The organism is Kitasatospora sp. NBC_00039, from assembly GCF_045160625.1.
Classification (GTDB): Bacteria; Actinomycetota; Actinomycetes; order Streptomycetales; family Streptomycetaceae; genus Kitasatospora.
The window spans coordinates 3,194,799-3,310,141 of record NZ_CP108289.1 but is presented as its reverse complement, the minus strand read 5'-3'; the positions used below and the strand labels follow the sequence as shown (position 1 = coordinate 3,310,141).

95 protein-coding genes, 5 tRNA genes, 2 pseudogenes and 1 riboswitch (2 of these 103 cut by a window edge) are annotated in these 115,343 nt (G+C 72.4%); of the genes and pseudogenes, 77 read left to right on the top strand and 25 right to left on the bottom strand.

Going from position 1 to position 115,343, the window contains the following annotated elements:
• Nucleotides 1-559, top strand: partial view of an MFS transporter gene (locus tag OG286_RS14620; protein WP_405365336.1) — the 3' end only. Its footprint begins 941 nt before the window's first position; 559 of the gene's 1,500 nt are visible here — the last part of the coding sequence; the start codon falls outside the window, past its left edge; the stop codon is at nt 557-559.
• 102 nt (nt 560-661) lie between these two features.
• Here OG286_RS14620 and OG286_RS14615 read toward each other — a convergent pair whose 3' ends face one another.
• From OG286_RS14615 to gcvT, 5 genes are all read right to left on the bottom strand, one after another.
• Nucleotides 662-1,990 (bottom strand): helix-turn-helix domain-containing protein, encoded by a 1,329-nt coding sequence (locus OG286_RS14615; RefSeq protein WP_405365334.1) that lies wholly within the window; start codon nt 1,988-1,990, stop codon nt 662-664.
• Nucleotides 1,991-2,397: 407 nt separating this feature from the next.
• The gene (locus tag OG286_RS14610) at nt 2,398-3,765 is read right to left on the bottom strand and encodes an L-serine ammonia-lyase (protein WP_396320910.1); all 1,368 of its coding nucleotides are present in this window, start codon (nt 3,763-3,765) and stop codon (nt 2,398-2,400) included.
• A gap of 145 nt (nt 3,766-3,910) precedes the next feature.
• Complete coding sequence (gene glyA, locus OG286_RS14605) at nt 3,911-5,179, bottom strand: serine hydroxymethyltransferase (protein WP_396320911.1); 1,269 nt, start codon at nt 5,177-5,179, stop codon at nt 3,911-3,913.
• Nucleotides 5,180-5,299: 120 nt separating this feature from the next.
• Entirely contained in the window at nt 5,300-5,677 is a 378-nt protein-coding gene (gcvH, locus tag OG286_RS14600; RefSeq protein WP_396320912.1) for a glycine cleavage system protein GcvH, read from the bottom strand.
• A gap of 76 nt (nt 5,678-5,753) precedes the next feature.
• On the bottom strand, nt 5,754-6,875 hold the full coding sequence (gene gcvT, locus OG286_RS14595; RefSeq protein ID WP_396320913.1) for a glycine cleavage system aminomethyltransferase GcvT: 1,122 nt from the start codon (nt 6,873-6,875) through the stop codon (nt 5,754-5,756).
• Nucleotides 6,876-7,107: 232 nt separating this feature from the next.
• Nucleotides 7,108-7,214, bottom strand: a riboswitch (glycine riboswitch).
• Nucleotides 7,215-7,363: 149 nt separating this feature from the next.
• On the opposite strand from gcvT, the gene OG286_RS14590 reads away from it, so the two are divergent.
• From OG286_RS14590 to OG286_RS14555, 8 genes are all read left to right on the top strand, one after another.
• The gene (locus OG286_RS14590) at nt 7,364-8,167 is read left to right on the top strand and encodes an enhanced serine sensitivity protein SseB (RefSeq protein ID WP_396320914.1); all 804 of its coding nucleotides are present in this window, start codon (nt 7,364-7,366) and stop codon (nt 8,165-8,167) included.
• A 179-nt stretch (nt 8,168-8,346) separates the two neighbouring features.
• Nucleotides 8,347-9,285: an enhanced serine sensitivity protein SseB C-terminal domain-containing protein gene (locus tag OG286_RS14585; protein ID WP_396320915.1), complete on the top strand. Its 939-nt coding sequence runs from the start codon at nt 8,347-8,349 to the stop codon at nt 9,283-9,285.
• A 455-nt stretch (nt 9,286-9,740) separates the two neighbouring features.
• Entirely contained in the window at nt 9,741-10,730 is a 990-nt protein-coding gene (locus OG286_RS14580) for an ABC transporter permease (protein WP_396320916.1), read from the top strand.
• A 54-nt stretch (nt 10,731-10,784) separates the two neighbouring features.
• Nucleotides 10,785-12,554 (top strand): ABC transporter substrate-binding protein, encoded by a 1,770-nt coding sequence (locus OG286_RS14575; RefSeq protein ID WP_396320917.1) that lies wholly within the window; start codon nt 10,785-10,787, stop codon nt 12,552-12,554.
• A 98-nt stretch (nt 12,555-12,652) separates the two neighbouring features.
• Nucleotides 12,653-13,663, top strand: coding sequence for an ABC transporter permease (locus OG286_RS14570; protein WP_396320918.1), 1,011 nt, complete (start codon nt 12,653-12,655; stop codon nt 13,661-13,663).
• Complete coding sequence (locus tag OG286_RS14565; protein ID WP_396320919.1) at nt 13,660-14,727, top strand: ABC transporter ATP-binding protein; 1,068 nt, start codon at nt 13,660-13,662, stop codon at nt 14,725-14,727. The genes OG286_RS14570 and OG286_RS14565 overlap by 4 nt, the downstream gene beginning before the upstream one ends.
• A 34-nt stretch (nt 14,728-14,761) precedes the next feature.
• Entirely contained in the window at nt 14,762-15,826 is a 1,065-nt protein-coding gene (locus OG286_RS14560) for an ABC transporter ATP-binding protein (protein ID WP_396320920.1), read from the top strand.
• A 182-nt stretch (nt 15,827-16,008) separates the two neighbouring features.
• On the top strand, nt 16,009-16,668 hold the full coding sequence (locus OG286_RS14555) for a trimeric intracellular cation channel family protein (RefSeq protein WP_396320921.1): 660 nt from the start codon (nt 16,009-16,011) through the stop codon (nt 16,666-16,668).
• Here the strand turns inward: OG286_RS14555 and OG286_RS14550 are convergent.
• On the bottom strand, nt 16,604-17,359 hold the full coding sequence (locus tag OG286_RS14550) for an IclR family transcriptional regulator (RefSeq protein ID WP_405361402.1): 756 nt from the start codon (nt 17,357-17,359) through the stop codon (nt 16,604-16,606). The two genes, OG286_RS14555 and OG286_RS14550, sit on opposite strands and share 65 nt — an antisense overlap.
• A gap of 244 nt (nt 17,360-17,603) precedes the next feature.
• On the opposite strand from OG286_RS14550, the gene OG286_RS14545 reads away from it, so the two are divergent.
• Both OG286_RS14545 and mnmA read left to right on the top strand, forming a co-directional pair.
• On the top strand, nt 17,604-18,791 hold the full coding sequence (locus OG286_RS14545) for a cysteine desulfurase family protein (RefSeq protein ID WP_405361404.1): 1,188 nt from the start codon (nt 17,604-17,606) through the stop codon (nt 18,789-18,791).
• A 45-nt stretch (nt 18,792-18,836) separates the two neighbouring features.
• Complete coding sequence (gene mnmA / locus OG286_RS14540) at nt 18,837-19,973, top strand: tRNA 2-thiouridine(34) synthase MnmA (RefSeq protein WP_396320924.1); 1,137 nt, start codon at nt 18,837-18,839, stop codon at nt 19,971-19,973.
• Between the two features lie 52 nt (nt 19,974-20,025).
• On the opposite strand, the gene OG286_RS14535 is transcribed toward mnmA, so the two are convergent.
• The 3 genes from OG286_RS14535 to OG286_RS14525 all read right to left on the bottom strand — a co-directional run bounded on the left by OG286_RS14535 (nt 20,026) and on the right by OG286_RS14525 (nt 21,434).
• A complete protein-coding gene (locus tag OG286_RS14535; protein ID WP_396320925.1) occupies nt 20,026-20,454 on the bottom strand; it encodes a PIN domain-containing protein in 429 nt (142 codons plus the stop codon).
• Entirely contained in the window at nt 20,451-20,726 is a 276-nt protein-coding gene (locus tag OG286_RS14530) for a hypothetical protein (protein ID WP_396320926.1), read from the bottom strand. The genes OG286_RS14535 and OG286_RS14530 overlap by 4 nt, the downstream gene beginning before the upstream one ends.
• Before the next feature lie 267 nt (nt 20,727-20,993).
• Nucleotides 20,994-21,434, bottom strand: coding sequence for a hypothetical protein (locus tag OG286_RS14525; RefSeq protein ID WP_405365332.1), 441 nt, complete (start codon nt 21,432-21,434; stop codon nt 20,994-20,996).
• Nucleotides 21,435-21,527: 93 nt separating this feature from the next.
• Between OG286_RS14525 and OG286_RS14520 the strand changes: the two genes are divergently transcribed.
• The 28 genes and pseudogenes from OG286_RS14520 (at nt 21,528) to OG286_RS14385 (ending at nt 59,603) form a co-directional block, all read left to right on the top strand.
• Nucleotides 21,528-21,995, top strand: coding sequence for an NUDIX hydrolase (locus tag OG286_RS14520; protein WP_396320963.1), 468 nt, complete (start codon nt 21,528-21,530; stop codon nt 21,993-21,995).
• Between the two features lie 86 nt (nt 21,996-22,081).
• Nucleotides 22,082-22,599 (top strand): annotated as a pseudogene (locus OG286_RS14515) (NUDIX domain-containing protein).
• Nucleotides 22,596-23,129: a GNAT family N-acetyltransferase gene (locus OG286_RS14510; RefSeq protein ID WP_396320931.1), complete on the top strand. Its 534-nt coding sequence runs from the start codon at nt 22,596-22,598 to the stop codon at nt 23,127-23,129. The pseudogene OG286_RS14515 and the gene OG286_RS14510 overlap by 4 nt, the downstream one beginning before the upstream one ends.
• 32 nt (nt 23,130-23,161) lie before the next feature.
• Nucleotides 23,162-23,719 carry a flavoprotein gene (locus tag OG286_RS14505; protein ID WP_396320932.1) on the top strand — a complete coding sequence of 186 codons (558 nt, stop codon included), beginning with the start codon at nt 23,162-23,164 and terminating at the stop codon, nt 23,717-23,719.
• Nucleotides 23,720-23,847: 128 nt separating this feature from the next.
• Nucleotides 23,848-24,396: an NUDIX hydrolase gene (locus tag OG286_RS14500; RefSeq protein WP_396320933.1), complete on the top strand. Its 549-nt coding sequence runs from the start codon at nt 23,848-23,850 to the stop codon at nt 24,394-24,396.
• A gap of 338 nt (nt 24,397-24,734) precedes the next feature.
• On the top strand, nt 24,735-25,616 hold the full coding sequence (locus OG286_RS14495; protein WP_396320934.1) for a hypothetical protein: 882 nt from the start codon (nt 24,735-24,737) through the stop codon (nt 25,614-25,616).
• Entirely contained in the window at nt 25,613-26,137 is a 525-nt protein-coding gene (locus tag OG286_RS14490; RefSeq protein ID WP_396320935.1) for an NUDIX hydrolase, read from the top strand. The genes OG286_RS14495 and OG286_RS14490 overlap by 4 nt, the downstream gene beginning before the upstream one ends.
• Nucleotides 26,124-26,681, top strand: coding sequence for a Uma2 family endonuclease (locus OG286_RS14485; protein ID WP_396320936.1), 558 nt, complete (start codon nt 26,124-26,126; stop codon nt 26,679-26,681). The genes OG286_RS14490 and OG286_RS14485 overlap by 14 nt, the downstream gene beginning before the upstream one ends.
• 76 nt (nt 26,682-26,757) lie before the next feature.
• Nucleotides 26,758-27,282 (top strand): TIGR00730 family Rossman fold protein, encoded by a 525-nt coding sequence (locus OG286_RS14480; protein WP_405365330.1) that lies wholly within the window; start codon nt 26,758-26,760, stop codon nt 27,280-27,282.
• Nucleotides 27,283-27,295: 13 nt separating this feature from the next.
• Complete coding sequence (locus OG286_RS14475; RefSeq protein WP_405365328.1) at nt 27,296-27,985, top strand: SDR family oxidoreductase; 690 nt, start codon at nt 27,296-27,298, stop codon at nt 27,983-27,985.
• A 383-nt stretch (nt 27,986-28,368) separates the two neighbouring features.
• On the top strand, nt 28,369-30,471 hold the full coding sequence (locus OG286_RS14470) for a right-handed parallel beta-helix repeat-containing protein (protein WP_405365326.1): 2,103 nt from the start codon (nt 28,369-28,371) through the stop codon (nt 30,469-30,471).
• A 392-nt stretch (nt 30,472-30,863) separates the two neighbouring features.
• Nucleotides 30,864-32,984 (top strand): right-handed parallel beta-helix repeat-containing protein, encoded by a 2,121-nt coding sequence (locus OG286_RS14465; protein WP_405365324.1) that lies wholly within the window; start codon nt 30,864-30,866, stop codon nt 32,982-32,984.
• A gap of 389 nt (nt 32,985-33,373) precedes the next feature.
• The gene (locus OG286_RS14460) at nt 33,374-34,384 is read left to right on the top strand and encodes a methionine synthase (protein ID WP_405365322.1); all 1,011 of its coding nucleotides are present in this window, start codon (nt 33,374-33,376) and stop codon (nt 34,382-34,384) included.
• 23 nt (nt 34,385-34,407) lie between these two features.
• Complete coding sequence (gene ligA, locus OG286_RS14455; RefSeq protein ID WP_405366056.1) at nt 34,408-36,711, top strand: NAD-dependent DNA ligase LigA; 2,304 nt, start codon at nt 34,408-34,410, stop codon at nt 36,709-36,711.
• A gap of 373 nt (nt 36,712-37,084) precedes the next feature.
• Nucleotides 37,085-38,647, top strand: a pseudogene (locus tag OG286_RS14450) (putative bifunctional diguanylate cyclase/phosphodiesterase); the annotation flags it as partial.
• Nucleotides 38,648-39,063: 416 nt separating this feature from the next.
• Nucleotides 39,064-39,360 (top strand): Asp-tRNA(Asn)/Glu-tRNA(Gln) amidotransferase subunit GatC, encoded by a 297-nt coding sequence (gene gatC / locus OG286_RS14445; protein WP_035845952.1) that lies wholly within the window; start codon nt 39,064-39,066, stop codon nt 39,358-39,360.
• Between the two features lie 5 nt (nt 39,361-39,365).
• Complete coding sequence (gatA, locus tag OG286_RS14440) at nt 39,366-40,859, top strand: Asp-tRNA(Asn)/Glu-tRNA(Gln) amidotransferase subunit GatA (protein ID WP_396320941.1); 1,494 nt, start codon at nt 39,366-39,368, stop codon at nt 40,857-40,859.
• Entirely contained in the window at nt 40,856-41,095 is a 240-nt protein-coding gene (locus OG286_RS14435) for a hypothetical protein (protein WP_396320942.1), read from the top strand. Before gatA ends, OG286_RS14435 begins: the two co-directional genes overlap by 4 nt.
• Nucleotides 41,096-41,171: 76 nt before the next feature.
• The gene (gene gatB, locus OG286_RS14430) at nt 41,172-42,680 is read left to right on the top strand and encodes an Asp-tRNA(Asn)/Glu-tRNA(Gln) amidotransferase subunit GatB (RefSeq protein WP_405361415.1); all 1,509 of its coding nucleotides are present in this window, start codon (nt 41,172-41,174) and stop codon (nt 42,678-42,680) included.
• A 297-nt stretch (nt 42,681-42,977) separates the two neighbouring features.
• Nucleotides 42,978-43,142: a hypothetical protein gene (locus tag OG286_RS14425; RefSeq protein WP_396320944.1), complete on the top strand. Its 165-nt coding sequence runs from the start codon at nt 42,978-42,980 to the stop codon at nt 43,140-43,142.
• A 131-nt stretch (nt 43,143-43,273) separates the two neighbouring features.
• On the top strand, nt 43,274-46,315 hold the full coding sequence (locus tag OG286_RS14420) for an AAA family ATPase (protein ID WP_396320945.1): 3,042 nt from the start codon (nt 43,274-43,276) through the stop codon (nt 46,313-46,315).
• Between the two features lie 436 nt (nt 46,316-46,751).
• A complete protein-coding gene (locus tag OG286_RS14415) occupies nt 46,752-49,718 on the top strand; it encodes a putative bifunctional diguanylate cyclase/phosphodiesterase (protein ID WP_396326086.1) in 2,967 nt (988 codons plus the stop codon).
• Between the two features lie 331 nt (nt 49,719-50,049).
• The gene (locus OG286_RS14410; protein ID WP_396326077.1) at nt 50,050-51,903 is read left to right on the top strand and encodes an acetolactate synthase large subunit; all 1,854 of its coding nucleotides are present in this window, start codon (nt 50,050-50,052) and stop codon (nt 51,901-51,903) included.
• A 71-nt stretch (nt 51,904-51,974) separates the two neighbouring features.
• Entirely contained in the window at nt 51,975-52,499 is a 525-nt protein-coding gene (gene ilvN, locus OG286_RS14405; protein WP_329927879.1) for an acetolactate synthase small subunit, read from the top strand.
• Nucleotides 52,500-52,637: 138 nt separating this feature from the next.
• A complete protein-coding gene (ilvC, locus tag OG286_RS14400) occupies nt 52,638-53,636 on the top strand; it encodes a ketol-acid reductoisomerase (RefSeq protein WP_396326078.1) in 999 nt (332 codons plus the stop codon).
• 251 nt (nt 53,637-53,887) lie between these two features.
• Nucleotides 53,888-55,477 (top strand): phosphoglycerate dehydrogenase, encoded by a 1,590-nt coding sequence (serA, locus tag OG286_RS14395; RefSeq protein WP_396326087.1) that lies wholly within the window; start codon nt 53,888-53,890, stop codon nt 55,475-55,477.
• 337 nt (nt 55,478-55,814) lie between these two features.
• A complete protein-coding gene (locus OG286_RS14390) occupies nt 55,815-55,976 on the top strand; it encodes a hypothetical protein (RefSeq protein ID WP_396326079.1) in 162 nt (53 codons plus the stop codon).
• A gap of 234 nt (nt 55,977-56,210) precedes the next feature.
• A complete protein-coding gene (locus OG286_RS14385; protein ID WP_396326080.1) occupies nt 56,211-59,603 on the top strand; it encodes a S8 family serine peptidase in 3,393 nt (1,130 codons plus the stop codon).
• 135 nt (nt 59,604-59,738) lie between these two features.
• On the opposite strand, the gene OG286_RS14380 is transcribed toward OG286_RS14385, so the two are convergent.
• Complete coding sequence (locus OG286_RS14380; protein WP_405361419.1) at nt 59,739-62,222, bottom strand: YfhO family protein; 2,484 nt, start codon at nt 62,220-62,222, stop codon at nt 59,739-59,741.
• Nucleotides 62,223-62,474: 252 nt separating this feature from the next.
• On the opposite strand from OG286_RS14380, the gene OG286_RS14375 reads away from it, so the two are divergent.
• The 4 genes from OG286_RS14375 to cimA all read left to right on the top strand — a co-directional run bounded on the left by OG286_RS14375 (nt 62,475) and on the right by cimA (nt 67,084).
• On the top strand, nt 62,475-62,615 hold the full coding sequence (locus OG286_RS14375; RefSeq protein WP_396326082.1) for a hypothetical protein: 141 nt from the start codon (nt 62,475-62,477) through the stop codon (nt 62,613-62,615).
• Between the two features lie 62 nt (nt 62,616-62,677).
• The gene (locus OG286_RS14370; RefSeq protein ID WP_396326083.1) at nt 62,678-63,715 is read left to right on the top strand and encodes a 3-isopropylmalate dehydrogenase; all 1,038 of its coding nucleotides are present in this window, start codon (nt 62,678-62,680) and stop codon (nt 63,713-63,715) included.
• A 239-nt stretch (nt 63,716-63,954) separates the two neighbouring features.
• Nucleotides 63,955-65,067, top strand: a complete 1,113-nt coding sequence (locus tag OG286_RS14365) for a branched-chain amino acid aminotransferase (RefSeq protein ID WP_396326084.1) — start codon at nt 63,955-63,957, stop codon at nt 65,065-65,067.
• A 370-nt stretch (nt 65,068-65,437) separates the two neighbouring features.
• A complete protein-coding gene (cimA, locus tag OG286_RS14360) occupies nt 65,438-67,084 on the top strand; it encodes a citramalate synthase (RefSeq protein WP_396326085.1) in 1,647 nt (548 codons plus the stop codon).
• A 95-nt stretch (nt 67,085-67,179) separates the two neighbouring features.
• On the opposite strand, the gene OG286_RS14355 is transcribed toward cimA, so the two are convergent.
• The 8 genes from OG286_RS14355 to OG286_RS14320 all read right to left on the bottom strand — a co-directional run bounded on the left by OG286_RS14355 (nt 67,180) and on the right by OG286_RS14320 (nt 78,200).
• Nucleotides 67,180-67,764 carry an ATP/GTP-binding protein gene (locus tag OG286_RS14355; RefSeq protein WP_148642813.1) on the bottom strand — a complete coding sequence of 195 codons (585 nt, stop codon included), beginning with the start codon at nt 67,762-67,764 and terminating at the stop codon, nt 67,180-67,182.
• The gene (locus OG286_RS14350; RefSeq protein ID WP_396326153.1) at nt 67,745-68,437 is read right to left on the bottom strand and encodes a DUF742 domain-containing protein; all 693 of its coding nucleotides are present in this window, start codon (nt 68,435-68,437) and stop codon (nt 67,745-67,747) included. Before OG286_RS14350 ends, OG286_RS14355 begins: the two co-directional genes overlap by 20 nt.
• Nucleotides 68,438-68,597: 160 nt before the next feature.
• On the bottom strand, nt 68,598-69,011 hold the full coding sequence (locus OG286_RS14345) for a roadblock/LC7 domain-containing protein (protein WP_097236138.1): 414 nt from the start codon (nt 69,009-69,011) through the stop codon (nt 68,598-68,600).
• 10 nt (nt 69,012-69,021) lie between these two features.
• Complete coding sequence (locus OG286_RS14340; protein ID WP_405361422.1) at nt 69,022-72,456, bottom strand: nitrate- and nitrite sensing domain-containing protein; 3,435 nt, start codon at nt 72,454-72,456, stop codon at nt 69,022-69,024.
• Nucleotides 72,457-72,856: 400 nt separating this feature from the next.
• Nucleotides 72,857-73,435: an ATP/GTP-binding protein gene (locus OG286_RS14335; protein WP_148642811.1), complete on the bottom strand. Its 579-nt coding sequence runs from the start codon at nt 73,433-73,435 to the stop codon at nt 72,857-72,859.
• Nucleotides 73,416-73,841, bottom strand: a complete 426-nt coding sequence (locus OG286_RS14330; RefSeq protein WP_360510186.1) for a DUF742 domain-containing protein — start codon at nt 73,839-73,841, stop codon at nt 73,416-73,418. Before OG286_RS14330 ends, OG286_RS14335 begins: the two co-directional genes overlap by 20 nt.
• A gap of 161 nt (nt 73,842-74,002) precedes the next feature.
• On the bottom strand, nt 74,003-74,416 hold the full coding sequence (locus OG286_RS14325; RefSeq protein WP_097236138.1) for a roadblock/LC7 domain-containing protein: 414 nt from the start codon (nt 74,414-74,416) through the stop codon (nt 74,003-74,005).
• Between the two features lie 10 nt (nt 74,417-74,426).
• On the bottom strand, nt 74,427-78,200 hold the full coding sequence (locus tag OG286_RS14320) for a nitrate- and nitrite sensing domain-containing protein (RefSeq protein ID WP_405365320.1): 3,774 nt from the start codon (nt 78,198-78,200) through the stop codon (nt 74,427-74,429).
• A 628-nt stretch (nt 78,201-78,828) separates the two neighbouring features.
• Between OG286_RS14320 and OG286_RS14315 the strand changes: the two genes are divergently transcribed.
• From OG286_RS14315 to OG286_RS14280, 8 genes are all read left to right on the top strand, one after another.
• Complete coding sequence (locus OG286_RS14315; RefSeq protein WP_396326144.1) at nt 78,829-79,053, top strand: hypothetical protein; 225 nt, start codon at nt 78,829-78,831, stop codon at nt 79,051-79,053.
• 301 nt (nt 79,054-79,354) lie between these two features.
• Complete coding sequence (locus OG286_RS14310) at nt 79,355-80,155, top strand: fumarylacetoacetate hydrolase family protein (RefSeq protein WP_396326143.1); 801 nt, start codon at nt 79,355-79,357, stop codon at nt 80,153-80,155.
• Nucleotides 80,148-81,647: a glutamate--tRNA ligase gene (gene gltX / locus OG286_RS14305; protein ID WP_396326142.1), complete on the top strand. Its 1,500-nt coding sequence runs from the start codon at nt 80,148-80,150 to the stop codon at nt 81,645-81,647. Before OG286_RS14310 ends, gltX begins: the two co-directional genes overlap by 8 nt.
• A 210-nt stretch (nt 81,648-81,857) precedes the next feature.
• Nucleotides 81,858-81,929: transfer RNA gene (locus tag OG286_RS14300), tRNA-Gln, on the top strand.
• Nucleotides 81,930-81,969: 40 nt separating this feature from the next.
• Nucleotides 81,970-82,042 (top strand) — tRNA-Glu (locus OG286_RS14295).
• 27 nt (nt 82,043-82,069) lie between these two features.
• A tRNA-Glu gene (locus OG286_RS14290) sits at nt 82,070-82,142 on the top strand.
• 27 nt (nt 82,143-82,169) lie between these two features.
• Nucleotides 82,170-82,245, top strand: a tRNA-Glu gene (locus OG286_RS14285).
• 60 nt (nt 82,246-82,305) lie between these two features.
• Nucleotides 82,306-82,380 (top strand) — tRNA-Gln (locus tag OG286_RS14280).
• A gap of 115 nt (nt 82,381-82,495) precedes the next feature.
• On the opposite strand, the gene ndgR is transcribed toward OG286_RS14280, so the two are convergent.
• Nucleotides 82,496-83,209: an IclR family transcriptional regulator NdgR gene (ndgR, locus tag OG286_RS14275; protein ID WP_148642806.1), complete on the bottom strand. Its 714-nt coding sequence runs from the start codon at nt 83,207-83,209 to the stop codon at nt 82,496-82,498.
• 231 nt (nt 83,210-83,440) lie between these two features.
• On the opposite strand from ndgR, the gene leuC reads away from it, so the two are divergent.
• The 4 genes from leuC to OG286_RS14255 all read left to right on the top strand — a co-directional run bounded on the left by leuC (nt 83,441) and on the right by OG286_RS14255 (nt 86,866).
• Nucleotides 83,441-84,862: a 3-isopropylmalate dehydratase large subunit gene (leuC, locus tag OG286_RS14270; RefSeq protein WP_396325446.1), complete on the top strand. Its 1,422-nt coding sequence runs from the start codon at nt 83,441-83,443 to the stop codon at nt 84,860-84,862.
• 5 nt (nt 84,863-84,867) lie between these two features.
• A complete protein-coding gene (gene leuD, locus OG286_RS14265; protein WP_396325447.1) occupies nt 84,868-85,464 on the top strand; it encodes a 3-isopropylmalate dehydratase small subunit in 597 nt (198 codons plus the stop codon).
• 204 nt (nt 85,465-85,668) lie between these two features.
• The gene (locus tag OG286_RS14260; RefSeq protein WP_396325448.1) at nt 85,669-86,016 is read left to right on the top strand and encodes a hypothetical protein; all 348 of its coding nucleotides are present in this window, start codon (nt 85,669-85,671) and stop codon (nt 86,014-86,016) included.
• A gap of 133 nt (nt 86,017-86,149) precedes the next feature.
• Nucleotides 86,150-86,866 (top strand): HU family DNA-binding protein, encoded by a 717-nt coding sequence (locus OG286_RS14255; RefSeq protein WP_396325449.1) that lies wholly within the window; start codon nt 86,150-86,152, stop codon nt 86,864-86,866.
• 103 nt (nt 86,867-86,969) lie between these two features.
• Here the strand turns inward: OG286_RS14255 and OG286_RS14250 are convergent, their stop codons facing one another.
• Entirely contained in the window at nt 86,970-87,191 is a 222-nt protein-coding gene (locus OG286_RS14250; protein WP_396325450.1) for a hypothetical protein, read from the bottom strand.
• A 43-nt stretch (nt 87,192-87,234) separates the two neighbouring features.
• Nucleotides 87,235-87,942: a 2-phospho-L-lactate guanylyltransferase gene (gene cofC / locus OG286_RS14245; protein ID WP_396325451.1), complete on the bottom strand. Its 708-nt coding sequence runs from the start codon at nt 87,940-87,942 to the stop codon at nt 87,235-87,237.
• 219 nt (nt 87,943-88,161) lie between these two features.
• Here cofC and OG286_RS14240 point away from each other — a divergent pair, with 219 nt between their 5' ends.
• The 3 genes from OG286_RS14240 to OG286_RS14230 all read left to right on the top strand — a co-directional run bounded on the left by OG286_RS14240 (nt 88,162) and on the right by OG286_RS14230 (nt 91,195).
• A complete protein-coding gene (locus tag OG286_RS14240) occupies nt 88,162-88,992 on the top strand; it encodes a lysophospholipid acyltransferase family protein (protein WP_396325452.1) in 831 nt (276 codons plus the stop codon).
• On the top strand, nt 88,989-89,990 hold the full coding sequence (locus OG286_RS14235) for an NAD(P)H-dependent glycerol-3-phosphate dehydrogenase (protein ID WP_396325453.1): 1,002 nt from the start codon (nt 88,989-88,991) through the stop codon (nt 89,988-89,990). Before OG286_RS14240 ends, OG286_RS14235 begins: the two co-directional genes overlap by 4 nt.
• Before the next feature lie 62 nt (nt 89,991-90,052).
• Nucleotides 90,053-91,195: a D-alanine--D-alanine ligase family protein gene (locus tag OG286_RS14230; RefSeq protein ID WP_396325454.1), complete on the top strand. Its 1,143-nt coding sequence runs from the start codon at nt 90,053-90,055 to the stop codon at nt 91,193-91,195.
• A gap of 93 nt (nt 91,196-91,288) precedes the next feature.
• Here the strand turns inward: OG286_RS14230 and OG286_RS14225 are convergent, their stop codons facing one another.
• Nucleotides 91,289-91,801 (bottom strand): DUF3515 domain-containing protein, encoded by a 513-nt coding sequence (locus OG286_RS14225; RefSeq protein ID WP_396325455.1) that lies wholly within the window; start codon nt 91,799-91,801, stop codon nt 91,289-91,291.
• Between the two features lie 20 nt (nt 91,802-91,821).
• A complete protein-coding gene (locus tag OG286_RS14220) occupies nt 91,822-92,055 on the bottom strand; it encodes an Lrp/AsnC family transcriptional regulator (protein ID WP_396325456.1) in 234 nt (77 codons plus the stop codon).
• A gap of 207 nt (nt 92,056-92,262) precedes the next feature.
• Here OG286_RS14220 and OG286_RS14215 point away from each other — a divergent pair, with 207 nt between their 5' ends.
• From OG286_RS14215 to thiD, 3 genes are all read left to right on the top strand, one after another.
• On the top strand, nt 92,263-93,228 hold the full coding sequence (locus OG286_RS14215; protein WP_396325457.1) for a thiamine-phosphate kinase: 966 nt from the start codon (nt 92,263-92,265) through the stop codon (nt 93,226-93,228).
• 151 nt (nt 93,229-93,379) lie between these two features.
• Nucleotides 93,380-94,405, top strand: a complete 1,026-nt coding sequence (locus OG286_RS14210) for a 6-phosphofructokinase (protein ID WP_396325458.1) — start codon at nt 93,380-93,382, stop codon at nt 94,403-94,405.
• A 23-nt stretch (nt 94,406-94,428) separates the two neighbouring features.
• A complete protein-coding gene (gene thiD, locus OG286_RS14205; protein WP_396325459.1) occupies nt 94,429-95,256 on the top strand; it encodes a bifunctional hydroxymethylpyrimidine kinase/phosphomethylpyrimidine kinase in 828 nt (275 codons plus the stop codon).
• 152 nt (nt 95,257-95,408) lie between these two features.
• On the opposite strand, the gene rpmB is transcribed toward thiD, so the two are convergent.
• Nucleotides 95,409-95,594, bottom strand: coding sequence for a 50S ribosomal protein L28 (gene rpmB, locus OG286_RS14200; protein WP_014138233.1), 186 nt, complete (start codon nt 95,592-95,594; stop codon nt 95,409-95,411).
• Nucleotides 95,595-95,893: 299 nt separating this feature from the next.
• On the opposite strand from rpmB, the gene OG286_RS14195 reads away from it, so the two are divergent.
• The 10 genes from OG286_RS14195 to mutM all read left to right on the top strand — a co-directional run bounded on the left by OG286_RS14195 (nt 95,894) and on the right by mutM (nt 106,078).
• Nucleotides 95,894-97,525 (top strand): DAK2 domain-containing protein, encoded by a 1,632-nt coding sequence (locus OG286_RS14195; RefSeq protein WP_396325461.1) that lies wholly within the window; start codon nt 95,894-95,896, stop codon nt 97,523-97,525.
• Between the two features lie 52 nt (nt 97,526-97,577).
• Entirely contained in the window at nt 97,578-99,797 is a 2,220-nt protein-coding gene (gene recG / locus OG286_RS14190) for an ATP-dependent DNA helicase RecG (protein WP_396325462.1), read from the top strand.
• A 103-nt stretch (nt 99,798-99,900) separates the two neighbouring features.
• Nucleotides 99,901-100,434 carry a hypothetical protein gene (locus OG286_RS14185; protein ID WP_396325463.1) on the top strand — a complete coding sequence of 178 codons (534 nt, stop codon included), beginning with the start codon at nt 99,901-99,903 and terminating at the stop codon, nt 100,432-100,434.
• Nucleotides 100,435-100,645: 211 nt separating this feature from the next.
• A complete protein-coding gene (gene rsmD / locus OG286_RS14180) occupies nt 100,646-101,230 on the top strand; it encodes a 16S rRNA (guanine(966)-N(2))-methyltransferase RsmD (protein WP_396325464.1) in 585 nt (194 codons plus the stop codon).
• A 51-nt stretch (nt 101,231-101,281) separates the two neighbouring features.
• Nucleotides 101,282-101,773 carry a pantetheine-phosphate adenylyltransferase gene (gene coaD / locus OG286_RS14175; protein WP_189923500.1) on the top strand — a complete coding sequence of 164 codons (492 nt, stop codon included), beginning with the start codon at nt 101,282-101,284 and terminating at the stop codon, nt 101,771-101,773.
• Between the two features lie 196 nt (nt 101,774-101,969).
• Nucleotides 101,970-103,175 carry an ATP synthase F0 subunit B gene (locus OG286_RS14170; protein ID WP_396325467.1) on the top strand — a complete coding sequence of 402 codons (1,206 nt, stop codon included), beginning with the start codon at nt 101,970-101,972 and terminating at the stop codon, nt 103,173-103,175.
• A 283-nt stretch (nt 103,176-103,458) separates the two neighbouring features.
• On the top strand, nt 103,459-104,103 hold the full coding sequence (locus tag OG286_RS14165; RefSeq protein WP_396325469.1) for a YceD family protein: 645 nt from the start codon (nt 103,459-103,461) through the stop codon (nt 104,101-104,103).
• A gap of 2 nt (nt 104,104-104,105) precedes the next feature.
• A complete protein-coding gene (rpmF, locus tag OG286_RS14160; protein WP_030056747.1) occupies nt 104,106-104,279 on the top strand; it encodes a 50S ribosomal protein L32 in 174 nt (57 codons plus the stop codon).
• Between the two features lie 20 nt (nt 104,280-104,299).
• Complete coding sequence (gene rnc / locus OG286_RS14155) at nt 104,300-105,088, top strand: ribonuclease III (protein ID WP_396325470.1); 789 nt, start codon at nt 104,300-104,302, stop codon at nt 105,086-105,088.
• 93 nt (nt 105,089-105,181) lie between these two features.
• Nucleotides 105,182-106,078 (top strand): bifunctional DNA-formamidopyrimidine glycosylase/DNA-(apurinic or apyrimidinic site) lyase, encoded by an 897-nt coding sequence (gene mutM / locus OG286_RS14150; RefSeq protein ID WP_405361441.1) that lies wholly within the window; start codon nt 105,182-105,184, stop codon nt 106,076-106,078.
• Between the two features lie 7 nt (nt 106,079-106,085).
• Here the strand turns inward: mutM and OG286_RS14145 are convergent, their stop codons facing one another.
• Nucleotides 106,086-107,009 carry a hypothetical protein gene (locus tag OG286_RS14145; RefSeq protein ID WP_396325472.1) on the bottom strand — a complete coding sequence of 308 codons (924 nt, stop codon included), beginning with the start codon at nt 107,007-107,009 and terminating at the stop codon, nt 106,086-106,088.
• 312 nt (nt 107,010-107,321) lie between these two features.
• Here OG286_RS14145 and OG286_RS14140 point away from each other — a divergent pair, with 312 nt between their 5' ends.
• The 6 genes from OG286_RS14140 to ftsY all read left to right on the top strand — a co-directional run.
• Nucleotides 107,322-108,680, top strand: a complete 1,359-nt coding sequence (locus tag OG286_RS14140; protein WP_405361443.1) for a hypothetical protein — start codon at nt 107,322-107,324, stop codon at nt 108,678-108,680.
• Between the two features lie 219 nt (nt 108,681-108,899).
• Nucleotides 108,900-109,397, top strand: a complete 498-nt coding sequence (locus tag OG286_RS14135; RefSeq protein ID WP_396325474.1) for a winged helix-turn-helix transcriptional regulator — start codon at nt 108,900-108,902, stop codon at nt 109,395-109,397.
• A 35-nt stretch (nt 109,398-109,432) separates the two neighbouring features.
• The gene (locus OG286_RS14130; RefSeq protein WP_405365316.1) at nt 109,433-109,732 is read left to right on the top strand and encodes an acylphosphatase; all 300 of its coding nucleotides are present in this window, start codon (nt 109,433-109,435) and stop codon (nt 109,730-109,732) included.
• A 424-nt stretch (nt 109,733-110,156) separates the two neighbouring features.
• Nucleotides 110,157-110,360 carry a hypothetical protein gene (locus tag OG286_RS14125; RefSeq protein ID WP_030243474.1) on the top strand — a complete coding sequence of 68 codons (204 nt, stop codon included), beginning with the start codon at nt 110,157-110,159 and terminating at the stop codon, nt 110,358-110,360.
• Between the two features lie 177 nt (nt 110,361-110,537).
• The gene (smc, locus tag OG286_RS14120; RefSeq protein ID WP_405365314.1) at nt 110,538-114,188 is read left to right on the top strand and encodes a chromosome segregation protein SMC; all 3,651 of its coding nucleotides are present in this window, start codon (nt 110,538-110,540) and stop codon (nt 114,186-114,188) included.
• 240 nt (nt 114,189-114,428) lie between these two features.
• Nucleotides 114,429-115,343: the 5' portion of a signal recognition particle-docking protein FtsY gene (ftsY, locus tag OG286_RS14115; RefSeq protein WP_396325477.1), read on the top strand. Its footprint extends 294 nt past the window's final position; the window shows 915 of its 1,209 coding nt (coding positions 1-915); the start codon lies at nt 114,429-114,431; its stop codon lies beyond the right edge, outside the window.

Here is a 115,343-nt window from a genome sequence, read left to right as displayed (position 1 = left end):
CGGCGCCGGCGCCGGCCTCGCCGCCAAGATCGGCAACCGGATCCTCATCCTGGGCGGCATGCTGATCATGGCCTCCTCGTTCGCCATCCTCACCACCGTCACCGCCGACAGCGGCTTCACCCTCCCGGCCGTCGCCCTCGGCCTGCTCGGCCTCGGCGCCGGCCTGGCCATGCCGGCCGCCGTCGGCGCGCTGATGGGCACCATCCCGGCCGACAAGGCCGGTGTCGGCTCCGCGCTCAACGACACCATCCAGCAGGCCGGTACCGCGCTGGGCATCGCCATCCTCGGCTCGCTGCTCTCCAGCCGCTTCGCCCAGGAGATGCCGGCCGGTGCGCCGGAGCAGGCCAAGCGCTCCATCGGGGACGCGCTGGCCATCGCCAACGGCGACGCGGGCCTCGTCCACGCCGCCCGGGAGGCCTTCACCTCCTCGATGTCCACCACCTTCACCATCAGCGCGATCAGCATGCTGTCCGCGGCCGTCCTGGCCACCCTGGTCATGCGGAACGGCAAGCCCGAGGCCGCGCAGGCCGCCGCCGACGAGGCGGAGCTCGTCGCCTGACCTCCGCCCGACCCGAAGGCCGGCACCCCCTCCCCGGGGGTGCCGGCCTTCGTCGTGCCCCGGAGGGCCGGGCCCGCGGCAGCACAGCCGCTGATCAGCCGGTCACTCGACGACGGGGGTGGGGGCCCAGCCGGTGCGCTCGTCCTTGTAGAAGTACCCCGGCGCGCCCTTCAGGCCGACGGTGCGGAAGGGCTTGCCGTGGTCGTTGACGGGGAGGGTGCCGTGGCGGTCGCCGCTGCTCCAGGCCAGGACGAGGTTCCAGCTGACGTCCTGGGATGTGGTGCGGGCGTCGATGTTCAGCACCTGCGGATCGGTGGCCGACACCGAGTAGGGGAAGTTCGAGGTCCTGCCCTTGACGGCGCCCTCCAGCGCCGGGACGGGCACCGGGCGCGGGGCCGCGGAGTCCAGGTCGACGGCGAAGGCCGACGGGGTGATCTCGCCGCCGCAGCCGGAACCCAGGGTGTAGGCGTTCCCCTTCGGGGCCGGCCGGGTGCTGACCACCTCCACGTAGAGGGCGCTCAGGACGACGGGCTTGGCGTTCTCGCCCTGCGCCGTCAGCTGCAGCCGCAGATGCCCGCCGGGGAGGGCCTGCTGGTCGGCGGCCCAGCTCTCCGTCCGCTGGTTCGAAGGGGGTGCGGCCACGGCGCGCGGGGCGCGGGGCGTCAGGAACCACTGGCCGCAGGGGTTGCCCCAGTTGTCCGCCAGGACGTTGACGTGGAAGGGCGGTGCATCGTCCTCGGGCGTCGACGAGGCCGGCCCGGTGGCGGTGGCGGTGGCGGTGGCCGTGGTTGGGGCGGTCGGGGCGGGTGCGGCCGGGGTGGCGGGCGCCGGCTCGGTGGCCGGGGGAGTGGCTGCGGGGGAGGAGGCGGTGGCGGCCGGAGGCCGGCGGCTCGCGAGCGGGGTCTCGGTACGGCCCGCCAGATCGAGGACCGGGATCGCGGCCACGGCGACGACGGCCACGGCGGCGGCGCTCAGCAGGATCCGGGTGTCCGGCAGCCGACGGCGTCGCCGGTCGTCGGCCGGCTGAGGCCGAGGCTGAGACTGCGGTTCCGGTTCCGGTTCCGGCGCGGGCGCGGGCGCGGCTTCCGGGGCCGGGTGCGGTGCCGGCTCCGGCGCGGGGGACGCCGCGCGGGCCGGTTCGGGAGCGGGCCAGGCCGCGGGGGCGGGCGGGCCGGACGGCTCCCGGCGGCGGGCCGCGTCCGCCAGGATCCAGCGGCGGTGCAGCTCGACCAGTTCGTCGGCGCGCGCCCCGCAGACCCGCGCGAGCCGCTCCACCGGCGCGTACTCGTTGGGGACGGCGGCGCCGTTGCAGTACCGGTGCAGCGTCGAGGTGCTGACGTGCAGCCGGGCCGCGAGCGTGCCGTAACTGCGGCCCGAGCGGTCCTTCAGCTCGCGCAGCATCGCCGCGAATTCCTCGGTCTCCACGCTCATGTTCGCATCCCCCTCGTCCCGGTACGGCGTTCCAGGCTCCCCCGAATCCGCAGCTCACGGTACCTGTCGGCGTTCCGGCGTCCCGAACCGCCCGGCAGGGCTGGCGGCCGGGACGGACCGGGAGCCAGTCTGCGGTTCGGTGGTGGCCCGTCCCTCGACGGCGCGGTGCCGCAAGCGCCCCTCAGCAGTGGTCCCGCAGTGATTCCCGCCCGTCATCCCCCAGCGAAAGCGAGTCCCTCCACATGCGTACGCCCAAGCGACGTCACATGAGCATCCCGTTCGCCGCCGCCGTTCTGCCGGCGGTCGCCGCCGGGCAGGCCGCCGTGTGAACGGCGTGGTGACCGGCAAACGGCAGAGCCCCCGGAACGGTCGTCGCGTTCCGGGGGCTCGGGCCTACCGTGGCGGGATCAGCACTCGATGACGTTGACGGCGAGACCGCCGCGGGACGTCTCCTTGTACTTGATCTTCATGTCCGCGCCGGTCTCCTTCATGGTCTTGATCGCCTTGTCGAGGGAGACGTGGTGGCGGCCGTCGCCGCGCAGGGCCATCCGGGCCGCGGTGACGGCCTTCACTGAGGCCATGCCGTTGCGCTCGATGCACGGGATCTGGACCAGGCCGCCGACCGGGTCGCAGGTGAGGCCCAGGTTGTGCTCGATGCCGATCTCGGCGGCGTTCTCGACCTGCTCGGGGGTGCCGCCGAGGACCTCGGCGAGGCCGCCGGCCGCCATCGAGCAGGCGGAGCCGACCTCGCCCTGGCAGCCGACCTCGGCGCCGGAGATGGAGGCGTTCTCCTTGAAGAGCATGCCGATCGCACCGGCGGCGAGGAGGAAGCGGACGATGCCCTCCTCGTCGGCGCCGGGGATGAAGTTCAGGTAGTAGTGCAGGACGGCGGGGATGATGCCGGCCGCGCCGTTGGTCGGCGCGGTGACGACGCGGCGGCCGGAGGCGTTCTCCTCGTTGACGGCCATCGCGTAGAGGGTCACCCACTCCATCGCGTTGGCCGGGCCGATGCCCTCGGCGCGCAGGGCACGGGCGCCGGAGGCGGCGCGGCGGCGCACCTTGAGGCCGCCGGGGAGGATGCCCTCGCGGGACATGCCGGCCCGGACGCACTCCTGCATGACCCGCCAGATCTCCAGCAGGCCGGCCCGGATCTCCTCCTCCGTCCGCCAGGCCTTCTCGTTCTCCAGCATCAGGCCGGAGATGGAGAGGCCGGTCTCCCTGCTGAGCCGGAGCAGTTCGTCGCCGGTACGGAAGGGGTACTTCAGCGCGGTGTCGTCGGGCTTGACCCGGTCGGCGCCGATCGCGTCCTCGTCGACGACGAAGCCGCCGCCGACCGAGTAGTACGTCTTCTCCAGCAGCGGGGAGCCGTCGGCGGCGAAGGCCCAGAGGGTCATGCCGTTGGCGTGGTACGGCAGCGAGCGGCGGCGGTGCAGGATCAGCTGGCTGTCGGGGTCGAAGGCGATGGCGTGGCTGCCGAGCAGGTTGAGCCGCTTCTCGGTGGTGATCCGCTCGACGTCCGCGTCGGCCTGGTCGACGTCGACGGTGCGCGGGGAGTTGTTCTCCAGGCCCAGCAGGACGGCCTTGGGGGTGCCGTGGCCGTGGCCGGTGGCGCCCAGCGAGCCGAACAGCTCGGCGCGCACGCTCGCCACGTCCGTCAGCAGGCCCTCGGACTTCAGGCGGCGGGCGAACATCCGGGCGGCGCGCATCGGGCCGACGGTGTGGGAGCTCGACGGGCCGATGCCGATGGAGAAGAGGTCGAAGACGCTGATGGCCACGGAGGACGTCCTTGTCTGGTCTCGTGGAAGGACAAGCAGGCGGGGTGCCGGCACGGAACGGGGCACCGCGCGCACTGTCCAGTGTGCGCGGTGCCCCGGAATCCCAGGTGGCCCGGCGGGGTGAGGCCGGTCACCTACGACTGAACTACAGGTTCGGGTACAGCGGGTACTTGTCGGCGAGGGCGGTGACCCGGGCCTTCAGCGCGGCGGCGACGGTCTCGTCGAAGGCGGGCTTCAGCGCCTCGGCGATGATGTCGGCGACCTCGCGGAAGTCCTCGGCCTGGAAGCCGCGGGTGGCGAGGGCCGGGGTGCCGATCCGCAGGCCGGAGGTGACCATCGGCGGGCGCGGGTCGTTCGGGATGGCGTTGCGGTTGACCGTGATGCCGACCTCGTGGAGGCGGTCCTCGGCCTGCTGGCCGTCGAGCTGGCTGTTGCGCAGGTCGACCAGGACGAGGTGGACGTCGGTGCCGCCGGAGAGTACGGAGGCACCGGCCTCGGCGACGTCGGCCTGGAGCAGGCGCTCGGCGAGGATCCGGGCGCCGTCCAGGGTGCGCTGCTGGCGCTCCTTGAACTCCTCCGAGGCGGCGACCTTGAAGGCGACGGCCTTGCCGGCGATGACGTGCTCCAGCGGGCCGCCCTGCTGGCCGGGGAAGACCGCGGAGTTGATCTTCTTGGCCCACTCGGCCTTGGAGAGGATGACGCCGCCGCGCGGGCCGCCCAGGGTCTTGTGGGTGGTGGTGGTGACCACGTCCGCGTACGGCACCGGGTTGGGGTGCAGGCCCGCGGCGACCAGACCGGCGAAGTGCGCCATGTCGACCATCAGCAGGGCGCCGACCTCGTCGGCGATGCGGCGGAACTCGGCGAAGTCGAGCTGGCGCGGGTAGGCGGACCAGCCGGCGATGATCAGCTTCGGCTGGTGCTCCTTGGCAAGGCGCTCGACCTCGGCCATGTCGACCTGGCCGGTCTTGTCGTCGACGTGGTACGCGGCCACGTTGTAGAGCTTGCCGGAGAAGTTGATCTTCATGCCGTGGGTCAGGTGACCGCCGTGGGCCAGGCTCAGGCCCAGGATGGTGTCACCCGGCTGGATCAGCGCGAACATCGCGGCGGCGTTGGCCTGCGCGCCGGAGTGCGGCTGGACGTTGGCGTGCTCGGCGCCGAACAGGGCCTTGATCCGGTCGATCGCGATCTGCTCGACCACGTCGACGTGCTCGCAGCCGCCGTAGTAGCGGCGGCCGGGGTAGCCCTCGGCGTACTTGTTGGTCAGCACCGAGCCCTGGGCCTCCATGACCGCCACCGGGGCGAAGTTCTCGGAGGCGATCATTTCCAGGGTGGTCTGCTGGCGGTGCAGCTCGGCGTCGACCGCGGCGGCGATCTCGGGGTCGAGCGAGTGCAGGGACTGGTTGAGAACCGTCATGGTGTGGTCTTCCCGGAGAGGAGAGAAGGAGGTGCCGCGCGTGGCGTGCCCTCGGAAGGGTGGCGGCGGGCGACGGGAGGGCGGGGCGGCCGCCGCGCTGCGGCCGCCCCGGCGGGTGGCTCAGGCCGGGTTGGTGAGGGCGTCGTACTCGGCGGCGCTCAGCAGCTCGTCGGTCGACTCGACGCGCACCTTGAACAGCCAGCCACCCTCGAAGGGGGCGCTGTTGACCAGCGAGTTGTCGTCCAGGACGTCCTGGTTGACCTCGGTGATCTCACCGGTCACCGGCGAGTACAGGTCGCTGACCGACTTGGTGGACTCGAGCTCGCCACAGGTCTCACCGGCGGTCACGGTCTCGCCGACCTCGGGCAGCTGCACGTAGACGATGTCACCGAGGGCGTCGGCCGCGTGGGCGGTGATGCCGACCGTGGAGACACCGTCCTCGGCGGCGGTCAGCCACTCGTGCTCCTTGGTGTACTGCAGGTGCTGGGGGTTGCTCATGGCGTCATTCTCCAGGATGGGAAGCGGGTACGACGAAGCGGCCCGGCGGCCGGGCATGCCTCGGGAGGGCGAACGGTCAGCGGGCGCGCTTGTAGAAGGGCAGCGCCACGACCTGGACCGGCTCGTGCTTGCCGCGCACGTCCACGGCGACGGTGGTGCCGGGGGTGGCGTGCGCCGCGTCCACGTAGGCGATCGCGATCGGCTTGCCCAGGGTGGGGGAGGGCGCGCCGGAGGTGATCCGGCCGATCGGGGCGCCGTCGGCGGAGACCACGGTGTACTCGGCGCGCGGCACCCGCTTGCCCTCGGAGACCAGGCCGACGAGCACCCGCGGCGGGTTGGCCTCGGCCTCGGCGGCGGCCTTCTCCAGCGCCTTGCGGCCGACGAACGCGCCCTCGTTGGTGGTCTTGTCGAAGCGGACCACCCGGCCGAGGCCGGCGTCGAACGGGGTCAGGTCGGTGGAGAGCTCGTGCCCGTACAGCGGCATGCCGGCCTCCAGGCGCAGCGTGTCGCGGCAGGACAGGCCGCAGGGGACGAGCCCGCGGTCGGAGCCGGCCTCGGTCAGCGCCTGCCAGATCTGCTCGGCGTCGCCCGGGTTGCAGAAGATCTCGAAGCCGTCCTCGCCGGTGTAGCCGGTGCGGGCGAGCAGCACGTCGCGGCCGGCCACCTGGGCCGGGAGGATCGCGTAGTACTTCAGGCCGGGCAGGTCGGCGTCGGTGGTGGCGGTGAGGATCGCGGTGGCCTCCGGGCCCTGGACGGCGATCAGCGCGTAGGTGTCGCGGTCGTCGGTGACGACGGCGTCGTAGCCCTTGGCGCGGGCGATCAGCTCGTCGAGGACCAGCTGGGCGTTGGAGGCGTTGGCGACGACCAGGAAGGCGTCCTCGCGCAGGCGGTAGACGATCAGGTCGTCCAGGATGCCGCCGTCCTCGGCGCAGATCATGGTGTAGCGGGCGCGCAGGACGCCCAGCGCGGAGACGAAGCCGACCAGCGCGTGGTCCAGCATCTCGCCGGCCTGCGGGCCGGTGATGGTGATCTCGCCCATGTGGGAGAGGTCGAAGAGACCGGCCTTGGTGCGGACGGCGAGGTGCTCCTCGCGCTCGCTGCCGTATCGCAGCGGCATGTCCCAGCCGGCGAAGTCGGTCATGGTCGCGCCGAGGGCGCGGTGCAGCGCGTCGAGCGCGGTGAGGCGGAGGGACGACATGGCCTGGAACTCCTCGGTCTGGGCACTCAGGGGTGCGCACGCCGGACCGGTCCCGCTCGGTGAGGGACCTGGCCTGCGCGCGGGCATGCGGCGGCTGGGTCTCCCCATCTGTCGTCGTACCTGAGAGCTTCACCGCACGCGGGCCCGCAGCTCTTACAGCTAACAGGACAGCATGGCGGCTTGCACCGTGGGTGGGCGCGCGACCGGGCCGTGCGCCGCTTTCCAGATGTGCCTAATCCGTGCGGTAGGGGTGCCTGAGAGATTCCGGGGAGGACTTGCTCCTTCGGCGCCGGCTCGGCCGCCTGTCGGCGGCACTCCGGACTCTCCCGCGCGGGTTCGAGCGGCCGGTATGGAGTTAGGGGGCGGCCCGTGCGAGAACGCGGAGCCGCGCACATCATGGCACGTCCGGCGCCCGTGCGGGAGAGGGGCCCCGGACGGCCCGCTAGGCTGCACGCGTCGACGAGCCAGTGAGGCGGTACAAGGGGCGCATGGGGTACCCGGTGGAGCAGCAGCAGGGGTGGGGCGGCGCGGAGTCGGCGCCGCCCGGCGGTGGATGGCCGGCCAACGAGCTGGAGCAGGTGCTCACCGCCGCGCTCGGCGATCCGGGCGCGACCCCGCGGGTGTTCGAGGTGCTGGCCCGCAGCCGCGTGTGGATCCCGCTGCCGGTCGGCGCCGATCCGCAGGGGCAGGCGCTGGACCTGCCCACCGTCGAGCTGGCCGGCGACCCGTACGTGCCGGTCTTCTCCTCGCAGGAGGTGTTCCTCCAGCAGGCGCCGGGGATGGCGTTCGCCGTCGCGCCGGTCTGGGAGTTCGCCCGCGGGCTGCCGCTGGGCGTGGGCATCGCGGTGAACCCGGAGGCCCCGGTCGGCATCCCGGTGCCGCCGCAGGGCGTGGCCGAGCTGCGGCGCGGGCCGCGCGAGGACCGCTGGGAGGCCGCGGGGGGCCCGGACGCGCCGTCCGGCGGCCGGGTGGCGCTGCGCGAGCCGGTGCCGGGCGAGGACCCGGAGGCCTTCCTGGCCGCCTGCCGGAACGAACTGTCGGCGCTGCCCGGGGTGGTGACCGCGCGGCGGGCGCTGGCCAGTGTCGAGGGCGAGCCCACCGTGATGTTCGTCGGCGTCCAGCTGGACCAGCTGGCCCCGGCCGAGCCGGCCGCCGTGAACGAGGCGCTCGGCCGGGCGCTGGGAACCGCGCCGTTGCCCGGTGGCGTCCACCTCGTGCTGCTCGACCTCGCGGAGGACCCCGTGGTCGAGTGGTTGCTCAACCGGGTCCAGCCGTTCTACACACGGATGTGACCCGCCGCGAAAGCGACGTGCCCCTCCCCGCCCGCCGTCGGGCAGCCCGCCATCGGGCCGGAGGGGCCCACGGCAGGCACGTCGGCGTGGCGGTGGTCGGTGGCGCCCCATAGGGTGCGTGCAGACACCCGTCGGGCCGGCGGCAGGTGAGAGAAGAAGAGGCGCAGCGAGGTGGGCGCATGAGTGCGGGAGCGGTAGCGGGCGGTGCACCGGGGCCCTGGGGCCAGGCACCCGCCGGGCGCCCCGGCGCGGATCCGAGAGCGCTGGAGCACGCGCTGCGCGAGGTCGCGCCGGAACGCTGGGAGGCGTACGAGGCGCTGCTGCACGCCCTGGCCGAGGGCCAGGTGCTGATGCTGCTCTGGCACGGGACGCCGGGCAGCCCGGATGCCCAGTACGGGAACATGGAGATCAGCGGCCACGGCTACGCGCCGGCGGTCACCTCGCCCGAGCAGCTTGCGGCGTCCGGCTGGGCGCGGGCGCACGAGGTGATCTCGGGGCGCGAGATCGCCGCCTCGCTGTACCGGACGCGCTGGGGCCTCTGGCTGAATCCGCACGCCCCCGGCGGCGGGGTCGGCGTGCCCTGGGCGGACCTCCGGCGGATCGCGGCCGGCCTGGACCGGCTGCCGGCCGGGCCGCTGAAGCTGAGTGAACCGCAGGTGCCGGCCCAGCAGTTCTTCGCGCTGCTGGAGCGCCAGGCGGGCGAGGTGCGGGCGGTCAAGGCGTTGCGCCGGGCCTGGGTGCAGCCCTCCGTGGGCGAACCGTACCTGGCCATCGGTCTTGAGCTGTACGAGAGTTCGCCGCCCACCGTGGAGGCCGTCCGGGCGCTGATGCAGCGGGCGATCGCGGTCGCACCGGAGGGGCTGGCCGTCTCCACGGTGGCGATGGGGGACGAGTACGACCCCGTGGCGCTCTGGATGCGGGCCAACGCCCGGCCGTTCTACGACCGCGAGGCGGGCGGCCAGGGCCGGCCGCCGACCGGGCCCTACCCGCCGGTGCCTCCGCCGCCGTACGCCTCGCAGGCGGGGCCGGGGTACGGCTACGGCACCCAGCCGCCCGGCCCGGGCTGGCAGGGCCAGCCGCCACCGCAGCAGCCGTGGCCCGGCTACCCCACCCGCTGACGCGGTAAACGCCGATCAACGAAACCGGTCTGACGATCCGTCGGACCGGTTTCGGTGTTTTCCGGACGAACTTCCCGTTCGCGCTGGCAGGCATCTTGACATGACTGTTACAGCTGTGTGAAGACCGATATGCCGAAGATCGGGAGACGCATGTCCGCAGATCACAGTTGGGCATCTGTCGGTTGTCAGGGCTGGCGCAAGCCAGTTCGGATGGCAGAGAGTTCTGCAAACGCACCGCGCGTGGTTGGCGCCTCACAAAGGCGAACGCGCAGGCGGACAGCTTGATCCACGCGATGCCCATCCCGCGCGGCAGCAGTACCCGAGCACGCAGTACCGCACGTCGTACCGCTGCGAACACCGCCCTGTACCTCCGCACGTCCGCACCAGCCGTACCGCCGATCCCGGCGACCGGCACCCGTGGGCCGGCCACCGTCGGCGAGGGGACCGAACTGACCATGACCGCACCCATCAAGACCGCCGGGAACACTCCGGAGGCAGACGCCGCCGCGAGCCCGGCCAAGAAGATCGAGGGCCGCTCGCTCGGCCAGATCGCCTGGACCCGCTTCAAGCGGGACAAGGCCGCCGTCGCCGGCGGCGTCGTGGTGATCCTGCTCATCCTGCTCGCTGTGCTGGCCAAGCCGATCGAGTCGGTCTTCGGCCTGGACCCCGACGCGCTCAACCAGGACCTCCTGGACGCCAACCTCGGCGGCCTGCCGTTCGGGGACTGGGGCGGCATGAGCGCGGACCACCCGCTCGGCGTGGACCCGCTCCAGGGCCGTGACCTGCTCGCCCGCGTCATCGAGGGCTCCTGGGTCTCGCTGCTCGTCGCCTTCGGGGCGACCCTGCTCTCCAACACCATCGGCACCGTGCTCGGCGTGATGGCCGGTTACTACGGCGGCTGGGTCGACAACCTGATCAGCCGGGTGATGGACGTCTTCCTCGCCTTCCCGCTGCTGCTCTTCGCCATCGCGATCTCCGCCTCGCTCCAGGGCGGCGCGTTCGGCCTGCACGGCCTCCCGCTGCACATCATCGTGCTGATCTTCGTGATCGGCTTCTTCAACTGGCCCTACATGGGCCGGATCGTGCGCGGCCAGACCCTCTCGCTGCGTGAGCGCGAGTTCGTCTACGCCGCCCGCAGCCTGGGCGCCCGCGGGCCGTTCATCCTGTTCAAGGAGCTGCTGCCCAACCTGGTCGGTCCGATCCTGGTCTACTCGACCCTGCTGATCCCGACCAACATCCTCTTCGAGGCGGGCCTCAGCTTCCTCGGTGTCGGCATCCAGGCCCCGCAGGCCTCCTGGGGCGGGATGCTCAACGACGCGATCAAGTACTACCAGGTGGACCCCCAGTACATGGTGGTCCCCGGTATGGCGATCTTCCTCACGGTGCTCGCCTTCAACCTGCTCGGCGACGGGCTGCGTGACGCCCTCGATCCCAAGAGCAACTGACCTCCGGTCAGGACCCTCCGATCCGCCACCACTCCTCAAGGGGTTGATCCCACCATGCGTAGGTCCCGTACCGTCGCGCTGACCGCAGTGGCCGCCGCCGCTGTCCTGGTCGTCACCGGATGTTCCTCCGGTTCCTCCAAGAGCGGGGACAGCAACTCGTCCTCCGCCGCCTCCGGCGGCGGCGCCGACGCGGCCACCAAGGGGGTCGTCAACGCCTCGGACAAGAAGGGCGGGACGGTCACCTACGAGATGAAGGGCACCCCGGACTCCCTGGACCCGGGCAACACGTACTACGCCTACATCTACAACTTCTCGCGCCTGTACGGGCGTCCGCTGACCACCTTCGCGCCTGGCCCCGGTGACGAGGGCAACAAGCTCGTCCCGGACCTCGCCGAGTCCATGGGCCAGCCCAGCGCGGACGGCCTGACCTGGACGTACAAGCTGCGCGCCGGCCTGAAGTACGAGGACGGCAGCGCGATCACGTCCAAGGACGTCAAGTACGCGGTGGAGCGCTCCAACTTCGCGCCGGACGTGTTCTCCAACGGCCCGACGTACTTCAAGGAGCTGCTGGTCGACAACCCGACCCCGTACGAGGGCCCCTACAAGGACCCGTCGGGTGACCTGAAGTCGATCGAGACGCCGGACGACCAGACCGTCGTCTTCCACCTGAAGCACGCCTTCGCGGACTTCGACTACCTGGTCTCCGCCCCGCAGACCGTCCCCGTCCCGAAGGACAAGGACAAGGGCGCCGACTACGTCAAGCACCCGCTCGCCTCGGGCTCCTACAAGTTCGAGTCCTACGAGGACGGCAAGCAGCTCACGCTGGTGCCGAACACCAGCTGGGACCAGGGCAGCGACACGATCCGCAAGCAGCTCGCGGACAAGATCGTGCTCAAGATGAACATCGAGCAGTCCACCATCGACAAGGACCTGCTGGCCGGCAACGCCCAGGTGGACCTCGTCGGCGGCGGCGTCGACCCGCAGACCCAGGCGCAGATCCTGCAGAACCCGAAGCTCAAGGCCAAGACCGACAACGCGTACGGCGGCCGCCTGGTCTACACCGCGATCGACAGCCACGTCGCGCCGTTCGACAACGTCGACTGCCGCAAGGCCGTCCAGTACGCGATCGACAAGGTCTCGGTGCAGACCGCGATCGGCGGCCCGATCCGCGGCCAGATCGCCAACTCGGTGCTCCCGGCGGACATCCCGGGCCACCAGGACATCAACCTGTACGAGACCAAGGACAACAAGGGCGACGAGGCCAAGGCCAAGGAGGCCCTCAAGGCCTGCGGCAAGCCGGACGGCTTCTCCACCGTGCTCAGCGCCCGCACCGAGCGCGCCACCGAGATCGCCGCCGCGACCTCGATCCAGGCCGCGCTGAAGAAGGTCGGCATCAACGCCGAGATCCAGCAGTTCCCGCAGGGCAAGTACCTCTCCGACAACGTCGGCGTGCCGGCGAAGAACAAGGAGAAGAACATCGGCCTGATGATGATGCAGTGGGGTGCCGACTGGCCGACCGGCTACGGCTTCCTGCAGCAGATCGTCGACGGCCGCGCCATCAAGGAGGCCGGCAACAACAACCTGGCCTCGCTGAACGACCCCGCGATCAACAAGCTGATCGACGACGCCGCGGTCAACACCGACAAGGCGGCCCGCGAGAAGATCTACGCGGAGATCGACAAGAAGGTCATGGAGAGCGCGGTCTACGTCCCGCTGACCTACTTCAAGGTGTTCCTGTACCGCTCGGACACCGCCACCAACGTCGTCTCCACCTCGGCCTTCTCGGGTGAGTACGACTACCTGAACATCGGTACGACCAAGTAAGAGCCTGGCTCCGCATCCCTGAAGGCAGGTGAAGGCAGCGGCGCCCGCCGCCGTCCGGAAGATCCCGGACGGCGGCGGGCCGCCGGAGCCGCCCAACTGTGTTTGCCTACATCCTCCGCAGGACGCTCGCGGCCGTGGTGCTGCTGCTGGTGGTCAGCGCGGTCACCTTCGCGATCTTCTTCCTGCTGCCGCGCCTGGCCGGCGAGACGACCGACCAGCTGGCCACGCAGTACATCGGGAAGAACCCGTCCCCCGAAGCGGTCGCGGCGGTCAAGAAGAACCTCGGCTTCGACCAGCCGATCTACGTCCAGTACGGGCGCTTCCTCAAGGCGCTGGTCACCGGGGCCGAGTACAAGTTCGGCCCGGACGCGGCCACCTGCCACGTGCCCTGCTTCGGCTACTCCTTCAAGAACCACCTGGAGGTCTGGCCCGAGCTGACCAAGCGCATCCCGATCACGCTGTCGCTGGCCGTCGGTGCGGCCGTGCTCTGGCTGGTCTCCGGCGTCACCACCGGCGTCATCTCCGCGCTCAAGCCGCGCTCGATCTTCGACCGGCTCTCCATGGGCATCGCCCTGGCCGGCGTCTCGCTGCCCGTCTTCTTCACCGGCGCGCTGCTGCTCACGCTCTTCAGCTACGAGTGGCCGATCCTGGACAACCTGCAGTACGTCAACTTCACCGACGACCCGCTGATGTGGGCCCGCAACCTGATCCTCCCCTGGATCTCGCTGGCCTTCCTCTACTCCGCGCTCTACGCCCGGCTCACCCGCGCCGGAATGCTGGAGACGATGAGCGAGGACTACATCCGCACCGCCCGGGCCAAGGGCCTGGTCGAGCGCAAGGTCGTCGTCAAGCACGGACTGCGCTCCGCGCTCACCCCGGTCGTCACCATCTTCGGCATGGACCTCGGCCTGCTGCTCGGCGGTGCGCTCATCACCGAGCAGGTCTTCTCGCTCCAGGGCGTCGGCGCCTTCGCGGTCTCCGCGATCGCCGACAACGACCTGCCGAAGATCCTCGGCGTCACCCTGCTCGCAGCCTTCTTCATCGTTCTCTGCAACCTCGTGGTTGACCTCCTGTACGCCGCTGTCGACCCCCGGGTGAGGCTGTCGTGACCGAGCTCCAGAAGACCCCGGCGCCCGTGGCCGCCCCGACAGGGGACCCGTTCCTCTCCGTCCGGGACCTGCGGATCCACTTCGACACCGACGACGGCCTGGTCCGCTCGGTCGACGGGGTCAGCTTCGACCTGCACAAGGGCCGGACCCTCGGCATCGTCGGCGAGTCCGGCTCCGGCAAGTCCGTCACCTCGCTCGGCATCATGGGCCTGCACCGCTCCAAGCGGGCCCGGATCAGCGGTGAGATCCGCCTCGACGGCGAGGACCTGATCGCGGCCGGCCCCGAGCGGGTCCGGCAGCTGCGCGGCCGCGAGATGGCGATGATCTTCCAGGATCCGCTGACCGCGATGCACCCGTACTACACGGTCGGGGCGCAGATCGTGGAGGCCTACCGGGTGCACCACCCGCAGGCCACCAAGAAGCAGGCCCGGGCCCGCGCGGTCGAGATGCTCGACCGGGTCGGCATCCCGCAGCCCGACCGCCGCGTCGACGACTACCCGCACCAGTTCTCCGGCGGCATGCGCCAGCGCGCCATGATCGCCATGGCACTGGTCAACGACCCCTCGCTGCTGATCGCCGACGAGCCCACCACCGCCCTGGACGTCACCGTCCAGGCGCAGATCCTGGACCTCATCCGCGACCTCCAGCAGGAGTTCGGCTCGGCCGTCATCATCATCACCCACGACCTCGGGGTGGTCGCCGAACTCGCCGACGACATCCTGGTCATGTACGGCGGCAAGTGCGTCGAGCGCGGTCCCGCCGACACCCTCTTCGACGCGCCCGAACACCCCTACACCTGGGGCCTGCTGGGCTCGATGCCGCGCCTCGACCGCGAGCTCCAGGAGCGGCTCGTCCCGGTCAAGGGCACCCCGCCCAGCCTGATCAACGTGCCCACCGGCTGTGCCTTCCACCCGCGCTGCCCGTACGCCGCGCTGACCGACGGCCGATCCGCCAGTGAGACCCCCGTGCTGACCGAGGCAGCGCCCGGGCACCACGCGGCCTGCCACCTCGCCACCGCCGACCGGCACCGCATCTTCACCGAAGAGATCGCGCCCCGGCTGTGAGCCCGGCCTCGTACCACCATTCTGGAGAGAACCGATGACGGAGACTCAGGCGGCAGCCCCCTCGCCTTCGAACAAGGTGCCGGCGCCCTCGCCCGCTCCCGACCGCGAGCCGCTGCTCCGGGTGACCGGACTGACGCGGCACTTCCCGATCCACGGCGGGCTGTTGCGCCGCCAGACCGGTGCGGTGCGGGCCGTCGACGGCATCGACTTCACCGTCAATGCGGGGGAGACCCTCGGCGTGGTCGGCGAGTCCGGCTGCGGCAAGTCGACCATGGGGCGGCTCGTCACCCGGCTCGACGAACCCACCGGCGGGAAGATCGAGTTCGAGGGCACCGACATCACCCACCTGGGCACGGGTGCGATGCGGCCGCTGCGCCGCGACATCCAGATGATCTTCCAGGACCCGTACTCCTCGCTGAACCCCCGGCACACCGTCGGCACCATCGTCGGCGCACCGTTCAGGCTGCAGAAGGCCGAACCGGCCGGCGGGGTCAAGAAGGCCGTCCAGGAGCTGCTGGAGCTGTGCGGGCTCAGCCCCGAGCACTACAACCGGTACCCGCACGAGTTCTCCGGCGGCCAGCGCCAGCGCATCGGCATCGCCCGGGCGCTCGCCCTGCGGCCCAAGATGGTCGTCGCCGACGAGCCGGTCTCCGCGCTCGACGTCTCCATCCAGGCGCAGGTGGTCAACCTGCTGGACGACCTCCAGCGCGAGCTCGGCCTGACCTACCTGATCATCGCGCACGACCTCTCGGTGGTCCGGCACGTCTCCGACCGGGTCGCCGTGATGTACCTCGGCAAGATCGTCGAGATCGCCGACCGGGACTCGCTCTACGCGAGCCCGATGCACCCGTACACCAACGCGCTGATGTCCGCCGTCCCGGTGCCCGACCCGCGCCGCCGGCAGCAGGGCGGGCGCGAGCGGATCCTGCTCAAGGGCGACGTGCCGTCCCCGATCAACCCGCCGTCCGGCTGCCGGTTCCGCACCCGCTGCTGGAAGGCCCAGGAGATCTGCGCCACCCAGGAGCCGCCGCTGGCCGCGCTCAAGACCGGGCACCAGGTGGCGTGTCACTTCCCCGAGCGGAGTGAGGGGAACGACTAGCGGGGTCCGAGCGGAGTGGGGGAACGGCCGGCGGGCTCCCGAGCGGGCGAGGGGAGCGGCCGGCGGCGTCCGGAGAGCGCGCCGTCCGGGGCCGCCGGCAGAGCGCCCGCCTCGGCGTGACGTCCGCCCCCTCCGCCTGACGCGATGCGGAGGGGAGGGTTCCGCTGGTCCATAGTTGTCCGGTGACCTCGCAGATCTTCCCCTCCGACGTCCAGCAGTCGCTGGACCTGATCGGCATCTTCGCCTTCGCCCTCTCCGGAGGGCTGCTCGCCGTCCGCAAGAACATGGACATCTTCGGGATCTGTGTGCTGGCGGAGGTCACCGCCCTCGGCGGCGGGGTGATGCGCGACCTTGTCATCGGGGCCACGCCGGTAGCCGCCTTCACCAACCTCGGGTACTTCGTCACCCCGCTGATCGCCGGTCTGGTCGTGTTCTTCCTGCACCCCGAGGTCGAGCGGATCAACCGCGCCGTCCAGACCCTCGACGCGCTCGGCCTCGGCCTGTTCTGCGTCACCGGCACGGCCAAGGCCCACGACTACGGCCTCGGCGCGGTGGCCGCCGTCGCGCTCGGCATGGTGACGGCCGCCGGCGGCGGCGTGATGCGCGACGTGCTGGCCGGGGAGATCCCCTCGCTGCTCCGCTGGGACCGGGAGATCTACGCCGTCCCGGCGCTGGTCGGTTCCGCGCTGGTGGTGGTGCTGATCGGCCTCGACCGGCTCACCGCGTTCACCGGCACGGCCGCCGCGCTGACCGCCTTCGTGCTCAGGATGCTCGCCCTCAAGTACGGCTGGCGTGCGCCGCGGGCCTGGCACCGCAACGGTTCTCGCACCAGCGAGGAGTAGGCGAACCCCCGTACGCCAGCGAGATCGCCTCGGCCGTGCAGAGCAGCTCCGGCAGCAGCCGGACCAGCTCGAACGGGGCCATCTCGTACGTCGGGGCGCTCACCGCGCAGGCGGCCACCGGCCGCCCGGCACTGCCCGCCACCGGCGCGGCCAGACAGGCCACCGGCTCCCGGTGCTCGGCCGACTCCGCCGCCCAGCCCTGGCGGCGGACCTTGGCCAGATCGGCCGGCAGCTCGTCCTCGCGGACACCGTCCTCGGGCAGTCCGGCCAGCAGCACCCGGCCGATCGCGGTGCCGGCCGCCGGGGCCCGCCGCCCGATCCGGGACGCCCGGCCGGCCCCCGGGTGCCAGCGGCCGGCCACCTCGTCCAGGTAGAGCACCTCGCCGTCCTGAAGGACGGCGAGCTGGACGGTCACGCCGAAGCGCCGGTTGAGAGCGGCCAGGTAGGGCGCCGCGACCTGCCGGACGTCGATCTCCTCCAGCGCCCGGTGGGCGAGCGACAGGAGCCGGCCGCCGAGCCGGTAGCGCCGGTCGGACTGGCGGTGGACGAAGCCGTGTTCTTCCAGCGTGCGCAGCAGCCGCAGCGCGGTGGACTTGTGCACGCCGATGCTGTTCGCGGCCTGTTCGAGGGTCACCGGGCCGTCGCCGAGGGATCCGAGAAGGGTCAGCGCGCGATCGACCGACTGCGACATCCCGCCCCCAGTCCTGTCCCGTGCGGCCCCGTCTCTCGTGCGGCCTCGTGTGCGGTGGGCCTCTTCTGCACGTGGGCCTCTCCTGCGTGGGCCGTCAGGCTAACCGCTCGCCCCGGCGGGCGGCCAAACCGGCCCCGGACGCTGGCGTCCGGCGGGCGGGGCTCCGTGGTCGGGTCGGGTCGGGGTGGCCGGATTGCACCGGTGGCCCGAGCAGGGCGTAAGGGCCCACTACAATCGTGTGGTTATGCCATACCTGGACCATGCGGCGACCACGCCGATGCTGCCCGAGGCGATCGCCGCGATGACGGCACACCTCGGCGTCGTCGGCAACGCCTCCTCCCTGCACGCCTCCGGCCGCCGGGCCCGCCGCGTCGTCGAGGAGGCCCGCGAGTCGCTCGCCGAGTCGCTGGGCGCCCGCCCCAGCGAGATCGTCCTCACCGGCGGCGGCACCGAGTCCGACAACCTCGCCGTCAAGGGCCTCTACTGGGCCCGCCGCGACGCCGACCCGGTCCGGACCAGGGTGCTCAGCAGCCCCGTCGAGCACCACGCCGTGCTGGACGCCGTGCACTGGCTCTCCGAACACGAGGGCGCCACCGTCGAGTACCTGCCGGTGGACGGCCTCGGCCGGGTGCACCCGGCCGCACTGCGCGAGGCGATCGAACGCGACCCGGCCTCCGTGGCGCTGGTCACCGTGATGTGGGCCAACAACGAGGTCGGCACCGTCCAGCCCGTCGTCGAACTCGCCGCCGTGGCCGCCGAGTACGGCATCCCGATGCACGCCGACGCCGTCCAGGCGCTCGGCCAGGTCCCGGTTTCCTTCGCCGAGTCCGGGCTCACCGCGCTCACCGTCACCGGCCACAAGATCGGCGGCCCCTACGGCATCGGCGCCCTGCTGCTCTCGCGCGGCGCCACCCCCGTCCCGCTGCTGCACGGCGGCGGCCAGGAGCGTGACGTCCGCTCCGGCACGCTGGACGCGCCCGCCGCCGCCGGCTTCGCGGCCGCGGCGGCCCTGGCGGTCGAGCGGCGGGCCGAGCACGCCGTCGTGCTGGGTGCGCTCCGCGACGAACTGGTCGCCTCGGTGCTGGCCGCCGTCCCCGACGCGATCCTCAACGGCGACCCGGTCACCGAGGGCAGGCTGCCCGCCAACGCGCACTTCTCCTTCCCCGGCTGCGAGGGCGACGCGCTGCTGATGCTGCTCGACGCCCAGGGCATCGAGTGCTCCACCGGCTCGGCCTGCTCCGCCGGCGTCCCGCAGCCCAGCCACGTCCTGCTGGCGATGGGCGTCGACCCGCTGCTGGCCCGCGCGTCGCTCCGCTTCTCGCTGGGCCACACGTCGAGCCGGGAGGACGTCTCCGCCCTGGCCGGGGCCATCGCCCCGGCCGTCCAGCGGGCCCGCAACGCGGGGCTCGCGGCGGCGGCCCGGGCCCGGTAGATCCCGGTCGGGCGCCGGTGCGGCTCACGTACTCTTGTTGGCATCATGACTGACTTCCCCGGTGCCCCGACCGCCCCGTCCACTGGCCGCCTGCGTGTGCTCGCGGCGATGTCCGGAGGGGTGGACTCCGCCGTCGCCGCCGCCCGCGCCGCCGAAGCGGGCCACGAGGTGACCGGCGTGCACCTGGCCCTGTCGGCCAACCCGCAGTCCTTCCGCACCGGCGCCCGCGGCTGCTGCACCATCGAGGACTCCCGCGACGCCCGCCGCGCCGCCGACGTCATCGGCATCCCCTTCTACGTGTGGGACCTCGCCGAGCGGTTCCGCGAGGACGTCATCGACGACTTCGTCGCCGAGTACGCCGCCGGCCGCACCCCCAACCCGTGCCTGCGCTGCAACGAGAAGATCAAGTTCGCGGCGCTGCTCGACAAGGCGATCGCCCTCGGCTTCGACGCCGTCTGCACCGGCCACTACGCCCGGATCGTCGACCTGCCGTCCGGTGAGCGCCAGCTCCACCGCGCCGTGGACGCCGCCAAGGACCAGTCGTACGTCCTCGGTGTGCTCGACGCCGACCAGCTCGCCCACTCGCTCTTCCCGCTCGGTGACACCACCAAGGACGTCATCCGGGAGGAGGCGGAGCGCCGCGGCCTCGCCGTCGCGAAGAAGCCGGACAGCCACGACATCTGCTTCATCGCCGACGGCGACACCCAGGGCTTCCTGGCCAAGCACCTCGGCACCGCCACCGGCGACATCCTCGACGCCGACGGCACCAAGCTCGGCGAGCACGACGGCGCCTACGGCTTCACCATCGGCCAGCGCAAGGGCCTGCGGATCGGCCGCCCGGCGGCGGACGGCAAGCCGCGCTACGTCCTCGACATCTCCCCGGTGAACAACACCGTGACGGTCGGCCCGGTCGAGGGTCTGGACGTCACCGCGCTCACCGCCATCCGCCCCCGCTGGTGCGGCGACTCCCCGGCAACGGACGGCCGCTACACCGCCCAACTCCGTGCCCACGGCGAGGAGGTCCCGGTCTCGGCTTCGGTGATCGACGGCGAGCTGCGGGTCCAGCTCGATTCCGCGGTTCGCGGCATCGCCCCCGGCCAGGCGGTCGTCCTGTACGACGGCACCCGCGTCGTCGGCTCCGCCACCATCGCGACGACGGAGCGCCCGGCGGTCAACGCGTAGTCGGGCGACACGGGCGGGCTGGGCGGATGCCGCCCAGCCGTCCGTCGGGCCTCTACGCCTCGTAGTCCCACGGGTTGAGCGTGAGTGCTCCTGTACGGGCCAGGTGCTTGATGTTGCGGCTCACCACCGTCCAACCGTTGGCGATGGCGGTCGCAGCGATCAGTGCGTCCGGCGGGTCGATACTCGTTCCGGTGCTCTTGAGCCGTCGGTGGACGGCAAGGTACGCAAGTGCCTCCCGCTCGCCGACGGCAGCAATCCGGTCTCGGTACTCACTCCGAAGGCCCTCAAGCGCCCGCTCGAACCCAGCCCGCCGCAGCGGGTCGGGTGCCGCAGCGATTCCTGCCTCGATCTCCGCGACGGTGATCACACTCAGGTAGAGCGCAGGTGCCGGGACCGATCGGGCCCAAGCGACGACGGCCGGAGCCGGCTTCGGTCGGGTGGTGATCTCGGCGACCACGTTGGTGTCGAGCAGGTAGATCATTCGCCGTCTGCCGCGTCGTCGTAGGAGCGCTCCCCGAAGTCCAGTCCTTCGAACGGGATCGACAGCAATCGTTCGACAAACCCATCACCTCCGAGCGTCGCCCAGCGGTGGAGCATGGCAGGCAGAGCGTCGATGTCGGTGTCGGCGAGCTCGGCGTCGAAATGCTCGACCTGGTCTGCGGGCAGGGACTCCCGGATCTCCCGGATCGTCCGCAGAGGATGCGGTTCGTCGGGGCGGCGCGGCGGAATCGGCAGATTCGGGGCAGTGCTCATGGTCGGCTCCTCCTCGGTGCAGGCCGCTGGGCCGTGAGACCAGTCCAGCCTAAAGTTCATCGGCCTCCCCTGTCAGCCAGCCCTTGAGGAAGCCGACCTGGACGCCCTGGCTGCGGGAGCGCCCGGATCAGCCCGGTCGGCTCATCCGGCCAGACCCACTGCGGCCTGCCGACGTCCGTCAGCCCCGACCGAGCGCCCGGCGGTCAACGCGTAGTCCGGTTCCATGGGCCCGGCCGTCCGCACCGGACGGCCGGGCCCCAGTGCGTGTCACGCGTGCTGCGGAATGGGGTTGTCCGGGGAGTCCAGCCAGACGTACTGCCCGTCCGGGGTGACTGTCAGGCCGAATCGCTCGTACCCGGGGCGGCCCTGGTCGGCCCACCACCGGTACGTGGTGGCCACCTCGTCCCACAGCTTGCGGGGGCCGGACTGGTACACCTCGTACTCCGTGCGGCCCCGCGCGTAGTCGACGGAGGCCCACGACAGGGTGTCGCGGCTGTAGAGCCACAGCGTGTACGCGCCGTTCTCGTAGCGCTCCGCCCTCCAGAACGCGCCGGGCACGCCGGACCCGATGACGAACTGCTCGAACCACCCTCCCGTGTCCGGAGGGGCGAGGGTGGTCATGCTCCTCACCCCGTCGGCCGGCCACTCCTGCCCGTGCAGGTAGTCCTCGAAGGGCGGCCGGTGCGTGCGCTGCTCGCGCAGCCGCATGAACGCCGAACTCCGGGTGAACCTGCCGCTCGCGCTGGTTCGCCTGGGCCGAGGAGGCCACCTCACCACTCGCCATAGTCTTTCAGGGCTCCTATTCTCCTGCACATGAGTAACAGCGCCGGGAAGTCCCAGTCAACGCCGCTCCACTCGGTGTCCGTCGCGGGGGCGGTGGTGCGGGAGGACGGCCGGGTGCTGGCAATTTGCCGCGCGGACAACGGCACGTGGGAGCCGCCGGGCGGTGTGCTGGAGCTGACGGAGACGGTCGAGGACGGTGTACGGCGCGAGATCTATGAGGAGACCGGGATCAAGGTCAGCGTTGAGCGGCTGACCGGCATCTACAAGAACATCAACCGCGGAATTGTCGCCTTGGTCTTCCGCTGTCACCCCGAGGGAGGGGCCGAGCGACTCTCGGACGAGTCGACCGCGATCGACTGGCTCACGCCAGCCGAGGTGTCCGACCGCATGGCCGAGGTCTACGCAGTGCGCCTCCTGGATGCGCTCCGGCACGACTCGGCGCCGAGTGTCCGCTCTCACGACGGCCGGTGCCTGCTGGGCGAGTAGGTCGTTGGCTGGGTGCGAATCCGGAGCGGGTACCTAGCTTCAACCCTGCTCGCCGACATCATCCCGTCGTCTCGGGGAGGTTCAACGTGAGGCCCGCACCCACCGACACCGACGCCTGGAACACCTACCTCGCCGAGGGCAATGCGCGACAGGCACGGAAGCGCGTCTCGGCGGACGTCATCCTACGTGACCAGGCTGGTCGCATCCTGACCGTCAACCCGACCTACAAGGAGGGTTGGGACCTACCCGGGGGATGGCAGAAGCCAATGAGCCGCCGGACGACGCAGCGGTGCGGGAACTGCGTGAGGAACTGGCCCTGGAGATCACCATCCGCCGCCTGCTGGTCGTGGACTGGGTCGCGCCGCACGGCCCGTGGGACGACCAGATGGCGTTCATCTTCGACGCGGGCACCCTTGCACCTGAGCTGGCAGCGCGGGTGCGCCCGCACGACGATGAACTGTCCGAGGCCCTGTTCCTCCCCGCATCGGAGGTCGCAGACCGGCTGCGCATTCGCCAGCGGATCCGGCTGCGCGCTGCCGTCAAGGCGCTCGCTGACGGCAGCACCCTGTACCTGCGTGACGGGGCGGAGGTGTGGGGGCAGTGACGGTTCACCTCCTGGATGGCGAGCAAACACCAGATCTTGAGGGGCAGTTGAAGGAGGTCCTTGCGGAGGCGTTCGCGGAGCAGCCGTACGCGGAGGGGCCGGCCGACGTGGAACGGGCATTCCGCCGGTTTCGCTCGCAGGTCTGCCGGCGTGGCTTCCGGGCTGCTGTCGCCTTCGACGGCGACCTCGTTGTGGGCATGGCGTACGGCTACCCGCTGTCGGCAGACACCGGGTGGTGGGACACCTTGACTGATCCCGTCCCCGACGATCTCAGGCGCGAGGACGGGAAACGTACGTTCGGTCTCTTCGAGTTGGCGGTCCGGCCGACGTGGCGCCGTCGAGGCGTTGCAACCCGGATACATCGTGTCCTCGTAGAGGGCCTCGACAACGCCCGGGTGATGCTGAACAGCCGGCCGGAGGCCATCGCGGCCCAGGCGTCGTATCGCGCCTGGGGCTACCGGCGGGTCGGCGCGGCGATCCCGTGGGAGGGCGCGGCCCGGCACGATGTGATGGTCCTCGACCTCGTCTGATCTGGTGCCCGCGTCGAGTTGGGAGTTTGGGATTGACCGAGCATCGCGAGCAGTTTCTGTACATCGTCGTGTGCGCTTCGGGTATCGCGGACGGAGTGGGCGAACTGATCGCCGCTGCCCAGGCCGAGGGCTGGAGGGTCGGTGTGATTGCGACCCCGAGCTCCCTGGGCTTCATAGACCAGGAAGCCATCGAAGCCCAGACCGGCTATCCGATCCGCTCGACCTGGCGCACCCCGAGCATCCCGCAGCCGCTGCCCCCGGCCGACGCCATCGCGGTCGCCCCTGCCACCTTCAACACCATCAACAAGTGGGCCGCCGGCATCTCCGACACTCTCGCGCTCGGCATCCTCTGTGAGGCGTACGGGCTCGGCATCCCAGTGGCTGTCCAGCCGTACGTCAACTCCGCCCAGGCCGCCCACCCGGCCTACGAGGAGAGCCTGACCCGACTCCGCTCGATGGGCATCCTGATCGGCGACTACGTCCCCCACAAGCCCAAGTCCGGCGGCGGCCGCGACAAGTACAGCTGGACCCACGTCCTCGACCTGCTCCGCCCAGTGGCGCGCCGCATTACCGAGCAACAGCACCCATGACATCCGGCGGCCTGCTCGCGGAGCAGGCCGCCGGGAGCAGAAGGCTTCCTCCGGTCCGGTACGAGAGCTCGCGGGGCGCGTGAGACAGTCGGAGCACCGGCTCGCACGTGCTTTGAGGAGGACAAGGGGTGGAGTGGACGTCGTACGGTCGACGGCGGGTCTACGACTCCCCGTGGGTCCAAGTGTGGCTCGACGACGTCGACATCCCGGGTGTCGGCCGGGTCGACCACCACGTTATTCGTATGCCCAAGCCGTCGGTGACCTCGGTCGTCACCAACGAAGCCGGCGAGTTCCTGCTGCTCTACCGGCATCGGTTCATCACGGGTCGATGGGGCTGGGAGGTCCCGGCCGGGTGGGTGGACGCCGGCGAGGAGCTCGCCGAGGCGATCGCGCGCGAGGTCGAGGAGGAGACCGGCTGGCGGCCGGGGTGCGTGGAGCCGCTCACCGAGTACGACGCTCTCGCCGGCATCTCGACCATGCACTTCACCGCCTTCCATGTCACCGGCTGCACGAGGATCGGCGAGCCGGCCGACGCGTCCGAAGCGACGCGGGTGGAGTGGCTGCCGGAGGCCGAGGTTGTGAGGCTTCTGACCAGCGGGGGCGTCCCGGACGGCCCGTCGCACGCCGCTCTCTCCTTCTACCTCGGGCCGTACCGGATCGCTTGCGGCAAAGCCTGATGGCGCGGAGAGCCCACCTCGCCCGGCGAGTAGCCCGCGCGCGAGCACCCACCGCAGTGAATCTATGACTGTCCGTCAAATGTGCTGCTCTCGTGGCATAAACTGCAATGGCCACCGCCCAGTCGGGCGGTGGCCATTTCCACGCGTACGCCTACAACTTGGCGGTTCCGGCGCACGCGTCCATCGAACTTGGCCAGTATGCCAGCCGTGCTGTCTTCCGGCTCGCACATCGGCCACGAAAGGCTGAACGTGCACGTCGTCACGACTGAGGCTCTCGCCCTCGCCCGTCCCACCGGCACCCCGCCCGCGAACGAGTTCCGGGTCGGGTCGGGCAGTGGATGCAGAGCGTCCCGACCGGCGGGCCCTGGAAGTCCCTCGGGCCGTCCTTCGTCCTCTTCCTCATGCACGCCGCGCAGAAGGCCGACGCGGACGGGACCAACCTCCACTGCCCGCCGTCCAACCTCTGGTTCTCCCGCGCCTGCCGGGTCTCCAAGGACTCCGTCCCCGGCTTCTACCGTGCCGCCGAGGCCGCCGGGGTCATGGCCCTCGTCCACGGTCCCTCCGGCACCCGGGTGCGCGGCTACGCAGTCACCATGCCCCTGGGCGGCGTCCCCGGCTGGGACGCCGCCCTCGCCGTCCTGCGCGCCGACGCCCGGCGCGTCAAGCAGGAGCTGCTCCGCCGCGACGCCGGTAAGCCCGCACGTGCGGAGTCGGTGAAGTCCGCACGTGCGGTGTTGCCGCAACCGCGTTGCGGGGAGCGGAAATCCGCACGTGCGGAGTCAGACCGGTCCGCACGTGAAGGCTCGAAGCTCCGCACGTGCGGACGGAACCAGGAAGTCCCTTACCAGGTAGAGCAGATGGTTGCTGTTGTGGTGACAGCTACCACTCCGCGCGGGGGCGAAGAGCCCACGCCGGTACCGCTGCCGCCGTCCGACCGCACGGGCTGGGAGCGGATGACCGAGCACCTGCCGCACGACCTCCAGGAGCCCGCCCGGGCCGTCCCGGAGGACGACCTGCTGCGCCGGGTCACCACCATGGCCGTCCAGGCCGGATGGGCGTCCCCGGGGTGGCTCGCCGCCCGCCTGGCGTCCCACCGACCGGAGGACGCCTCCGACGCCACCCCTGCGGACCGTCTCGCCGCCGGTCTGGTCGCCGTCCTGTGTGTCCTCTCGGACCGACATGCCCACGAGGGGCGAGGGCTCCTGTCCTCCTGCGCATGAGCAACGACTCCGGGAAGCCCCAGTCAACGCCGCTCCACTCGGTGTCCGTTGCGGGGGTCGTCGTCCGTGCGGACGGCCGGGCGCTGGCGATCCGCCGGGCCGACAACGGCACCTGGGAGCCGCCGGGTGGGGTGCTGGAGTTGTTCGAGTCCATCGAGGACGGGGTGCGGCGTGAGGTCTACGAGGAGACGGGGATCAAGGTCGCAGTCGACCGGCTGACCGGGGTGTACAAGAACACCAGTCGTGGCATCGTCGCCCTGGTCTTCCGCTGCTGCCCCGAGGGCGGGGCCGAGCAGCTCTCGGCCGAGTCGACCGCGGTCGACTGGCTCACGCCCGCCGAGGTGTCCGAGCGGATGGCCGAGGTGTACGCCGTGCGGCTGCTGGACGCTCTCCGGGAGGACGACGCCGCGCCGAGCATCCGTACCCACGACGGTCGGCACGTGCTTGGCTTGCAGTTGCGAATGAGCAAGTGTGGACGATGGCCGAGCACCCTCCGGAGAGGACGACATGACCTTCTATGAGCAGCACCGCGACTTCGTCGAGGAGCTGGAGCGGATCGCCCCGGAAGGCGTCCGGATCGAATGGTCGGGAGACACGCTGATCATGCAGGCGTCGCCGTCGAACATCCATCAGCTCAACGTCGCGCAGGTGCGCCGGCAGTTCGAGCAGCACGCCCCCGACGGCTACCTCCCCAGCGAGCGGAGCGAAATCGTCAGCCCGGATGTCTCCATGGGACGCGAACCGGACCTGACCTACCTTCCGGTGGACGTCCTCTCCCGGCCGGGCAACCAGGCCCCTGCCGAGGAGGCCCTGATCGCCGTGGAGATCGTCTCGCCGTCCAATCCGGGGAACGACTGGATGGACAAGCTGCACGACTACGCCGTGATGCGCATCCCGCTGTATCTGATCGTGGACCCGCGGCAGCAGACGGTGACGCTGTTCTCCGAGCCGAACCACGACCGGTACCACACCCGCAGCGACCGGAAGTTCGGCGATGCGATCGGCATCCCGGAGCCCTTCGGCTTCTCGCTGAGCCTGTCGAAGCTCGTCCCGTACAAGGACTGACCCCGGGCACCTGTTCGGCGGCGGTGCGTAATGCCAGTGAGGAGGATCCCCGGGTCGTGATAGACCGGACAGCACTATGAACATCACTGTCTTCTGCTCCGCGTACTCCCTCGACGACCGCTACACCGGCCCCGCTGCCGAGTTCGCCAGGCTCCTCGGGGAGGGCGGCCACACCCTCGTCTGGGGAGGCTCCAACGCCGGGCTGATGGGCCTGGTCGCCGACGGGGTGAAGGCGGCCGGGGGCAAGCTGGTCGGCGTCCTGGTCGAGCTGCTCAGGCACAAGGGATACGAGGGCGCGGACGAGCTCGTCATGACCAAGGACCTCGCCGAGCGCAAGGCGCAGCTGCTGATGCGCGCGGACGCGGTGGTCGTGCTGGTCGGTGGCCTCGGCACGCTGGACGAGGTGACCGAGGTGCTGGAGCTGAAGAAGCACGCGCTGCACGACAAGCCGGTGGTCGTCCTGGACACCGAGGGGTTCTACGCGGGCCTGCGCACGCAGCTGGAGCGGATGGACGCCGAGGGGTTCCTGCCGCGCCCGCTCGGGGAGCTGATCACCTTCGCCGACACCCCCGCGCAGGTCTTCGAGCAGCTCAAGGCCTGAGAGGATCGGGCCCATGGCTGCACATCTGATCACCGGCGCGGGCTCCGGCATCGGCGCCGTCCTCGCCGAACGTCTCGCCGAGCGCGGGGACGAACTCTGGCTGCTGGCCCGCGACGCCCGCCGGGGCGCCGAGCTGCGGGAGCGCTTCCCCGGCGCCCGGACGCTGGTCGGGGACCTCAAGGATCCGGCCAAGCTCTCCTGGGCCTTCGGCCACCAGTCGCTCCCGGTCGAACTGGACTCGCTGCTGCACGTGGCGGGTGTGGTCGAGCTCGGCCAGGTCGGTGAACTGCCGGTCAAGGCCTGGCAGGAGACCCTGAACGTCAACCTGGTCGCGCCCGCCGAGCTGACCCGGCTGCTGCTGCCCTCGCTGCGGCTGGTCAAGGGCCACGTGGTGTTCGTCAACTCCGGTGCCGGCCTCAACGCCCATGCCGACTGGTCGGCGTACGCGGCGAGCAAGCACGGGCTGAGGGCGCTCGCCGACTCGCTGCGCCAGGAGGAGCACGCCAACGGAGTCCGGGTCACCTCGGTCTACCCGGGCCGTACCGCCACCGCGATGCAGGTGAAGGTGCATCAGCAGGAGGGCAAGGCGTACGACGCGGACCGCTGGATCGAGCCGGAGTCGGTGGCGAAGGCGATCCTCGCCGCGCTCGACGCCTCCCGCGACGCGGAGATCACCGACATCACCGTCCGCCCGGGGAAGTAGGGCAGAGGAGCAGGAAGGCGGCCCGGCCGGCTTCCTGCTCCACGGTGCCACGACGGGCCCCTGAAACCGCCTTGGCGAAGACTTCCCCCCTGTGTCATGATCCCTCCGCCCTCCGCCGGGAGAACCCCAGGTTGACGAGGGCATGAACGCGGCATTCGACCGCATTTCCCGCCCAGGGGGGCATCCCAATTTCCAGAACCCGCATAGCGCTGGCCGTCGGCGCGACGCTGCTCGGCACGGTCGGCCTGCCGGCCGTCGGAGCGAACAGCGCGGTCGCCGCGGCCACCACGCTCTACGTCGACAACGCCGCGGGCGCCAACTGCACCGACAGCGGCACCGGCACCCAGGCGGCGCCGTTCTGCACCGTCGGCGCGGCGGCAGCCGTGGTCCAGGCGGGCCAGACCGTCGAGATCGCCGACGGCACCTACAACGAGGACCTGACCATCACCCGGTCGGGCACCGCCGAGGCGCCGATCACCTTCCGCGCGAAGAAGAACGAGAACACCTCGGGTGGCGGTGCCCGGTTCGGCAGCTGGGACAAGCCGGTCAACGGTTTCTTCGTCAAGGGTGCCGAGCACGTCCGCTTCGAGAACCTGGTCATCACCCCGGTCTACCGGGGGCCGTCGGTGGTGGTGGACGGCGCCCGTGACGTGGCGTTCGACAACATCGGAATCTCCGGAGGCAACAGCGTCCGGATCACCAACGGTTCCGACAGGGTGCTGTTCGGGCGAGGCGACATCAACACGGCGGGCCCGGGGCTCATCGTGGACGGCGGTTCCACCGGAACGGTGGTCACCACCAACGTCCTGCAGCCCGGCTCCGTGGACGACGAGACGGGCATCCTGGTCAAGGACGCCCCGAACACCGTCGTGGTGAGCAACTCCATGAACACGCGCTGCTTCCCCGGCGTCGTGCTGGACGGCGCGTCGACCGGCGCGGTGGTCGAGAACAACGTGGTGAACGCCGCCGCGGACCTCGACAAGTCCTGCGGTGACAAGGCCGCCAGGGCCACCGGGATCACCGTCGGGGCGAACTCCACCCGGGATACCAAGGTGGACTACAACGTCGTCGACTCGCGCAGCGGTGGCGCCGGCTACAACTGGGCCGGCACCGCCTACGCCACCCAGGCCGCCTTCACCTCGGCCACCGGTCAGGGCGCGCACGACTTCGTGGTGCCGTCGTGGTCCCAGAAGGGCCCGAACGCGCCGCTGGACCACACGGTCGACTCGGCCGACGAGAGCGCCCCGGGCATGCTGCCGTCCGACCGCGGCGCCTGGGCGCCGGCGGACGACGTGACGGTGCCCAACACGGGCACCGGTAGCGGCATCCGCGACCGCGGCGCCTACGAGAACCTCGACGTGGGCAGCGCGTTCACCCCGGCCGGCCCGACCCGTCTGCTGGACACCCGTGAGCCGATCGGTGTCCCGGCGGCGCAGGCCGTGCCGGCGTGGGGCACCGTCGACCTGCCCGTCGCGGGCGTGGCGGGCATCCCGGCGACGGGCGTGACGGCGGTGACGATGAACGTCACGGTGACCGAGCCGCAGGCGGACGGCCACCTGACGGTCTACCCGCACGGCGACGAGGCGCCGGCCTCGTCCAACCTCAACTGGGCGGCGGGTCGCACGATCCCGAACCTGGTGACGGTTCCGGTGAAGGACGGCAAGGTGTCCTTCTTCAACGCCTCGGGTGGCACCGTGCACCTGATCGCGGACCTCGCCGGCTACTACAGCACCAAGGGCTACCTCTTCCACGCCCAGGGTCCGACCCGTCTGCTGGACACCCGTGAGCCGATCGGTGTCCCGGCGGCGCAGGCCGTGCCGGCGTGGGGCACCGTCGACCTGCCCGTCGCCGGAGTGGCGGGGATCCCCGCGACGGGCGTGACGGCGGTGACCATGAACGTGACGGTGACCGAGCCGCAGGAGGCCGGCCACCTCACCGTCTACCCGCACGGAGACAAGGCGCCGAACGCCTCGAACCTCAACTGGACGGCCGGGCGGACGATCCCGAACCTGGTGACGCTCCCGGTGAAGGACGGCAAGGTGTCCTTCTACAACGCCTCCGGTGGCACCGTGCACCTGATCGCGGACCTCGCCGGTTACTACACCGCCGCGGGCAAGGTGAGCTACCGCCCGGTGGGGCCGTGGAGGCTGATCGACACGCGTGAGTACATCCGCTGGGAGGACAGCGAGCGTCCGGCGGGCACCGTCCCGGCCTGGGGCACGCTGGACATCCCGGTCGGTGACATCCCGAACGTCACCGCGCTGACCCTGAACGTCACGGTGACCGAGCCGGGGGCCGAGGGCCACCTCACCGTGTACCCGCACGGCGACGCGGCGCCGAACGCCTCGAACCTCAACTTCCTGCCCGGGGAGACCATCCCCAACCAGGTCGTGGTCCCGGTGAAGGACGGCATGATCTCGTTCTACAACGCGAGCGGTGCGCCCCTGCACCTCGTCGTCGACCTGTTCGGCTACCAGGCGTACTGACCGGCCCCATGGCACCGAAGCGGCCCCGGTCCGAGCCCCGCGCCCGGACCGGGGCCGCTTCGGATTTCCGCGTGGTGCGGTTCCCACCCCCTGTGGCATGATCCCGATCGACCCTCCGCCGGGAGACCCAGGCCCTCCGCCGGGAGACCCAGGCCGACGAGGGCTCGCACGCGGCATTCGGTCCGCATTTCCGCCCAGGGGGGCATCCCATTTCCAGACTTCGCACAGCCCTGGCCGTCGGCGCGACGCTGCTCGGTACGGTCGGCCTGCCGGCCGTCGGTACGAGCGTCGCGGCAGCAGCGGTCACCACGCTCTACGTCAACAACGCGGCCGAGGCCCGCTGCTCGGACAGCAGCGCCGGCGCCGGCACCCGTAACGCCCCGTTCTGCCACGTGTCCGCGGCCGCCGCCGTCGTCCAGCCGGGGCAGACAGTGGAGATCGCCGCCGGCAGCTACGTCGACACCGCGGTGACCGTGACGCGCTCGGGAACGGCGGCGGCGCCGATCACCTTCCGCGGCCCGGACAAGCAGCACGGCAACGCCAACATCACCGGCGGCGCACCGAACTACCCGGACAGCGCCGTCGTGGTCCGGGGCGCCGACCACATCAGGTTCGAGAACCTGGCCCTCGGCTCGTACCAGAAGCCGGTCGTGGTGGTCGACGGCGGCCACGACGTGTCCTTCACGGGCGTCTGGGGCTCCGGCGGCAGCGGTGCACACATCACCAACGGCTCCGGCCAGGTCACCTTCGCCGGCGGCTTCCTCCACAATCTGCGCGGCCCGGCCTTCCGGGTCGACGGCGGTTCCACCGGGACCGTGCTGAGCACGAACATCATCGACACCGGCGGCAGCCCGGACGGACCCGGGATCCTGGTCGACGGCGCCCCCGACACCGTCGTCGTGAGCAACAACGTCCGCACGGAGTGCTTCGCGGGCATCACGCTCGACGGCGCCTCGGGCGGTGCCGTCGTGGAGAACAACGCGGTGAACACCGCGCAGGCCGGCACGACGCCGTGCGGGGAGAACATCGCACGGGCGGCCGGCATCAGCGTCGCCGCGGGCGCCACCGCCGGCACCAAGGTGGACTACAACGTCGTCGACCCGATCAGCGGCGCCGCCGCCTACAGCTGGGCCGGCGCCACGTACGCCGCCCAGCCGGAGTTCACGGCGGCGAGCGGTCAGGGCGCGCACGACTTCGTCGCGTCGACCTGGGTCCGCAAGGGCCCGGACGCGCCGCTCGACCATCTGGTCGACTCGGCCGACGAGAACGCGCCGGGCATGCTGAAGACCGACTACTGGGGCAAGGCGCCCGCCGACGACCCGACCGTGCCCAACACGGGCACCGGCAGCGGCTTCCGCGACCGGGGCGCGTACGAGTCCCTGACCTTCGGCAGCCTGTTCACACCGGCCGGTCCGGCGCGGCTGCTGGACACCCGGGAGCCGGTCGGCGTACCGAGTGCGCAGGCGGTTCCGGCCTGGGGGACGGTCGATCTTCAGGTCGCGGGTGTGGCCGGAGTGCCGGCCACGGGCGTGACGGCCGTGACGATGAACGTCACGGTCACCGAGCCGACGCAGGCCGGCCACCTCACGGTCTATCCGCACGGTGACGTCGCGCCGAACGCCTCGAACCTCAACTGGGCTGCCGGCCGGACGATTCCGAACCTGGTGACGGTCCCGGTGAACGACGGCAAGGTGTCCTTCTACAACGCCTCCGGCGGCACGGTGCACGTGATCGCCGACCTGGCGGGCTACTACAGCGCCAAGGGCGATCTCTTCCACCCGCAGGGTCCGGCGCGGCTGCTGGACACCCGGGAGCCGGTCGGCGTACCGAGTGCGCAGGCGGTTCCGGCCTGGGGGACGGTCGATCTTCAGGTCGCGGGTGTGGCCGGAGTGCCGGCCACGGGCATGACGGCCGTGACGATGAACGTGACGATCGCCGAGCCCAAGGCGGACGGCCACCTCACCGTCTACCCGCACGGCGGCAAGGCGCCCAACGCGTCGAACCTCAACTGGCCCGCCGGCCGGACGATCGCGAACCTGGTGACGGTTCCGGTGAAGGACGGCAAGGTGTCCTTCTTCAACGCCTCGGGCGGCACGGTGCACGTGATCGCCGACCTGGCCGGCTACTACGCAGCCGAGGGCCGGCTGACCTACTACTCCGCGGGGCCGGTGCGGTTCATGGACACCCGCGAGGACACCCACCGCGAGAACGGCGACCGTCCGGCGGGCACCGTTCCGGCCTGGGGCACCCTCGACGTCTACGTCGGCGACGTGCCGTACCTGGCCGCGGCGACCCTGAACGTCACGGTGACCGAGCCGGGGGCCGAGGGCCACCTCACCGTGTACCCGCACGGCGACGCGGCGCCGAACGCCTCGAACCTCAACTTCCTGGCCGGGGAGACCATCCCCAACCAGGTCGTGGTGCCGGTGAAGGACGGCATGATCTCCCTGTACAACGCGAGCGGTGCGCCGCTGCACCTCGTGGTCGACTTCTTCGGTTTCCAGTCGTACTGATCGCACCGCCCGTGGAGCAGGAAGTCGGCCGTTCCGACTTCCTGCTCCACGGGCGTACGGGCAGCCCCGGAAAGCACCTTGGCGCGGGCCTCACCCCTGTGGCGTGATCCCGTTCGCCCTCCGCCGGGAGACCCAGGCCGACGAGGGCTCGCACGCGGCATTCGGTCCGCATTTCCGCCCAGGGGGGCATCCCATTTCCAGACTTCGCACGGCCCTGGCCGTCGGCGCGACGCTGCTCGGTACGGTCGGCCTGCCGGCCGTCGGTACGAGCGTCGCGGTGGCCGGCGCCACCACGATCTACGTCAACGGCAAGTCCGGCGCCGGCTGCACCGACAGCGGCGCCGGTACACCGGCCGCCCGCCGACCCCCCGATCTCGTACGCTTCCAGGGTGAGCACCCCACACCCCTTCCCCGACCTGGTCGGCGCCGCCACCGGCGTCGGATCGCTGCCCGGCACCGACGCCCGGGAGGCCGCGAAGACGGCCACCGGGGCGTTGGAGTACCTGCCCTTCCTCCCGGAGCTGCCCGCCCGCGGGCCGGGCGCCGACATGATCGGGCGCGGGGCCGGCCTGCTGGTCGAGCTGTTCGCGCAGACCGAGCCGAGCGGCTGGCGCTTCACCGACCACCCCGGCCGGGACACCAAGCGGGCCCACTCCTGGCTGGGCGAGGACCTGGACGCACTGGAGGAGTTCACCCAGGGCTACCGGGGCGCGCTCAAGGTGCAGGCGGTCGGGCCGTGGACGCTGGCCGCCTCGATCGAGCTGAAGCACGGCGAGAAGGCGCTCGCCGACCCGGGGGCCTGCCGTGACATCGCCGGCTCGCTCGCCGAGGGCCTGCGCCGCCACCTCGACGACGTCCGCAAGCGGATCCCGGGTGCGGAGGTGGTGCTCCAGCTCGACGAGCCCTCATTGCCCGCGGTGCTGGCCGGCCAGGTCAGGACCGCCAGCGGCTTCCAGCGGCTGCGCGCGGTGGACCGGCAGGTCGCCGAGGAGGCCCTGCGCGAGCTGATCCGTGGTCTGGACGCGCCCGTCGTGGTGCACTCCTGCGCGCCGGACGTTCCGGTTCCCCTGCTGCGGCGGGCCGGGGTGGCCGGGATCTCGCTGGACTTCTCCCTCCTGACGGACCGGATGGACGACGACCTCGGCGAGGCGGTCGAGGCGGGCACGATGATCCTCGCGGGTGTCGTCCCGTCCACTGACCAGGGAGTGTCGGACCCGGCCGGTAGTGTCCAGGGTGTCAGGACGTTGTGGCGCAGGCTCGGGTTCGCCCCGGAGCTGCTGGGCCGCCGTGTGCTGGTGACACCCACCTGCGGGCTGGCCGGGGCCTCCCCGGCGTACGCGCGCCAGGCGTTGTCGCTCAGCGCGCGGGCGGCCCAGAGCCTGGTGGACAACCCGGAGTAGGACGTAACGGAGGGCTTGCGGTGGTGGCTGTCGAGGGCTGGGAGGAGATCCCGGCGGAGGTGCGCAGACGGCACGCCGAGCTGGCGGCCGAGATCGAGGACCACCGCGCCCGCTACTACGAGCAGGACGCGCCGGTCGTCAGCGACGCCGAGTTCGACGCGCTGATGCGCGAGCTGGAGGGTCTGGAGGCCGAGCACCCGGCCCTGGTCACGCCGGACTCGCCGTCGCAGAAGGTGGGCGGCGGCGCCGTCGCCGAACTGTTCGCCGCGGTCGAGCACCGCGAGCGGCTGCTCAGCCTGGACAACGCCATGGACGACGACGAGCTCGCGGCCTGGGCCGAGCGCGTCGCCGGCGAGCTTCACGGCATCGAGTACCACTACCTCTGCGAGCTCAAGGTGGACGGCCTGGCCGTCAACCTGACGTACGAGAACGGGCAGTTGGTGCAGGCGGCGACGCGCGGCGACGGCCGGGTCGGCGAGGACATCACCGCCAACGTCCGCACCATCAAGGAGATCCCGCACCAGCTCAAGGGCGACGACATCCCCGAGCTGGTCGAGATCCGCGGCGAGGTCTACTTCCCGACCGACGCCTTCGAGGCGCTCAACGCCTCGTTCGCGGAGGAGAACGAGCGCCGCCGACAGGAGAACGAGGAGCGCGCCAAGGAGGGCAGGCGCCCCCGGGCGATGATCCGGCTGTTCATGAACCCGCGCAACGCCGCCGCCGGTTCGCTGCGCCAGAAGGACGCCCACGTCACCGCCTCCCGCCCGCTGCACATGGTGGTGCACGGCATCGGCGCCCGGGTCGGCTTCGACATCGACTGCCAGTCGCACGCCTACCGGCTGCTGCACGACTGGGGCCTGCCCACCGCCCGGCACAACCGGGTGGTCGCCACCCTCGACGAGGTCCGCGCCTTCATCAAGCAGTATGGCGAGCAGCGGCACTCGGTCGAGCACGAGATCGACGGCGTCGTGGTCAAGGTGGACGAGATCGCGCTCCAGGGCCGGCTCGGCGCCACCTCCAAGTCCCCGCGCTGGGCGATCGCTTGGAAGTACCCGCCGGAGGAGGTCACCGGAAAGCTGGCCGCGATCAAGGTCGGCATCGGCCGCACCGGCCGGGCCACCCCGTACGCGGTGCTGGCGGAGCCGGTCAAGGTGGCCGGCTCGATGGTCCAGTACGCGACGCTGCACAACCAGCAGGTCGTCAAGGCCAAGGACGTCCTGCTCGGCGACACCGTGGTGCTGCGCAAGGCGGGCGACGTCATCCCGGAGATCCTCGGCCCGGTCTACGACCTGCGGGACGGCACCGAGCAGGAGTTCGTGATGCCCTCGCACTGCCACGAGTGCGGCGCCGAGCTGCGCCCGATGGCCGAGGGGGACATCGACCTGCGCTGCCCGAACGCGCAGTACTGCCCCGCCCAGGTCCGCGAGCGGATCGCCTTCCTCGGCGGCCGTTCGTCCCTGGACATCGAGGGCCTCGGCTATGTCGCGGCCACCGCGCTGACCCAGCCGCTGGAGCCGGCCGAGGCTCCGGTGAAGGACGAGGGCGACATCTTCGGCCTCACCGAGGAGCAGCTGCTGCCGATCAAGGTGTTGGTGCGCGACCCGAAGACGGGCATGCCCAAGCTGGACGACAAGACCGGCAAGGAGAAGGAGGTCTTCTTCTTCGCCACCACGACGGGTGTGCCGAAGAAGTCGCTCCGGACGCTTCTCGACAACCTGGAGAAGGCGAAGGACCGCCCACTGGCTCGATTCATCAACGGGCTGTCGATCCGTCACGTCGGCCCGGTGGCCGCCCAGGAGCTGGCCCGGGAGTTCCGCGATCTGGACAGGATCTTCGAGGCGAGCGAGGAGGAACTGGCGGCGGTCGAGGGCGTCGGCCCGATCATCGCCCGCTCGATCAAGGAGTGGCACCAGGAGGAGTGGCACCGGGAGATCCTGGAGAAGTGGCGCCGGGCGGGCGTCCGCTTCACCGAGGAGTTCGCCGAGGCGCAGGGCGAGCGTCCGCTGGAGGGCCTGACCGTCGTCGTCACCGGCACGCTGACCGGGCACACCCGGGACGGCGCCAAGGAGGCGCTGACCTCGCGCGGAGCCAAGGTGACCGGCTCGGTGTCGAAGAAGACGCACTTCGTGGTGGCCGGCGAGAACCCCGGTTCCAAGTACGACAAGGCCGTTCAGCTCGGCCTGCCGGTGCTGGACGACGCGGGCTTCGCCGTCCTGCTGGAGCAGGGTCCGGACGCCGCCCGCCGCCACCTCGGCCTGCCCGGACCGGAGGCCGCCGAGGGGTCCGTCGCGGGCTCCGAGGAGGAGGCGGCCCCGGCCGGGGAGTGACCCGCGCGCGGAAGCGCCGAGTCCGTCTTGTTATCGTCCTGATGCAACGTCACCGGGTGCTGCACAGTGAAAGCGGGCATTGTGTCACTGTGCGACACCCGAACGCGGTGGCGCGTTCCCGGTTGTCCGAAAGTCTGCCCGCGCGGTGGACCCCGGAATACCCTGGAGCGCAACAGAGTGTCAGCAGGGGTGGGGGCACCGGCTGAGCCGGTCTCCGCGGGGTCGCTCCATGCCCGGCAGCTGCCGGCACCAGCACGGTGCCTCACCGTAAGGCGGCCTGACGGGGCGGGCCCGACGGAGGACAGGGCTTATGGATCGTACGACCGGCGGTGCGCCCACACGCCCGCCGCAGGGGGTGGCAGGTGCGGTCCTGCTGCTCGGCGTGCTGCTGGCCGGCGCCGCGCCGCTCATTCCGCTGGCCGTTCTGGTCTACCGGTACGAGCCCGAGCTGCTGCCGTTGTTCGCCGTGCCGCTGGCCGTGCTGGTCGCGGCGTGGCGGATCGCCCGCGACCGTGCCCGGGACCAGCTCACCGACCCGCTGACGGACCTGCCCAACCGCCAGGCGTTATTGCTGGCCGCCCAGGAGGCGATCGCCGAGCACGACCAGGGGTACAGCGTCGGGCTGATACTGCTCGACCTCGACCGGTTCCGGTCGCTCAACGACACGCTCGGGCACACCGCCGGTGACCGGCTGCTGGTGCACATCGCCCGCAGGCTGCACCGGGCGCTGCGCTCCGGCGGCCCGGCCGGCAGCGCCACCCGGGAGTCCATCGACGACGTGTTCGCCGGGCTGCCCCGGCACTACCGGGGCGGGCGCCCGATGGTGGCCCGGATGGGCGGCGACGAGTTCGCCGTCCTGCTGCCCGGCATCGGCTGCCCGGACACCCTGGAGCGGGTCGCCAAGGCGCTGATCACGGAGCTGGCCGCGCCGATCCGCCTCGACGGGCTGCTGCTCGTCCTGGAGGCCAGCGCCGGCGTCTGCGTCTACCCGCAGCACGCCCAGGACGCCGAGTCGTTGCTGCGCCGCGCCGACGTCGCGATGGGCCACGCCCAGCGCGGCCGCACCTCGGTCGAGCAGTACGACGAGACCCAGGACGCCGACACGCCGTACCGGATCGGGCTGCTGGGGGATCTCCGGCGGGCGCTGGAGACCGGCGAGGTGCAGCTGCACTACCAGCCGAAGGTGGCCTTCGACGGCCGGGTGGTCGGGCTGGAGGCGCTGCTGCGCTGGGAGCGGCCCGGCCAGGGCAAGGTCTCGCCGGACGAGTTCGTCGGCCTCGCCGAGTCCAGCGGCCTGATGCCCCGGCTGACCGACTACGTGCTGGAGGCGGCCGTCGGCCAGCTCGCCTACTGGCGCGACCAGGGGCTCCAGGTGCAGGTCGCGGTGAACGTCTCGCCGCGCGACGTGCTCAACCCGGGCTTCGCCCAGCGGGTCGCCGGCCACCTCGTCCGCCACCAGGTGCCGGCCCACGCGCTGCAGCTGGAGATAACCGAGCGGCTGCTGCTGGACGACTCCCGGCGCGCCGCCGACACCCTGGCCGAGCTGCGCGGCTACGGCGTCGGGATGTCCCTGGACGACTTCGGTACCGGCCACTCCTCGCTGGTGCGGCTGCGCAGCCTGCCGGTCGGCGAGTTGAAGATCGACCGCTCCTTCGTCTCCCGGATGGTCGCCGACGACCACGACGCGGCGGTGGTCCGCTGCTCGGTGGAGCTGGCGCACTCGCTCGGCCTGACCGTGGTCGCCGAGGGCGTCGAGGACGACGAGACCTGGGAGCGGCTGCACTGCATGGGCGTGGACGCCGTCCAGGGCTGGCTGGTCTCCGCGGCGCTGCCGGCGGAGCAGGCCACCGCCTGGCTGCGGGTGCACCGCACCGGCGCGCCGCCGGTGGAGCGGCTCACCACGGCCGCGCAGCTGCCGCCGGTGCTCCAGCCCGGCGTCCAGCCGGTGATGCCACCCGCGATCCAGCCCGTGCTCCAGGCCGGGATCCAGCCGGTGCTCCAGGCCGGGATCCAGCCCGTGATGAACCCGGTGATCAACCCGGTCGTCCCGCCCGTCCTGCCGCCCGTGGTCCAGGCCGCACAGGCCGCGCAGATGGAGATCCGGGCGCCGGGAAGCCCGAACTAGCCTCCGGTCGGCCCGCAGTGGCGCTCCCCGACGCCGCGGGGAGCCGTCGCGCCGCGCCGCGGTGACCGGGCCCCGGCGTTACTCGTTGGCCGGTGGCCGGGCCGGGCCCCATAGGATGGGGCCACAGACCAAGAGGACGGGAGCGCCGAGCCGGCTGCTCCTGCCCGGGCCCGGCACGCTTCACCGCGCCGCCGGGCCTCACCAGAACTCACCCTGAGGATCGCTGCATGCCTGGCATCACGCGCGAGGAGGTCGCCCACCTCGCTCGGCTGTCGCGTCTGGAGTTGCAGGCCGAAGAGCTGGACCACTTCGCCGAGCAGCTCGACGTGATCATCGGCGCGGTCGCCCGCGTTTCCGAGGTCGCCGGACAGGACGTCCCGCCGACCTCCCACCCGCTCCCGCTGACCAACGTCATGCGCGCGGACGAGGTGCGGCCGTCGCTCACTCCGGAGCAGGCGCTGGCCGGCGCCCCCGCCGCCGAGGAGCAGCGTTTCCGTGTGCCGCAGATCCTCGGGGAGGACTGACCGAGATGACCGAGCTGATTCGCTACACCGCCGCTCAGACCGCGAGCGCCATCGCCAACGGCGAGGTTTCCGCCGTCGAGGTCGCCCAGGCGCACCTCGACCGCATCGAGGCCGTCGACAAGAAGGTCAATGCCTTCCTGCACGTCGACACGGAGGGCGCGCTGAGCGCCGCCAAGGCCGTGGACGAGAAGCGCGCCAAGGGCGAGGAGCTGGGCCCGCTGGCCGGCGTCCCGCTCGCGCTGAAGGACGTCTTCACCACCAAGGGTGTGCCGACCACCTGCGGCTCCAAGATCCTCGAAGGCTGGATCCCGCCGTACGACGCCACCCTGACCACCCGTCTCAAGGACGCCGGCGTGGTCATCCTCGGCAAGACCAACATGGACGAGTTCGCGATGGGCTCCTCCACCGAGAACTCCGCCTACGGCGCCACCGGCAACCCGTGGGACCTCAGCCGCATCCCCGGCGGCTCCGGCGGCGGTTCTGCCGCCGCGCTGGCCGCCTACGAGGCCCCGCTGGCGATCGGCACCGACACCGGCGGCTCGATCCGCCAGCCCGGCGCCGTGACCGGCACCGTCGGCGTGAAGCCGACCTACGGCTCGGTCTCCCGCTACGGCCTGGTCGCGTTCTCCAGCAGCCTGGACCAGGGCGGCCCGTGCGCCCGCTCCGTGCTGGACGCGGCACTGCTGCACGAGGCCATCGCCGGCTACGACCCGCTGGACTCCACCTCGATCAACGCGCCGGTCCCGGCCGTGGTCGAGGCGGCGAAGCGGCGCGACATCCGCGGCATGCGGATCGGCGTCGTCAAGGAGTTCGCAGGCGAGGGCTACCAGGCCGGCGTGATGCAGCGGTTCGACGAGTCCGTGGAGCTGCTGCGCGAGCTGGGCGCCGAGGTCGTCGAGGTCTCCTGCCCGTCGTTCACCCTGGCGCTGCCCGCGTACTACCTGATCGCGCCCAGCGAGGCCTCGTCCAACCTGGCCCGCTTCGACGCGATGCGCTACGGCCTGCGGGTCGGCGACGACGGCACCCGCTCCGCCGAGGACGTCACCGCCCTGACCCGCGAGGCCGGCTTCGGCCCTGAGGTGAAGCGCCGCATCATCCTGGGCACCTACGCCCTCTCCTCGGGCTACTACGACGCCTACTACGGCTCGGCCCAGAAGGTGCGCACGCTCATCTCGCGCGACTTCGACGCCGCCTTCGCCGGCGTGGACGTCCTGGTCTCCCCGACCACGCCGACCACCGCCTTCCCGATCGGCGAGCGCGCCGACGACCCGATGGCGATGTACCTGGCCGACCTGTGCACGATTCCGTCGAACCTCGCGGGCAACGCGGCCATGTCGCTGCCCTGCGGACTGGCCCCGGAGGACAATCTCCCGGTCGGCCTGCAGATCATCGCACCCGCGATGGCGGACGACCGCCTGTACCGCGTGGGCGGCGCCGTCGAGGCCGCACTCAACGACAAGTGGGGGCACCCCCTGCTGGAGGAGGCACCGGCACTGTGAGCAAGATCGAGAAGGCCAAGGGCTTCAAGCACAGCAAGCCCGGCCTGTGGCTTTCCATCGGTACCAGCGCCTTCGGCGCGGTCTCGATCGTCAAGGACGTGAAGAAGGCCCGCGGCGAGAACGACACGCTCAAGCTGATCAACGCCCTGGTCGGCGCCGCGGCCCTGGTCACCGGCACCGCCCTGCTCGTGCGCGAACTGCGCCGCCTCGGCGACGACGACGTGCTGCTGGGCTGAGAAGCCCCCGGCCCGGCCCGCACCCCGGTGCGCGGCCGGGCCCGTACCTCCACAGACTTTTAGCGAAGGGGACGCTGTGAGCGTCATGAACCTGGTCTCCTACGAGGACGCTCTCGCGTCGTACGACCCGGTGATGGGCCTTGAGGTCCACGTCGAGCTGGGCACCAAGACCAAGATGTTCTGCGGTTGCTCGACCGAGCTGGGTGCCGAGCCGAACAGCCAGGTCTGCCCGACCTGCCTGGGCCTGCCGGGCTCGCTTCCGGTGGTCAACGCGATCGGCGTGGAGTCGGCCGTCAAGATCGGCCTGGCGCTGAACTGCGAGATCGCCGAGTGGTGCCGGTTCGCCCGGAAGAACTACTTCTATCCGGACATGCCGAAGAACTTCCAGACCTCGCAGTACGACGAGCCGATCGCCTTCAACGGCTACCTCGACGTGCAGCTGGAGGACGGCTCGACCTTCCGTGTGGAGATCGAGCGCGCCCACATGGAGGAGGACACCGGCAAGTCCAGCCACGTCGGCGGCGCGACCGGCCGGATCCACGGCGCCACCCACTCGCTGCTCGACTACAACCGGGCCGGCATCCCGCTGATCGAGATCGTCACCAAGCCGATCGAGGGCGCCGGCGAGCGCGCCCCCGAGGTCGCCAAGGCGTACGTCGCCGAGCTGCGCGAGCTGATCAAGGCGCTGGGCGTCTCCGAGGCCCGGATGGACAAGGGCCAGATGCGCTGCGACGTCAACCTGTCGCTGCGCCCCAACGGCACCGAGACCTTCGGCACCCGCTCGGAGACCAAGAACGTCAACTCGCTTCGCAGCGTGGAGCGGGCCGCCCGGTTCGAGATCCAGCGGCACGCCACCGTCCTGACCGACGGCGGCACGATCGTCCAGGAGACCCGGCACTTCCACGAGGAGGACGGCAGCACCACCTCGGGCCGGATCAAGGACAACGCAGAGGACTACCGCTACTTCCCCGAGCCGGACCTCGTCCCGATCGCACCCTCGCGCGAGTGGGTCGAGGAGCTGCGGGCCGGCCTGCCCGAGCTGCCGCGCGTGCGCCGGGCCCGGCTGCAGGGCGAGTGGGGCCTGTCCGACAAGGACATGCAGTCGGTGCTGAACGCCGGTGCGGTCGAGCCGATCCTGGAGACCATCGCCGCCGGCGCCCCGGCCGACCAGGCCCGCAAGTGGTGGATGGGCGAGCTGGCCCGCCGGGCCAACGAGACCGGCACCGAGCTGAGTGAGCAGCCGATCACCCCGGCGCAGGTCGCCCGGGTCACCGCGCTGGTCGCCGAGGGCAAGCTGAACGACAAGCTGGCCCGTCAGGTCATCGAGGCCGTGCTGGCCGGCGAGGGCGAGCCGGACGAGATCGTCGAGAAGCGCGGCCTGGCCGTCGTCTCGGACGACTCCGCGCTCGGTGCCGCCGTCGACCAGGCCATCGCCGGCAACGAGGCGATCGCCGCCAAGATCCGCGACGGCAAGGTCGCCGCGGTGGGTGCGCTGGTCGGCGCGGTCATGAAGGCCACCCGCGGCCAGGCCGACGCGGCCCGCGTGAAGGACCTCATCCTGGAGCGGCTCGGCGTGGAAGGGTAGTAGGAACAGCCCGGAGCGGCCCGGCGTGGAAGGGCAGCGGGCAGAGCCCGCAAGCCTGGAGCGGTTCGGCTTCTCGGCCTGAGTTTCTAAGGCGACTAAGGCCTTCTAAGGTGCCTTAGTGCGGTCTAAGGCCCGGTTTCACCCCCATAAGAGGGGTAGAACCGGGCCTTCACCGTTTCCGGGGCTCCCCCTAAGGCGATCGGCGCCCGGAAGATGCGGCAGGCTGCCGATGTGGTGCACCCCCCTGGGAGAGGAGTCTTTACCTCAGAACGAGAGACCACCACGAGGGGAAACACCGTGATCGAGTACGAGCTCATCCAGCAGCACCAGAGCGAACTCCGCCACCGCGCCGAGCACGAGCGGATGGTCCGCGAGGCCGTCGCCCCGAAGGCCGGCCGCGGGATCCGCCGCCTGGTCGCCACCCGTGCCGACCGGCGCACCGCGCGCCTGCGCGAGTGCTGACGGGCCGCCACCCGGCCGAGGCCGGGGCGGAGACGGAAGGGGAGGCGCGGTCCAGCGCCTCCCCTTCCGGGCGTCCGGGAGGTGGGATATCCCCTCGGCCGGGCGGATCGGCTTATGGCATGCTCAGCTCCATGCAGCAGATATCGGTGAGTCCCGTCTTCGTCGGCCGTGGCACGGAGATCACCGATCTGACAGACGCGCTGCGGCGGGCCGGCTCCGGGAGCCCGCAGACCGTGCTGATCGGCGGCGAGGCCGGCGTCGGCAAGACCCGGCTGCTGGAGGAGTTCCTCTCCCGCGCCTGTACCGGCGACGGGAGAGTGGTCACCACCGTCGGCGGCTGTCTGGAGGTCGGCGCCGAGGGGCTGCCCTACGCACCGCTGGCCACCGCGCTGCGCCGGCTCCACCGCGGTCTGGGCGCCGAGCTGGAGGTGGCCGCCGCCGGTATGGAGGGTCATCTCGCCCGGCTGCTGCCCGACTTCGGCGAGGCCGACGGCGAACCCAACGACGAGTACGGCCGGGCCCGGCTGTTCGAGCACACCGCGAGGCTGTTCGAACGGCTCGGCACGGACCGTACCCTCGTGCTCGCCGTCGAGGACCTGCACTGGTCGGACCGCTCCACCCGGGAGCTGTTCGCCTACCTGGTGCGCACCCTGCACCGCGCCCGCGTCCTGCTGGTCGCCACCTACCGCACCGACGACCTGCACCGGCGGCACCCGCTGCGGCCGTTCCTGGCCGAGCTGGAGCGGCTGCGCACCGTGCAGCGGATGGAGCTGGAGCGGTTCGGCCCGGGCGAGGTCGCCGCGCAGCTGGCCGGCATCCTCGGTACCACCGATCCGGACCGGCAGCTGGTCGACCGGATCCACCGCCGCTCCGAGGGCAACCCGTTCTTCGTCGAGGAGCTCGCGACCGCCTTCCAGGACGGCTGTTCGACCGGGCTCACCGACTCGTTGCGGGACATCCTGCTGGTCCGGGTCGAGGCGCTGGACGAGGAGACCCAGCGGGTGCTGCGGATCGCCGCCGAGGGCGGCTCCTACGTCGAACACGCGCTGCTGGCCGCCGTGCTGGACGACGAGGAGGGGCTGATCGAGTCGTTGCGCGCCGCGGTCGGCGCCAACATCCTGCGCCCGGACACCGACGGCGACGGCTACCGGTTCCGGCACGCTCTGGTCCGGGAGGCGGTCTCCGACGACCTGCTGCCCGGCGAGCGGCACCGGATCAACCGCCGCTTCGCCACCGCGCTGGAGGAGCAGCCGCACCTGGTCGGCAGCGACGTCCGCCCGGCCCGGCTGGCCAACTACTGGTACCACGCGCACGATCCCGCGCGTGCCCTGCCGAGCGCGCTGGACGCCGCCCGGGCCGCCCGTCGGCGCAACGCCTTCGCCGAGCAGCTTCGGATGCTGGAGCGCGCCCTGGAGCTGTGGGACGAGGTTTCCGAGGAGGTGCTGGAGCACACCCTGCGCCCGTACGACTGGGCCGAGACCTACCCGCCGTGCTCCTGCGACGTGGAGACGCACGACCAGGACTGCGAGCGGCTGCAGCTGGTCGACGTGCTCGCCGAGGCGGTGGTCGCGGCCCGCCGCAGCGGGGACCGCGAGCGCGGGCTGAGCCTCTCCCGGCGGGCGCTGAAGCTGGTCGACGAGACCAGGGACCCGGCCCGCGCGGCCTGGTTCCGGATGAACCGGGCCCGGATGTTCGGCCACCTGAACCGCTCCAAGGACCAGGACGAGGCGGCCTACGCCCGGCGCCTGGTCGAGCACCTGCCGCCGTCCGCCGTCCAGGCCGAGGTGTTCGCGCTGAGCGCCGGCATCGCCATGCTCAACAGCCCCACCGGCGAGAGCATCGAACTCGCCGAGCGGGCTGCGGCGATCGCCCGCCAGGTCGGGGCGCACGCCGTCGAGCAGCACGCCCGGATGACCCTCGGCACCCTGCGCAACGACCTGGGGAACGACCCCGACGCCGCCATCGCCGAGCTGACCGAGGCGGTCGCCGCCACCCGCGAGCTCGGCGTCCCGGACCTCATGCTCCGCGGGCTCAACAACCTGGCCAGCCTGTTGCAGTCGCTCGGCCGCGCGGAGGAGGCCGTGGCGCTCGCCCGGGAGGGGCTGGAGACGGCCGACGGCACCGGCCTGCTGCGCAACATCGGCACCCTGCTGGTCGGCAACCTCGCCGAGGCGCTGATCGACGTCGGCCGTACCGAGGAGGCGGCCGAGCTGCTGGCCGGCGCCGAGCGGACCCAGCACCCGGGCAGCCACGCCGAGTTCCTCGACCGGCTGCGGGGCGAGCTGGCCCTGATGCGCGGGGACCTCCCCTCGGCGGCCGGCATGTTGGCCCAGGCCCGGGCCTCGGACCGGGTCTGCCAGTTCCAGCACTCCGTGCCGATCTCCCGGCTCGCGGTGATGATCGCCTCCCGCGGCGGGCGACCGCTGGAGGCCCGGGCCGAGCTGCTCGCCGTGATCGACGGCCCGGTCCCCGCGGGGAACGAGGCCGCGCTCTACCCCCTGCTGGTGGACGGCGCCGCGGCCGAGGCCGACAGCAGGGGCCTGCCGGAGGCCGCCGAGGGCCGGGCCGAGGTGCTGGCGAAGATCGCCGAGCTGGCCGCCCGGCTGACCCCGAAGGCGCCGTTGCACCACGGCTGGGCCCGGTTGCTGGAGGCCGAACTGGCCCGCGCCGAGGGCACCGACACCCCGGCGCACTGGGCGGCCGCCGTCGAGGCGCTGCGGCCGACCGGGCTGCCGGGCCCGCTGGCGGTGGCGCTGATGCGCGCCGCGGAGGCCGATGTGCTGGTCGGCTGCCGGGAGTCGGGCACCGAACTGCTGCGCGAGGCAAGGACGTTGGCCGGGGTGCGGTCCGACAGCGCGCTGCTGGCCGAGATCACCGGCCTGGCCGAGCGGGCCGGCCTGGCGCTCACCGCCCGGGCGGCCACGCCTGCCAAGCCGGCGCCGGCCGGCGACTCCCTCGGTCTCACCCCCCGTGAGCGGGACGTGCTCCGGTTGCTCACCCGGGGTCGCACCAACCGGCAGATCGCGGAGGAGCTGTACATCTCCCCGAAGACCGCGAGCGTGCACGTCTCCAACATCCTCGGCAAGCTCGCGGTGGCCGGCCGGGGCGAGGCCGCCGCGCTGGCCCACCGGTTGCGGCTCTTCCCGGAGGACCTGGCGCCCGCCGGCCGCTGAGCCGGGCCGCCGTCGGCGCCCGCCGGCCGCACCGCCCGAACCGGGGGGTGCGGCCGGCGGGCGCCTCCACGTGCTCCTGTGCGCGCCGCGTGAGCCCCTTCCCGTGCGCCCCCGCCAACCGGCCCGTTCCGGCCGATTCGGGTGCAATTCCCCACTCACGCACCATTACTCTAAGTGGAGTGTGCGTGTCATTGAGTGACCGAAGTGGTGTAGGGTCCCGAGTGGGAACATCGGTGCGGTGCGTCGGCCGGCAGGCCGTCCACCCCCTGGGCCACCGCCCCGACGGGGCGCCAGGCCACCGCGTACGGCCACCAGGTGCGCGGCCGGTGGCCCGTGGCCGGGGCGCCAGGCCCCGGGCCGGAGGGGGAGAGGCCGAGTGAGCTCCACCGATGCGGTGCTGCCCGGGGCCGGACGGCCGGGTGTACCGGACACCGACATGTCCGCAACCGCGCGGCCAAGCCCGGTCCGCCGGCTGCTCGACAGCCGCAGCCTGCCCGGCGCCGTCCTCGGCGCCCTCTGCCTGGCCTACGCGACGGGCGCGGCCCTGGGCTGGGGGTCCCGCCAACTCGCCATCTTCATGGGTGATTTCGGCCTGGCCGCGGCCGCCCTCGCGGCCGCGGTGTCCTGCCTCGCGTACGGCTGCACGATCGGCGGCCACGCCCGGCCGGCCTGGCTGCTGTTCGGCCTCTCCTCGCTCATGGTCGCCTTCGGCAACGGCACCTGGGGCTGGTACGAGCTGGTCGAGCGCACCCAGCTGCCGCAGGACTCGCTCGCCGAGTACGCCTTCCTGCTGTTCGCCCCGCTCGCCATCACCGGCGTGCTGGTCCTCGCCCAGCGCCCGCGCAGTGCCGCCGGCTGGCTCTGCCTGATGCTGGACGGCTGGCTGGTGGCCGGCTCGCTGTTCACCCTCAGCTGGAGCCTGGCGCTCGGCCGGATCGCCGCCGGCGAGGTCGGCTCCCCGCTGTGCCTCGCCCTCAACCTGGCCTACCCGGTGCTGGACATCCTGCTGGTCAGCCTGGTGGTCGGGCTGCGCTTCGGCGGCCGCGACGGCAACCGGGCGGCGGTCCACACCGCGATGATCGGCCTGGCCGTCACCGTGCTCTGCGACGCCCTCTTCACCTCCCCCGAGCTGCGCAACAGCTACCACTCGGGGGAGCTCCTGGACGCGGGCTGGTTCGCCGGAAGCCTGCTGCTCGCCTGCGCGCCGTGGTCCTCGCGCTGGCGCCGCCCGCTGCGCGAGCACCCCTCGGCCGGGGGCCTGCCGCGCCGCCGGGTGGCCACCACCTTCAGTGCCCTCACCCCGTACGCGGCGGCCGCGGTCTGCACCGCCGGCATCCTCTACAACGCCCTCGGCGGCCGCGCGCTGGACCGGGTGGTGGCCGCCGCCGCCTGCACCGTCGGCCTGGCACTGATCCTGCGGCAGGGCGTGATGCTGCTGGACAACCTCTCGCTGGCGCAGGAGCTCGCGCACAAGGAGGCGCACTTCCGCTCCCTGGTGCAGGGCTCCAGCGACGTCATCATGATCGCCGGCGCCAACGGCGTGCTCTCCTACGTCTCCCCGGCCGCGCTCGGCGTCTACGGGCGGGACCCGGAGGAGCTGGTCGGCGGGAACCTGCTGGACCTCGTCCACCCCGAGGACGTCGACCGGGTGCTGCTGGAGGTCCGCCGTTTCCTGGCCCGCGGCCGGTTGCTGGCGCACCGCTCGCCGGGCGCCGCCGCCGAGGCGTCCGCGGCCCGCGTGGAGTGCCGGATCAGCTCCGGCACCGGCGAGTGGCTGCACGTCGAGTCGACCGTCAACCGGTACCGCGACGGCCTGATCCTGAACAGCCGGGACGTCACCGAACGCGTGATACTCCAGGCCCAGTTGCAGCACAACGCCTTCCACGACCCGCTCACCGACCTGCCCAACCGGGCGCTCTTCGCCCAGCGCCTGCGGGGCGCCCTCGCCGCGCGCGGACAGCAGGGCGAGGCGGGCACCGGGGTCGCCGTGCTCTTCCTCGACCTGGACGGCTTCAAGGCGGTCAACGACAGCGCCGGCCACCAGGTCGGAGACGAGCTGCTGGTGCAGGCCGCGCGCCGGCTGCAGGGCGCCGTCCGGTGCGGCGACACCGTCGCCCGCTTCGGCGGGGACGAGTTCGCCGCCCTGGTCTGCGGCCCGCTCGGCCGCCTCCAGGTCCAGGAGCTCGCCGAGCGGCTGAGGGTCGCGCTCTCCGAGCCGTACTGGATCGGCGGCGCCGAACTCGCCGTCGCGGCCAGCATCGGCATCGCCTTCGGCACCCCCGAGCGCGGCCCGGCCGCCGACCCCAGAGCCGCCGCCGACGAGCTGATGCGCAACGCCGACCTCGCGATGTACCGGGCCAAGTCCGAGGGCAAGGGCCGGGTGGTGCTCTACACCCCGGCCATGCGGGCCGACCTGGAACGCCGCACCGAACTGGAGGAGCGGCTGCGGGTCGCCGTCCGGGAGGGCGGCTTCACGCTGCTGCACCAGCCCGTGGTGGACCTCTCCTCCGGCGCCGTCACCAGTGTCGAGGCACAGGCCCGGTGGCGCTCGGCCCAGGGCCTGCTGCTGACCCCCGCCGAGTTCCTGCGCTCCGCCGAGCACGGCGACGCGGCCACCCGGTTCTCCCGCTGGCTGATCCACGAGGCGGTGACCGCCGCGGCGCTGCGGCGCGGGCTGCCGGTCAGAACCCGCTCGGCGCCGACCCCCGTCCCGGTCTCGGTCCGGCTCTCGGCCGAGCGGCTCTGCTCGCCCGGTATGTACGAGGCCGTGGTGGCCGCGCTGCGGGACAGCGGGCTGCCGGCCGGCCAACTGGTCGTCGAGGTGGCCCGGATGGGCCCGGACGGGCTGGCCGACGAACTCGGCCGCCGGCTGGCCGCGCTGCGCCGGCTCGGCGTCTCCACCGCCCTGGCCGGCTTCGGGGCCGGCCACGGCTCGCTCGGTGCGCTGGCCCGGCTGCCCTTCGACGGGCTCAAGCTGGACCGCACGCTCGTCCAGGGCCTCGGCGAGTCGGGGCTCAGCCGGACGCTGGCCGGGCACGCCCTGCGGCTCGGCCGCGACCTCGGCCTGGTCACCGCCGCCGAGGGGGTGGACCTGCCGCGCCAGGTCTCCCTGCTCCAGGAGTTGGGCTGCCGGCAGGGTCAGGGCTCGGCCTTCGCCCCGCCGCTGGACGAGACCAGGCTGCGGCGCGCGCTGGTCCGCCGGGTGTACCCGCTGCCGCGGCCGTTCGGCTCGCTCTCGGCCCGCCGCGCGTACCTCGCCGCGGACACCCGGACGGGTGTCCGCGGGGAGTCCGCCGGAGGGCGTGTCGTACATCACCACAGTGGCTCCGACCTGCCCGAACACCGCGCCGTGAGGGGGCCGGGGCATGGTCCGCATGGCGAGACTGTCGTCCCACCTGCTTGACAGTCGGCCCCGCACGGGAGGAAGGTCGTTGCCATGCGCACCCGAATTCTCGTACTTGGCGGGCGCGTCGGCTGAGCGGGCCATGCCCGACTCGTGAGAGACCGACGCGCCACCCCTCGCATGCCCTTGGCACGAGGGGTTTTTTGTTGCACTGACGCTGTTCCACTCCGCAAGACCACTGGCCCCGGCCGCCCCCGACCGCCCCGAATCAGCGGGAAAAGGGGGACGATTGGGGCAGAGCCGGCGATCGGCCCGACCACCGGGACCCCACCCTCGAAAGACCGGGGCCCGCAACCACCCGGGCCGGCAAAAACCGAGAAGAGACAGGCAGATGACTGAGCACGCCGCATCCCCCCGCCGCGGGGACACCCCGGCCGCCCACGCTCCCGCTCCCCAGCACGTCGTCGAGACCATGACCGGCGCCCAGTCGCTCATCCGCTCGCTGGAGGCCGTGGGCGCGGACACCGTCTTCGGCATCCCGGGCGGGGCCATCCTTCCCGCGTACGACCCGCTGATGGACTCGACCAAGGTGCGTCACATCCTGGTCCGCCACGAGCAGGGTGCCGGCCACGCCGCCACCGGGTACGCCCAGGCCACCGGCAAGGTCGGTGTCTGCATGGCCACCTCCGGCCCGGGCGCGACCAACCTGGTGACCCCGATCGCCGACGCCTACATGGACTCGGTGCCGATGGTGGCCATCACCGGGCAGGTCGCCTCCAAGGCGATCGGCACCGACGCCTTCCAGGAGGCGGACATCTGCGGCATCACGATGCCGATCACCAAGCACAACTTCCTCGTCACCGACCCGGCCGAGATCCCCCGGGTGATCTCCGAGGCGTTCCACATCGCCGCGACCGGCCGCCCCGGCCCCGTCCTGGTCGACATCGCCAAGGACGCGCTGCAGGCCACCACCACCTTCCGCTGGCCGGCCGAGACCTCGCTGCCCGGCTACCGCCCGGTGACCAAGCCGCACGCCAAGCAGATCCGCGAGGCCGCGAAGATGCTGGTCGGCGCCAAGCGCCCGGTGCTGTACGTCGGCGGCGGTGTGATCAAGGCGAACGCCACGGCCGAGCTGCGGATCCTCGCCGAGCTGACCGGCGCCCCGGTGGTCACCACCCTGATGGCGCTCGGCGCCTTCCCCGACAGCCACCCGCAGCACCTCGGCATGCCCGGCATGCACGGCTCCGTCCCGGCGGTCACCGCGCTGCAGAAGTCGGACCTGCTGTTCACCCTCGGCGCCCGCTTCGACGACCGCGTCACCGGCAAGCTGGACGGCTTCGCCCCGTACGCCAAGGTCGTCCACGCCGACATCGACCCGGCCGAGATCGGCAAGAACCGCCCGGCCGACGTGCCGATCGTCGGCGACGCCCGCGAGGTGCTGGCCGACCTGATCGTCGCCGTCCAGGCCGAGTTCGACGCCGGCCACAAGGGCGACTACGCGGACTGGTGGGTCAAGCTCAACGAGTGGAAGAAGACCTACCCGCTGGGCTATGAGCCGGCCCCGGCCGGCCAGCTCTCCCCGCAGCAGGTCATCGAGCGGATCGGCAAGCTGGTCGGCCCGGACGCGATCTATGCCGCGGGTGTCGGCCAGCACCAGATGTGGAGCTCGCAGTTCATCCAGTTCGAGAAGCCGGCCACCTGGCTCAACTCGGGCGGCGCGGGCACCATGGGCTACGCCGTCCCCGCCGCCATGGGTGCCAAGGCGGGCCGCCCGGAGACGGCGGTCTGGGCGATCGACGGCGACGGCTGCTTCCAGATGACCAACCAGGAGCTGGTCACCTGTGCCCTGAACGACATCCCGATCAAGGTCGCGGTCATCAACAACGGCTCGCTGGGCATGGTCCGCCAGTGGCAGACCCTCTTCTACAACCAGCGGTACTCCAACACCGTGCTGCACGCGGGCCCCGGCCACGACGGCATCGAGCCGCCGGCCCAGGGCACCCGGATCCCCGACTTCGTGATGCTCTCCGAGGCGATGGGCTGCGTCGGCCTGCGCTGCGAGCGCCCGGAGGACCTGGACGCGGTGATCAAGCAGGCGATGGAGATCAACGACCGCCCGGTCGTCATCGACTTCATCGTCCACCAGGACGCCATGGTCTGGCCGATGGTCGCGGCCGGCACCAGCAACGACGAGATCCAGTTCGCCAAGGGCGTGCGCCCCGACTTCGGCGACGACTCCGAGTAGCCCGTCCACCGCCACCCTTCTCACGTCCGGCTGCGCCGGGCCCCTCCGAGCGACCGAGGAACCCCAGAGACATGTCCAAGCACACCCTCTCCGTCCTGGTCGAGAACAAGCCCGGCGTGCTCGCCCGCATCGCCTCGCTGTTCTCCCGTCGGGGCTTCAACATCGACTCCCTCGCCGTCGGCCCGACGGAGCACCCGGACGTCTCCCGGATGACCATCGTGGTCAACGTCGAGGACCTCCCGCTGGAACAGGTCACGAAGCAGCTCAACAAGCTCGTCAACGTGATAAAGATCGTCGAGCTCGACCAGTCCGCTGCGATCCAGCGGGAACTGGTCCTGGTGAAGGTCCGCGCCGACAACGAGACCCGGTCGCAGATCGTCGAGATCGTCCAGCTGTTCCGCGCCAAGACTGTCGACGTGTCCCCGGACGCGGTGACCATCGAGGCCACCGGCAGCTCGGACAAGCTGGAGGCCATGCTCCGGATGCTGGAGCCGTACGGCATCAAGGAGCTGGTCCAGTCCGGCCTGGTCGCGATCGGGCGCGGAGCCCGTTCGATCACCGACCGCTCGCTGCGCGCCCTCGACCGGAGCGCGTGACCCCCGAGGACGCGGCCCGCCAGGCTCGGCCTGGAGCCCGTCTCACCCCCTGAAGCACCGCCCCACACCCCCGCCGGGTCCACGTACCGTAGGAATCGCAGTACCCGGCAAGACCATCACGCAAGGAGATGTGCCCCCGTGGCCGAGCTGTTCTACGAAGACGACGCCGACCTGTCCATCATCCAGGGCCGCAAGGTCGCGGTCATCGGCTACGGGAGCCAGGGCCACGCCCACGCGCTGTCCCTGCGCGACTCCGGCGCCGATGTCCGGGTCGGCCTGAAGCCGGAGTCGAAGTCGCGCCAGAAGGCCGAGGAGGCCGGCCTGCGCGTCGTCACCCCCGCCGAGGCCGCCGCCGAGGCCGACGTCATCATGATCCTCGTGCCGGACCCGATCCAGGCCGACGTCTACGAGGCGGACATCGCCCCGCACCTGAAGGCCGGCGACGCCCTGTTCTTCGGCCACGGCCTGAACATCCGCTTCGGCTTCATCAAGCCGCCGGCCGACGTCGACGTCTGCATGGTCGCCCCGAAGGGCCCGGGCCACCTGGTCCGCCGCCAGTACGAGGAGGGCCGCGGCGTCCCCGCGATCGTCGCGGTCGAGCAGGACGCCTCCGGCAACGCGTTCGCGCTGGCGCTGTCGTACGCCAAGGGCCTGGGCGCCACCAAGGCCGGCGTCATCAAGACCACCTTCACCGAGGAGACCGAGACCGACCTGTTCGGTGAGCAGGCCGTCCTCTGCGGTGGCACCGCCGCCCTGGTGAAGGCCGGGTTCGAGACCCTGGTCGAGGCCGGCTACCAGCCGGAGATCGCCTACTTCGAGTGCCTGCACGAGCTGAAGCTCATCGTCGACCTGATGTACGAGGGCGGCCTGGAGAAGATGCGCTGGTCGGTCTCCGAGACCGCCGAGTGGGGCGACTACGTCACCGGCCCCCGCATCATCACCGACGCCACCAAGGCCGAGATGAAGAAGGTCCTCACCGAGATCCAGGACGGCACCTTCGCCAACACCTGGATCGCCGAGTACAAGGCCGGTCTGCCCAAGTACAACGAGTACAAGAAGGCCGACGAGGACCACCTGCTGGAGACCACCGGCAAGAAGCTCCGGAAGCTGATGAGCTGGGTGAAGGAAGAGGCCTGAGCCTCCGTCCCCGCCCCAGCCGGGCTCTGCTCCGTTCCGTAGGGCCCTTGTACAACTAGGCTGCTCCCGTCCGGGTGATTTCGCCGGACGGGAGCAGCCTGGCACCCAGCCCGTCGATACACTTCCGAGTGCGCGTCAGGCCCACAGCGTCGTGCGTCTACCTACGCGGCATGCCACCTTCCCCCCGCCTTCCACGCCACCTTCGTGCCGGGGAGAACCGGACAGTTAAGGACCACACTGTCGTGAGCACTGTGACATCCAAAAACGCCGTTGTACTGATCGCCGAAGAGCTGTCGCCCGCCACCGTCGACGCCCTCGGGCCCGACTTCGAGATCCGCCACTGCAACGGTGCCGACCGCACCGAGCTGCTGACCGCGATCGCCGACGTGGACGCCGTCCTGATCCGCTCCGCCACCAAGGTGGACGCGGAGGCGCTCGCCGCCGCCCGCAAGCTCAAGGTGGTCGCCCGGGCCGGCGTCGGCCTGGACAACGTGGACGTCTCCGCCGCCACCAAGGCCGGCGTGATGGTCGTCAACGCGCCGACCTCCAACATCGTCACCGCCGCCGAGCTCGCCTGCGGCCTGCTGATCTCGGTCGCCCGCAACATCGCGCCCGCCAACGCCGCGCTCAAGCAGGGCGAGTGGAAGCGCAACAAGTACACCGGCGTCGAGCTGAGCGAGAAGGTCCTCGGCGTCGTCGGCCTCGGCCGGATCGGCGTGCTGGTCGCCCAGCGGATGTCCGCGTTCGGCATGAAGATCGTCGCGTACGACCCCTACATCCAGGCCGCCCGCGCCGCGCAGATGGGCGTCAAGCTGGTCTCGCTGGAGGAGCTGCTGGAGGTCTCGGACTTCATCACCGTCCACCTCCCGAAGACCCCGGAGACCATCGGCCTGATCGGCGACGAGGCGCTGCACAAGGTCAAGCCGACCGTCCGCATCGTCAACGCCGCCCGCGGCGGCATCGTGGACGAGGCGGCGCTCGCCGGCGCCCTGCGCGACGGCCGGGTGGCCGGCGCCGGCCTGGACGTGTACGCGAAGGAGCCGTGCACCGACTCCCCGCTGTTCGCCTTCGACAACGTGGTCGCCACCCCGCACCTGGGCGCCTCCACCGACGAGGCGCAGGAGAAGGCCGGCATCGCGGTCGCCAAGTCCGTGCGCCTGGCGCTGGCCGGCGAGCTGGTCCCGGACGCGGTCAACGTCCAGGGCGGCGTGATCGCCGAGGACGTCCGCCCGGGCCTGCCGCTGGCGGAGAAGCTCGGCCGGATCTTCACCGCGCTGGCCGGCGAGGTGGCCGTCCGGCTCGACGTCGAGGTCCGCGGCGAGATCACCCAGCACGACGTCAAGGTGCTCGAACTGTCCGCCCTCAAGGGCGTGTTCGAGGACGTGGTGGCGGAGACGGTGTCCTACGTCAACGCCCCGCTGTTCGCCCAGGAGCGCGGTGTCGAGGTGCGTCTGACCACCTCCAGCGAGAGCCCCGAGCACCGCAACGTGATCACCGTCCGCGGCACCCTGGCCGACGGCAGCGAGATCGCCATCTCCGGCACCCTGGCCGGCCCGAAGCAGACCCAGAAGATCGTCGGCGTGGACGCCTTCGACGTGGACGTCGCGCTCACCGACCACATGGCGTTCTTCAAGTACGAGGACCGCCCGGGCGTGGTCGGCGTCCTCGGCCGCCACCTCGGCGACGCCGGTATCAACATCGCCGGCATGCAGGTGGCCCGCGACGGCAGCGGCGCGCTGGCCTCCATCACCGTGGACAGCCAGATCCCGCAGGACGTGCTGTCCGCGATCGCCGCCGAGATCGGCGCCCGCTTCGCACGCTCGGTCGACCTGGGCGCCTGATTCCAGAGGCTCCTCCCGCAGGGCCCGGACCACCGTTCGCCGGTGGTCCGGGCCCTGTTGCGTGCCCGCGGACGACTCCCGTCTCAGATACTAGGAAATCCAAGTATTCGTGCAGACACGGCAGGGCCGGGGTCGTACCGTGGAAGAGCCATACGGTGCGCCGCCCCTGTAGCCAGGGTGTGCGGCCCGTGTGTCGCTGTGCGCCCGACGGGCAGGCGATCCCTGCTCCGCGTGCCCTCCCGCCGCCCACCAGTCCTTCCTGCGGCGTGCTTCGCACGGCACCCCTTGTGCCCCACCCTCTGCGCCGCCCTGGCGCATTCGACTCAAGGAGCCCGGTATGCCCCTCACCGCGGACCGCCACGCCACTCCCGCCCCCGCCGCCACCCCCGCCCGCACCCCGCGCCGGCGCCGTGCGGCCGAGCGGCCGCCCTTCGCGGCCGACGCCCTGCAGCGCGCCCTGGACCGCCGCGACAACGGCGGCGTGACCGGGCACCTCTGAGCCACTCCCGGGCGGGTGGCTCCCGTGCGTGGCGTTCATCCGCCGAATAGCCCGGGCGGGCTGACGGCGTGTCACCCAGGAGAGTGCAAGTAGCGCCCGTTGGAGGGAAGTTGCTCGCACTCTCCGGCGCGGTCTCCTATATGTGGGGCCCCGGAGGGGTGATCGACGTCCGCGCGGGCGGGCGTCAGCGACACGGCGTGCGGATCAGTTCCCCTTGCCGGGGGAGAGGGCCCAGTGCGTCAGCCACCCGTCCGTCGTCCGATCGCCAGGATCGGACTCACCCTGGCCCTGCTGGCGGGGCCGGTGCTGCTCACCGCGGCCCCGGCGGCCGGCAGTCCACCGACGAGTCCGCCGGCTGCGGACGCCCCGCCCGGGCGCTCGGCCTCCGTCCTGCTGGAACTCGCCACCGAGGCGGCCGGACCGGCCTGGCGGCGGGCGGCCGCCGAGGGGCGGCGGGGCCTGCGCTCCCCGGAGGTCGTCCGCCGGGAGGCCGCGCAGGCCGGCGCCGGGCAGCGGTCGCGCGCCTCCGACGCGCTCGACCGGCTCGCCGGCGCCGTCCACGACGCGGCGCCCACCGCCCGCGAGCTCTACCGCACCCGTACCCTGCTCACCGGTCTCGCCGTCACCGTGCCCGCCGACCGGCTGCCCGCCCTGCGCGCGCTGCCGGGAGTCCGGGCCGTCCACCCGATCGTCCGCAAGCAGCGGGACAACGCCTACTCCGTGCCGCTCACCGGCGCACCCGCGGTGTGGTCCGGCCCCTCCGCGGACGGCGGGGCCGGCGGCAACACCGGGCAGGGCGTGCGGATCGGCGTCATCGACAGCGGCATCGACTACACCCACGCCGACTTCGGCGGCCCCGGCACCGAGGAGGCCTTCCGGGCCGTCGACGGTGCCAAGCCCGCCCCCGCGGACCTCTTCCCCAACGCCAAGGTGGTCGGCGGCAGGGACCTGGTGGGCGACGACTACAACCCGGACCCGTCCGCCCCGCACTACCAGCCCGACCCGCACCCCGACGCCAACCCGATCGACTGCGCGCTCAACGGCCACGGCACCCACGTCGCCGGCACCGCCGCCGGGCTCGGCGTCACCGCCGACGGCCACCCGTACGCCGGCCCCTACCGGCCCGGCCTCGACCCGGCCGGCTTCAAGGTCGGCCCCGGCGCCGCACCCGGCGCCCAGCTGTACGCGATCCGCGTCTTCGGCTGCGACGGCGCGACCGACCAGCTCGCCCAGGCCCTCGACGTCGCCGCCGACCCGGACGGCGACGGCGACCTCGGCGACCGGCTCGACGTCGTCAACCTCTCCCTCGGCAGTCGCTTCGGCTCCACCGACGACGCCGACGCCGTCGCCGTCGACCACCTCGCCGAACTGGGCACCCTGGTGGTCGCGGCAGCCGGCAACGAGGGCGACGTCTACGGCATCGGCGGCAGCCCGGGCACCGCCGCCCGGGCCCTCGCCGTCGCCGCCTCGGTCGACGCGCACAGCGACGCCGACGGCCTCACCGTGCTCGCCCCCGAGCCGCTCGCCGGCACCGTCCCGGCCCACTGGAGCGGCCGCTACCAGGGCTGGTCCACCGCCGACGTGGCCGGTCGGCTGGCCCTGCCCGCCGACCAGGCCGACGGCTGCACCGCCTTCACCGAGGCCGACAGGCAGCGGCTCGCCGGCAGGATCGCCGTGCTCGCCTGGCGCACCCGGGAGTCCGAACGCGCCTGCGGCTCCGGCCCGCGCGCCGACCATGCCGCCGACGCCGGCGCGATCGGCGCCCTGCTCGCCGCCGACGACGACCACCTTGCCGAGATCGCCGGCAACGACCGCATCCCCGTCGCCCTGCTCGCCCACGCCGACGGCGAACGGCTGCGCCAGGGAGCGGCGGACGGCCCGGTCGACATCCGGCTCGCCGCGCCCGGCAACCCGCTGCACGGCGTCGTCTCCCAGGACCAGCCGCAGCGCACCGACACCCTCACCGACTTCACCTCGCGCGGCATCGGCGTGCCCGGCGTGGTCAAGCCCGACCTGGCGGCGCCCGGCGAGACCATCTGGTCCGCCAAGGCCGGCAGCGGCGGCGGGGGCCGGCGCGAGGACGGTACCTCGATGGCCACCCCGCACGTCGCCGGCCTCGCCGCGCTCGTCCGCGCCGCCCACCCCGACTGGACGGTCGAGCAGCTCAAGGCCGCGCTGATGAACACCGCCGGGGACACCTGGCTCGGCGACGGCGGCACCGGCCCGGTCTACGGCCCCGAGCGCACCGGCGCCGGACGGGCCCGGGTCGACGCCGCCGTCCGCACCCCCGCCATCGCCTACGCGGCCGGTGAGGGGGCGGTCCAGGGCAGCGTCGGCGTCTCCTTCGGGGTGGTGGCGGTCGGCGGGGCGCCCGGCGAAGCCCGCGGGACGGAGGGCCGCGAGGTCGAGGTCCGCAACCTCTCCGGCGCCGCCGTGGCCTACCGCACCGGCTACGCGGCCGCCACCGAACTGCCCGGCGCCCACTACGAGATCACCCCCGAGCGGATCGACGTCCCGGCCGGCGGCACCGCCCGCGTCCGGGTCACCCTGGTCGTCCCCGGGCAGCTCGGCCGCACCCCCGACCCGACCATCGCCACCCTCCAGGGCGGCCAGGCCCGCAGCTACCGGGGCGAACTCTCCGGCCGGCTGCTGCTCACCCCCGAGTCCGACGCCACCCTGCCGGCGCTGCGGGTCCCCGTCCTCGCCGCCCCCCGGCCTGCCTCCGAGCTCAGCGCGGCCGCCCCGATCCGCACCATCCACTCCGGCGCGTTCGTCCTCCTCGGCGGCACCGGGGCCCCCGGCGAACAGCCCGGCCTGCTCAGCGCGTTCGCCCTCGGTGGCGAGGGCGCCCGCTGGCCCGACTGCCCGCCCGGCAGCGGCGCCGCCGTCGGCCCCGGCGCCGGCATCGTCCCCGAGGAGAGCACCGAACCGCAGGCCCCGCAGGACGTCTGCGTCGAACGCCCCGGCGACCGGGGCGCCAACCTGCGCGCCGTCGGAGCCGCCTCCGACGCGCCCGCCGCGGGCGACGGGCAGGGCACGCTCTACCTCGCCGCCCAGGTCTGGGCCCCCGCCACCACCCCGGTCGGCGTCTTCGCCGTCCGGGCCTCGCTCGACACCGACGGGGACGGCACCACGGACGTCTTCGTCAAGGCCGACCGGCAGCGGGGCAGCGACGTCCTGGTCGCCCGCACGGTGGACGCCCGCACGGGCACCGAGCTGGACGTCCAGCCGCTCAACGCCCGCTGGGGCGACACCGACACCGAACTGCTCGACAGCGACGTGCTGGTGCTCCCCGTCCGGCTGAGCGCCCTGCCCGGCGTGAAGGCCGGCCACAGCACCGTGCGCTACGGCCTCTGGACGGGCGCCGCGACCGCCGGCAAGCCCGACCCGGCCGAGGCCTTCTCCGCCATCGGCCTGCGCGGCACCCGGCCCACCCTCACCGTCGACGTCCTCCACCCCGCCCTCGACGTCCGCACCGGCCCCGGCGGCCCCGCCGCGGTGGCGGCGCCGCTGCCTCCGGGCAGCGTCCTCGACGTCCGCCGGGCCGACGGGGACACCTCGCGCCTGCTGCTCCTGCACCACTTCAACCGCGACGGCCGGCGGGGCCAGATCCTGAACCTGCCCTGACGCCCCGCCCCCGCCCACGGAGCCGCCGCCCCCGCGAGGGGCGGCGGCTCCGTGGTGCCCCGTCCCGCACCCGGAGCAACCGGCTCGGCGCGACCTCCAGCCCCACGTTCCTCCCGGAGGTCTCCGCTCCTCCCGTCACTGCCACTCGGCCGCCCTGCGGCGGACCCGGCGCGGTGTCCGGGTGGGGCGGTGGCGGAGGCGGCCGAAGACCGCGGTGAGGGTGGTGACCGTGGCGGAGGCGAGGGCGACGGTGAGGCCCTCGGTGAGGCCGGGCGGGCGGAAGGAGCAGGTGATCCGGTCGGCGCCCGGCCCGAGCGGGACGCCGATCATGCCCAGGACGGCCCGCGGCGCCGCGTACGGGCCGCCGCCGGCCGAGCAGGTCCAGCCGGTGGTGGCCGGGACGGAGAGCAGCGCGGTCCCGGTGCTGCCCTGCTGGAGGGAGGCGGTGAGGGTGTGTCCGCCCGCGGTGACCCCGGTGGCACCGGTGGCGGTGAGCCGCACGACGGCGGCGTCCAGCGCTCCGGGCCGCAGGCAGCCGACCGGCCGGGCCGGGACCTGGGTGACGGTGTCCGCGCGAAGCACCACCCGGACGACGCCGTCGGCCGGCACCGGCCCCAGCAGGTGGACGGGCACGGCCGTGGTCGGCTGCTCGCCGTCGCTGCGGTAGGTGGTGCCGAGCCCGCTCACCGTGCCGTCGAACCAGACCCCGTGGAAGTACGCGGTGCCGCCCGGCGTGCAGGCCGCCGTGAACGCGGTGCCGTCCGAGCCGGCCGGGGTGGCGGGGACGGACCAGCCGCTGCCGCCGTGCGCGGCCGGTGCCGGGCCGCCGGCCGGGACGGGCTCGGGCGCGTCGTACACCCGGCTGCCGAGCAGTGACTCCTGCCGGGACCACACCGAGGAGGTGTCGGTCGCCGCCCCCGGTGGCAGGACGGTGACCAGCGGGGGAGCGGCGGCCCGGCCGACGGTGAAGCCGTCAGGCGGGGGCCCGTCGGCGAGGTGGGTGCGGACGGCGAACAGGGTCTGTCCGACCGGATCGGTGACGCTCTCGGTCTGCCGCCCGCCGGCCGTCCAGCCCGCGCCGAGGTCGTGCAGCAGCAGCGCGGTGACGGTGGGCAGGTAGCCGCTGGAATAGCCGCCGCCCTGGCCGTCGAGCAGCAGCGGGTCGTTCGGGGTGAAGGCGTGCGGGCCGGGGTCGGCGCGGGCGCGCGGCCAGTCGGCGGCCTGTTGCAGGGCCGCGTACCCGGCCCGGACGGGCGCCCCGGAGGCGGTGCCGGAGGCCGGGGTGCCCAGCGCGGTGTACGAGGACCAGACCGCGCCGCCGAGCACCACACAGCCCAGCGCCACCGTGGCCGCGGCGCCCGCCCGCCGGTCGGTGTGCCGGTGGTCCAGCGTCCGGAGCGCGGCGATCAGGACGGCCCCGCCGACCGTCAGCAGCACCCAGGCGGACGCCGGCACCGAGTGCCGGCCCGCAGCGACGGCGGCCACCAGCAGCACCACCGCGGCCCCGCCGAGCAGGGTCGGGGTGTCCGGCCGGTGCGCCAGCGAGACCCAGCCGGCCAGCACCAGCAGGCCGCTGAGCGCGAAGGCCGCCCGGTAGGGGCCGCCGGCCGGGATCGCCAGGCCGTGCCAGACCAGGACGGTGGGCGTCCAGACGAAGGTGAGCACGACGAGCACCAGCAGCCCGCACCAGGCGATCCGTTCGCGGGCCCGCACCCGGCGGTTGAACGGCAGCCCGGCCACCAGCAGCAGGCCGAACAGGCCGACCGAGACGTCCGGGACGGGCGGGCCGCCGTGGGTGCCCGGCAGCAGCTGGGCCAGGTGCCCGCCGAGCCCGGACGGGCCGAGCGGCTGCACCGGGGACTCCGGCTGGGCCTCCTGCGCGGCCCGCACGGCGACGAACAGGACGGGCGCGGCGAGCAGCACCCCGGCGACGGCCATGGTGACGGCCCGGCCGGTCACCCGGACGAGTGTCTTGAACGGCCGCCGGACGGCCGGCAGACGGACTGCGAGCACCAGGCCGGCCGTGATGGTGGCCATCGCGGCGGTGTAGAGGTTCCCCGCCCAGGCGAGCGCGACGCAGAGGGTGCCGGCCACCCAGCGCCGCTCGCGCAGGCACCAGTCGCCGGCCAGGACGAGCAGCGGCAGCGAGACCAGGCCCCAGAGCCACATCGGGGCCGTCCCGCCGACGGTCGGCACCCAGGCACAGAGCCCGTAGCCGACGGCGGCGAGCGCCCGCAGCCAGTGCGGCCCGGCGTGCAGCCGCCCCAGCGCGTACGTCATCAGGCCGGTGCCGAGCCCGATGCTGAGGAGCTCCACCAGAAACACCGCGAACTGCCCCTGGCTGCGCGGCAGCAGGACCGCCAGCCAGGAGAACGGGTTCATCAGGTAGGCGAAGAAGTCGGCGAGGAACGGCGCCCCGTAGCCGCTGTTCCAGTTGAACAGCAGGTCGCCGGGGGAGCGCCCGTGCACGAGGTCCCAGAGCTGGGCGTGGAACGGCACCGCCGTCTGCGCCGACTCCGGCGGCCACGCCCCCCGGAAGGCTGCCGCGAGCGCGTACCCCGCCATGGCCGCGACCCCGGCCACCCCGCAGGCCCGTGCCTCCCGCCACCGCGAGCCCATGGTTGCCCCGTTCTGCGAGGAATGCCGGACCGGATGCCCGCGAGCATAAGCGCGCCCCCGGCGCGAGTGGTGTCTCACGCGCGCCCTCGTGGGAGGGACGTACGGGCGAACCCGCCGAGTAGCCTGAGAACGATCGCCAGGATGCCGGCATGGGAGGAATCATGACCATCGAGCCCTACCCGGACTGGCTCCGTCCCCCGGCCGAGGGGTACACCGCCGAGGACCTCGACCGGCTGCCGGATCTTCTGGCGGGTGGAGGGTGACGACGAGGGGCGTCCGGTCGTCCACACCTACGAGCTCGACCCGGCCACGATGTCCTACGGTCTGACCGGGATCCACCACAAGCAGCTGAAGCTCGAACGGCCGTTCCCGGTGGACATCGACCTCACCTGACCGTTCGTCCGGATAGTGGACGCCAGGTGTCAGCCCCTGGGACGCCGGAGTAGGGTCCGAACATGTCTCGCACCATTCGCCTCGCAGTTGTCCCTGGTGACGGAATCGGCCAGGAAGTGGTGGCCGAAGGCCTCAAGGTCCTCGGTGCCGCACTGCCCGCCGACGTGAAGCTGGAGACGACCGAGTACGACCTCGGCGCCCGGCGCTACCACCGCACCGGCGAGACGCTGCCGGACAGCGTGCTGGCGGAGCTGAAGACCCACGACGCGATCCTGCTCGGCGCCATCGGCGACCCGAGCGTGCCGTCGGGTGTGCTGGAGCGCGGGCTGCTGCTGAAGCTGCGGTTCGCCTTCGACCACCACATCAACCTGCGCCCCGGCCGGCTCTTCCCCGGCGTGAAGTCGCCGCTGGCCGGCGAGCCGGACATCGACTTCGTGGTCGTCCGCGAGGGCACCGAGGGCCCGTACGTCGGCAACGGCGGCACGCTGCGCACCGGGACCGAGCACGAGGTGGCCACCGAGGTCAGCCTCAACACCGCGTACGGCATCGAGCGGGTCGTCCGGGACGCCTACCGCCGGGCCCAGGCGCGTCCGCGCAAGAAGCTCACGCTCGTCCACAAGAACAACGTGCTGGTGCACGCCGGTCACCTGTGGACCCGGATCTTCGAGCAGGTCGGCCGGGAGTTCCCCGAGGTCACCACCGACTACCTGCACGTCGACGCGGCGACCATCTTCTTCGTCACCCAGCCCGAGCGGTTCGACGTCATCGTCACCGACAACCTGTTCGGCGACATCCTGACCGACCTGGCCGCCGCCGTCACCGGTGGCATCGGCCTCGCGGCCAGCGGCAACATCAACCCCAGCGGCGACTTCCCGTCGATGTTCGAGCCCGTGCACGGCTCGGCGCCGGACATCGCGGGCCAGGGCAAGGCCGACCCGACCGCCACCGTGCTCTCGGTCGCCATGCTGCTGGAGCACCTCGGTTTCGCCGCCGAGGCCGCCAAGGTCGAGGCCGCGGTCGCCGCGGACCTCGCCGACCGCGCCGGCACCCGTACGACCGCCCAGGTCGGCGACGCGCTCGCCGCCCGAGTATCCGGCTAGCGGGCCGGAACCGACGAGCGGTGCTCCGGCTAGCGGGCCGGAACCGACACCACGTGTTCCGGCTGACGGGCCGGACCGCATAACGACAGCTTGCAGCTCCCCAAGGAGCCCGCGACTGTTCGGCACGGCCCTCTGGATGCGAGTATCGACAGTGGGCCGTGCCGTCGTGCGTTCGTTCGCCGAAACGTTCACCCGACGGAGGCGGCCCGGACCAACCCCACGGTGAAGGACACACAGCCATGAGCACGCCCACCCAGGCGCCCATCACGTTCGACCTCAAGCCCTCCGCCCACCCGCTGTCCGACGCGGAGCGCGAGGCCCGGCTGACCAACCCCGGCTTCGGACGCATCTTCACCGACCACATGGTCACCATCCGCTGGACCGAGGGCCTGGGCTGGCACGATGCCCAGCTGGCGCCGTACGCGCCGCTGGAGATCGACCCGGCGAACATGACGCTCCATTACGGCCAGGCGATCTTCGAGGGCCTCAAGGCGTACCGCCAGACCGACGGTTCGATCTCCACCTTCCGCCCGGAGGCCAACGCCGCCCGCTTCCAGGCCTCCGCCCGCCGTCTGGCGATGCCGGAGCTGCCGGTCGAGACCTTCGTCGAGGCGGTCGAGCTGCTGGTCCAGCAGGAGCAGGGCTGGGTCCCGAACGAGCCGGAGCAGAGCCTCTACCTCCGGCCGTTCATGTTCGCAACCGAGGTCGGCCTGGGTGTCCGCCCGGCCAACTCCTACCTCTTCATGATCATTGCCTCGCCGGCCGGTGCCTACTTCCCCGGTGGCGTCAAGCCCGTCTCGGTCTGGCTCTCCGAGGACTACGTCCGCGCCGCGCCGGGCGGCACCGGTGCCGCCAAGTGCGCCGGCAACTACGCCGCGTCCCTGGTCGCCCAGGCCGAGGCCGCCGCCAAGGGCTGCGACCAGGTCGTCTGGCTCGACGCCGCCGAGCACCGGTGGATCGAGGAGATGGGCGGCATGAACCTGTACTTCGTCTTCGGCGAGGGCAAGGACGTGAAGATCGTCACCCCCGAGCTCTCCGGCGCCCTGCTGCCCGGCATCACCCGCGACTCGCTGCTCCAGCTCGCCGCCGACCTCGGCTACGCGGTCGAGGAGCGGAAGATCTCCACCGAGGAGTGGCGCCGGGGCAACGCCGACGGCACCCTCACCGAGGTCTTCGCCTGCGGCACCGCGGCCGTCATCACCCCCGTCGGCTCGGTCAAGTCGGTCGGCGGCGACTGGACGGTCGGCACCGGCGAGCCCGGCCCGGTCACCATGGAGCTGCGCAGGACCCTGCTCGCGATCCAGGGCGGCCAGGCCCCCGACACCCACGGCTGGCTGCACAAGATCGTCTGATTCGGCACCCCGTCCGGCCTGTGCCGTTTCGGATACCGAGACGGCCGGGCCGGACCCCGGATCGGTGTGCCACACTGCGAACGTGTCCTCGCTTTCGCTGATTATTGGCAGCAGGCGCGCCGGTCCGCAGTGACCGCTTCCGCAGTACCCGATGCGGAGCGACCACCAGCGTCCAGACCCGCGCGCAGACCTCTCGCACCCGCGAGGGGTCTTTTCGCTTTTTGGGCTCAGCCCCAATCGGCACAGTGCCCCGGACCGGCCGAAGCCCCCACAAGGGGCCGAGGGACACCGGGTGCGCGCGGGATGCTGGACAGTGGAGCCGGGTCCCCGAAACCGGCAGAGCACCACCGACTCGATACAAGGAGTCCCCATGGCCGAGGCCAGCCGTACCGACGACAGCTTCCACGTCTTCGACACCACCCTGCGCGACGGCGCGCAGCGGGAGGGCATCAACCTCACGGTGGCCGACAAGCTGGCCATCGCCCGGCACCTGGACGAGTTCGGCGTCGGCTTCATCGAGGGCGGCTGGCCGGGCGCCAACCCGCGCGACACCGAGTTCTTCGCCCGGGCCGCCGCCGAACTGGACCTCCGCAACGCCCAGCTGGTCGCGTTCGGCGCCACCCGCCGGGCCGGCGGCAAGGCGGCCGAGGACCCGCAGCTGGCCGCCCTGGTCACCTCGGGCGCGCCGGTCGTCACCCTGGTCGCCAAGGCGCACGACCGCCACGTCGAACTGGCGCTGCGCACCACCCTGGACGAGAACCTGGAGATGATCCGGGACAGCGTGGCCCACCTGCGCTCCCAAGGGCGGCGGGTCTTCATCGACTGCGAGCACTTCTTCGACGGCTACAAGGCCAACCGCGCGTACGCCCTCGCGGTGGTCCGCGCCGCCCACGAGGCCGGCGCCGACGTGGTGGTGCTCTGCGACACCAACGGCGGGATGCTCCCGGCCGGTGTCCGCGACATCGTCGCCGACGTCCTCGCCGACTGCCACACCTACAAGCCCGGCGCCCGGCTCGGCATCCACGCCCAGGACGACACCGGCTGCGCGGTGGCCAACACGCTGGCCGCGGTGGACGCCGGCGCCACCCACGTCCAGTGCACCGCCAACGGCTACGGCGAGCGGGTGGGCAACGCCAACCTGTTCCCCGTGGTCGGCGCGCTGGAGATCAAGTACGACCGGCGGGTGCTGCCGGCCGGCAGCCTGGCCGAGATGACCCGGATCTCCCACGCCATCGCCGAGGTGGTCAACCTGACCCCCTCCACGCACCAGCCCTACGTCGGGTTCTCCGCCTTCGCCCACAAGGCCGGCCTGCACGCCTCGGCGATCAAGGTCGACCCGGACCTCTACCAGCACATCGACCCGGAGACGGTCGGCAACACCATGCGGATGCTGGTCTCCGACATGGCGGGCCGCGCCTCGGTCGAGCTCAAGGGCAAGGAGCTGGGCTACGACCTCTCCACCGACCGGGACCTCGCCGGCAGGGTGGTCGCCAGGGTCAAGGAGCAGGAGAGTCTCGGCTACACCTACGAGTCCGCCGACGCCTCCTTCGAGCTGCTGCTCCGCGACGAGGTCCGTGGCAGCCGCGAGCGCTTCTACAGCCTGGAGTCCTGGCGGACCATCAGCGAGCAGGGGCCGGGGGGGTCCACCCGGCCGGAGGCGGGGGGAGGATTCACGGGCAACGAGGCGACCGTCAAGCTCTGGGCCAAGGGCGAGCGGCGGATCGCCACCGGTGAGGGCAACGGCCCGGTCGACGCACTGGACAAGGCGCTGCGCACCGCGCTGGAGCGGATCTACCCGCAGCTGGCCACGTTGGAGCTGGTGGACTACAAGGTCCGCATCCTGGAGGGCCAGCACGGCACCGGCTCCAAGACCCGGGTGCTGATCGAGTCCACCGACGGCACCGCCAGCTGGTCCACCGTCGGGGTGGCCGACAACGTGGTCGCCGCCTCCTGGCTGGCCCTGGAGGACGCGTACACCTACGGCCTGATCCGCGCGGGCCTGGAGCCCACCGAGTAACGGGCTGCGCGCGGCAGCGGGCGCACGCCCACGGCCCACGGACTCCCCCCGGGGTCCGTGGGCCGCATCGTCCCGTGTTACGGCCCGCCCAGGGCCTAGCGGAGGCGGGCGAGGAGGGCGTGTTCGACGAGGGTGATGAGGGCGCTCTTGGCGCTGTCGCGCCGTCGGGCGTCGAGGGTGACGACGGGGGTGTCGGGGCCGAGTTGGAGGGCTTCGCGGACCTCGTCGGCGGTGTGGGGCTGGTGTCCGTCGAAGCCGTTGAGGGCGACGACGAAGGGGAGTCCGCTGTTCTCGAAGTAGTCGAGGGCGGGGAAGCAGTCGGCGAGGCGTCGGGTGTCGACGAGGACGACGGCGCCGATGGCTCCGCGGACGAGGTCGTCCCACATGAACCAGAAGCGGTCCTGTCCGGGGGTGCCGAACAGGTAGAGGATGAGGTCTTCGTCGAGGGTGATGCGGCCGAAGTCCATGGCGACGGTGGTGGTCGTCTTGCCGGAGACGTGGCTGATGTCGTCGATGCCGGCGGACGCGGAGGTCATGACGGCTTCGGTGCGCAGCGGGTTGATCTCGGAGACGGCGCCGACGAGCGTGGTCTTGCCGACACCGAAACCGCCTGCGACGACGATCTTCGCCGAGGTGGTGGCGCGGGTGGGGGCGGCCGCGTTAGAGCTTGCGAAGTCCACTGAGGACCCTTTCGAGCAGCGTGACGTCGGGCTGGTTTCCGGATTCGCCGCCGGAAGCGGGCTGGTGGATGGCGACCAGGCCGGCTTCGGCCAGGTCGGCCACGAGGATGCGGGCCACCCCCAGGGGAAGGGAGAGCAGCGCCGAGACCTCGGCGACGGACTTCACCTCGGTGCAGAGGGTGCAGATCCGCTGGTGCTCGGGGAGCAGGGTGGCCAGCCGCTGCGGGTCGACGCTGGCGGAGACGAGCGCCTCCAGCGCCAGTTCGTAGCGCGGGCGGGTCCGCCCGCCGGTCATCGCGAACGGCCGGATCAGCGGGCCCGAGTCGTGGTCGTCCTCGTACTCCTCGGCGTACCCGGGCTCCTCGGCCGGCGCGTAGCCGGGGTCGGGGCTCTGGCCGGGGGCGGCGTGGCCGGCGTGCCGGCCGGGCAGGTGGCCGTCCTGGGCCGGGAAGCCGGCCGGGGGCGAGTCGTAGGAGGGCTGCGGCTGGGCGTACTGGCCGTACTGCTCCTGGGCCTGACCGTACTGGTGCTGCTGCTGGCCGTACTGCTGCTGTCCGTACTGCTGGCCGTACTGCTGACCGTGGCCGACGACGCCGGGGGCTCCGAAAGCGTCATGGCCTGTGCCAGGGTACGGAACGCCGTACTGGCCGCTGCGGTCGTCGGGCGGTGTCACGGTTCCTCTCCTCACAAGGTGCGGCGGTGCGGTGCGAGCTCGGGCACAGGTCCCCAGCCGGTGGTGCGAAGCCGTACAACGTCCGAACCCGAGCCCGCCGAAGCGGGCCCGGGACGGCCGTGGAGGTGCTTCGAATACCAGGACGGTATCCGACGAACCGTCAGTGCAGGAGACTGCCCTGGAGTTCTGCGCGAAGCGCGGGTGTGAGGACGGCGCCGGCGCGGTCGACGAGGAGGGCCATTTCGTAGCCGACCAGACCGATGTCGGAGTCCGGCGAGGCGAGCACGGCGAGGGCGGAGCCGTCGCTGATGGCCATCAGGAAGAGGAAGCCGCGCTCCATCTCGACGACGGTCTGGTTGACCTCGCCGCCCTCGAAGATCCGGCTGGCGCCGGAGGTGAGGGAGGTGAGGCCGGAGGCGACGGCGGCGAGCTGGTCGGCGCGGTCGCGGGGGAAACCTTCGGACATGCACAGCAGGAGGCCGTCCGCGGAGACCACCACCGTGTGCGACACCCCAGGGGTGTTGTCCACGAAATTGGTGATCAGCCAGTTCAGGTTCTGTGCGGCCTGGCTCATCTGACTCAACTCAACGCTCCTGGTGATTCGAGCCGCCGAAGAGATCGGTGCTGCGGTTCTGCTGTCCGTTGCCGGACGGGTCTACCTGATCGGGGTCGATCCGGAAGCTTCCGGTGTTGCCGGCGCTGCGGCCCTGCTCCACACCGCGGCGCAGGTTCGTGAGGCGTCCACGGACCTCCTCGGGGCTGCGGGAGACCTGCGGCCCGTCCTGCGGAGTGGGCTTGGCGTTGCCTGCCACCAGGTTCTGCTTGGGCACCCGGCGGGGCAGGCCCGCCGGGGTGGTGCCACCGGAGGCGGGCTCGCGGAGCTGCTCGGCACGCTGCCAGGAGCCGTCGTTGGGCGACTGCCAGGCGGCGCTGGTCGGGCCGGTCGGTCCGGTGGGACCGTACCCGCCCAGCGCGGACACCTCGTGTCCGCGCGGTTCGGTCGGCGCCGAGGTGTCCTTGGCGCCGGCGAACCAGTTCGGGGTCTCGCCGGTGTCCTGGCCGCCCTGGTGCGGAGCGGCACCGGGGCCGCCGCTCGCGAGCTGCTGGCCGGGGCGGCGCTGCGGGAGGCCGGACGGCAGGGTGGTGGACGGCTCGGCCGCGGGCAGCGCCGGGGTCTCCGGGCTGTACGGGTGGCCGGCCGGGGCCTCCTCGGCCTGGTGGCCGTACTGCTCGTCGGCGTAGCCGTCGTTGTAGCCCTGGTAGTCCTGGTACTGACCGTACTGGTCGTCCTGGCCCTGGTTCTGGCCGTACTGGTCGTCGGCGTAGCCCTGCTGCGGGAGCCGGCCGTAGGCGTCCGGGCCGTACCCGTCCTGCCCGTAGCCGTTCGCGGCGTACTCGTCCTGGCCGTACCCGTACTGCTCGTCGGCGTAGCCGGACTGCTCGTAGCCCTGCTGCCCGTACTGGTCGTCCTGGGAGTAGGTCTCGTCGTTGCGCCGGCCGTACGCCGGGTACTCCTCCTCGACCTCGGCGTCGACCACCGGCGGCATCTGCGCGGTCTCCGGGCCGGCCTCCAGGGCGGCGCGGCGGACCTGGTCGAGCCGCTGCGAGCGCTGGACGGCCTCCAGGGCCGGGCTGAACCCGCTGGAGCCGGCGCTGCCGTTGCCGGTCAGGTGGTCGTCGAAGCCCAGTTCGGCGGCGCTGCGCGGCTGGTTCTGGGCCGCGGGGGCCCAGTCGGCCTGGGCGGGCTCCTGGTCGGCGAAGATCCGGGAGACGGTGAACTGCTCCTCCGGCTCCGGCGCCGCGCCCATCTGGGTCAGGAACGGCGGCAGCATGACCAGCGAGGTGGTGCCCGCGGACTCGCCCGAGGGGCGGAGCTGGACGCGGACGTCGTGCCGCTGGGAGAGCCGGCCGACCACGAAGAGGCCCATGCGGCGGGAGATGGTGGCGTCGACCGTGGGCGGCTCGGCGAGCTTCTCGTTGATCTCGGCGAAGTCCTCGGCGGTGAGGCCGATGCCCTTGTCGTGGATCTCGACCAGCACCCGGCCGTCCGGCAGGCGGGTCGCGTTGACCAGCACCCGGGTCTGCGGGCTGGAGAACGAGGTGGCGTTCTCCAGCAGCTCGGCGAGGAGGTGGACGAGGTCGGTCACGGCCGCGCCGACGACCTCGGCCTCGGGGATGCCGGCGAGCTCGACGCGCTCGTACTGCTCCACCTCGGAGGCGGCGGCGCGGAGCACGTCGACCAGCGGGACCGGGGTGTTCCAGCGGCGGCCGGCCTCCTCGCCCGCGAGGACGAGCAGGTTCTCACCGTTGCGGCGCATACGGGTCGCGAGGTGGTCCAGCTTGAAGAGGTTCTCCAGCTGGTCCGGGTCGGCCTCGTTGTTCTCCAGGTCCGTGATCAGCGCCAGCTGGCGCTGGATGAGGCCCTGGCTGCGACGCGACAGGTTGGTGAAGATCGCGTTGACGTTCCCTCGCAGCAGGGCCTGCTCGGCGGCCAGCTCGACCGCCTGCCGGTGGACCTGGTCGAAGGCCCGGGCGACCTCGCCGATCTCGTCCTTGCCGTGCAGGGGGATCGGGATGACCGAGGTGTCGACCCGCTCGGGGTCCGTCTTGGACAGCTTCTCGACCAGCTCCGGCAGGCGGTGGTCGGCGATCTCCAGGGCGGCGTTGCGCAGGGTGCGCATGCCGAGAATCATCGAGCGGGCCACGTAGCCGGTGAGGACACCGGCGAGGACCAGTGCGGCGAGCACGATCGCCGAGTTGAGGATGGCGTCGTAGAGCGCGTTGTCCCGCAGGTCCGCGGCGTCGTTGAGGACGTCGTCCAGCAGCGCGACCTCGGTGGCGCGCAGGGTGGCGATGTGGGTGTTGGCGGCCTGTTCCCAGTTCTCCTTGGTCAGGCCGGAGTTCTTCGCCTCGTTGAAGGCGGCGTCGGCGGCGGCCTTGCCCTTGGACTGGCCCTCCGCGGCGGCCTGGCTGTACGCGGCACCGAGGGCCATCAGGCCCGTCATGGTGGGCACGTTGCCGTTCGGCATGCGGAACGCGGACCGCTGGTCGGCGGTGGCCTGGGCGACCTGGGCGTCGGAGTACCGCTTGGCGTCCTCGGGGGCGCTGCCGGTGTTGAACTCGGAAATCGACACCTGCTCCAGCTTCTGGGAGACCAGGAGCTGCTGGATCAGGTCGACGTTCTCGTACCGGGTCGTGGACTGCGCGGATATGCCGACCAGCAGCTGGAGCATCAGCGCGCGCTGGGTCGAGGCCGAGGCCTTGGCCAGCGACATGGCGTAGATCGCACGGCCCTTGCTGGTGATGTTGGTGCTGCCGAGGCCGACCGAGTTGTCGTAGGCCAGCAGCGGCGCGACCATCGTCGAGTAGGCGGACTGGGTCGCGGTGGCGAACAGCTCCGGCTTGTAGGCGTTGTCGCGCAGGTGCGGCAGGAAGACCACGAGGCTCTGGAAGGACGAGTGGCGGTGGGGGAGCTCACCGGACTTGTCGGTGGCGTCGTAGGCCGCGTTGTAGGCCTTGAGCGCGGCGTCCGTGGTCGCACGGGTCTTGACGACGTCGCCGTTCGGATCCTGGCCGGTCAGGATGGGGCTGATCGTCTTGTCGCGCTCGTTCTCCAGCGCCTCGGCGAGCTCGGTGGCCGCCTTGGCCAGACGCGAGGCCTTCTCGGCGCGCGAGGCCTTGACGTAGCCGTCGACCGAGGTGTTGACGCGCAGGCCACCGAAGACCAGTCCGATGATCACGGGGATCATCAGGATCGCGATCAGACGGGCCGGCACACGCCAGTTGCGGGGCCGGAGGAACTCGTACCGGCTTCCGCCCTTGCCACCGTCGCCGTCGTCCGCGGAGCCGCCGCTGCGGCGCTCTGTGGAGGGGGCCGGCGGCTGCGGCCGGGCGGCCGGCGGGCGCTCCTGGCCCGGCGTGAACGCGGAGAATCCGGCCTGGTCCGTTGCGTTACCGTTCGGCTCGCTCTGGCGGGGCTCGGAGCGCCGCTGCGGGGCGACTTGCTGCTTACGCCTCACTCGACAACAACCTCTCGGCCGATTGGCGGCCATGGATCAATCCAGCGCTACCCCTGGCAGCTGCCCGCTGCCGGGTGGGACTGCCGTACGGGATTTAGGGGTAGCTGGAATTTCAGCACGTGCAGGGATGGGGGACAAACAGCCACTGAGGGCACCCTGCTGTGGAACATTTAGGACATTCGCCGACATGATGGCGCAAAACTGTGGTCTTCTGGCGCTGAGTGGCGCTGATTCGCCACGCAGAGTCACTGTTGATCACAAAATGCCTACCGAACTGTTATCCGCTGCTTATGCAGGGGTCTTGCGCGGGCCGCTCGGACGACACCCCCCCGCATGCGTAGGTGCCCCGGTGCCCCGCCGGGCTGGCGGGACACCGGGGCTGCCGGCCTGCGGGCCGCGCTCAGCGGAGGCGGGCGAGGAGGGCGTGTTCGACGAGGGTGATGAGGGCGCTCTTGGCGCTGTCGCGCCGTCGGGCGTCGAGGGTGACGACGGGGGTGTCGGGGCCGAGTTGGAGGGCTTCGCGGACCTCGTCGGCGGTGTGGGGCTGGTGTCCGTCGAAGCCGTTGAGGGCGACGACGAAGGGGAGTCCGCTGTTCTCGAAGTAGTCGAGGGCGGGGAAGCAGTCGGCGAGGCGTCGGGTGTCGACGAGGACGACGGCGCCGATGGCTCCGCGGACGAGGTCGTCCCACATGAACCAGAAGCGGTCCTGTCCGGGGGTGCCGAACAGGTAGAGGATGAGGTCTTCGTCGAGGGTGATGCGGCCGAAGTCCATGGCGACGGTGGTGGTCGTCTTGCCGGAGACGTGGCTGATGTCGTCGATGCCGGCGGACGCGGAGGTCATGACGGCTTCGGTGCGCAGCGGGTTGATCTCGGAGACGGCGCCGACGAGCGTGGTCTTGCCGACACCGAAACCGCCTGCGACGACGATCTTCGCCGAGGTCGTGGCGCGGGTGGCTCCGTTAGAGCTTGCGAAGTCCACTGAGGACCCTTTCGAGCAGCGTGACATCGGGCGTTCCGCCCGACTCGCCCGCGGCGGCGGGCTGGTGGATGGCGACGAGGCCGGCCTCGGCCAGGTCGGCCACGAGGATGCGGGCGACACCGAGCGGCACGCCGGCCAGTGCGGAGATCTCCGCGATGGACTTGACCTCACGGCAGAGGTTCACGATCCGGGCATGCTCGGGCAGCAGGCCGCCGGTCCGCTCGGCGGAGCCGGTGGTCGAGATCAGCGCCTCGATGGCGAGCTGGTACCGGGGCCGGGTACGGCCTCCGGTCATCGCATACGGGCGGACCAGCGGCTGCTGCTCGTAGCCGTCGGACTGCTGCCCGCCGTAGCCGCTGCCGTACCCGCTGCCGTACGAGCCGGCGGGTGTCGAAGGCGGGGTCATGGGTCCTCCTTGTGCTGCAGCCTTGGGCAGCCGGTTCCAGCTGGGGCGGTGCCAGCTGAGGCGAAATCAGCTGCCTGAGGGTAGCTGAGGGTGAGGCGCCGGGCCTGGTCGGGTCAGACCCGGCGGGGAGGTGGGACGGATGGGTCGGCCGCTCAGGGCACTCAGTGCAGGAGACTGCCCTGGAGTTCTGCGCGGAGTGCGGGTGTGAGGACGGCGCCGGCGCGGTCGACGAGGAGGGCCATTTCGTAGCCGACCAGACCGATGTCGGAGTCCGGGGATGCCAGTACGGCGAGGGCGGAGCCGTCGCTGATGGCCATCAGGAAGAGGAAGCCGCGCTCCATCTCGACGACGGTCTGGTTGACCTCGCCGCCCTCGAAGATCCGGCTGGCGCCGGAGGTGAGGGAGGTGAGGCCGGAGGCGACGGCGGCGAGCTGGTCGGCGCGGTCGCGGGGGAAACCTTCGGACATGCACAGCAGGAGGCCGTCCGCGGAGACCACCACCGTGTGCGACACCCCAGGGGTGTTGTCCACGAAATTGGTGATCAGCCAGTTCAGGTTCTGTGCGGCCTGGCTCATCTGATTCAACTCAACGCTCCTGATGATCTGCGCCGTTGCCGTCGGTGCGGCCCCCGAAACTATCGAACCCGGGCTGCTGGGCACCATGCTGGCCGTGCTGGTTGCCCTGGCCGCCCTGGTTGCCCGGGCCGGACGCCTGCTCGGCGCCGACCCGGCGACCCTGCTGGATGCCGCGGCGCAGGTTGGTCAGCCGGCCGCGCACCTCCTCGGGGGCACGGGAGACCTGAGGACCGGTCAGCGGGGACGCTTCTGCGGTGCCGGAGACCAGGTTGGCCTGCGGGGTCCGCCGGGGGAGGCCGGACATGGTGACGCCGTTGGTCGAGGGCTCGCGGACCTGCTCGGCCCGGCGCCAGCGCTCGTCGTTGGCGGACGGGCGCCACGGGGCGTCGCCCTCGCCGGGCTGGCCGGGGTGACCGCCCTGGCCGGGCTGCGGGGCCTGCTGCGGCTGGGCCTGGCCCTGGGGGGCCTGCGGCGCCTGCTGCGGGCGGGCCTGCGGTGCCTGCTCCTGGACACCGGGCGCGGTGGTCCCGGGCCGGCGCGGCTGGTACTGCTGCGGCCGGGCCGCCTGCGCGGCTTGGGCCTGCTGGCCGTTCTCGGCGTACCAGGCCTGCTCCGCCGGCTCGAAGCCCGGCGCACCGCCCTGGGACGGACCGGTCGGCAGCGCCATCGGCTCCTGCCGGAAGGCCTCCTGGCGGGCGGGTTCCTGGCGGACCTGCTCCTGGCGGACCTGCTCCGGACGGGTGGCCGGGTTCGGCACGTTCGGCAGTACCGGCTCGACCAGACCGAGGCCCAGCGGGTCACGCGGGTCGATCTCGCTGGCCTCGAAGCGCGGCCGGGCGAACTGCGCGGTGCTCTCCATCGGCGAGGGCTCGGCCGACGGCAGCGGCTGGGGCTGCGGCTGCGGCTGGATCTGCTGCGGCTGGGCCTGCTGGGGCTGGGCCTGCTGCGGCGGAAGCTGCGGCTGCCGGCCCTGCTGCGGCCCGTCCGGACCGGGGCGCTGCGGGCGGCGCGGACCCTGCGGGCCCTGGCCGCCCGGGCCCTGCGGGGCCTGGCCGGGCTGGCGGCGCTGCGGCAGGCCCTCCTGCGGCCGGCCCGGGCGGGCGCCCTGCGGCGCACCCGGACGGCCGGACTGGTCGGCCCAGCCGTGCTGAGGCTGCTCGCCGGTCCGGGCACCCGGACCACCGTGGGACTCGCCGCCGGGGCGCGGCCGCTCCTGGCCGGGCCGACGGCCGTCGGCGGGCCGGCCAGGACCGGGCTGCGGCGCGCCGGGCTGCTGCTGGCCCCGGCGGGGCAGGCCGCCGGGGCCGCCCTGCGACGGGCCCTGCCGGCCCGGGCCGCGCTGCGGGAGGCCGCCCTGCTGGTTCTGCTGTGCCTGCGGGTTCTGCTGCGCGGGCTGGCCCTGCTGGCCCGGCCGCCCCTGCGGCGGGGTCTCGCGCAGCGACTGGCCGACCTGGCGGGTCGGCAGGCCGGCTCCGGCCCGCCCGCCCTGGCCGCCCGGCGCGCCGGGACCGCCCTGGGCACCCTGGCCGCCGGGACCGCTCTGGCCGAGCTGCGGACGGCCCTGCGGGGCACCGCCCGCCGGACCCTGACCGAGCGCGGCCGGGCCGCCGCCGAGTCCGGCGGCCGGGCCGCCGGGCACCTGGCGCTGCTGGCGCGGCGTCGGGGCGACCCCGCGCTGCTGCTTGGCCTGCGCGGGGCCGGGGCGGCCGACGCCGCGGCGGTCGGCCGAGTTGGTGACGTCCACCGGGAGCATGACCAGCGCGGTGGTGCCGCCGGAGTCGCTGGGGCGCAGCTGGATGCGGATGCCGTGTCGCAGGGACAGGCGGCCGACCACGAAGAGGCCCATGCGGCGGGAGACCGAGACGTCCACCGTCGGCGGGTTGGCGAGACGCTCGTTGATGTCGGCGAGGTCGTCGGGGCTCAGGCCGATACCGGTGTCGTGGATCTCGACCAGCACCCGGCCGTCCGGCAGGGCGTGGCCGGTGACCCGGACGCGGGTCTGCGGGCTGGAGAACGAGGTGGCGTTCTCCAGCAGCTCGGCGAGCAGGTGGACGAGGTCGTTGACGACGCGGCCGGCGACCTCGGCCGACGGCACCGAGGCGAGCTCGATGCGCTCGTACTGCTCCACCTCGGAGGCGGCGGCGCGGAGCACGTCGACCAGCGGGACGGGGCGGGTCCAGCGGCGGCCCGGGTCCTCACCGGCGAGGACGAGGAGGTTTTCGCCGTTGCGGCGCATACGGGTCGCGAGGTGGTCCAGCTTGAAGAGGTTGGCCAGCTGGTCCGGGTCGGCCTCGCGGCTCTCCAGCTCGGAGATGAGCGACAGCTGGCGCTGGATGAGGCCCTGGCTGCGGCGCGAGAGGTTGGTGAACATCGCGTTGATGTTGCCGCGGAGGAGGGCCTGCTCGGCGGCGAGGCGGACGGCCTCGCTGTGCACCATGTCGAAGGCGTGCGCCACGTGGCCGATCTCGTCGGTGGAGTCGACGGCGACGGGCTCGACGGTGACGTCGACGTCGTGCGGGTCGCTCTCCGAGAGCGTCTTGACGAGCTCGGGCAGCCGCCGCTCGGCGACGTCCTCGGCCGCGGCCTGCAGACGGGTCAGCGAGCGCACCATCGAGCGGGCGATGACGGCGGCGCCGCCGAGGGCGAAGAGCAGCACCAGCGCGACGGCGGCACCGATGACCAGGGCCTCGGTGTCGGCCTGGGACTGCAGGTCCTGGGCCTTGCCGTCGAGGTCCTCGATCAGCTTGCCCTCGATCCGGCGCTCGGCCGTGATCTTGGCGCTGATCTTCTCGTACCAGTCCTTGTAGCTGACCGGCTCGGTCTGGTGGATACCGCTCTGCTGGAGGATCGAGCGCGCGTAGCGGTCGGCGTCGGCGACCACCGAGTTGTAGCTGAGCTGCCCGCGCAGGTTGTCCAGGTCGTGCGAGGTGTAGATGTTGTTGAAGCTGGTGAGCGCGTTGTCGTAGGACGTGCGCAGGCGGATGCCGAAGGACTCGTCGCTCAGGCTGAGGTCGGGCTTCGGGTTGGCGAGCGCGGCGGCGATCAGTGCGCGCTGCTGCGAGGTGGCGTTCTTGGCCAGCGAGAACTGCTGCAGCGCGCGGGTCGCGCGGACCAGGTCCTTGTTGTTGGACGCGAGCGCGATGTCCTGGGAGATCGACAGCAGGTCTCGGATGATCACGTCGTAGGCGGTGATCGTGGCCTGGATGTTCTGGTTGTTCTGGTACGGGTTGCCGCGGGCGTCCGAGATCGAGTTCAGGTCGCGGCGGATCTGGAAGAGCAGCGCCTTGCCGCCGGAGAGTTCGAGGTTCTCGAACTTGTCCGAGGACGCGGTGAAGGTGCGGTTCAGGTCGTCGGTGATCTTGCGGGCGCTGACGATGTCGTCGTCGAGCGGCTTCTGCGGGTCCGCGGTGATCGGGCCGGCGCTGATGTCCCGCTCGTTCTGCAGCGCGTCGGCGAGGTTGGTCGCCTTCTTGGCCAGGTCGGAGAGGTTCGCCATCTGGGCGAGCTGCTGCGAGGCCTCGAGCGAGGTCTGGATGCGCAGGCCACCGAGGACGAGCGCGACCAGCACGGGCAGCGTGAGCAGGGCGATCAGGCGGGTACGAATCCGCCAGTTGCGCATCGCCAGCCGGCTCATACCGGTGGCGCGCCGCCGGGTGAGGGTCTTGCGGAGTTTGTCCCGGGCCGACTTGCGGTCCTGCTGGCCGTCGTCCTCCGGGCGGCCGCCCGCATCGGGCGCCGGCTCGGCCGGCCCGCCGGGCGCCGCCACCTGCTGCGGGGCTGCCACGGGCTCACGCGACTCCGGGTCACCCGCGGCGCCGCTACCCCTTTTGAAACGTCCCTGCACTGGCGTCGCAACCTCTGGACCGGGCGTCCCGCCGCGTCGCCACGGCCTGGACGGTGTCGAGTTTCCATCCGCACCCCGGCCGGTCCGGGAGAGCGGGTCGCCGGGGTGGACTACTCCCTACCCACGGTCCGTGGCATTCCAGCACAGCCGGGGAATCCCAACAAGGGCCGCCAGGGCGCGCCGGGCGACACTACGGACCGCGCGCGCGATTTCACTGACTGTGCGGTAACCGGACCGGAATACCGCCTTTTTCGGACACTCGCCGGATACATGCCAAGCCGACCCGAGATCAACTGGACGAGCGGACCTTCCGGAATGCCCGATATATCCGCTATGCCGGTAAAACCTGATGCAGCGATATGTCGGATATAGGAGAATTGCTCTTCAATTTGTGATCAAAATCACAGGTCAATGTGTAGCTTTGGTCACGGTGCCTGTGGAATGAGATCCGTAATCTGGCTGCTTCCGGAGCACGGCCCCGATCAGCCTGCCCAGAATCTCCCCGAATCACTCAGGCCGGCGCCGGTTCATGCCGAGACGCCGTCCACGACCCAGAGGTGCTGACGCGATGTCCCAGGCGAACAAGGCCGCCACCGAGCCCACGCTCACCAGCCGTTCCACGGCGAACCCGCGCCGGACGACGCTGGCCTCGGTCGAGGACTTCAGCAGGATCCCGGGCGCCCGCAGGTCCGAGGACGTGGTGACCTACGCCACCGAGCTGCCGGCCAACACCGCCAACCCGCGCCGCACCAAGCTGATGGTCGCCCCCGTGGTCGCCGTCCCGCAGGACTGAGCGACGTCGTAGGACCGAGCCACCCGCGCTCCGCGAAGGGCGCCGGGACCGCCCCCACCGGGCGGCTCCGGCGCCCTTCGCCGTGATCCGCCCGCTCCGGTCCGGCGCCCGGGGCCGGGCCGTCCCGGACCCGGCGCGCGCCCGAGTCGGGCGCAACCCCGCTGAACAGGGGCAAAGCGGCCGGAGGGGGGCCCGCGCGATAGCCTGGTCGACGATTGAGCGGGGCCGGGCCCGAGGGCGCGGCGCCCACCAGCGCCCGGGCGCGCCCCGGGCGGCCGACGAAGCGAGGGGTAGCCCAGCCGTGCGCATTGCCAGGTTTTCCGTCCGGGAAGGGAGCCCTGCCGCCGGCAGCGTCTCCTTCGGAGTGGTCGAGGGCGACCCGGCCCAGCCCGAGTCTCTGGTCGTCCACGCCCTGGCCGGCCACCCGTTCGGGCAGCCCCAGCCCACCGGTGAGAGCTACCGGTTCCAGGACGTCCGGCTGCTCAGCCCGATGCTGCCCAACAAGATCGTCGCGGTCGGCCGCAACTACGCCGCCCACGCGGCCGAGCTGGGCAACGCCGTCCCGGACGTTCCGCTCACCTTCTTCAAGCCGTCCACCTCGGTGATCGGCCCGACCGAGGCGATCGCCTACCCGCCGTTCTCCTCGGACATCCACCACGAGGCCGAACTGGCCGTGGTGATCGGCCGGATGTGCCGCGAGGTCCCGCTGGACCGGGTGCCCGAGGTGATCCTCGGCTACACCTGCGCCAACGACGTCACCGCGCGCGACATCCAGCAGCGCGAGGGCCAGTGGGCCCGGGCCAAGGGCTTCGACACCGCCTGCCCGCTCGGCCCGTGGATCGAGACCGACCTCGACCCGGCCGACCTGGCCGTCACCTGCACGGTCAACGGCGAGCTGCGGCAGACCGGCCGCACCTCCCTGATGGTCCGCTCGGTCGCCGAGCTGATCGTCCACATCTCCGAGGCCATGACGCTGCTGCCCGGCGACGTCATCCTCACCGGCACACCCGCTGGGGTGGGCCCGCTCAACGTCGGCGACGAGGTCGCCGTCTCCATCGAAGGCATCGGCACTCTCACCAACAAGGTGATCAAGCGTGGCTAACACTGACCCGTCCGTTCGGGTTCGCTTCTGTCCCTCCCCGACCGGGAACCCGCACGTGGGCCTGGTCCGCACCGCCCTCTTCAACTGGGCCTTCGCCCGCCACAACGGCGGCACGCTGGTCTTCCGGATCGAGGACACCGACTCCGCCCGCGACTCCGAGGAGTCGTACAACCAGCTGCTCGACGCCATGCGCTGGCTCGGCTTCGACTGGGACGAGGGCCCGGAGATCGGCGGCCCGCACGAGCCGTACCGCCAGTCGCAGCGGATGGACATCTACGCCGACGTCGCCCGCCGCCTGCACGAGGCCGGCCACGCGTACCACTGCTACTGCTCCACCGAGGAGCTGGACGCCCGCCGCGAGGCCGCCCGCGCGGCCGGCAAGCCCTCCGGCTACGACGGCCACTGCCGCGAGCTGACGGACGACCAGATCGCCGTCTACAAGCTGGAGAAGCGCGAGCCGATCCTGCGGTTCCGGATGCCCGACCGCACGATCTCGTTCGACGACCTGGTGCGCGGCACGCTCACCTTCGAGCCGGAGAACGTGCCCGACTACGGCATCGTCCGGGCCAACGGCGCGCCGCTGTACACCCTGGTCAACCCGGTGGACGACGCCCTGATGGGCATCACCCACGTGCTCCGCGGCGAGGACCTGCTCTCCTCGACCCCGCGCCAGATCGCGCTCTACGCGGCGCTCGCCGAGATCGGTGTCGGCGACGGCAGCACCCCGCGCTTCGGCCACCTGCCGTACGTGATGGGCGAGGGCAACAAGAAGCTCTCCAAGCGCGACCCGCAGGCCTCGCTCAACCTGTACCGCGAGCGCGGCTTCATCCCCGAGGGCCTGCTCAACTACCTGTCGCTGCTCGGCTGGTCGCTCTCCGCGGACGACGACATCTTCAGCGTGGAGCAGCTGGTCGCGGCGTTCGACATCGCCGACGTCAACGCCAACCCGGCCCGCTTCGACCTCAAGAAGTGCGAGCACATCAACGCCGAGCACCTGCGCAAGCTGGCGCCGGAGGACTTCGTCCGGCGTCTGGTGCCGTACCTGCAGGCCCCCGGCCTGCTGCCGGCCGAGCCGACCGCCGAGCAGCTGGAGCTGCTGGCCAAGGTGGCCCCGCTCACCCAGGAGCGGATGGTCGTGCTGAGCGAGATCGTGAACATGGCCGGCTTCCTCTTCGTCGACCCGGCCGACTTCACGCTCGACCCGGACGACGCGGCCAAGGTGCTCAACGCCGACGCCCGCCCGGTGCTGGAGGCCAGCATCAAGGCGCTGGAGGCGCTGGAGGACTTCACCCCGGAACCGATCCAGGCCGCGCTGCGCGAGGCCCTGGTGGAGGGCCTGGGCATCAAGCCCAAGTTCGCCTTCACGCCGCTGCGGGTGGCCGTCACCGGCCGCCGGGTCTCCCCGCCGCTGTTCGAGTCGATGGAGCTGCTCGGCCGCCCCGAGACGCTGCGCCGGCTGACCTCCGCGCTGGCCGCCGTCCCGGCTGCCTGAGCCCCGCGCGGGCGGCTGCGGGCCCGGTTCCGACCTGGCCCGCAGCCGCCCCGGCCGCTGCCTGGGGTTATCGATTTTGGAGCCGGGGCAGACGTCGGGTAATGTTCTTTCTGCGCCGCCCGGGAGGGAACGGACGAGGGAGCGAAACCCCCGCCGGTTCCGAACGAGAGGCGCAACGCCTGAGAAGGGCCCGCAGGGGTTCAACTCTGGTGGGGTATGGTGTAATTGGCAGCACGAGTGATTCTGGTTCATTTAGTCTAGGTTCGAGTCCTGGTACCCCAGCGCAGTACGAGCAGTACCCAGCAGTACAAATGAAGATCAAGCCCCCGTTGTGTAGCGGCCTAGCACGCTGCCCTCTCACGGCAGTAGCGCCGGTTCGAATCCGGTCGGGGGTACTGATCCCGCAAGGGATCGCCTGGAAAGCCCCCGTTGTGTAGCGGCCTAGCACGCTGCCCTCTCACGGCAGTAGCGCCGGTTCGAATCCGGTCGGGGGTACTGATCCCGCAAGGGATCGCCTGGAAAGCCCCCGTTGTGTAGCGGCCTAGCACGCTGCCCTCTCACGGCAGTAGCGCCGGTTCGAATCCGGTCGGGGGTACCAGAGCACGAAGCCGGTGGCTGTGTCCCCCTCGAAGGAACGCCCATCGGCCGATTGCTTTGTTGGGGTATGGTGTAATTGGCAGCACGAGTGATTCTGGTTCATTTAGTCTAGGTTCGAGTCCTGGTACCCCAGCCAGATAGAGAATGAAGCCCCGGTCACCGGGGCTTTTTTGCATTTCCCGGGACATTGCCGAAAGGGCCCCGCACACCGGAGTGTGCGGGGCCCTTTCCGTTATCGGTGGGGGGAGTGGTCAGCCGCGGCGCAGGGCCTCGGTCAGACGGTTGGCGGCCTCGATGATGGCCTGGGCGTGCAGCCGGCCCGGGTGGCGGGTCAGGCGCTCGATCGGGCCGGAGACGGAGACGGCGGCCACCACGCGGTTGGAGGGGCCGCGCACGGGCGCGGAGACCGAGGCCACGCCCGGCTCGCGCTCGCCGATCGACTGGGCCCAGCCGCGGCGGCGGACGCCGCTCAGTGCGGTGGCGGTGAAGCGGGCGCCCTGGAGGCCGCGGTGGAGCCGCTCGGGCTCCTCCCAGGCCAGCAGGACCTGGGCGGCCGAGCCGGCCTTCATCGGCAGGGTGCTGCCGACCGGGACGGTGTCCCGCAGGCCGGAGAGCCGCTCGGCGGCGGCTACGCAGATCCGCATCTCGCCCTGGCGGCGGTAGAGCTGTGCGCTCTCGCCGGTGACGTCGCGCAGGTGGGTCAGGACCGGGCCCGCGGTGGCGAGCAGCCGGTCCTCGCCCGCTGCGGCGGAGAGTTCGGAGAGGCGGGGGCCGAGGATGAACCGGCCCTGCATGTCCCTGGTGACCAGTCGGTGGTGTTCGAGTGCGACGGCGAGTCTGTGGGCCGTGGGCCGCGCCAGACCGGTGGCGGCGACCAGCCCCGCCAACGTGGCGGGGCCCGACTCCAGTGCGCTGAGCACCAGAGCGGCCTTGTCGAGAACGCCGACGCCGCTAGAGTTGTCCATGCCCTAAGACTGCAGTCTCATTCCGCGAGACGCAAGTTCAATCTTCCGCGAAAAGCGCCACCCTGGAGGCAGCAGCCCGGGAGACATCCAGGATGCGGCCCCAACAGGCCGTCCGCATCGTGGACACCGATCCGGCGTGCAGGTCGCGCGACGCGAGCCTCACAGGGCGGCGAAAGCACTGACCTCGACGACACGAGAAGGCCGGCAACGCGGCCGGCTGGAGGGAATCCGATGGGACGGACACTCGCAGAGAAGGTCTGGGACGACCACGTCGTGCGGCGCGCGGAGGGCGAGCCCGACCTGCTCTTCATCGACCTGCACCTGCTCCACGAGGTGACCAGCCCGCAGGCCTTCGACGGCCTCCGGCTGGCCGGGCGCAAGGTCCGCCGGACCGATCTGACGATCGCCACCGAGGACCACAACACCCCCACCCTGGACATCGACAAGCCCATCGCGGACCCCGTGTCGCGGGTGCAGTTGGAGACGCTGCGCCGCAACGCCGCCGAGTTCGGCGTCCGGATCCACTCGCTCGGCGACGTCGAGCAGGGTGTCGTCCACGTGGTCGGCCCGCAGCTGGGCCTGACCCAGCCCGGCACCACCGTGGTCTGCGGCGACTCCCACACCTCCACCCACGGCGCGTTCGGCGCCCTGGCGTTCGGCATCGGCACCAGCCAGGTGGAGCACGTGCTGGCCACCCAGACGCTGCCGCTGGCTCCGTTCAGGACCATGGCGATCACCGTCGAGGGCGAGCTGCCCGAGGGCGTGACCGCCAAGGACCTGATCCTGGCGATCATCACCCGGATCGGTACCGGCGGCGGCCAGGGCTACGTCCTGGAGTACCGCGGCTCGGCCATCCGCAGCCTCTCCATGGAGGCCCGGATGACCATCTGCAACATGTCCATCGAGGCGGGCGCCCGGGCCGGCATGATCGCCCCGGACCAGACCACCTTCGACTACCTGGAGGGCCGCCCGCACGCCCCGCAGGGCGAGGACTGGGACGCCGCGGTCGAGTACTGGAAGACCCTGGTCACCGACGAGGACGCGGTCTTCGACCACGAGATCTTCATCGACGCGACCCGGCTGACCCCGTTCGTCACCTGGGGCACCAACCCGGGCCAGGGCGCCCCGCTCGGCGCCGACGTGCCGGACCCGGCCTCCTTCGCCGACCCGCAGGAGCGGACCGCCGCCGAGAACGCCCTGAAGTACATGGGCCTGGAGGCCGGCACCCCGCTGCGCGAGGTCAAGGTCGACGCCGTCTTCGTCGGCTCCTGCACCAACGGCCGGATCGAGGACCTCCGGGCCGCCGCGGCCATCCTGGACGGCCGCACCGTCGCCGAGGGCGTGCGGATGCTGGTCGTCCCCGGCTCGGTGCGGGTCGCCCTGCAGGCCGTCGAGGAGGGCCTGGACAAGGTGTTCACCGCCGCCGGCGCCGAGTGGCGCCACGCGGGCTGCTCGATGTGCCTGGGCATGAACCCCGACCAGCTGGCCCCCGGCGAGCGCTGCGCCTCCACCTCGAACCGCAACTTCGAGGGCCGCCAGGGCAAGGGCGGCCGCACCCACCTGGTCTCCCCGCAGGTCGCCGCCGCCACCGCAGTCCTGGGCCGGCTGGCCGCGCCCGCCGATCTCTCGTCCGACGTCGCTGTGGAGGCCTGAGCAGCATGGAGAAGTTCACCACCCACACCGGCCGGGCCGTTCCGCTGCGCCGCAGCAACGTCGACACCGACCAGATCATCCCGGCCCACTGGCTGAAGAAGGTCACCCGTTCCGGTTTCGAGGACGGGCTGTTCGAGGCCTGGCGCAAGGACGAGTCGTTCATCCTCAACCGGCCGGAGCGGCAGGGCGCCACCGTCCTGGTGGCCGGCCCCGAGTTCGGCACCGGCTCCTCCCGTGAGCACGCGGTCTGGGCGTTGCAGAACTACGGTTTCCACGCCGTGATCTCGTCCCGGTTCGCCGACATCTTCCGTGGCAACTCGCTGAAGAACGGCCTGCTCACCGTCGTCCTGCCGCAGGAGACCGTGGAGCGGCTCTGGGCGCTGACCGAGGCCGACCCGACCGCCGAGATCACCGTCGACCTGGAGGCCCGCGAGGTCCGCGCCGAGGGCGTCACGGCCTCCTTCGAGCTGGACGACAATGTGCGTTGGCGGCTGCTGAACGGCCTGGACGACATCAGCATCACCCTGCAGAACGAGGGCGACATCGCGGCCTTCGAGGCCACCCGGCCGGCGTTCAAGCCGCGCACTCTGCCGGTTGCCTGAGAGAACCCGCCGAGATCCTGGGAACCGCTTGGGAACAAGCATTCTGACGTTCCGCCGGATGGCCCGTCCCCCCGTCGGGGGGGCGGGCCATCCGGCGTTCCGGAGCCGGAGTTCGCCGCCCGGTCCGGCCCCCGATTGCCGATTTGGCAATGCCGCAGAGGGCCCCGGGCAAGCACAACTGCGGGTAGATGGCACAATCAGTACATGCACCGGCACCATGAACCTCCGTACGCGGGCGGCGAACCCGCGTCACCGGAGTCCACGGGCCGGGGATCCGAACGCCGAATTGACGATCGGCCGGACGCCGCCACCTCACCTGCTGAGGGGCCGGACGACCCGGAAGTCGCAGCGCTCTACGCGCTTGTGGCCGAGCGGTTGAAGCAAGCTCACGCCCGCGTGCATGCGCTGAACGTGTCTGCCGATGCAAAGACCGCTCTCACCCGACAACTCCTCATCGCCACGGAGACCGCCAAGCGCGATCTTCCGGGGGCGGCAAGGCGGTTGGCTCGCTTTGTGCAGGACCTCGACGAGGGGCGTCCGCCCGTCGTCTGAGGTCGCCGATGCGCAAATCCATTGCGACACTAGGGTGATTCGCGCGTTTGGTAATTGAAAGTCCGCAGATACATACCTAACGTGCGAAAAGAACGGATGGAATCATCCGGCGCCCGTTTCCGAAGGGGAAGACGTGAACAAGGCTCAGCTTGTCGAAGCGGTGGCCGAGCAGCTGGGCGGTCGCAAGGCTGCCGCAGAGGCCGTCGACGCAGTGCTCGACACCATGGTCCGCGCCGTTGTGGCCGGTGACCGGGTGTCGGTCACCGGTTTTGGCACCTTTGAGAAGGTGGAGCGCTCCGCGCGCTTCGCCCGCAACCCGCAGACCGGCGAGAAGGTCAAGGTCAAGAAGACCTCGGTGCCCCGCTTCCGTCCCGGCCAGGGCTTCAAGGACCTGGTCAGCGGCAGCAAGAAGCTGCCGAAGGAAGGCCCCTCGGTGAAGAAGGCCCCCAAGGGCTCCCTCACCCCGGGCAAGAGCGGCGTCGCCGCGACCCCGGCCGCCAAGCGCGCCGCCACCAAGCGCGCCGCCTCGGCCGCCGCCGCGGCTCCGGCCGCCACCAAGAAGGCCGCCGCGAAGAAGACGGCGACCACCGCCGCCGCCAAGAAGACCACGGCCACCGCCGCCAAGAAGGCGACCGCCACCAAGAAGACCACCACGGCCGCCGCGAAGAAGACCACCGCGACCGCCACCAAGAAGACCGCGGCCGCCGCGAAGAAGACGGCGACCACCGCCGCCGCCAAGAAGACCACGGCCACCGCCGCCAAGAAGGCGACCGCCACGGCCAAGAAGACGGCTCCGGCGAAGAAGACCGCCACCCGCAAGACCACCGCGCGCAAGACCACGGCGAAGTAGTCGACGGACGGCCTTCCAGAGCCGTGGCGCACCTCCACCCGGAGCCCCGGGGGACGGGCCGCCACGGCTCTTCGGCTTTCGGGCAGGGCGGCGGGGCGGGGCGTCAGCCCCCGGCCGGGTCCGGGAAGGTCTGCAGCGTCAGGAAGACCACGCGGCGGGCCTCGCCGGCGCCCTCGGTGCGGATCCGCACCCGCTGGCCGGGGCGGAGCAGCCGCAGGCCGCCCGCGTCGAAGGCGGCGGCGTCGAACGGCACCGGGGTCCCGTCGTCGAGCAGCACGGAGCCGGCCCGGGTGGCGGGGTCGAAGGTGAACGCGGTGGCCTGCATGGAAGCAGCATAGCGAGGGGTACCGACAGAACCGGGCGCTGTCTCAGCCGCGTTCGGCGGGCGCGCCCGGGGCGTAGCCGAGCCGGGCCGACAGGGCGCGGGTGTGCGGGCCGACGCCGAGTGCCAGAGCCTCGCCGAGGTCGGCACCGGTGTCGACGTCCCGGCGCACCGACTCCACGCCGTCCAGCCGCAGTTCGCGGGCGCCGCCGGACGCGTGCCGGGCCCGCGAGCCGTCGCCGAAGGCGGGGGAGAGCGGGCTGCCGGGGGCGCAGGCGAGCAGGGTGGTGCCCAGCCCCGGGGCGTCGGCCAGGAATGCCCGGCCGGCCGGCGGTACGGCCGCCAGCACCCGGGCCAGTTCGGCCGGGCGCAGCGCCGGAAGGTCCGCCGAGAGCGCGGCCAGCGGGGCGCGCGGCGCGAGCGCCAGCGCGGCCGCCGCGCCGTGCGCCAGTGCGTGGTTGAGTCCGCCGCCCGGCTCGTCGCCTACCACGACGGCGCCGAGCGCGGCCAGCCGCCGGGCGGCCGTGGCGTCCCGGGTGACCACCAGCACCCGGGCCACCCCGGGCGTGGCCAGCGCCGCGTCGACGGTGTCCAGGGCGAAGCAGAGTGCCAGGTCCGGGCGGTGCTCACCGGCAAACGGGGCCAGCCGCGTCTTCGCCAGGGCGAGCGGCTTGAGCGGCAGCACCAGCGACCAGCCGGCGGTGGGTGCGGCGGGCGCGACGGGCCCGCTGGGGCGTACGGTGTCCTGGGTCATCGGCGTCATTGTGACGCCGGTCCCGGAACCCTCGCCAGGCCGTCCGAGCTGTGCGGACGTGCGTTTGGTCACGCCCGCCCCGATGTGCTGGCGGGGTTGCTCGACAGCCGGTTCGCGGTCGGGCGAGACTGTTCCGCGCTCCGGGCCCCCGAACAGGGGGTCGCGGATGGCGAGAGACTGCGGCACCCCACGTGCCGCACCGGATGAGGAGGACCTGGGGTGGCCCGCCGCTCGTATGCCAGCTTCGGCAACGCCGACTACGGCGTCTGGTACCGCTTCGCGGCCGTGCTGGTGAAGCCGGTGACGACCGCGCTGGTGAAGCCCGACTGGCGGGGCTGGGAGCACCTTCCCCAGGAGGGTGGCTTCATCGCCGCGGTCAACCACAACTCGATCATCGACCCGGTGATCTACGCGCACTGGCAGTACAACAGCGGGCGCCCGCCGCGGATGCTCGGCAAGTCCTCGGTGTTCTCGGTGCCGTTCATCGGCTTCATGCTCCGCAAGACCCGCCAGATCCCGGTGTTCCGGGAGTCGACCGACGCCGCGCGGGCGTTCCGGGCCGCGGTCGACGCGGTGAACGACGGGCAGTGCGTGCAGTTCTACCCCGAGGGAACGCTCACCCGGGACCCGGACCTGTGGCCGATGACCGGCAAGACCGGCGTGGCCCGGGTCGCACTGATGACCGGCGCGCCGGTCATCCCGGTGGCGCACTGGGGTGCGCAGGAGATCATCCCGCCGTACGGCAGAGGCGCCTCAGGCAAGGGCAGATTCAACCTGTTCCCCCGGCACAAGGTGACGGTGGCGGCCGGGCCGGCCGTGGACCTGAGCAGGTACGCGGGCCAGGAGCTCACCTCGCAGGTGCTCCGGGACGCGACCGAGGACATCATGCAGGCGATCACCGACGTGCTGGCCGGAATCCGCGGCGAGGAGCCGCCGGCCGAGCGCTTCGACATGAGGACGGCGGCCCGGCAGCGGGCCACGACGGCCGCGGCCGAGCGGCAGCGGGCCGCGGGCAAGCGCGGCAACGGTACCGAGGAGGCCGGCAAGTGACCCGATGCGCCGTGTTCGGGACGGGTTCCTGGGGGACCGCGTTCGCGATGGTGCTGGCCGACGCCGGCTGCGAGGTGGTGCTCTGGGGCCGCCGCCAGGAGCTGGCCGACGCCGTCAACGCCACCCACACCAACCCGGACTACCTGCCGGGCGTGGAGCTTCCGGCCTCGGTCCGGGCCACCACCGACCCCGCGGAGGCGCTGGCCGGCGCCGACTTCGCGGTGCTCGTGGTGCCCTCGCAGACGCTGCGCGAGAACCTCGCGGCCTGGGCACCGCTGATCGAGCCGCAGACCGTGCTGGTCAGCCTGATGAAGGGCATCGAACTCGGCACTGCCAAGCGGATGAGCGAGGTCATCGAGGAGGTCACCAAGGTCGGCCCGGAGCGGGTCGCGGTGGTCAGCGGCCCGAACCTGGCCCGGGAGATCGCCAACCGGCAGCCCGCCGCGAGCGTGGTGGCCTGCACCGACGAGGCCGTCGCCAAGCGCCTCCAGACCGCCTGCCACACCCCGTACTTCCGCCCGTACACCAACACCGACGTGATCGGCTGCGAGCTGGGTGGCGCGGTGAAGAACGTGATCGGCCTGGCGGTCGGCATGGCCAACGGCATGGGGCTCGGCGACAACACCAAGGCGACCCTGATCACCCGCGGACTGGCCGAGACCACCCGGCTGGGGACGGCCCTCGGCGCCGACCCGCACACCTTCGCCGGGCTCGCCGGGATGGGCGACCTGGTGGCGACCTGCTCCTCGCCGTTGTCGCGCAACAACACCTTCGGTACCAACCTGGGCCGCGGGATGTCGCTGGCCGAGACCATCGCGGCCACCCGGCAGACCGCCGAGGGCGTCAAGTCCTGCGAGTCGGTCCTCGACCTGGCCCGCCGCAGCGGCGTCGACATGCCGATCGTCGAGGCCGTGGTGGACGTGGTGCACAACGGGCGCCCCACCCAGGAGGCGTTGCAGGCCCTGATGTCCCGTTCGGCCAAGGCGGAACGGCACTGAGCCCGTCCGTCCAGGGTGGCTGACTTTCCGGAAACACCCCGCACGGTACTCTCAAACGCGATATGAGCATCGAACAGACCTCCCAGAACCCGTCCGCGAAGCCGCGCGTAGCGATCGTCTTCGGTGGCCGCAGCTCCGAGCACGCCATCTCGGTCTCCACCGCGGGCAGCGTGCTGAGGGCGATCGACCGCGAGAAGTACGACGTGCTGCCGATCGGCATCACCCACGAGGGCCGTTGGGCGCTGGTCAGCGACGAGCCCGCCCGGATGGCCATCACCGACGGCCGGCTGCCGGACGTCGCCCAGGTCGCCGAGGCCCTCGACGGCCAGGTCGCGCTGCCGGTCAGCCCGGGCAGCCGCGAGGTGGTCTGGAGCGAGCCCGGAGCCGCTCCCAAGGCGCTCGGCGAGGTCGACGTGGTCTTCCCGCTGCTGCACGGCCCCTGGGGCGAGGACGGCACCCTTCAGGGGCTGCTGGAGCTCTCCGGCGTGCCGTACGTCGGCAACGGCGTGCTCTCCAGCGCGGTCGGCATGGACAAGGAGTTCACCAAGCGGATCCTGGCCTCGCACGGCCTGGGCGTCGGCCGCTACACCATCGTCCGCCCGCGCGAGTGGGAGACCGAGGCCGGCCGGGCCGGCGTCCGCGAGCGGGCCGCCGGGCTGGGCCTGCCGCTCTTCGTCAAGCCGTGCCGGGCCGGCTCCAGCATGGGCATCACGAAGGTCAAGGACCTCGCCGACCTCGACGCCGCGATCGAGGAGGCCCGCCGCCACGACCCCAAGCTGATCATCGAGGCCGGCGTTTCCGGCCGCGAGATCGAGTGCGGGGTGCTGGAGTTCGAGGACGGTCCGCGGGCCAGCGTGCCGGCCGAGGTGCTGGTCGGCGGCGACTACGAGTTCTACGACTTCGAGGCCAAGTACATCGACTCCTCCGAGGTCCGCGTCCCCGCGGAGCTCACCGAGGCGGAGACGGCCGAGATCCGCCGCCAGGCGGTCGTGGCGTTCGAGGCGCTCGGCTGCGAGGGCCTCGCCCGGGTCGACTTCTTCCTGCTGGACGACGGCAGCTGGATGATCAACGAGATCAACACCATGCCCGGCTTCACCCCGATCTCGGCCTACCCGAAGATGTGGGAGGCCACCGGGCTGTCGTACCCGGAGCTGATCGACCGGCTGCTCCAGGCGGCGCTGCGCCGCTCGACCGGTCTGCGGTAACCACGCGCACGAACGGACGAAGGGCGGGCCGGGAAGCTCCCGGCCCGCCCTTCGCGCGGGTGTTCCTGCCGTCGGTCCCGCTGTCGGTCCCGCCTACGGGATGCTGGCCTTCACCAGGTCGGAGAGGGCGGAGACCGGGTCCAGCGGGTTGGTGAACGCGCCGGCGGGGACGGTGATCTCGACGTAGGCCTTGCGCATCACCGAGGTGTACCGGTAGCCGCCGTCGTCCAGCTTCTGCGGCCACCAGGTCAGGTCGTTGATGGTGGGGGACCAGTCCGACGCGGCGGGGCCGTTCAGCGCCTCCGGGCGGTCCACGCCGCAGCGCAGCACGGTGCGCGGCGAGCTGGCCCAGGCGGCCACGTACGGGGAGGCCGGCGACGGGTCCTTGCGGGCGTGGCCGAGCAGCTCCTGCGGCAGCGTGGCGGCGAGTGCCTGGCAGTACCCGGCCGCCTTGCCCGTCGGCTCGGGCACGTCGATCCTCGCGGGCGCGCTCCAACTGCCGATCAGCACCACCACGGTGCAGGTCAGCGCGAGCGGCAGCGCCAGCCACCGGACCGGGGCCGGCAGTGCCGCCAGGAAACGGGGTACGCGGAGTTGTCGGGCCACCCGCCGATGGTAGCCGGGCCCTACAGGTGGACCACCGGACAGGTGAGGGTGCGGGTGATGCCCTCGACCTGCTGGACCTTGGCAACGACCAGGCGGCCGAGGTCGTCCACGGTCTCGGCCTCGGCCCGCACGATCACGTCGTAGGGGCCGGTGACGTCCTCGGCCTGGAGGACGCCGGGGATCTTGGAGATGGCCTCGGCCACGGCAGTGGCCTTGCCGACCTCGGTCTGGATCAGGATGTATGCCTGTACCACGGAAGGACCTCCCGGCGGCTGGGTACGCGGATAGCCGCCGTGATCGCCCGGTCGCATCAGGGTGGGAGGCGGGCTCACCGGCAGTCTGATCACCACGCTACCGCGCAGCGGGCCGGGGAGGGGAGACCTCTGCACCTCCGGAGGGCGTACGCTGCGCGCGGGGGTGCGCGGACAACGAGTTCTGATGGAAACGCGAGAGGACGGCAGATGCAGGGGACCGTGGGCGAGCTCGGCGAGTTCGGCCTCATCAGGGAGCTGACCGCCCGGGTACCGCTCACCGACGCGGTCGACCTCGGCCCGGGCGACGACGCCGCCGTGGTGAAGGCGCCGGACGGCCGGGTGGTGGCCACCACGGACGTGCTGATCGAGAACCGGCACTTCCGTCGGGACTGGTCGACCGCCTACGACGTGGGCCGCAAGGCCGCCGCCCAGAACCTCGCCGACGTGGCGGCGATGGGCGCGGTGCCGACCGCGATACTGCTCGGTCTGGTCGCCCCCGCCGACCTGCCCACCACCTGGGCCACCGAGCTGATGGACGGGCTGCGCGACGAGTGCCAGGTGGCCGGCGCGACGGTGGTCGGCGGCGATGTGGTGCGCGGCGATGTCATCACGCTGGCCATCACGGCGCTCGGAGATCTTCAGGGGCGCGCGCCGGTGACGCGAGCCGGGTCCCAGGTGGGCGACGTGGTCGCGGTCACCGGCTGGCTCGGCTGGTCCGCCGCCGGGCTGACCGTGCTCCAGCGCGGCTTCCGCTCGCCGCGCGCCTTCGTCGAGGCGCACCGCCGGCCCGAGCCGCCGTACCACGCGGGCCCGGCCGCCTCCGACTTGGGCGCCACCGCGATGGTCGACGTGAGCGACGGGCTGGTGGCCGACCTCGGACACGTCGCCCGGGCCAGCGGCGTGGACATCGACCTGCGCGCCTCCGACTTCGACGTCCCGGCCCAGATGGCCGACATCGGCCAGGCGGTCGGGGTGGACCCGCTGGTCTGGGTGCTCTCCGGCGGCGAGGACCACGCGATCGTGGCGACCTTCCCCCGTGGTGTCCAACTCCCGGCCCGCTGGCGGGTGGTGGGCGAGGTGACGGCCCGCGCCCGGGCGGCCCGCGGCGGCCGGGTGACGGTGGACGGCGCGGCCTGGGACCGGGTCGGCGGCTGGGACCACTTCGCCGAGTGACCGGCCCGCCGGGGGCGGACGGCGCGCGGCGCTCCGGCGTGCGGAGCACGGGCCGCGGCGGGCGGACGCGTAGGCTTGCGCCGAACCCAGCCCGCCCGCTCGTCCGGCGCGGGTGGTCTGAACCACTGCGGAGCGGGAGAGCACAGCCACCATGCGCATCGGTGTCCTGACCAGCGGCGGCGACTGCCCCGGCCTCAACGCGGTGATCCGCTCGGTGGTGCACCGGGGCACGGACGTGCACGGCGACGAGATCATCGGCATCGAGGACGGCTTCCTCGGCCTGATCGAGGGCCGCACCCGGCCGATCTCGCACGACGACGTCACCGGTCTGCTGACCCTCGGCGGCACCATCCTCGGCTCGGCCCGGGTCCGGCGCGAGCGGATCGCCTGGGCGGTGGAGAACGCGCAGGCCCTCGCCCGGACCATCGGCATCGACGCGCTGATCGCGATCGGCGGGGAGGGCACGCTCACCGCGGTCAAGATGTTCAGCGACGCGGGGCTGCCCGTGGTCGGAGTCCCGAAGACCATCGACAACGACATCGACGCGACCGACGTCACCTTCGGCTTCGACACCGCGGTGCACGTCGCGACCGACGCGATCGACCGGCTGAAGACCACCGCCGAATCACACCAGCGGGTGATGGTGGTGGAGTTGATGGGCCGGCACACCGGCTGGATCACCCTCACCGCCGGTATGGCGGGCGGTGCGCACGGCATCCTGATCCCGGAGAAGCCGTTCGACATCGAGGCGGTGGCCCGGATGGTCGAGGACCGCTTCTCCCGCGGCAAGAAGTTCGCCATCATCGCCGTCGCCGAGGGCGCCGCCCCGCTGCCCGGCACCATGCGCTTCGACCACGGCGACGTCGATCAGTTCGGCCACCAGACCTTCGGGGGGATCGGCAACCGCCTCGCCCACGAGCTGGAGAACCTGCTCGGCAAGGAGGCCCGACCGGTCATCCTCGGCCACACCCAGCGCGGCGGCGCTCCCACCGCCCGCGACCGGGTGCTCGCCTCCCGGTTCGGCTGGCACGCGGTGGAGGCCGTCCACCAGGGCGCGTTCGGCCACTTCACCGCGTTGCGCGGCAACGACGTCGTGCTGGTGCCGGTCGCCGAGGCGGTCACCCGGCTCAAGACCGTGCCGCAGGACCGCTGGGCGGAATCGGAGGCCGTGCTCTGACCGGGCGGGGGTAGGTTGACCTCATGGTTTCGACTGCACCCCCCAGCGTGGCGCCCGCTCGCACGGCACTTCCGCGCGTCCTGACGGTGGCCGGCTCCGACTCCGGCGGCGGCGCGGGCATCCAGGCCGACCTGAAAACGATGCTCGCCCTCGGCGTCCACGGCATGAGCGTGATCACCGCCGTCACCGCGCAGAACTCGCTCGGCGTCCAGGGGTACTGGGAGCTGCCGGCCGAGGCCGTCCGGGCCCAGTTCCGCAGCGTGGTGGACGACATCGGCGTCCAGGCCGTGAAGACCGGCATGCTCGCCTCGACCGAGCTGGTCGAGACCGTCTCCGAACTCCTGGCCGGGGTGGACGCCCCGGTGGTGGTCGACCCGGTCGGCGTCTCCAAGCACGGCGACGCGCTGCTGGCCGCCGAGGCCGTCGCCACCGTCCGGGAGAAGCTGCTGCCGGTCGCCACCCTCGCCACACCCAACCTGCACGAGGTGACGCAGATCACCGGCCGCACCGTCGAGGACGAGGGCCAGATGCTGGACGCGGCCAAGGCACTGCTCGACCTCGGGCCGCGCTGGGTGCTGGTCAAGGGCGGGCACTTGGAGGGGGAGGCCGCCGACCTGCTCTACGGCGGGGCGGGGGAGGAGTACTGGTACCGCGCGCCGCGCCACGACAACCGGCACACCCACGGCACCGGCTGCACGCTGGCCAGCGCGATCGCCGCCGGGCTGGCCAAGGGCGAGCCGCTGCCGGAGGCGGTGGCCTCGGCCAAGGAGTACATCACCGGCGCGATCGCCGCGGGCTTCGCGCTGGGCGCCGGCATCGGCCCGGTCGACCACGCCTGGCGCTGGCGCTGAGACCGCCGCCGCCGGAACCGCTCCGAAAACGGTTGACGGGCGGGCCCGAAGGCCCGCCCGTCAACCGAGGTCGGTACAGCACCGGAATACAGAAAGCCGGTCCATCCGAGGATGAACCGGCTGACTGGAGGACCGGCGTACCGGTCTGCGCGTCAGCGCGAGACCTTACCGGCCTTGATGCACGAGGTGCAGACGTTGAGCCGCTTCGGCGTCCGCCCAATCACAGCGCGCACCGTCTGGATGTTGGGGTTCCAACGACGGGGGGTACGGCGGTGAGAGTGGGAGATGCTGTTGCCGAAGCCCGGCCCCTTGCCGCAGACGTCGCAGTTGGCAGCCACAGGAGTCACTCCAAGACTTCAGATCATTTACGTTCGAAACCCCGCCGACCCACCGGAGCACTCACGTGAACCAGACCGGACCAAGGGGGTGAGCCTGGACTGTTCCAGGCAACCGGAAGAGCATACAACGCTTGCTTCCGTTCAACGAAACTACCACGACCGCGCAGGTGATCGCTGCGTCCGCTGCCCCCGGCATCCGCCCCCGGCCCCCGATAATCTGCCGGTATCACCCCTCGCCGCTGTCCTGAAGGTGTTGCTGCCCCCCAGGCCATCACGGCGTCCCATCCGGAGGAGACCTGGTGCTGCACACGCTCGACGCCCCGGCCGTGCGCAGCTGGTGCCAGCTGGCCCTGCGTGCGCTCGGCCAGGCCCGCGAGGAGATCGACGCACTCAACGTCTACCCCGTCCCGGACGGCGACACCGGCACCAACCTGTACCTGACCGTCGAGTCGGCCGCCGCCGCCGTGGAGAGCCGCTTCACCGACCCGGAAGCCGGGCCGGCGCCCGGCCTCGGCGAGACCGCACGGGCGATGGCCCGCGGCGCGCTGATCGGCGCGCGCGGCAACTCCGGGGTGATCCTCGCCCAGTGGCTGCGCGGCACCGCCGAGACGCTGGCCGAGGGCGGCGGCGCCGACCAGCTGCGGGCCGCCCTCCAGCGGGCCGCCGACTCCGCCTACCAGGCCGTCGCCGAGCCGGTCGAGGGGACGCTGCTGACCGTCGCCCGGGTTGCCGCCCGGGAGGCCGTCGGGGCCGGGGACGGCCTCGCCCAGGTCGCCGACACCGCCTACCGGGCCGCCCGGGACGCCCTGCGGCACACCCCCGAGCAGCTGCCCGTCCTGGCCGAGGCCGGGGTGGTGGACGCCGGCGGGCGCGGCCTGGTCGCCGTCCTCGGCGCCCTCGCCGACGCCGTCGCCGGGCACCAGCCGATGGGCCCGGTCGCGCTGCGCGGGGACGTCCGGATCGCGGAGAGCTGCGAGAGCCACGTCCGGCCGCCCGGCCCCGGCCACCCCGCCTTCGAGGTGATCTACCTGCTGGACGCCCCCGACACGGCGCTGCCGGCGCTGCGCGAGCGGCTCGCCGGGCTCGGCGACTCGCTGGTGGTCGGCGGCGGCGACGGCCTCTGGAACGTCCACGTGCACGTGGACGACGCGGGCGCCGCCGTCGAGGCCGGGGTCGAGGCCGGGCGGCCGCACCAGATCCGGATCACCCACTTCGCCGAGGCCGCCGCCCGCTCCGGCACCGCCGACGACCGGGGCGAGCGCGAGGAGCGCACCCGCGCGGTGCTGTCGGTGGTCTCCGGCGCGGGCCTGGCCGAACTCTGCGAGCAGGCCGGCGCCGTCGTCCTGCACGCCGACCCGGACCGCCCGCCGGCCAGCGCCGAACTGGCCGCCGCCGTCCGCCGGGCCGGCGCCCGCGAGGTCGTGCTGCTGCTCAACGACCCCGAACTGCGGGCAGCCGCCGGCGCCGCCGCCGACCAGCTGCGCGAGGAGGGCGTACGGATCGCCGTGCTGCCCACCCGTTCGCCGGTGCAGGGCCTGGCCGCGCTCGCCGTGCACGAGGCCGGCCGGCGCTTCGACGAGGACGTGGTCGCCATGACCTCCGCCGCCGGCGCCACCCGGTACGCCGAACTCGCCGTCGCCGAGGGGGAGTCCTGGACGATGGCCGGGGTCTGCCAGGCCGGGGACGTGCTCGGGCTGATCGACGGGGACGTCGTGGTGATCGGCACCGGACCGGCCGAGGTCGGGACGATGGTGCTGGACCGGATGCTCGGCGCGGGCGGCGAACTGGTCACCCTGATCCTCGGCCAGGGCGCCCCGCAGGGCCTCGCCGAGCAGCTGGTCGCGCACGCCCGGCACCGGCGGCCCGAGGTCGACGCGGTGGTCTTCCACGGCGGGCAGGGATCCGCGCCGGTGCTCATCGGCGTGGAGTAGCCCGGCTGGGCCGTGCCCGGATTGTCGGTCCGGTGGTGTAAACAAGGGCCTGATGGGCGCTCTCGATGAACCACTGACCAAGCTCGTCGGCGACCGGACCGCCAAGGTGCTCGCCGACAGCCTCAAGCTGCGCACGGTCGGGGACCTGCTGCACCACTATCCGCGCCGCTACGTCGAACGCGGCCAGCTCACCAGCCTGGACGAGCTGGAGATCGACGAGCACGTCACCGTGCTGGCCCGGATCGAGAGGGTCACCCTGATCCCGTTCCGCGGCCGCAAGGGCGACCGCCTGGAGGTGGTCGTCACCGACGGCCGCAGCCGGCTCTCGCTGGTCTTCTTCAACCAGGGCTGGCGGCAGAAGGAGCTCAAGGCCGGCGCCCAGGGCCTGTTCGCCGGCAAGGTCGGGGTCTTCAACCGCACCCGCCAGCTCGTCTCGCCGGACTACCAACTCCTCGACGAGGAGGCAGGGTCCGACGCCGCCCGGCAGTTCGCCGGCCGGCTCATCCCGGTCTACGGCGCCAGCGCCCAGATGCCCAGCTGGAAGCTGTCCATCTGCATCGAGACGGCCCTCACCAAGCACCTCGGCGACGTCGGCGAGCCGCTGCCGGCCGAGCTGCGCGAGCGGCACGACCTGATCCCGCTGCCCGAGGCACTGGAGCTGATCCACCGCCCGCACAGCCAGGCCGACCGCGAGCGCGCCCAGAGCCGGCTGCGCTGGGACGAGGCGTTCGTCCTCCAGGTCGCGCTCGCCCAGCGCCGGGCCGCCGACTCCGCCCTGCCCGCCAAGCCGCGCCGGGCCAGCGAGGGCGGCCTGCTGGACGCCTTCGACGCCCGGCTCCCGTTCACCCTCACCGAGGGCCAGGAGAAGGTCTCCGCCGAGATCGCCGCCGACCTGGCGAGCGAGCACCCGATGCACCGGCTGCTCCAGGGCGAGGTCGGCTCGGGCAAGACACTGGTCGCGCTGCGCGCCATGCTCGCCGTGGTGGACGCGGGCGGCCAGGCCGTGCTGCTGGCGCCCACCGAGGTGCTGGCCCAGCAGCACCACCGCTCGATCGTCGAGATGATGGGGGACCTGGCCGAGGGCGGCATGCTCGGCGGCTCCGACCTCGGCACCCGGGTGGTGCTGCTGACCGGCTCGATGGGCGTCCCGGTCCGGCGCCAGGCGCTGCTGGACATGGCCTGCGGGGACGCGGGCATCGCGATCGGCACCCACGCGCTGATCGAGGACAAGGTGCAGTTCCAGGACCTCGGCCTGGTCGTGGTGGACGAGCAGCACCGCTTCGGGGTCGAGCAGCGCGACGCGCTGCGCGCCAAGGGCGAGCAGCCGCCGCACCTGCTGGTGATGACGGCCACGCCGATCCCGCGCACCGTCGCGATGACCGTCTTCGGGGACTTGGAGACGTCCGTACTGGACCAGCTGCCGGCCGGCCGCTCGCCGATCTCCACCCATGTCGTCCCGGCCGTGGAGAAGCCCAACTTCCTGGCCCGGGCCTGGGAGAGGGTCCGCGAGGAGGTGGCCAAGGGCCACCAGGCGTACGTGGTCTGCCCCCGGATCGGGGACGAGGAGCCCGCCGACCCGAAGGCGGCGAAGAAGAAGCGCCAGGCCTCCGCGGCCGAGGACGACCTGGAGGACGTGGGCGCCGCGAGCGACGAACGGCGGCCGCCGCTCTCCGTGGTGGAGACCGCGGAGATGCTGGTGAAGGGCCCGCTGGCCGGGCTGCGGGTGGAGATCCTGCACGGCCGGCTGGCGCCCGATGCCAAGGACGAGGTGATGCGCCGGTTCGCGGCCGGCGAGGTGGACGTCCTGGTGGCCACCACGGTGATCGAGGTCGGGGTGAACGTCCCGAACTCCACCGCGATGGTGATCATGGACGCCGACCGCTTCGGCGTCTCCCAGCTGCACCAGCTGCGCGGCCGGGTCGGGCGAGGCAGCGCGCCCGGCCTCTGCCTGCTGGTCAGCGACATGCCGGCGGCCAGCCCCGCCCGGGCCCGGCTGGACGCGGTGGCAGGCACGCTGGACGGCTTCGAGCTGTCCCGGATCGACCTCGAACAGCGCCGTGAGGGCGATGTGCTGGGCCAGGCGCAGTCCGGGGTGAAGTCCTCGCTGAAGGTGCTCTCGGTGCTGGAGGACGAGGAGGTCATCGTGACCGCCCGGGCCGAGGCCACCCGGCTGGTCGCCGAGGACCGGGAGCTGGCCGCCCACGCGGATCTGCGCACTGCGCTGGAGAGCCTGCTCGACGCGGACCGCGCCGCCTACATGGAGAAGGGCTGACCGCGGCCGGCGCCGGCCGATTGTCAGACCCCCGCGAGAGAATGTAGTTGTTCAGGGCGCACCCCCAAGGTGCGTACCTGGCACGACACTTGGGGGTCCTGCCATGGCATTCCGTCATCTCAACGAGCTCCCGCTGGGCGACAAGGTCTTCCGGATCGAACTCGCCAGCGACGACGACCGCGAGGTCACCCTCACCCTGACCGGCTGGCGTGAGGGGGCGGCCGCGTCGCCGCTCGCCTCCGGCAAGCTCCGCCTGCCGGTCGAGGACGTCGCCTCGCTGCGGATCGCGCTCAACCGCGCGCTCCGGGCGCTGGCGATCGTCGCCGATGTCTCCGAGCCCATCCCCGACCGCGACGTGCTGCGCGAGCTGTACCCCGGCCACGGCGCCCCCTGGGTGCCGCAGCACGAGGAGGAGCTGGTCCGGCGGTTCCACGACGGCGAGACCGTCGCCCGGATCGCCGCCCGCTTCGGCCGTACGCCCGACTCCGTCCGTACCAAGCTGCGCGAGCTCGGGCACGACCCGCGCCGCCCCGAGTTCTGCCCGCCCGACGGCTGCCTCTCGTGGTCCCGCTACGCCTCGCCGGCGCTGCTCGGCGCGGCGGTCCCGGCCCAGGCCCCGGCGGCGGACGCGAGCTGACCCCGGGTCGCAGCCCCGCCGCTCCGTGCGGCGGGGCTGCGACCCGCCCGCCCGCCTCCGGGCGCCCGGGGCCGACGGCCGGCGCTCCGATGCCCTCGCGCCTCGGGGCCTCCTCACTTCTCCCCCTCCGGCACCGGCGCGCCCCTTCGAGCCGGGGCGGGACGCGGCCGTATAGCGTGGTCGGGCAGCGACGAAAGGACCTCCCACCACCATGACCCGCGTCATCGCCGGGGCGGCCGGCGGCCGCCGGCTGGCCGTACCGCCCGGCCGGGGCACCCGCCCGACCTCCGACAAGGCCCGTGAGGCGATGTTCTCCACCCTGGAGGCGCTCCGCGGCACCCTGCACGGGGCCCGGATGCTGGACCTCTTCGGCGGATCGGGCGCGGTCGGCCTGGAGGCGCTGTCGCGCGGCGCCGAGCACGTCCTGCTGGTCGAGGCGGACGGACAGGCGGCCCGGGTGATCCGGGAGAACGTGCGGACGGTCGGCCTCTCCGGCGCGGTGGTGCAGGCGGCCCGTGCCGAGAAGGTGATCGCCGGCCCGGCCCCGGAAGCCCCGTACGACCTGGTCTTCCTCGACCCGCCGTACGTCGTCACGGACGACGAGGTGCGCGAGATGCTGATCACACTCGTCGCCGGGGGCTGGCTCGCGGACGAAGCACTCGTCACCGTGGAGCGCAGCACCCGAGGCGGCGCGTTCGGCTGGCCCGAAGGCTTCGAGGAGTTGCGGTCCCGCCGCTACGGCGAGGGCACGCTCTGGTACGGTCGCGCCGCCTTCGAGGCCCGCCAGAACCCGTAGCGGGCCGAGGAGGCCCGCCGGACCGTCACCCCACGAGGGAGCATCCACGCCATGCGCCGCGCCGTCTGCCCCGGATCGTTCGACCCGATCACCAACGGTCATCTCGACATCATCGAGCGGGCCTCGAAGCTGTACGACGTGGTGCATGTCGCGGTCGCGATCAACCGGAACAAGCAGGGCATGTTCACCATCGACGAGCGGATCGCCCTGATCGAGGAGACGACCGCCAAGTACGGGAACATCGTGGTCGAGTCGCACCTCGGCCTGCTGGTGGACTTCTGCCGGGAGCGCGGCATCCCGGCGATCGTCAAGGGCCTGCGCGCCGTCAGCGACTTCGACTACGAGCTGCAGATGGCCCAGATGAACCACGGGCTGACCGGCGTCGAGACGCTCTTCCTGCCGACCTCCCCGACGTACAGCTTCCTGTCGTCCACGCTGGTCAAGGAGGTCGCCTCGTACGGGGGCGACGTCTCGCACCTGCTGCCGGAGACGGTGCACCGCAGGCTGGTCGAGAGGATCGCGGAGCGTAAGGCGCAGCAGTAGCCGGCGCGGACCGGACGCGTCCGTTTCTGCCGGTTCGTCACGACTCGTCCCAGGTGTGGCCGGGCGGGCCGGTCCGGGCGTTGTGACCTCGCCCCGCAGTGGCCGTACAGTCTGTACTCCCTGCCCTGCGGTGAGGTCCACCGCGCCGGGCCTGCCTCCGCCGGACCGTCGGCGGCACACGGAAAGACGAAGCCCCGTGGACGTGCAGAACAAGGTCGACGAGATCGTCGCGGCCGTCGAGAACGCCCGCTCGATGCCGATGTCGGCCTCCTGCGTGGTGAATCGGGCCGAGCTGGTCGGCCTGCTCCAGGACCTCAGGTCGGCGCTGCCCGCCGAGCTGGCCCACGCCCAGTCGGTGATGGCCGACCACGAGCAGGTGGTGGCCGACGCCGAGGCCGAGGCCGAGCGGATCATCCAGGGCGCGCACGCCGAGCGCGGCTCGCTGATCTCCGACACCGAGGTGGTCCGCCGGGCGCAGGCCGAGGCGGACCGCATCCTCGCGGAGGCGCGCGCCGAGGTCGAGACCAAGCGCGCCGAGGCCGACGACTACGTGGACAGCAAGCTCGCCAACTTCGAGGTCGTGCTCACCAAGACGCTCGGCGCGGTCGGCCGCGGCCGGACCAAGCTGCGCGGCGACTCCAGTGTCTTCGAGACGGAGTACGACGGCGAGAGCGACGGCGAGGAGTTCCGGCCGCAGCCGCGGATCACCCCGAGCCCCGAGGTCGACGAGTACGTCGATGTGAAGCTCGCCACTCTGGAGAACGTGCTCAGCGCGACCCTGGAGGCCGTCGGCAAGGGCCGCGACAAGCTGCTCGGCAAGGCCCCGATCGACGAGCTGGGCGCCTACCTGGCCGCCGCGGACCAGGCCCAGCAGGCCAAGGACCGCGCGGAGGCCGTCGCGGCGGGCTTCGCCGCCGCCGTCGACGCCGACGGCGAGGAGGTGCCGTGGTACCGCGAGGAGGTGCCGCAGCAGCAGTCCTGGCCCGAGCAGACCCCGGCCGCGGCCGGCTGGCAGTCCCCCGGTACGGACCAGTACGCGGCGGTCGCGCAGCAGCCCGGCGGGCAGTACGCCGAGGTGTACGGCGGCGGCTACGACCCGGCCGGCCAGGCCGACCCGTACGGAGCCCAGTACGGCTACGGGCAGCAGCAGTCGCCCCAGCAGCCGCCGCAGGGCTACCCGGCCGGGCAGGAGCAGGGCGGCTACGGCTACCCGCAGCAGGGGTACGCGGCGCAGCAGTACGACGCCTGGGGGAACCCCCAGCCGGAGGCCGGGGGAGGCTACCCGCAGCAGCCGGCCAACCCGCCGGTCCTGCCGCAGCAGCAGGCCGGCCTGGACGAGACCAGCTTCTTCGACACCAGCATGATCGACATGACCCGCCTGAGGGAGCTCGGCGGCCGGTGAGGAGCAGCTCCTCACCCGCCTCCGGGCACCCGCGGACCCGGTGCCGACGATCGTCGGCACCGCGCCCGCCGGCGCCCGCCTCCTCGTTCCTCCCTCACGGCACCGGCGCGTCCTTCGGCTCGTGAGGGGGCGGGCCGGTCGGGCCGGAAGGACCGAAGTTGGGCCTGGCGGGAGACTCCGGTAGTCTGACCACTCCGGCCTCTCCGTGTCGGGCCGTCGGTCTGCCCGCGCATCGTCCGGTGAGCAGCGCCGCGCATCAGTTTTCTCAGGAAGTCAGGACACCTTGAACCGCCTCGACCACCGCGACCCCCTCGTGTTCGACACGCACGAGCTCGGTCGTCGCCCGGGCTCGCTGCGCAAGGTGTCCCGCACCCTGGAGGCCCCCGAAGGCCTCGGGATCATCGATGTGATCGGCGTCCCGGAGAAGAGCGAGATCCGGCTGGAGCTCCGCCTGGAGTCGGTGGTCGAGGGCGTGCTGGTGACCGGCACCGCCGAGGCCCACGTCGAGGGCGAGTGCGTGCGGTGCCTGGAGCCCGTCGACGACGACATCGACGTCGACTTCCAGGAGCTGTACTACTACCCGGAGTCCGACGAGCGCCACCGCGCCCGGACCGCCGGGGCCGAGGACCTCGACGAGGACTCGGAAGAAGAGACTTACCGTTTGGAGGGCGACTTCTTCGACCTCCAGCCGGTGCTGCGTGACGCGGTGGTGCTCGCACTGCCGCTGCAGCCGGTGTGCCAGGAAGACTGCCTGGGCCTGTGCTCCGAGTGCGGAGCGCGCCTGAGCGACGACCCGGCGCACCACCACGACGCCGTCGACCCCCGGTGGGCGGCTCTGCAGGGACTCTCCGCCGCCCCCGGCGACGAGGGTGACGGAATCAAGAACAGCGACGCCCGTGAGGGTGCCGCCGAGAACCAGGAGAAGTAGCCGTGGCTGTTCCGAAGCGGAAGATGTCGCGCAGCAACACGCGCCACCGCCGTTCCAACTGGAAGGCCGTCGTTCCGGCCCTCGTGGCGTGCGACCGCTGCCACGAGCCGAAGCTCGGCCACATCGCGTGCCCGAGCTGCGGCACGTACAACCGTCGCCAGGTCCTCTCGGTCTGATCGGCGGGGTGTACGGATCGATGTCGGACGGTAACTCTTCCCGCAAGGCGGCCACTGCCCCGAAGGCTTCTTCGGGCGGCGGAAAGGCCGGCGGGCCGGCTTCGACCGAATACGACGTCCTGGAAGGGCGCCTCGGGTACACACTCGAGCGCGCCCTTCTGGTGCGTGCCCTGACCCACCGCTCGTACGCGTACGAGAACGGCGGGCTGCCCACCAACGAGCGCCTGGAGTTCCTCGGCGACTCGGTGCTGGGCCTGGTGGTGACCGACACCCTCTACCGCGTCCACCCGGACGTCCCGGAGGGCACGCTCGCCAAGCTGCGCGCCGCGGTGGTCAACTCGCGCGCGCTCGCCGACGTCGGCCGGGGCCTTGAGCTCGGCACGTTCATCCGCCTCGGCAAGGGCGAGGAGGGTACCGGCGGCCGCGACAAGTCGTCGATCCTCGCCGACACCGTCGAGGCCGTGATCGGCGCCGTCTACCTGGACCAGGGCCTGGACGCGGCCACCGAGTTCGTCCACCGGCTGTTCGACCCGCTGATCGAGGAGTCCTCGCAGCTGGGCGCCGGCCTGGACTGGAAGACCAGCCTCCAGGAGCTCACCGCCTCGGTGGGCATCGGAGTGCCGGAGTACGTGGTCGAGGAGTCCGGACCGGACCACGAGAAGACCTTCACCGCCGCGGCCCGGGTGGCCGGCGAGGACTTCGGCAGCGGCGTCGGCCGCTCGAAGAAGGAAGCCGAGCAGAAGGCCGCCGAGAGCGCCTGGCGGGCGATCAAGGAGAAGTACGCCGACCGGCTCCCCAGCGGGGCCTGATCCGGCGCTGCCCGCCGCGGACACCGCGGCGGGCCCTCCCGTGAGCGCAGTAACCTTCCTCCTGCAGATTCCCGTCGCAGGAGGCTTGTTCCCGTGCCCGAACTCCCCGAGGTAGAGGTCGTCCGCCGAGGCCTGGCCAACTGGGTCGCCGGGCGGACGGTCGCCGGTGTCGAGGTGCTGCACCCGCGGGCGGTACGCCGCCAGCCCGCCGGCGCGGCCGACTTCACCGCCCGGCTCACCGGCAGCATGCTCGGCACCGCGCAGCGCCGCGGCAAGTACCTCTGGGTCCCGCTCACCGGCCCCGGCGCGACGCCGGAGGCCGGGGGAGGGTTCTCGTTGATCGGCCACCTCGGGATGAGCGGCCAACTCCTCGTCCAGGACCCGGCGGTGCCCGACGAGACCCACCTACGCGTCCGTCTGCGGTTCACCGACGGCGGGCGCGAACTGCGCTTCGTCGACCAGCGGACCTTCGGCGGGCTGGCCGTCGAGGAGGCCGAGGACGGCGACCCCGAGGGCACCCCCGTCTCCCTCGCGCACATCGCCCGCGACCCGCTCGACCCGCGCTTCGACGACGCCGCCTTCGTGGCCGCGCTGCGCGCCAAGCGCACCACGGTCAAGCGGGCGCTGCTCGACCAGACCCTGATCAGCGGGGTCGGCAACATCTACGCGGACGAGGCGCTCTGGCGCTCCAGGCTGCACTACGACCGCCCGACCGCCGCGCTCACCCGCCCGCAGGCCGCCGTCCTGCTGACCAACGCCCGGGACGTGATGACCGCGGCCCTCGCCGTCGGCGGCACCAGCTTCGACAGCCTCTACGTCAACGTGAACGGCGAGAGCGGCTACTTCTCCCGTGACCTCGACGCCTACGGGCGCGAGCACGAGCCCTGCCGCCGCTGCGGCACCGCGATCCGCCGGGCCCCCTGGATGAACCGCTCCAGCTACTTCTGCCCCCGCTGCCAGCGCGTCCCGCGCGCCCGCAGCGGGGGCTGATCCCGCCCTACCGCTTGGAGAGTTCGGGTTCCGCGGCGGTGCCGTCGGGGGCGCCGCCGTGGGTGTCCTGGCCGAAGTAGGCGACACCGACCGCCGAGACGACGGCGAGGAGGAAGCCGGCGACGCCCAGCCAGGCGAGACCGTCCTTGGAGGAGTCCCCGAGCCAGATGACGCCGACCGCGCCGGGCAGCACCGTCTCACCGACCACGAGGGCGGCGGTCGCGCCGTTCACCGAGCCGATCTGCAGCGCGACGGTGTGCACGTACATCCCGCCGAGGCCGCCGACCAGGATCGCGTACAGGGCCGGGTCGGAGAGCAGCTTGCCGAGCTCGAACGGGTCGACGCCGTTGAGGATGCGCACGCCGACGCCGAGCGCGCCGAAGCCGAGGCCGGACAGCAGACCGGCGACGATCGCGCCGTTGGCGCCCATCCGCCGCACCAGCAGGCTGCCGCCCACCAGCAGCACGGTGGTGATCAGCAGCAGCCACCAGTGGAAGGACATCGCCGCGTGGTGGCCGCCCTCCGGACCGGCCGAGACGGCCAGCAGCACCAGCGCCGAGCAGAGGACGCCGATCGACGCCCACTCCAGCTGCTTCAGCCGGATTCCGAGCAGCTTGATGCTCAGCACCGCGGTGATCACCAGGTTGGCGCTGATGATGGTCTGCGAGAGGAACAGCGGCAGCAGCCGCGCGGCCAGCGCGCCGAGCCCGAAACCGATGAAGTCGAGCACCGTGCCGAGGATGAACTCCCAGGTGACGGCGGCCTTCGCGGTGGAGGCGAGGCTGGGCCCGCCGTGTGCGGTGGTGCCGGCCGAGGCGCCCCCGGCGGCGGCCTCCTCCCGGGCGGAGCGCCGTGATCCGACGGCCTGCAGGACCGAACCGGTGCCGTAGCAGGCGGAGGCCGCCACGGCGGTGACGAGGCCGATGAACACCCAGTGCTCCGATCGAGAGAAGTGGTCGAGAGACGAGAGAAGTGGTCAAGAGAAGGTCAAGGGACCGAGGTACGGCCACCACTATGCCCGGTCGCGGGACAGCGTCGGAGCGCTCCGCCACCGGGCTGCGCCTGCCGGAACGTACGTCCGGGCCGGTGGCCGGGTTCCCGCCGTCGGCACGGTTCGGGGGCGGCCGGGGAAACATCATCCCCGAGGAGGGGAGCGCCCCCGGCGGACGGTGGGGGTACGCCCGCCGGCCCGTATGCGAAGGGTATGCCCTGCCCGGACGCCGGTGGGGGTAGCGTCGGTGACATGAGAACCCTTGCTCGACGACGTTCCCGGGGCGGCGGGCCCCTGGCCCTGGTGGCGGCGCTGCTCGGGCTGCTGCTCCTGCTGGCGCCGGCGGCGTCCGCCGCCGGCGGGCTGGACGACGCCACCGCGACGCTCAAGCAGGGCCGGGTGTACGTCGACCCGGCGATGACGGGCCGGTTCAGCCAGAGCCAGGCCGACGCCCTGACCGAGAAGATCCGCAAGGCGGACAAGCCGGTCTTCATCGCGGTCGTCCCGGCCGCCGACCCGTACGGCGCCCAGACCGTCTTCAACGACCTGCGCACCAAGGTGGGCATCACCGGTACCTACGGCGTCTGGCGCGGCGACCAGTTCCAGGCCCGCTCGGACCGGGAGGCGCTGCCCACCGCGAGCGCCGAACGGATCGCGGGCGCGGCCTTCCGCTCGCACCCCGGCGACGTCGGCGCCACCCTGAACGACTTCGTCGACACCGCCGCGCCGCAGGTCAAGGGCCACGGCGTGAACAGCTCCGGCGGGGGCCTGTCGACCGCCGCGATCGTCGTCCCGCTGGCCTTGCTGGCACTGGCCGGCACCGGCGTCTTCCTGCTCTTCCGCCGGGCGAAGAAGCGCAAGGAGGAGCAGCGGCAGGCCGAACTGGCGCAGCTGCGCCGGGTGGTGGACGAGGACATCACCGCCTTCGGCGAGGAGCTCGACCGGCTCGACTTCAACCCGGGCGCCGCCGACGCCGACGACGTCCAGCGCGCCGACTACACGCACGCCCTCGACTCGTACGAGCGGGCCAAGCGCAGCATGGACGAGGCCAAGGGCCCGGAGGACGTCAAGCCGGTCACCGAGGCGCTGGAGGACGGCCGCTTCGCGCTGGCCACGCTGGCCGCGCGCCGGGAGAAGCTGCCACTGCCGGAGCGCCGCCCGCCGTGCTTCTTCGACCCGCGCCACGGCCCGTCCGTGCAGGACGCCGACTGGGCCCCGGCCGGCGGCGCCGCGCGCACCGTCCCGGTCTGCCGGGCGGACGCCGACCGGCTGGCCACCGGCCGGGACCCGGACATCCGGACCGTCCCGACCGAGCACGGCCCCCAGCCGTACTGGAACGCCGGCCCGGCCTACGGGCCCTGGGCGGGCGGCTACTTCGGCGGTTACGGCGGCGGCCTGCTGCCGGGCCTGCTGGTGGGCACCATGCTCGGATCGATGATGAGCACCCCGGCCTACGGCGCTCCGGTCGACGGCGGCTCCGACTACGACGGCGGCGACTACTCGGGTGCCGACTACAACTCCGGTGACTTCGGCGGTGGCTTCGACAGCGGAGGTGACTTCGGCGGCGGAGGTGACTTCGGTGGCGGGGGCGACTTCGGCGGAGGGTTCTGACGCCGGCGCGGCATCCCGCACCGGACAGGATCCCGACCCGCTGATGCCCCCGACCCGTTGACGCTGCCGAGCGGTTGACGCTCCCGGTCCCGCCCGACGGGGTCGAACGACAGCACGGCCCCGCCACCCACCGGCGGGGCCGCAGTGCTGTCCGGAGCCGTCCGGGGGAGCCGGGGGTGATGGGTTTGAGAACGCAACCCTGTGTGGCAGGCTGGCTCTGTGACCTCCCACACGCCTTCGGCCCCGCCCTCCCTCCCCGGCCGGCCCTGCTCGATCGCCGCCACGCTGAACGTGGTCGGCGAGAAGTGGGCGCTGCTCGCCGTCCGCGAGCTGTTCTACGGCAACCACCGCTTCGACCGGATCGCCCGCAACACCGGCGCGCCGCGCGACCGGCTCACCGCACGGCTGCGCGCCTTGGAGGAGGCGGGCGTCGTCGAGCGCCGCGCCTACAGCGAGCGGCCGCCGCGGTACGAGTACCACCTCACCGAGGCCGGCCGTGACCTCGCGCCGCTCACCCAGGCGCTGCTCGGCTGGGGCGACCGCTGGCTGCTGCCCGAGCCGCCGGTCAGCTTCGGGCACACGCCCCAGGGGCACGAGCCGCACCCGTACGACCCGGCCTGGGTCTGCCGCACCTGCGGCGAGGAGGGGCGGCGCGGGGACCTCCAGGTGGAGATCCACAGCCCGGGCTGGACGATGGAGGGCCCCGCTGCGCCGTGACGCGTGGTGATGCCGCTCCGGATAGGGTCGGGGGCATGCACGGTCGTGACGCGCACAGCGATGAACCGGTCCGGGTGACCGCCTGGGTGCGGGGCAAGGTCCAGCGGGTCGGCTTCCGCTGGTGGACCAGGGCGCGCGCGTTGGAGATCGGCCTGACCGGCTACGCGAGCAACCTCGGCGACGGCCGGGTCCAGGTGGTGGCCGAGGGTCTCGCCGCCGACTGCGAGGAACTGCTCGCCCTGCTGCGCGGCCCCGACACGCCCGGCGGGGTATCCGGTGTGACCGAGATCTGGACGGCCGTCGGCGCCGGCTACGAGAGCTTCGAGATCCGCTGAACCGGGTGGCGGGGCGGGTGGTGGGCCCGTCCGCGCGGGGCGTACGCGAAACGATCGGCAACTGTCGGTGTCATACGGTTGCCATCGGGGCAGACTCGTGGTTGACTCCGCATCGAACGATGATCCACGAGCACCTGGTGGAGACCGGCCCGAGACCGCCTGGCGTGACCACACCGCCATGCAGGTGACAGGGGCGCGGTAGCGTGGGGTGATCGTGTTGACCCTTTCCGTCTTTGGTGAGACGCTTGAAGCCCGCGCACACGACCGCGTTTATCCGGTAGGCGTATACCCCGTGGGCCCAGCTCACGGTGGTTGTGCCGTGGTGCCCAGCCAGCACTGCCGGTGGCGCGCCGCGCGTGCGTCCCCCTTCCCCCTAGACCTGTACCGTTCCGGTTCGGTCACTCAGCGTGGAGGACCATTCATCATGGCAAAGGCGCTTCTCGGGTACGTCGGCGGCCCCGACCCGCGAATGCTCTCCGAGATGCGACGGCTTCAGCAGCGCGTCCAGGACCTGGAGTCCGAGCTCCTTCGGATGCAGGCTGAGAACGACGCTCTCACCGCTGTCGCTGACGAGCACTCGCTGCTCAACAGCATCGATCTGGATCAGCGGGAGCCGGCTCTCACCTGAGTCCCGCCCGGTCCTCGCAGATCGACGCCGCTGTGCACTGAGCCGCCCCGAAAGGGACGCAGCTTGCAAGGGACGCCCTGAGTGGCGTCCCTTCGTCGTGTCCGGAGGCGTATCCGCCAGTCACCGCCGGATACAGTCGCAAGCCGGGGCCTTGGCGAGCGATGAGGAGACCGGCGCGTGCACCTGAAGAGTCTGACGCTGCGCGGGTTCAAGTCCTTCGCCTCCGCCACCACCCTGCGGTTCGAGCCCGGCATCACCTGCGTGGTCGGCCCCAACGGCTCCGGCAAGTCCAACGTCGTCGACGCGCTCTCCTGGGTGATGGGGGAGCAGGGCGCCAAGTCGCTGCGCGGCGGCAAGATGGAGGACGTCATCTTCGCCGGGACCAGCGGGCGCGCCCCGCTCGGCCGCGCCGAGGTCAGCCTCACCATCGACAACTCCGACGGCGCGCTGCCGATCGAGTACGCCGAGGTGACCATCACCCGGACGATGTTCCGCAACGGCGGCAGCGAGTACGCGCTCAACGGCGACACCTGCCGGCTCCTCGACATCCAGGAACTGCTCTCCGACTCCGGCATCGGCCGCGAGATGCACGTCATCGTCGGCCAGGGGCAGCTCGACTCCGTCCTGCACGCCGACCCGATGGGCCGCCGCGCCTTCATCGAGGAGGCCGCCGGCGTCCTCAAGCACCGCAAGCGCAAGGAGAAGGCGCTGCGGAAGCTCGACTCGATGCAGGTCAACCTCAACCGCGTCCAGGACCTGGTGGCCGAACTCCGCCGCCAGCTCGGCCCGCTCGGCCGACAGGCGAAGATCGCCCGCCGCGCCGCGGGCATCCAGGCCGACCTGCGGGACGCCCGGCTCCGCCTGCTCGCCGACGACCTGCTCGCCCTGCGCCGGGCCGTCGAGGCCGAGGTCGCCGACGAGCTGGCGCTCAAACTGCGCCGCTCCACCGTCGAGCAGGAGCTGGCCCGCGCGCTGCAGCGCGAGGCCGTCCTGGAGGCGCAGGTCCAGCAGCTCGGCCCCAGCCTGGAGACGGCCCGGCAGACCTGGTACCGGCTCTCAGCCCTGGCCGAACGCACCCGCGGCACCGTCGGACTGGCCGAGGCCCGGGCCCGGCACGCGGCCGCCGGCGGGCAGGCCGAGGAACGGCGCGGGCGGGACCCCGAGGAGCTGGAACGGGAGGCCGAGCGGGTCCGGGAGGAGGAGGCCGCGCTGGCCGAGGCACTGGAGGAGGCCCAGGGCGCCCTGGCCGAGGCGGTCGAGACCAGAAGCGGACTGGAACGCGCGCTCGCCGCGGAGGAGCGGCGTCTGAAGGACGCCGCCCGGGCCATCGCCGACCGCCGGGAGGGCCTGGCCCGGCTCCAGGGGCAGGCCGCGGCGGCCCGCTCCAAGGCCGCCGCCGCGCAGGCCGAGATCGGCCGGCTCGCCGAGGCCCGGGACGAGGCGCTGCTGCGTGCCGAGGCCGCCCGGCAGGAGTACGAGGAGCTGCGCGCGCAGGTCGAGGGCCTGGCCGGGGACGACGAACGCGCCGACGCCGAGCACGAGGCCGCGCGCGAGCGGCTCGCCGCCGTCGAACGCGACCTGGCCGCCGCCCGCGAGGCCGCCGGTGCCGCCGAGCGCGAACGGGCCGGGCTGACGGCGCGGCACGAGGCGCTGGCGCTCGGGCTGCGCCGCAAGGACGGCAGCGGCGCGCTGCTGGCGGCCGGCGACCGGCTGGCCGGGCTGATCGGCCCGGCGGCCGCACTGCTGAGGGTCGCCCCCGGCCACGAGGCCGCCGTCGCGGCGGCGTTCGGCGCGGCGGCGGACGCGGTGGCGGTCGATTCGCCGGGGACCGCCGCCGAGGCACTGCGGCTGCTGCGCAAGGAGGACGCCGGCCGGGCCGCGCTGCTGATCGCCGGCGCCCCCGAACCTGCCCGCGTCGCGGGGGAGTTGCCGGCCGGCGCCCGCTGGGCTGCCGAACTGGTCGACGGGCCCTCCGAGTTGCTGCCGGCCGTGCGGGCCCTGCTGGCCGGCGTCGTGGTGGTCGGCACACTCGACGAGGCGGTGGCGCTGGTCGCTGCGGACCGGGTCCTGGCCGCCGTCACCGCCGAGGGGGACCGGCTCGGCGCGGCCTTCGCGCACGGCGGCTCCTGCGGCGCGCCCAGCCTGTTGGAGACCCAGGCCGCGGTGGACGAGACCGCCCGGGCGATCGAGCGGCAGGCCGTCCGCTGTGCCGAGTCGGCCGGACGCCTGGCCGAACTCACCGGGCTGCGCCGGGAGTCGGCCGCCGGGCTGGAGCAACTGGCCGCCCACCGGCGGCAGGCCGCGAAGGAACGGGCCGAGGTGGCCGGCGCACTCGGCCGGCTCGGCGGGCAGTCCCGGGCCGCGGCCGGCGAGGCCGAGCGGCTCTCCACCGCCGCCGGCCGGGCCGAGGAGGGGCTCGCCCAGCTGCTCGCCACCGCCGAGGAGCTGGCCGAACGGCTCGCCGCGGCCGAGGAGTCGGCGGACGCGGGGGAGGACGAGCCGGACGCCGCCGAGCAGCAACGGCTGGCCCAGGCCGCCACCGCAGCCCGGCAGACCGAGCTGGAGGCGCGGCTCGCCGTGCGCACCCACGAGGAGCGGGTGCGCGCTCTGAACGGCCGCGCCGACCAGCTGGACCGGGCCGCCCGCGCCGAGCGCGAGGCGCGCGCCCGGGCCGCCGAGCGCCGCCGGCGCGCCGAGCACGATGCCACGGTGGCGAACGCCGTCGCGGCAGGCGCCCGGCAGCTGCTGGCCTGCCTGGAGGTGTCGCTGGCCCGCGCGGACGCCGGGCGGGCCGCCGTCGAGCAGGCGCGCGCCGACCGTGAGGCGGAGCTCAGGGAGCACCGCGAGCACGGCCGCGAACTCAAGGCCGAGCTGGACAAGCTGGTCGACGCCGGGCACCGGGACGAGGTGCTGCGGGCCGAGAAGCGGCTGCGGATCGAGCAGTTGGAGGCCCGGGCGCTGGAGGAGTTCGGCATCGAGGGCGGCGAACTGCTCGCCGCGTACGGGCCGGACCAGCTCGTCCCGCCGCCCACCCCCGAGGACGGCGGGGAGCCCGGGGAGCCGCGCCCGTACGACCGGGCCGAGCAGGAGGGACGGCTGCGGGCCGCCGAGAAGGCGTACCAGCAGCTCGGCAAGGTGAACCCGCTGGCGCTTGAGGAGTTCGCGGCGCTGGAGGAGCGGCACAAGTTCCTCGGGGAGCAGCTGGACGACCTCAAGCGGAGCCGGCGCGACCTGCTCGACATCGTCAAGGACGTGGACGAGCGGGTCGAGCAGCTGTTCACCTCGGCGTACCACGACACCGCCGCCCAGTTCGAGGGCGTCTTCTCGCGGCTCTTCCCCGGCGGGGAGGGGCGGCTGGTGCTGACGGACCCGGACAACATGCTGACCACCGGCGTCGAGGTGGAGGCCCGCCCGCCGGGCAAGAAGGTCAAGCGGCTCTCGCTGCTCTCCGGCGGCGAGCGCTCGCTGACCGCGGTGGCGCTGCTGGTGGCGATCTTCAAGGCCCGGCCCAGCCCGTTCTACGTGATGGACGAGGTGGAGGCGGCGCTGGACGAGACCAACCTGCGCCGGCTGATCCGGATCATGGAGGAGCTGCGCGAGAGCTCCCAGCTGATCGTGATCACCCACCAGAAGCTGACCATGGAGTCGGCCGACGCCCTCTACGGCGTGACCATGAAGGGCGACGGCATCTCCCAGGTGATCAGCCAGCGCCTGCGGGTGGGGGCACCTCCCACCCGCCAGGCCGGGGGAGAGCACCGGGAGCGGGGAGCTCGCACGGTGCAGCCCCGGCAGCGCGAGGAGGCGACCGCCTCCGGGCCGATGGACTGATCCATCGGCCGACGCCGGGGCAGATGCCCGCGGACGGCCCCCGATCACGGATACTGGGGTGGTTGTGACTCCTCCCCCTCGCGCGCGAGGGGGCTTCTCACTCAGCCGCTTGACGACCTCATGACGGCCAAGCCCTGACCGGTGCCGCGCGGCACAGCGTCAGCGTAAGGGAGGCGGCGACGCTCCGTGCGTCGGCGCCGAAGGATCACTCTGTCGTGGGATCCCGAGAAGGAGATTGATGTGGAATACGTGATCCTTGCCGTAGTCATCGCCGTGATCGCCGTCGGCGCGATCGCCGGCCTCGTCGTTTCCGGCAGACGACGCCAGCAGCTGCCCCCGAAGTCGCAGGCGCCGGTCATCACGGCGCCCCCGACTCCGCAAGAGCCCCAGGTCGGTGAGGAGGCCGCGCCGCCGACCGAGGAGCCCCGACGCACCGTCGAGGAGGTCGAGCTCCCGCTTCCCGAGGCCGAGGCCGTCCCCGCGACGATCGAGGAGGTCGAGGAGGCTCCGGCCCTCGAAGTCCCCGAGCCCACGGAAGGCCGCCTGGTCCGGCTGCGCTCGCGGCTCTCCCGTTCGCAGAACTCGCTCGGCAAGGGCCTGCTCTCGCTGCTCTCCCGCGAGCACCTCGACGAGGACACCTGGGAGGAGATCGAGGAGACCCTGCTGACCGCCGACGTCGGCGTGGCTCCCACCCAGGAGCTGGTCGAGCGGCTGCGCACCCGGGTGAAGGTGCTCGGCACCCGCACCCCGGACGAGCTGCGCGGGCTGCTCCGCGAGGAGCTGGTCGAGCTGATCGGCAAGGACGCCGACCGCACGGTGCACTCCACCAAGCACGAGGAGGGCCCGGCCGTCGTCCTGGTGGTCGGCGTCAACGGCGTCGGCAAGACCACCACCACCGGCAAGCTGGCCCGGGTCCTGGTCGCCGACGGCCGCAAGGTGGTGCTCGGCGCCGCCGACACCTTCCGTGCCGCCGCCGCCGACCAGCTGCAGACCTGGGGCGAGCGGGTGGGCGCGCGCACCGTGCGCGGCCCTGAGGGCGGCGACCCGGCCTCGATCGCGTTCGACGCGGTCAAGGAGGGCATCGCCGAGGGCGCCGACACCGTGCTGGTGGACACCGCCGGCCGGCTGCACACCAAGACCGGCCTGATGGACGAG

Bases quoted from the DNA above. Each gene is read 5' to 3' on its own strand.
- OG286_RS14615 (WP_405365334.1), bottom strand. From the start codon at position 1,990: ATGAGCGTGGAGACCGAGGAATTCGCGGCGATGCTGCGCGAGCTGAAG.
- glyA (WP_396320911.1), bottom strand. From the start codon at position 5,179: ATGACGGTTCTCAACCAGTCCCTGCACTCGCTCGACCCCGAGATCGCC.
- gcvH (WP_396320912.1), bottom strand. From the start codon at position 5,677: ATGAGCAACCCCCAGCACCTGCAGTACACCAAGGAGCACGAGTGGCTG.
- gcvT (WP_396320913.1), bottom strand. From the start codon at position 6,875: ATGTCGTCCCTCCGCCTCACCGCGCTCGACGCGCTGCACCGCGCCCTC.
- OG286_RS14590 (WP_396320914.1), top strand. From the start codon at position 7,364: ATGGGGTACCCGGTGGAGCAGCAGCAGGGGTGGGGCGGCGCGGAGTCG.
- OG286_RS14585 (WP_396320915.1), top strand. From the start codon at position 8,347: ATGAGTGCGGGAGCGGTAGCGGGCGGTGCACCGGGGCCCTGGGGCCAG.
- OG286_RS14580 (WP_396320916.1), top strand. From the start codon at position 9,741: ATGACCGCACCCATCAAGACCGCCGGGAACACTCCGGAGGCAGACGCC.
- OG286_RS14575 (WP_396320917.1), top strand. From the start codon at position 10,785: ATGCGTAGGTCCCGTACCGTCGCGCTGACCGCAGTGGCCGCCGCCGCT.
- OG286_RS14560 (WP_396320920.1), top strand. From the start codon at position 14,762: ATGACGGAGACTCAGGCGGCAGCCCCCTCGCCTTCGAACAAGGTGCCG.
- OG286_RS14550 (WP_405361402.1), bottom strand. From the start codon at position 17,359: ATGTCGCAGTCGGTCGATCGCGCGCTGACCCTTCTCGGATCCCTCGGC.
- OG286_RS14545 (WP_405361404.1), top strand. From the start codon at position 17,604: ATGCCATACCTGGACCATGCGGCGACCACGCCGATGCTGCCCGAGGCG.
- mnmA (WP_396320924.1), top strand. From the start codon at position 18,837: ATGACTGACTTCCCCGGTGCCCCGACCGCCCCGTCCACTGGCCGCCTG.
- OG286_RS14535 (WP_396320925.1), bottom strand. From the start codon at position 20,454: ATGATCTACCTGCTCGACACCAACGTGGTCGCCGAGATCACCACCCGA.
- OG286_RS14530 (WP_396320926.1), bottom strand. From the start codon at position 20,726: ATGAGCACTGCCCCGAATCTGCCGATTCCGCCGCGCCGCCCCGACGAA.
- OG286_RS14525 (WP_405365332.1), bottom strand. From the start codon at position 21,434: ATGCGGCTGCGCGAGCAGCGCACGCACCGGCCGCCCTTCGAGGACTAC.
- OG286_RS14495 (WP_396320934.1), top strand. From the start codon at position 24,735: ATGCAGAGCGTCCCGACCGGCGGGCCCTGGAAGTCCCTCGGGCCGTCC.
- OG286_RS14490 (WP_396320935.1), top strand. From the start codon at position 25,613: ATGAGCAACGACTCCGGGAAGCCCCAGTCAACGCCGCTCCACTCGGTG.
- OG286_RS14485 (WP_396320936.1), top strand. From the start codon at position 26,124: ATGACCTTCTATGAGCAGCACCGCGACTTCGTCGAGGAGCTGGAGCGG.
- OG286_RS14480 (WP_405365330.1), top strand. From the start codon at position 26,758: ATGAACATCACTGTCTTCTGCTCCGCGTACTCCCTCGACGACCGCTAC.
- OG286_RS14475 (WP_405365328.1), top strand. From the start codon at position 27,296: ATGGCTGCACATCTGATCACCGGCGCGGGCTCCGGCATCGGCGCCGTC.
- gatC (WP_035845952.1), top strand. From the start codon at position 39,064: ATGCCTGGCATCACGCGCGAGGAGGTCGCCCACCTCGCTCGGCTGTCG.
- gatA (WP_396320941.1), top strand. From the start codon at position 39,366: ATGACCGAGCTGATTCGCTACACCGCCGCTCAGACCGCGAGCGCCATC.
- OG286_RS14420 (WP_396320945.1), top strand. From the start codon at position 43,274: ATGCAGCAGATATCGGTGAGTCCCGTCTTCGTCGGCCGTGGCACGGAG.
- OG286_RS14415 (WP_396326086.1), top strand. From the start codon at position 46,752: ATGTCCGCAACCGCGCGGCCAAGCCCGGTCCGCCGGCTGCTCGACAGC.
- OG286_RS14410 (WP_396326077.1), top strand. From the start codon at position 50,050: ATGACTGAGCACGCCGCATCCCCCCGCCGCGGGGACACCCCGGCCGCC.
- ilvN (WP_329927879.1), top strand. From the start codon at position 51,975: ATGTCCAAGCACACCCTCTCCGTCCTGGTCGAGAACAAGCCCGGCGTG.
- OG286_RS14390 (WP_396326079.1), top strand. From the start codon at position 55,815: ATGCCCCTCACCGCGGACCGCCACGCCACTCCCGCCCCCGCCGCCACC.
- OG286_RS14380 (WP_405361419.1), bottom strand. From the start codon at position 62,222: ATGGGCTCGCGGTGGCGGGAGGCACGGGCCTGCGGGGTGGCCGGGGTC.
- OG286_RS14370 (WP_396326083.1), top strand. From the start codon at position 62,678: ATGTCTCGCACCATTCGCCTCGCAGTTGTCCCTGGTGACGGAATCGGC.
- OG286_RS14365 (WP_396326084.1), top strand. From the start codon at position 63,955: ATGAGCACGCCCACCCAGGCGCCCATCACGTTCGACCTCAAGCCCTCC.
- cimA (WP_396326085.1), top strand. From the start codon at position 65,438: ATGGCCGAGGCCAGCCGTACCGACGACAGCTTCCACGTCTTCGACACC.
- OG286_RS14345 (WP_097236138.1), bottom strand. From the start codon at position 69,011: ATGAGCCAGGCCGCACAGAACCTGAACTGGCTGATCACCAATTTCGTG.
- OG286_RS14330 (WP_360510186.1), bottom strand. From the start codon at position 73,841: ATGACCCCGCCTTCGACACCCGCCGGCTCGTACGGCAGCGGGTACGGC.
- OG286_RS14325 (WP_097236138.1), bottom strand. From the start codon at position 74,416: ATGAGCCAGGCCGCACAGAACCTGAACTGGCTGATCACCAATTTCGTG.
- OG286_RS14315 (WP_396326144.1), top strand. From the start codon at position 78,829: ATGTCCCAGGCGAACAAGGCCGCCACCGAGCCCACGCTCACCAGCCGT.
- ndgR (WP_148642806.1), bottom strand. From the start codon at position 83,209: ATGGACAACTCTAGCGGCGTCGGCGTTCTCGACAAGGCCGCTCTGGTG.
- leuC (WP_396325446.1), top strand. From the start codon at position 83,441: ATGGGACGGACACTCGCAGAGAAGGTCTGGGACGACCACGTCGTGCGG.
- leuD (WP_396325447.1), top strand. From the start codon at position 84,868: ATGGAGAAGTTCACCACCCACACCGGCCGGGCCGTTCCGCTGCGCCGC.
- OG286_RS14260 (WP_396325448.1), top strand. From the start codon at position 85,669: ATGCACCGGCACCATGAACCTCCGTACGCGGGCGGCGAACCCGCGTCA.
- OG286_RS14250 (WP_396325450.1), bottom strand. From the start codon at position 87,191: ATGCAGGCCACCGCGTTCACCTTCGACCCCGCCACCCGGGCCGGCTCC.
- cofC (WP_396325451.1), bottom strand. From the start codon at position 87,942: ATGACCCAGGACACCGTACGCCCCAGCGGGCCCGTCGCGCCCGCCGCA.
- OG286_RS14230 (WP_396325454.1), top strand. From the start codon at position 90,053: ATGAGCATCGAACAGACCTCCCAGAACCCGTCCGCGAAGCCGCGCGTA.
- OG286_RS14215 (WP_396325457.1), top strand. From the start codon at position 92,263: ATGCAGGGGACCGTGGGCGAGCTCGGCGAGTTCGGCCTCATCAGGGAG.
- OG286_RS14210 (WP_396325458.1), top strand. From the start codon at position 93,380: ATGCGCATCGGTGTCCTGACCAGCGGCGGCGACTGCCCCGGCCTCAAC.
- thiD (WP_396325459.1), top strand. From the start codon at position 94,429: ATGGTTTCGACTGCACCCCCCAGCGTGGCGCCCGCTCGCACGGCACTT.
- recG (WP_396325462.1), top strand. From the start codon at position 97,578: ATGGGCGCTCTCGATGAACCACTGACCAAGCTCGTCGGCGACCGGACC.
- OG286_RS14185 (WP_396325463.1), top strand. From the start codon at position 99,901: ATGGCATTCCGTCATCTCAACGAGCTCCCGCTGGGCGACAAGGTCTTC.
- rsmD (WP_396325464.1), top strand. From the start codon at position 100,646: ATGACCCGCGTCATCGCCGGGGCGGCCGGCGGCCGCCGGCTGGCCGTA.
- coaD (WP_189923500.1), top strand. From the start codon at position 101,282: ATGCGCCGCGCCGTCTGCCCCGGATCGTTCGACCCGATCACCAACGGT.
- rnc (WP_396325470.1), top strand. From the start codon at position 104,300: ATGTCGGACGGTAACTCTTCCCGCAAGGCGGCCACTGCCCCGAAGGCT.
- OG286_RS14140 (WP_405361443.1), top strand. From the start codon at position 107,322: ATGAGAACCCTTGCTCGACGACGTTCCCGGGGCGGCGGGCCCCTGGCC.
- OG286_RS14130 (WP_405365316.1), top strand. From the start codon at position 109,433: ATGCACGGTCGTGACGCGCACAGCGATGAACCGGTCCGGGTGACCGCC.
- OG286_RS14125 (WP_030243474.1), top strand. From the start codon at position 110,157: ATGGCAAAGGCGCTTCTCGGGTACGTCGGCGGCCCCGACCCGCGAATG.